Origin of the sequence: Streptomyces capillispiralis (genome assembly GCF_007829875.1) — a bacterium.
In the GTDB taxonomy this organism is placed as follows: domain Bacteria; phylum Actinomycetota; class Actinomycetes; order Streptomycetales; family Streptomycetaceae; genus Streptomyces; species Streptomyces capillispiralis.
The window spans coordinates 1,482,712-1,594,610 of sequence record NZ_VIWV01000001.1; the positions used below are offsets into that span (position 1 = coordinate 1,482,712).

The following is a 111,899-nucleotide window of genomic DNA, read 5'->3' on the forward strand; positions in this document are numbered from 1 at the left end:
CTGGCCGCGGCCCGCCAGTCGGCGCTCAACTTCACCTCGCTCGACTACCGGCACTACGCGCGCGACAGCGCCGATGTCCTCGAGGGCGCCACGGGCGACTTCCGCGAGGAGTTCGCCGCGCAGACCGAGCAGCTGACGAAGCTGGTCGCGCAGAACAAGTCCGTGTCCGAGGGGCAGGTGCTCGAAGCGGGCATCGTCCGGTCCGACGCGCGGTCGGCCCGGGTGCTGGTGGTCGCCGACAGCAAGGTGACCAACACCGCCGTGCCCGAGGGCGAGGCACGCACCTACCGGCTGCAGCTCGACCTGGTGCACCGGGACGGACGGTGGCTGACCTCCGGCGTCGAGTTCGTCGGCTGACCCGCGACACACCGAGGAGCAGGACCATGAGCAACCCGAGCACCCGGGTGCGCGGCGCCGGCACGCCCGCCCGCCGCACCCTGGCCGCCGCCGCCCGCGCCGCGGCCAAGCGCACGGAACGTACGGAAGGCGGGGAACGTACGGGAGGCGCGGAGCGCACCGGAGGCACGGAGCGCACCGGACGTACTGCGGTGCCCACCCGTCGCCCCGAGCGCACCGAGCCTGCGCGGCGGACGGGGACGGACGGTGACGGCTCGCCGGCCGACGGCCCGCCCGCCGACCCGCTGTCCGGCCGCACCGTGGTGATCGAGCCCCCCGACGGCTGGGACGACCCGCCCGAGCCGTCCCCGGCCCCCGACGAGGACGAGCCCCGGGCGGAGGACCCCGCCGAGCCGGCCGGCTCCCCCGCGCGGCGGCCGGGACAGGGCGTCCGGCCGCGGCGCGGGCTGTACGCCGCGCTCCTGGCGCTGCTCCTGGTGGCCGGCCTGGTCGCGGTGGCCGTGCTCGGCCTGCACTACCGCGACGCCCGGCGGACGGAGGCGGCGCGGGACGAGGCGCTGGCCGCCGCGCGCGAGGCGGCGCCGGTGGTGCTGTCGTACGACCACCGGCACCTGGACCGGGACTTCTCCCGGGCCCTGGCCCAGCTGACCGGGGACTTCCGCGAGGAGTACCGCAGGACCACGAAGACCGTGGTCGCCCCGACCGCGGCGAAGTACAGGGGCACGGTGAAGGCGACGGTCGTGGCGCCGCCCGGCGGTGCCCCCGCCGCGTCCGTGGTGTCCGCCGCGCCGGACCGGGTCGTGGTGCTGCTCTTCGTCAACCAGGTCACCGAGAGCACCCAGGTCACCGGGCCCCGGCTGGATCTGAACCGGGTCCGGATGACGCTCAGCCGCACGTCGCAGGGGTGGAAGGTGAGCGCCGTCGACGCGCTGTGAGCAGTCCTCCCCACCGGCACGCCCCCGCGCCCCCGCGCGGGGGCGCTTTTTCGTGGCCGCTCTTGACAGCCCCTTCTCCTCCCGGGCAATCTTCCAGTACGCAGAAACAAACTTCCGCAATACGGAATCACTGGGAGGGGCGCGACCCGATGGGATTCGCCGACCAGCGCTACAACGTCAATCTGTCGATCCTCTTCACGGAGCTGCCGCTCCTGGAGCGCCCGGCGGCCGCCGCCGCGGCCGGCTTCGGCGCGGTCGAGCTGTGGTGGCCCTGGGTCGAGTCCCCCACCCCCGGGCGGTCCGAGCTGGACGCCCTGCGCGGGGCGATCGAGGACGCGGGCGTACGGCTCACCGGGCTGAACTTCTACGCCGGACGGCTGCCCGGCCCCGACCGCGGCGCGCTGTCCGTGCCCGGCGAGGAGTCGGAGCGGTTCCGCGCCAACATCGACGTGGCCGCCGCTTTCGCCGAGTCCCTCGGCTGCGGGGCCCTCAACGCGCTGTACGGCAACCGGATCGACGGCGTGGACCCGGCCGAGCAGGACGCGCTCGCGCTGGAGAACCTGGCCCTCGCGGCCCGGGCCGCCGACCGGATCGGCGCCGTCCTGCTGGTCGAGGCGCTGAACCGGACCGAGTCCCCCCGGTACCCGCTGGTGTCGGCGCCGGCCGCCGTGGACGTCGTCGACCAGGTGAACGCCGCCACCGGGCTGGACAACGCCCGCTTCCTGATGGACCTCTACCACCTGGCCATGAACGGCGAGGACCTGCCGCGGGTCATCGAGCGGTTCGCCGCGAGGACCGGCCATGTGCAGATCGCCGACCGTCCCGGCCGCGGCGCCCCGGGCACCGGCTCCCTCCCGCTGGAGGACCTGCTCGACCGGCTCCGCGAGGCCGGATACGCCGGCTGGGTCGGCCTGGAGTACAAGCCCGGCGACCGCCCGAGCGCCGAGGCCTTCGACTGGCTGCCCCGCGAGGCCCGCTGACCACCACCCCCGCACCGAGAGGCACCCTCACCATGAGCAACAACCTCCCCAAGGTCTCCTGGATCGGCCTCGGCATCATGGGCTCCCCCATGTCCGAGAACCTGATCAAGGCGGGGTACGACGTCACCGGCTACACCCTGGAGCAGGAGAAGCTGGACCGGCTGACCGCCGCCGGCGGCACCGCCGCCCGCTCCCTCGCCGAGGCGGTGCGGGACGCGGACGTGATCATCACCATGGTCCCGGCGTCCCCGCAGGTCGAGGCCATCGCCTACGGCCCCGACGGCATCCTGGAGAACGCCCGGTCCGGGGCCCTGCTGATCGACATGTCCTCGATCACCCCGCAGACCTCGGTCGATCTGGCCGTCGCCGCACGGGACAAGGGCATCCGGGTGCTCGACGCCCCGGTGTCGGGTGGCGAGGCGGGCGCCGTCGAGGCGGTGCTGTCCATCATGGCCGGCGGTGATCAGGCCGACTTCGACGAGGCCAGGCCGCTCTTCGAGGCGCTGGGGAAGACGATCGTGCGGTGCGGCCCGCACGGCTCCGGCCAGACCGTGAAGGCCGCCAACCAGCTGATCGTCGCCGTGAACATCCAGGCGTGCGCCGAGGCCGTGGTCTTCCTGGAGAGGTCCGGCGTGGACCTGGCGGCGGCCCTGGACGTGCTGAACGGCGGCCTGGCCGGTTCGACCGTGCTGACCCGCAAGAAAGGCGCCTTCCTGAACCGGGACTTCACGCCGGGCTTCCGCGTCGACCTGCACCACAAGGACATGGGCATCGTCACGGACGCCGCCCGCACCGTCGGCGCGGCCCTGCCCGTCGGCGCGGTGGTCGCGCAACTGGTCGCGAGCCTGCGGGCCCAGGGCGACGGCGGCCTGGACCACTCCGCCCTGCTGCGCGGGGTCGAGCGTCTGTCCGGCGCCCGGGTCTGAGCCCCGCCCCACCCCGAGACCCCGGGCGGTGCCGGCGCCGACATCTGTCCTGTCGCGCCCAAGGCGGCGGCGCCGCCCGGGACCCATCCTGCCCACCCGTTCAACAGAGTGTTGACTCGCGTGCGGCCCCCGACGGGAGGTCGGGGGTCGTGCGCGCGGCCCGCGGCGGCCGCCTACGGCCGGGACGGCTGCCGTACGGGCACCGCGGGCGGGGCGAGGGCGCCGCGGCGGCGTGGCGAGCCAGTGCGGTGGTGAAGGCCGCGGGACTCCTCCTCGACCTGAGGGGAGGAGCCCGCGGACCGTCGCACCCGCCGCGGCCCCGAGCCCCGGCCTGCACGGCGCCCGGATGCGGACGGTCCCGCATCCGGGCGCTTTCCGGTGTCCGGGTGCTCCCGGTGCCGGGGCCATCCCCGCATCCGGGCGCTTTCCGGTGACCGCGTGCTTCCGGCTTCCGGGCGCTTCCCGTGTCCGGGCGTTCCCGGCGTCCGGAGTGCGGATCCGCTCCGTGCGCAGCAGCCTGGGGGCATGGCACATCCCACGGAGCATCCGCACATCGTGGTGCACTCCCCCGCCCTGGACGGCTCCCGGCGGGTCACCTCCGGCGACGAGACGCTGGGCATCGCCACGCACGTCGACGACGTGGGCGAGATCCTGCGGCTGGCCGACCTGTACGTCACCGACGTGGAGGGGACCGACCTCATCGAGTGGCAGGGCGGCGGCCCCGACGACTGGCCGGGACTGTCGGAGCACCACGAGACCTGACCGGCGCTACGGCATCGGCCGTAGTCCGGCTACGGCACCCTCAAATGAACCTCAGAAGGCGGCCCGGGAGGCTTCGGACACCCCCGCCGGCGGGCACACTCCTCGCACACGGGGCCCGCCGGCACGGGGGCGGCGGGCCCCGCCTCAGGGGGTGTCATGCCATGAGCGCCGGCGCGGGTGTCCGGGGGACGCCGCACGAGATCGCCCTGCTGGGCGGTGGTCCGCACGCCGCGGTGACGGTCGCCGTCGTCGCGCTGCACCTGCGGGGCGCGGTCGAGGCGGGCGCGCCCGGCACGATCCTGGCGGTCGACGGGGAGGCGGCCCGGGCCCTGCCCGCGCTCCCCCGGCCGGGGGTGCCGCTGGACGCGCCCGGGCGGGCGGAGGCCGTCGACGGCGAGCGCAGGGCGCGGTACCTGGAGAGCGCGGTGCACGCCTGCCTCGTCGAGCCGTCGGACCTGCGGGAGCTGGTCCGGCACCCGGACGTGCGCTGGGCGGTGGCCGAGGTGCGGGTCGGGCTCGCGGAGGCCGGGATGCTGCGGTACCCGCTGCTGCTGGGGCCGACCACCGCCGCCCGCCGCCGGCTCAAGCTCCTGCGCAAGGCGTTCCCGCTGCCCGCGAGCCGGCAGGGCATGCCGGACCGCGACAAGCTGCTGGCCGTCGCCCTGCACGGCGAAGCCGCCCTGCGCGTCCTCGTCCCGCGCTTCGCCCTGCGGGCGGGGCTGACCGACCGGGTGCCGCTCAGGGACAGGGGCCTGCTCCGCGGCCGGCGGGGCGACGGCACCTACGGCGGTTCCTACGGCGGCCACCTGTACTGCGGAAGCGGTGGGGGCGGAGGCGGCTGCGGCGGAGGGGGCGGCTCGGACTGAGCGCGGTGGGGGCGGCCCGTCCCCCCGGGCGGGCCGCCCCCACCGGTGCGCGGGTACGCGGGTGCGTCAGACCTTGAGCGTCCTGATCGACGTCGGGGCGTGCCCCGGCTCCGTGGCGAGCTCCTCGAACTCCACGACGTCGCCGATGTCGTTGGTCACCGACATGGAGATGTTGGTGACGCGCTCCAGGATCGCCTCGACGACCACCGGCACCCGGAACTCGGCCGCGAGCTTCTTGGCCCGCTCCAGGGCCGCGCCCAGTTCGTTCGGGTCGGTCACCCGGATCGCCTTGCAGCCGAGGCCCTCGGCGACCTTCACGTGGTCGACGCCGTACGGGCCGAGTTCGGGGGCGTTGACGTTCTCGAACTCCAGCTTCACCTGGAAGTCGATGTCGAACGCCCGCTGCGCCTGCCGGATCAGCCCCAGGTACGCGTTGTTGACCAGGACATGGACGTACGGGATCCGGTGCTGCGCCCCGACCGCCAGCTCCTCGATCATGAACTGGAAGTCGTAGTCGCCGGAGAGGGCGACGACCTGCGCCCCGGGGTCGGCCTTCGCCACCCCGAGCGCGGCGGGGACGGTCCAGCCGAGCGGTCCTGCCTGGCCGCAGTTGATCCAGTGGCGCGGCCGGTAGACGTGCAGCAGCTGCGCGCCGGCGATCTGCGAGAGGCCGATGGTGGAGACGTACCGGGTCTCGGGGCCGAAGGCCTTGTTCATCTCCTCGTAGACCCGCTGCGGTTTGATCGGGACGTCGTCGAAGTGCGTACGGCGCTGGAGGGTGGCCCGCTTCTCCTGTGCGGCGGCGGCCCAGGCGGAGCGGTCGGGCAGGGCCCCCGCGGCCTTCATCTCCTCGGCGACCTCGACGAACAGCTCCAGCGCGGCGTGCGCGTCGGAGGCGATGCCGTAGTCGGGGGCGAAGATCCTGCCGATCTGGGTGGGTTCGATGTCGACGTGGACGAACGTCCGCCCGGCCGTGTAGACGTCGAGCCTCCCGGTGTGGCGGTTGGCCCAGCGGTTGCCGATGCCGAGGACGAAGTCGGACTCCAGGAAGGTCGCGTTGCCGTAGCGGTGCGAGGTCTGGAGGCCGACCATGCCGGCGTTGAGTTCGTGGTCGTCGGGGATGACGCCCCAGCCCATCAGCGTCGGCACGACCGGGGTGCCGGTCACCTCGGCGAACCGGACGAGCAGTCCGGCCGCGTCGGCGTTGACGACTCCGCCGCCCGCGACGATCAGCGGGCGTGCGGCGGCGTTGAGCATGCCGATCGCCTTCTCGATCTGCGCGCGGGACGCGGCCGGCCGGTAGACCGGCAGCGGCTCGTAGGTGTCCGGGTCGAACTCGATCTCCGTCATCTGCACGTCGACCGGCAGGTCGACCAGGACGGGGCCGGGGCGCCCGGAGCGCATCAGGTGGAAGGCCTTCTGGAAGACGCCGGGGACCTGCGCGGCCTCCAGGACGGTCACCGCCATCTTGGTGACCGGTTTCGCGATGGAGGCGATGTCGACGGCCTGGAAGTCCTCCTTGTGGATCACCGCGGTCGGGGCCTGGCCGGTGACGCACAGGATCGGGATCGAGTCGCCGGTCGCGGAGTACAGCCCGGTGATCATGTCGGTGCCGGCCGGCCCCGAGGTGCCGACGCAGACCCCGATGTTGCCCGGGTGGGTGCGGGTGTAGCCCTCGGCCATGTGGGAGGCGCCCTCCACGTGGCGGGCGAGGGTGTGGGTGATACCGCCGGAGGCCTTGAGCGCCGCGTAGAAGGGGTTGATCGCCGCGCCGGGGACACCGAACGCGTCGGTGACGCCCTCCCGCTTCAGGATTTCGACTGCCGCGCGGGCAGCGGTCATTCGAGCCATCGAGTACTCCTGCTTCGGCTGCCGGATTCGCACTCCCGTCGCGCCCCGCGGTGAGCTTCTTCCGTATGATGGAAAACAACTTCTACGATCTGGAATGAATGTAGGTGCGGTCGTCGAAGCCCGTCAAGAGAGGGGCAAGTGCCGGACGCGCGGCGGGTCCGTGGCGGACGATGGGGGCACCCTTGAGAACCCGTCCCTCCGGGAGTGGGCCATGCCCGAGAGCGTGCCGGTGCGCTGTCCGGACTGTCGTCGCGCGCACCGCTACACGGCACCGTCGTACCCCTGCGCCTGCGGCGCGCCCGTCGCCCCCGTGCCGGACCCGGACGGCGTGCCCCGTCCCGCCGGCCCGCGCTCCTGGCAGGACGAGTGGATCTCCCTGCGGTGCGGGAGCTGCGGACTGGACGGCGAGTGGCCGCGGCCGGAACTGGGCTGCCCGTGCGGGACGGTGCTGAGGATCCCGGTAGCCGGCCCACGGGCGTCCGTCCCCGGCCCGGACGAGCGCCCCGCCCCGCACACCGTGCCGGTCCGCACCGCACGGGACGCGGTCACGGCCACCGTGCTGTATCTGCGCCGGCTCGGCCACCAGGACGTCCGCCGCGCCGGCCGGCTCCCCCCGTCCGGCATCGGTCTGGCCGGCCGCGGCGTGCTCGCCCATGTCGACCCGTCGGCGCGTCCTGCGACACCGCGCGACGTGGAGTGCCTGTGGCTGACGGCGCTGTCGGAGTCCGCGGCGGGCCTGTACTTCTCCGTCACCGGGTACGCCGAGGAGGCCGTGGGCCGTGCCGACGCCCTCGGCGTCCCGCTGTTCCTGCTCGACCCCGCCGGCACCCCGCGCCCGGTGAACGGGCCCGCCGAGGCGCTGGACGCCGACGGGGCCTGAGAACCCGGCGACGCGCCCGCCGCGGCGCCCGACACCCGGCGGACGCGCATCCGTCCCGCCGCCCCCGGTGAACTCCGGAGTGCTAGCCCGTCGCGTACCGCTCCCGCAGTTCCACCTTGCGCACCTTGCCCGACACCGTCATCGGGAAGGCGTCGAGGAGGTGCAGCCGGGTCGGGATCTTGTAGTGGGCCAGCCGGTCCGCGCAGAAGGCGCGCAGCTCCTCCAGGCTGAGCGGGTCGGCCGGATCACGCGGGACGACACAGGCCAGCACCTCCTCGCCGTAGCGCTCGTGCGGCACGCCGACGACCTGCACGTCGGCGATCTTCGGGTGGGCGTACAGGAACTCCTCGATCTCGCGCGGGTAGATGTTCTCCCCGCCCCTGATGATCATGTCCTTGATCCGGCCGACGATCTCCACGTATCCGTCGTCCCGCATCACCGCCAGGTCGCCGGTGTGCATCCAGCGGCCCGCGTCGACGGCCTCGGCGGTCTTCGCGGGCTCGTTCCAGTAGCCGAGCATCACGCTGTAGCCGCGGGTGCACAGCTCGCCGGCCGTGCCGCGCGGCTGGGTCACGCCGGTGGCCGGGTCGACGACCTTGACCTCGATGTGCGGCAGGACCCGGCCGACGGTGCCCGTGCGGTGCTCCAGGTCGTCGTCCATGCGGGTCTGCAGGGAGACCGGGGAGGTCTCGGTCATGCCGTAGCAGATGGAGACCTGCTCCATGTGCATCTCCGCGACCACCCGCTTCATCACCTCCACCGGGCACGGCGAGCCCGCCATGATGCCCGTGCGCAGCGAGGTGAGGTCGTACGCCCCGAAGCCGGGCAGGCCCAGCTCGGCGATGAACATGGTGGGCACCCCGTACAGCGAGGTGCAGCGCTCCCGCTGGACGGCGTCCAGGGTGGCCCCCGGCTCGAAGGAGGGGGCGGGGATGACGATGCAGGCGCCGTGCGAGGTGGCCGCCAGGTTGCCCATGACCATGCCGAAGCAGTGGTAGAAGGGCACCGGCAGGCAGATCCGGTCCTGCTCGGTGTAGCCGACGGTGCGGCCCACCCAGTAGCCGTTGTTGAGGATGTTGTGGTGGGAGAGCGTGGCCCCCTTGGGGAAGCCCGTGGTGCCCGAGGTGTACTGGATGTTGACCGGGTCGTCGCAGCTCAGGGTGGCCGCGATGGCGTCGAGTCGCTCCGGCGGCACGGTGGCCGCGCCCCCGGTCAGCGCGTCCCAGGAGGGGTCGCCGATGTAGACGGTCTCCCGCAGGCCGGGGCAGGCTCCGCGCACCCGGTCCACCAGCGCCCGGTAGTCGCTGCCCTTGTGGGCGAGCGAGGCGACCAGCAGGGAGACGCCGGACTGCTGGAGCACGTACTCCAGCTCGTGCGCCCGGTAGGCCGGGTTGATGTTCACCATGACGGCGCCGATGCGGGCGGTGGCGTACTGCACCAGCACCCACTCGGGGCAGTTGACGGCCCAGATGCCGACCCGGTCGCCGGTCGTGACGCCCTTCGCCAGCAGTCCGCGTGCCACCTCGTCGACGGCGGCGCCGAACTCGGCGTAGGTCCAGCGCCGCCCGGACGGCACGTCGACCAGGGCCTCGCGGGCGGGCCACGCGGCGACCGCGCGGTGCAGGTTGGCGCCGATGGTGTCCCCGAGCAGCGGGGTCGTACTGGTGCCGTGGCTGTACGAGAGTGCTGCGGTCACCGGAAGTCCTCCTCGCGGTACTCGTCGCCGGAACCGGCGGCCGTGGCCTCGCGCAGTTCGACGCGGCGGATCTTGCCGGAGACGGTCTTGGGGAGCTCGCCGAACTCCAGGCGGCGGATCCGCTTGTAGGGGGCGAGGGTGTCGCGGGAGTGCTCGAAGAGCACCTTCGCGGTGTCCGGTCCCGGCTCCCAGCCCCGCGCCAGCACGACGTACGCCTTGGGCACGGCCAGCCGCAGCTCGTCCGGCGCGGGCACCACGGCCGCCTCGGCCACCGCCTCGTGCTCCAGCAGGGCGCTCTCCAGCTCGAAGGGGGAGATCTTGTAGTCGGACGCCTTGAAGACGTCGTCGCTCCGCCCGACGTAGGTCAGGTACCCGTCCTCGTCCCAGGCTCCGATGTCGCCGGTGCGGTAGTGGCCGCCGGCCATCGCCTCCGCCGTGCGGTCGGGGTCGCCGTGGTAGCCGGTCATCAGGCCGACCGGGCGCTCGGACAGGTCGAGCGCGATCTCTCCCTCGGCGGCACCGGGCGCGCCGGAGACCGGGTCGAGCAGGACGACGCGGTAGCCGGGGCTGGGGCGGCCCATGGAGCCGGTCTTCAGGACCTGTCCGGGGCTGTTGGAGACCTGCACGGCGGTCTCGGTCTGGCCGAAGCCGTCCCGGATCGTCACGCCCCAGGCCCGCCGGACCTGCTCGATGACCTCGGGGTTGAGCGGCTCCCCGGCGGCGACGACCTCGCGGGGCGGGGTGCGCAGCCGGCCCAGGTCGGACTGGATGAGCATGCGCCACACGGTCGGCGGGGCGCAGAAGGTGGTGACGCCGGCCTTGTCCATCTCGGCCATCAGCCGGGGCGCGTCGAAGCGGGTGTAGTTGTGCAGGAAGACGGTCGCCTCGGCGTTCCACGGGGCGAACAGGTTGGACCAGGCGTGCTTGGCCCAGCCGGGCGAGGAGATGTTGAGGTGCACGTCGCCGGGGCGCAGGCCGATCCAGTACATGGTGGCCAGGTGCCCGACCGGGTACGAGGTGTGGGTGTGCTCGACCAGCTTGGGGCGGGCGGTGGTGCCCGAGGTGAAGTACAGCATCAGCGGGTCGTCGGCGTGGGTGGGGCCGTCGGGCGCGAAGTGCTCGGCGGCGCCGTACGCGTCCGCGTACGGCTGCCAGCTCCCGCCGGCCCCCTCCCCCACCGCGATACGGGTGTAGTCGCCGGGCACCTCGTCGAACTTCGCGGTGTCGGCGGCGCGCGCGATCACATGGCGGACGCGGCCCCGGCCGACGCGGTCGCGCAGGTCGGCGGGGCCGAGCAGCGGGGTGGCCGGGATGACCACGGCCCGCAGCTTCATCGCCGCCAGGGCGGTCTCCCACAGCTCGGCCTGGTTGCCGAGCATGACCAGCACCCGGTCCTCGGCGGCCACGCCCCGCCCGCGCAGCCAGTTGGCGACCCGGTCGGAGCGGCGGGCCAGCGCGGCGAAGGACAGCCGGGTCTCGTCGCCGTCCTCCTCGACGAGGTGCAGCGCGGTGCGGTCGTTGCCGTCCGCGATCACGTCGAACCAGTCGAGCGCCCAGTTGAACCTCTCGGGGCGGGGCCAGGCGAAGTCCCGGTAGGCGGTGGCGTAGTCCTCGCGGTGTTCCAGCAGGAAGTCCCGGGCCCTGCGGAACTCTTCTGTCGCCGTCGTCATCTGTCCTCCTCGGTGCCGGACCATTGCCGGGCGGCTCATCCTCATCGTGTAATCCGTGATGCGCGTCTCACTACCCCCGAACGGGGGTGTGCGCCCGCGCGGAGGTAGTGGTGAAGGGGGCGAACAGGTGACAGCCGATCCGATGGGGGCCGTCGACGCGGTGGACATCCGCGGGGCACTGGCCCGGCTGCGGCGCGCGACGGGGCTGCCGGTCGCCTTCGGCGGACTGGTGGACGCCGGGCGGCGGCAGGTGCGCATCAGCGAGCTGAGCGGCACCGCGACCCCGGCGCTGAGCGCGCTCGCGGTGACCCCGGGCAACGGTCTGGGCGGCAAGGCGCTGACGCTCGCCCGGCCGTGCGCGGTGACGGACTACTCCGTCTCCCGGCAGATCAGCCACGAGTACGACGTGCCGGTCGCCGCCGAGGGCCTGCGCTCCGTCGTGGCGGTGCCGGTGGTCGTACGGCGGCGGGTGCGGGCCGTGCTCTACGGCGCTCTGCGCGCCGCCCAGCCGCTCGGTGACCGCACCCTCGGCGAGGCGGTGCAGGCGGCGCGGGACGTGGAGCAGGCGCTGGTGGCGCGGGAGGAGGCGGCGGAACTGCTGGCGGCGGCCCGGCCGCGCCCGGAGCGGCCCGGCGCGGCGTCCGGGGCCGCCCGGGAGCAGGTGCGCGAGGCGCATGCGGCGCTGCGGGCGCTGGCCCCGCGTATCACGGACCCCGCGCTGCGGGCCGAGCTGCTCCAGGCGTGTGCCCTGCTCACCGGGGATGCCGCCGCGCCGTCCACGGCGGTGCGGCTCGCGCCCCGGGAGGTGGACGTGCTCGCCTGTGTGGCGGAGGGGGCGACGAACGCGGTGGCCGCCGAACGGCTGGGCGTGACGGCGGAGACCGTCAAGGCGTATCTGCGGTCGGCGATGCGGAAGCTGGGGGTGCGCACGCGGGGGCAGGCGGTGGTCGCGGCCCGCCGGGAGGGGTGGTTGCCGTAGGTTTGCGGTGTTTTCCGGGCGGGGCCATTACCTCCGGTATGGCTTTGTATTTACTCTTGCCCCGCTCGCTGTAATTTGCCTCACTACACCGTCCGCCCGGAATTAAGGAACCTGTTGCCTAATATTGGCCAGGACACGCCACACGGAGGGGAGCGGTGACCGTGCGACGGGACTTCAAGGAGCCTGCCAGGAGCCGCCCCGACCTGGTCATCGGCCGGGACGAGCTGTTCGCCGACGCCCGGGAGCAGCTCGCCCGCGGGGGCAGCGTGCTGCTCCACGGCCCTGCCGGAATAGGTAAATCGACCGTGCTGCGGGCACTTGCGGCGGAAAACGCCGGTGCGGCACGGACGGTGTTGCGCTGCTCGGCCACGGAGTCCGAATCCCATCTGCCGTTCCTGGCGCTGGCCGATCTGTTCGGCCTGGTCCTCGACAAGGTGTCCGCGCGGCTGCCCGCCGCCCAGCGCACGGCGCTGGAGTCGGCGCTCACCGGGCGCGGTGAGTCCACCCTCCAGCGGGACGGGCTGGCGCTGCGCCTCGCGGTGCTGTCGACGCTGCGCGCGCTGGCCGCCGAGGGGCCGGTCCTCGTGGTCGCCGACGACCTTCAGTGGCTGGACTCCGCCAGCGCCGAACTCCTCGGCTTCGCGGCCCGGCGGCTCGGCGACACCCCGGTGCAGATGGTGTGCGCGGTGCGCACGGAGGGCCAGGAGTACGACCGCCATCTGCGGGCCTGCCCGCCGGACACCGTCGCCGTGCGGCTGGGCCCGTTCTCCCGCACCCAGGTCTCCGCCCTGCTCGACCACCGGGGCTACACCGGCCTGTCCCGCTCCACGGCCCGGGACATCCACCGCACCAGCGGCGGCAACCCGCTCTTCGCGCTCGAACTGGGCCGTGCCCTCGCCGAGAGCCCCGCCCGGCCCCGCCCGGGCGAGCCGCTGCCGGTGCCGACCTCGCTGCGGGCCCTGGTGCTCAGCCGTCTGGAGATGCTGTCGGACGAGGCGCGCCGCACCCTGCTGGTGGCCAGCGCGGGTGCCCGCCCCACCCTGGCGCTGCTGCACGCGGCCGGCCGGGACGACGCCGAGGCGGAGACGGCCCAGGCCGCCGCCCTGGGCCTGCTGGCGACGGACCCGGAGGAGCCGGCGCTGCGCTTCGCGCATCCGCTGATCTCGGCGGCCCTGTACGCGGAGGCCCCGGCGCAGGAGCGGCGGGCGGTGCACACCGCCCTGTCCACGGCCGCTTCCGACCCCATCGAGCGGGCCCGGCACCTGGCCCTGGCGACCACCGGCACCGACCCGGAGGTGGCGGCCCGGCTCGCCGAGGCCGCCGCGCTGGCCCGGGACCGGGGGGCGCCGTCGGTCGCCGCCTCGCTCGGGCTGCTCGCCGCCCGGCACACCCCCGCCGACAGCGCGCCCGGCCCGGACGAGCGGCGGCTCCAGGCCGCCGAGGACGCGATCACCGCCGGGGAGGCCGACCTGGCGCGGGACATCGCCCGAGAGGTGCTGACCCGGGCGACGGTGCCGACGGAGCGGGTGCGGGCGTGGATGGTGGTCATCGAGGCGGCCGGGCAGGCGCTCGGCGAGGTCGACGCCGTCTTCCCGCAGGTGCTGGCCGACGCCGGTGACGACCCCCGGCTGCTGGCCCTGGTCCACTACCAGCTGGCCTGGCGGGAAGTGGTGGTCGACGGCGACTTCGGCAAGGCACGCCAGGAGGCCGCGCACGCGGCGGAGCTGGCCGCGCGGGGCGCGGACCGGCGCACCGAGCTGCTGGCCCTGGCCTTCCAGGCCTCCACCGAGACCCTGATGGGCCACCCGGACGCCCCCGCCACCATCGGACGCGCCCTCCAGGAACCCCAGGACCCGGACGTGGCGAGCCATCACAACGGCGCCGCGATGGCCAGGTTCCGCTGGCTGCTGATGAGCGACCGGCTGCCCGAGGCCCGTACGGCCGTGACCGCGCTGCTGCGGGAGGCCCGGCGGCGCGGCATGGTCGAGAGCGAGGTGCACTTCCTGCGCATGCTGGCCGACACCGAACTGCGCTCCGGGCACTGCGGCCGGGCCCTGGACCTGACCCGCGAGAGCCTGCGGCTGGCCCGGGACTCCGGGATCGGGGAGAGCGCCTCGGCCATGCTCGCCTCCTTCGCGGAGGCCTCGGGCGGGGACGTGGACCGGGCGCTGGCCCTGGCCCGGGAGGCCGCCGACCACGCGGAGGTGGACGGCGACCAGCTGTACCTGTCCCTGGCCCTGGCGGCCCTCGGCTACGCCCAGCTGGTCGCCGGGGACGCGGCCGCCGCGGTCCGGTCGCTGCGCCGGGTGCGGGAGCTGGAGCACTCCATGGGCATCAGCGACCCGGCGCGGGGCCGCTGGCACGGCGATCTCGCCGAGGCGCTGGTGCGGATCGGCGAGCCCGGCGAGGCGCAGGAACTCATCGACGTCACCCGCGGGCACGCGCTGCGCCTGGACCGCGCGAGCGTGCTGGCCACGCTGGACCGGGCGGAGGCGCTGGTGCGCGCCGCGCGCGGTGAACACCAGGCGGCGCAGGCCCAGTTGCGGTCGGCGCAGGACCGGCTCGGCGCACTGGGCCACGGCCTGGAGGAGGCGCGGGCCGCGTTCGCGCTGGCCCGGCTGCGCGCCCGGACGCCGGGTCCGGCGGCGTACGACGAGGCGGCCCGGCTGTTCCGGCGGTGCCGTGCGCTGCCCTGGCTGCGCCAGGTCGACGAGGCCGTGGCCGCCGGGCCCACGGTGGCGGAGGCCGTGCCCGCCGCCACCCCCGCCGCCCTGGACGGGCTGGCCTCGATGGAGCGCCAGGTCGCCGCGCTGGTGATGGAGGGCGCCACCAACCGGGAGATCGCCGGCCGTCTGTTCATCAGCGTGAAGACCGTCGAGGCGACCCTCACCCGGGTGTACCGCAAACTGGGGATCCGTTCCCGGGTCGACATCGTCCGACTGGCGGCGGGCCGCCGCTCCAACTGACCCCCGAGCGGGGCCGGTCCGGGTGGACCGAGGGTTTTCCCTGCCCAACTCACCTAGGGGGTTCCCTCATTGGGAGGCTCCGGTTCCCGGTCGTAGCTTTCTTCACGTGCCGCTCGCCGGGCACACGAGGACCACTCCCCGGCCCTCGTGCTCGACCCCCACCCCGTGCGAACCCCCACCGGCCGTCCCGTGAGGAGACCCATGTTCGGGCTCACCCGTGCCAAGAAGGCCGCCGCCGTCGGCGCGGCCGCCGCTGCCGCCGCCGCGACCGCGCTGCTCACCGCGCCCTCCGCCGCCGCCGCTCCGCAGCCGATCGTCGGCGGTACGACGACCACGACGTCGTCGTACCCGTTCATGATGCAGATCACCGACGCCTCGCAGAACCAGTTCTGCGGCGGCACCCTGGTCTCCCCCACCAAGGTCGTCACGGCCGCGCACTGCATGGTCGGCGAGACCACCGGCAGTGTGCGGGTCGTCGGCGGGCGCACCTACCGCAACGGCACCAACGGCACCGTCGCCGGCGTCAGCCGGATATGGATCCACCCGGACTACACCAGCGCCACCCGGGGCGACGACGTGGCGGTGCTGACGCTGTCGTCGTCGATGCCGTACACCCCGGCCGGGTACGTGTCGTCCACGGACACCTCGGTGTACGCGGCCGGCACCACCGCCCGCATCCTCGGCTGGGGCACCACCTCCTCGGGCGGCAGCTCCTCCAACCAGCTACGCACCGCGACCGTGCCGACGGTCTCCGACAGCAGCTGCCGCACCTCCTACGGCTCCCGGTTCGTGCAGAGCGACATGGTGTGCGCCGGCTACACCTCCGGCGGTGTGGACACCTGCCAGGGCGACAGCGGCGGCCCGCTGCTGATCGGCGGCCGCCTCGCCGGGATCACCTCCTGGGGCGACGGGTGCGCGGCGGCCGGCTACCCGGGCGTCTACACCCGGCTGACCACCTTCTCCGCGCAGGTCACGGCGCAGGTCAACGGCTAGGCGCGGGCACGGCTTCCTGAGTGACCCTCAGGTGATGTACCAGGGGGCGTTGCGGGCTTCCACGAGCAGCCCGCAGCGCCCCCTCTCCATGTGACCGTCCGGGTCACCCCCGCACCGTCCCGCGGCGGATGTCGTACGCCGTCCCCGGGTGCAGCACCCGCAGCATCCGCTCGCCCTCGGCGGTGATCTCCTCCCACTGCCCCTGGGAGGGCCGGCCGAACGGCTCGACGACGAGGGCGTGTTCCTCCAGCCGCCACAGCCCCGCCAGGAACCCGTCGGCGAGGAGGGCGCGGTGGGCGAGGTTGCCCTGCCAGGTGCGGCCCCGGTACTCGGGCGGTACGACGCGGGTGCGGTCGGCGTGGGAGAGCAGCAGGTTGTCGAACTCGGGCAGGAAGCGCGGCGGGGCCGGGGTGTCCGGGTCGGGGCGGGGCGCGTCCGGCAGGTCGAAGAGTTCGGCGCCGTGCGTGTCGCGGAAGGTGACCAGCTGGGGCCGCAGGCGCTCGAAGACCTCCCGCAGCCGGGTCAGCCCGGCCCAGGTCTGCATGTCCTTCACGGAGGCGGGACCGAAGGCGGCGAGGTAGCGCAGCACGGCCTCCTCCGGCGCGGGCGCCGGCTGCGCCGGCCGGCCCAGCCAGCGCTCCGCGGTGGTCAGCGTGACCTGGCCGCTCCGCCCCCACAGCCCGCGCGGGGTGATCTGCACGAGGGGCAGCTTGCAGCGGGCGGCGACGGAGAGGGCCTGCGGGTCGGCGTCGGGCCACTCCCGCAGCAGGGCCTCGCGCAGCTGCTTCATGGTGCGCGGCTCGGCCTCGACCAGTTCGCGGGCGAGGGCGGCGAGCCGGTCCAGGTCGACGCCGGTGAGTCCCTTGCGGAACGCGGTGAGTTCGCGGTCCCGGGCGGGCTGCACCAGGGGCCGCAGGGTGAGGCAGTCGTGGGCGGTGTGGGTGTGGACGGTCGAGCGCAGGGTGACGATGCGGACGACGTCGCGGTCGGCCATCGGCCGGGACAGCGCCTCGGGCGTGAAGCCGTCGAGGCGGGCGGCGAGCGCGTAGTAGGGCGGCTTGACGTTCTGCGCCTGGAGGCCGACCAGGTGCGCGACCGCGTCCTCGGCGGACATCGGCGAGCGGCGCAGCAGCAGCTGCCGTTCGAGGGTGGCGCGGTTCAGCGCCCTGGTGCCCAGCACGGCGGCGGGGGCCCGTGTGACGCTCCGCTTGGTCTTCGTCATACCGGCACGCTAGCCGCCGTCGCGGTCAATTCCTGTCCGCGATGCCGCCGCGAAGTCCACCGCACCGAGGGGTGGTCGTCGGCACATGGAATACCGCGCACACCCATGTGGCCACCTTCCCGAATACCTGCCCATATTCGGGACATCCCGCGCGGGCGAGTAACACTGCGACGGCCGATAAACGCTGACGTCTACGGGGCCCGTGAACGGCCCGCGATTCACGCACGCCAGATTGGATTCCCGTGAGCCATATCGACCCGACACCCGGGCAGTACGTCCACGACGACCGGCCCGCACCCGACCCCTACCGCCACGAGCGGCGCGAGTCCACCGCCCGGAGGACCGCACTGACCGTCCAGACCCTCGCCGACGTCGCGGCCGGCTTCCTGATCCTGTGGATCGCGCTCCATCTGCTCGGGGCCAATGAAGCGAATGTCTTCGTCGAATTCGTGCGGGATACCGCGGACATTCTGTCCTGGTGGTCACAGGACATTTTCACCATGGACACAGAAGGCCTTCGCGTTCTCCTCAACCATGGTCTGCCCGCACTCATTTACCTGGCCGTCGGTCACGGAATCGCCGCACGGCTGAACCGCGCATGACCGCGCCCGGAACGACTCCCCCACGAAGGACCAGCCCCGTGACCTCGCCCCTCTCCTCCGACGAGCACCTGCCGGTCTACGACAGCCTGGTGCGCGAACGCGGTGACGTCGTCGCCGAAGCGCGCGAGGTGTCCGAGCGGACCCTCGACGAGGCCCGGCAGGCCCTGGCCGGCACCGGCACCCGGCCCCGTCCGCGGCCGGCGCCCCGCTGAGCCCCGGACGGGCCGCGGCCGTGCCGATTGCCCTCCGTCGGCGGGGGCACTCGGTGCGACTGTGTACGGACGACGGAGCGCGGGACCGCGGCGGGTCCTGCTGACCGGGTGGTTCAGCTTCCGCGACGGGGAGGCGACCGCCGGGGACGTGCTGGCCCTGCTCCGGGTGGAGGAGGTCCTGCGGGCGGCCGGGATGGCCTACGACGTCGTCTGGAGCCCGGGCTTCCGGCCGCGGGCGCTGCACTTCGACGAGGTGCGGCCCGGCGACTACTCCCATCTGGTGTTCGTGTGCGGCCCGCTGCACGGGCCGCAGGTCGAGGAGTTGCACCGGCGTTTCGCGCACTGCGTACGGATCGCCGTGGGGACGTCGGTGATCGACCCCGGCGGTGCGGCCGTGACCGGCTTCCACCGCGTGCTGGCGCGGGACGCCCCCGGCGGCGAGCCGACCGAGGACCTGGCGGCCCGCGCCCCGGCGGTGCCCGCGCGGCCCGTGGTCGGGGTGATCCTCACCCACGGCCAGCAGGAGTACGGGCCGCTGCGGCGGCACGCGCAGGTGGCGGACCGTGTGACGCGCTGGCTGGCCGGCAAGGACTGTGCGCGGCTGGAGCTGGAGACCCGGCTGGACACCCGGGACTGGCACCTGAGCGCGACGCCGGCACAGGTGCAGTCGGTGCTGGCCCGGCTGGACCTCGTCGTCACCGACCGGCTGCACGGGCTGGTGCTCGCGCTGCGGGTCGGCACGCCGGTGCTGGCGGTGGACCCGGTGGCGGGCGGCGCCAAGGTGACCGCGCAGGCCCGCGCCTGCGGCTGGCCCGCGCTGCTGGCCGCCGAGCAGGTGGACGAGCGCCGGCTGGAGCGGTGGTGGGACTGGTGCCTGACCTCGGGCCGGGTGGCGGCACGGCAGGCCCGCGACGCGTTCCGGGAGGGCCGGGCGCCGGACGGCGCGGACCGGCTGGTGGAACTGCTCACGCCGCGCGCCGGTTAGCCGGGCGGGGGCGGGCAGAGGGTCGCCGGCCAAGGTGTCGCGCGGGAACGGGCAGGTGCCTGCGGCGGCACGGACCTGCGGGCCGCGACTCGCCCCTCCGGCAACCGGGTCGGCCGGGGGCGGTCGGGCCCGTGCGGCCGGTGCCCGCTCCCCACCGCCGGGCCCCGGCGCGCACGGGTGTCTCAACCGGTGTAGCGGCGGGCCGTGGAGGTGCGCTGGGCGGGTTCCAGGAGGCGGAGCCGGGACTCGACCTCGTCGGGCAGGACGCGGCGTTCCCGCAGCACCCAGGGCAGGGCGGCGGCCGCCTCGGCGAAGGCGCGCAGGGAGGCGGTGTCGCGCGGGACGGTGCGGGCCAGGTGCAGGGTGCGGCGCAGGGCGCGGCCGGCCGGGCGGCGCAGCCAGGTGAACCACAGGGTGTTGCGGATGCCGTGCATCCGGCGCAGCGTCGGGTCCCGCGCCTGCGACGCCTGGTGGTGGACCGTGAGGTGGTCGGCGTAGGTGAGCCACCAGCCGTCGGCCGCCAGGTCGGCGGCCAGCAGTTCCTCCTCGCCGCCGAGCCACAGGCGCGGGTGGAAGCCGCCCGCGGTGCGGAAGGCGTCGGTGCGCAGCACGGTCGCGGCGGCCAGGAACGAGCCGAGCGCCGGTCCGGGCAGCCAGTGCGGGCCGGGCACCGGCGAGTCGCGCAGTTCACGGACGATCGGGTCCTCGGTGCCGTCGGGTTCGACGATGATCCGCGCGGTGACCGAGCCGAGCGCCGGGTGCCGGTCGAGCAGGTCGGCGGCGCCTGCCAGGGATCCTGGCGACCACCAGGAGTCGTCGTCGCAGAAGGCGATGTAGGGGGTGCGGACCTCGCGCACGGCGAGGTTGCGGCCGACGGCGCCGAGGTTGCGGCCGGGGCACAGCAGCCGGACGCCGGGGTGGTGGCGGGCGACGGCCTCGGCGGTGCCGTCGGCGGAGCCGTTGTCGGTGACGATCACCGGCGGGCGTTCGGGGAGCGCGGCGAGGTGGCCGAGGGTGCGCAGCAGTTCGGGGCGCCGGTTGTGGGTGATGACGACGACGGTCGTGCGGGGGTCGGTCATACGGTCGCCCCTTCCAGCATGCGGGCGGCCCGCTCCACGTGCGGAGGCAGCGGACGGCGCTCGCGCAGGGCCGCCGGCAGACGGCTCAGGGTCTCCCGCAGGGCCCGCCGGGCCTGGTGGTCGCCGCGTGCCTCGGCGGCCAGGGCCCCGGTGCGGGCCAGGGCGTGCGGGACGGGGCGGCGCAGCCAGGCGGTCAGGAGTGCGTTGCGGCGCTGGAGCGCCGGGCGGTCCGGGCGCGGGGCGGGGTCCGGGTGGTGGTGGGCGACGACGTCGGGGCAGTGGGTGACGCCCCAGCCGCGCGCGGCGAGGTCGTAGGCGAGGAGGGTCTCCTCGCCGCCGAAGAACAGCAGCCGGTGGAAGCCGCCGGCGTCGAGGTGGGCGGTGCGGCGGACGACGGCGCCGCAGGCGAGGAAGCCGAGCACCTGGGTGCCGGGCAGGTCGGTGGCCGGGCCCAGCGGGGAGGCGGCGAGGACGTCGTTGAGCGGGTCGGGGTCGGCGGACGGACCGACGAGGGTGCGGGCGGCGATCAGGCCGAGCCGGGGATGGGCGTCGAACAGGTCGACCGCCCGGCCGAGTGCTCCGGGCGCCCACCAGGAGTCGTCGTCGCTGAACGCCACGTACGGGGTGTCGAGGACGCGGGCGCCGTGGTTGCGGGCCAGGGCGCCGTGGTTGACGGGCAGCGCCAGGACGCGCACCTCGGGGAAGTCCCGGGCGAGCAGGGCGCGCGTGTCGTCGGTGGAGGCGTTGTCGGCGACGAGGATCTCGGGGCGTTCGGGCAGGGCGGTCAGGTGCCGCAGGGTGACGGCGAGCCGGTCGCACCGGTTGCGGGTGGCGATGACGACGCCGATGGGGCGGTGGTCGGTCACGGGGTGTCCTTAAGAATGTTGGGCGGTCCGGGAGGACCGGGTGTGGCTGATGGGGTGTTTGCCGTTGATGGCTCCCGGAGAATGGCCGCCCGGTCCTCCGGGACGCTCCGACTGCTGATTGAGAACTGCGGGCATCGCTGGTTAAGGACCTGTCGGCGGAGTGTTCCCCGGGCCACAGAAGTGCTGGTCACGGTGGAACGGAGCGACGGGCTTGAGCAGGGCTCACGCGCGGATATGGGTCGGCATCGACGCAGGCAAGGGGCATCACTGGGCGGTGGCGGTGAACGCCGACGGTGAGACACTGTTCTCGACGAAGGTGCTCAACGATGAGGCCCAGATCCTGACGCTGATCGACACGGCCCGGGAGAAGGCCGACGAGGTGCGGTGGGCGGTGGACATCTCCGGCCGTGCCTCCGCCCTGCTGCTGGCCCTGCTGATCGCGCACGGTCAGCAGGTGGTCTACGTGCCCGGTCGCACTGTCAACCGGATGACCGGCGCCTACCGCGGTGAGGGCAAGACCGACGCCAAGGACGCCCTGGTCATCGCCGACCAGGCCCGCATGCGCCGGGACTTCGCCCCGATCGGGACTCCGCCAGAGCTGGTTTCCACACTGCAGCTGCTGACCGGCTACCGGCGGGACCTGATCGCCGACCGGGTCCGGCTCATCAACCGGCTGCGCGACCTGCTGGTCGGCATCTGCCCGGCCCTGGAGCGGGCATTCGACTACTCCGCCTCCAAGGGCCCGGTCGTCATGCTCACCGAGTACCAGACCCCGGCCGCCCTGCGGCGGATCGGCGTCAAGCGGCTGACCACCTGGCTGGAACGACGCAAGGTCCGCAGTGCCGACACCGTCGCGGCCAAGGCCGTCGAGGCCGCCCAGTCCCAGACCACCGCCCTGCCCGGCGAGGCCCGGGCCGCCAAGCTGGTGCGCGACCTGGCCCACCAGCTCCTGGCCCTGGACGAACGGATCAAGGACAACGACCAGGAGATCCGCGAGACCTTCCGCACCGACGACCGCGCCGAGATCATCGAGTCCCTGCCCGGCATGGGCCCGATCCTGGGTGCCGAGTTCGTCGCAATCGTCGGGGACCTCTCCGGCTACCGCGACGCCGGACGCCTGGCCTCGCACGCCGGCCTGGCGCCGGTGCCTCGCGACTCCGGCCGCCGCACCGGCAACTACCACCGGCCCAAACGCTACAACCGGCGCCTGCGCTGGCTGTTCTACATGTCCGCGCAGTCCGCGATGATGCGACCGGGACCTTCGAGGGACTACTACCTCAAGAAACGCGCCGAGGGCCTGATCCACACGCAGGCATTGCTCGCACTCGCCCGCCGACGGGTCAACGTGCTGTGGGCGATGCTGCGTGACAAGAGGCTGTTCACCTCCGTCCCGCCAGTCACGCAGGCGGCTTGACACGATCATTGAGATTCTCCTCCTCCCGGGCGGCGGGCGGGGTCGGGCAGGCCGCCGAGGGCGCGCAGGACCTCGGCGGGGGTGATCCGCAGCAGCGCCGGGTCGGGGCGGTCGCCGTGCGGATCGCCCTCCGGGCCGTGCCACAGGGCGGTGTGGCGGGGGTGTGGGGGCGGGCCCCACCGGCTGGGCGGCACCGGGCCGAAGAGGGTGACGGTCGGGGTGGCGTGGGCGACCGCCAGGTGGGCGATGCCGGTGTCGCCGCTGACGACGGCACGGGCGCCGGCGACGAGGGCGGAGAGCCGGTCGAAGGGGATGCCGTCGGCGAAGACGTCGGTGTCGGGCAGGCCGGTCTGTTCGGCGAGCCGCGCCACCAGGTCCCCCTCGTCCGCTCCCCCGGTGACCACGACGCGTGTGCCGCGCTCGCGCAGGACCGCGGCGACGGCCGCGTACCGGTCGACCGGCCAGCGGCGGGCGGGGGACCCGGCACCCGGGTGCAGGACGACGGCGCCGGGGGCCGGGGACGCGGCGCGCGGGCGGGGCAGCAGCAGGTCGGCGGGGTCGGCGTCGATGCCGTAGGAGCGCAGGAGCCGGCACCAGCGGTCCCGTTCGTGCTCCTCCGCGTCCCAGGGCGGGCCCTCGATCTCCGGGGTCCCGGGGTGCGCGAACGCCAGCAGCCGCTGGGGGCGCAGGTCCTGGAGCAGGCGGTGGCTGGGCGGCCCGTTGCCGTGCAGGTCCACGGCGACGTCCGGGGGCGGACCGGTCCAGTCGAGGGTGCGGGGTACGGCGCGGCCGGGGGCGGATGCGGGCAGCAACCGGTCCACGGCGCCGGTGGCCTCGGCGACCGGGGCGAGTCCGGCGGGCGCGGCCAGCACGAGGTCGTGGCCGGGGAACGCCCGCCGCAGGGCCCGCAGTGCGGGCACCCCGGCCAGCAGATCACCGAGCCCCAGCGCCCGCAGGACCAGCAGCCGGGGCCGCGCCGGTACGGGGACGGCGTGCGGCGGGGTCACCGGGCGCCCTCCGCGCCCCGTCCGCCCAGGGGGCCACCGGCCGGCAAGGGCGTGTCCCCGGCGACCGGGAGAGGCACCGTGCCGCTCGGCTCACCCCCCGTTCCCCCGCCGCCGTAGGCGGTGGCGGCCGCGGGTCCGGTCATCAGGCCACCTCCTTCGGGGTCGCGTGCGCGGTGAGGACCCGGCGGTGGACGGCCTCGACGCCGGCGGCGACGCGGCTCCAGGTGTAGTGGGCCAGGACGCGTTCGCGCCCCGCGGTGCCGTAGCGGCGGCGCGGGATCCTCATGTCGCCTCCACGAGTTTGCCGACGGCGGCGACGACGTCGTGCGCGGTCACCTCGTCCAGGCAGGGGTGGCCGGGTACGGGGCACTGCCGCGCCCTGGTGCCGGCGCACGGCGCGCCCTGGTCGCCGAGGAGCACGTACGGCACGCCGTACGGCCGCCAGCGCTCGGCGGGGACGACGGGTGCGAACAGGGACACCACCGGGGTGCCGACGGCGGCGGCCAGGTGCGCGGGGCCGGTGTTGCCGGTGACCACGCAGTCGGCGCCGGCGAGCACGCCGGAGAGTTCCGCGGCGCCGGTGCGGCCGCCGAGGTCGAGGGCCCGTTCGCCGGCGACGTACGCGGTCAGGTCCCGCTCCCCCGCGCCGCCGGTGACCACCACCCGGTGTCCGGCGGCGGCGAGTGCGCGCACCGCCTGCGCGCAGCGGCCGGGGCTCCAGGCGCGGGCGGGCACGCTGGCGCCCGGGTGGACGACGACGTACCGTCCGGGGCCGGTCAGCGCCCGTGCGGCGGGCGGGGGCAGGACGCGCAGCCGTCCGTCGTCGGGCCGGGGGAAACCGGCGGCCTCGGCGAGGTCGAGCGCGGCCTCGGCCTCGTGGGCGTGCGGGGCGCGGTGGTGGCGTACGTCGAGGAGGGAGCCGGGGTGGTCCTCGCTGTCGGCGGCGATGCGGGGGACCCCGGCCAGGCGCAGCAGCAGGGCGGTGGGCAGCGGCGACTGGTGGAAGGAGGTGAGGATCAGCGCGGTGCCGGCGTCGACGGCGGCGAGGGTGGCGAGGAGGCGGTCGATCTCCTCGCGGTCGACCTGGGGCGGCTGGAAGCCGGTCCAGGGGGAGTCCCAGACGATGACCTCGTCCACGCCGGGCAGCAGCCGGGCGGCGGGTGCCCCGTGCGGGCCGCACAGCAGGGTCACGGAGTCGGCGCGGGCGGCGACGGCCCGCACGGCGGGCCCGGCGAGCAGGACGTCGCCGAAGCTGTCGAGCCGCGTCACGAGGGCCTTCACACCCGCCTCCCGTGCGCGTCGTGTGCCGCGCGGGGCGCGGAGACGCCGGGCCCTCCGGCGCGGTCCGGCCCGTCACCGGGCCGCTCCCACGGCGGGTCGGGCAGGAGCAGCTGTACGGCGGCCGGGAGGTTCTCGGCCACGTGGGGCGCGGCGGCGGTCTCCTCGGGGCGGGTCTGCGGGGTGGGGACGAGGATGCCGTGGGCGCCGGCGCGGCGCGCGGCCTCCATGTCGGCGCCGATGTCGCCGATGACGACGCAGTCGGCGGGGTCCACACAGATCCGGCCGGCCGCCCACAGCACCATGCCGGGCCGGGGTTTGCGGCAGTGGCAGCCGTCGTCCGGGCCGTGCGGGCACAGCGCCCACACGTCGAAGGGGCCCAGCAGTTCCTCGACCCGCCGGTTGACGCGGCGGGCGTCGGCCTCGGTGAGCAGCCCGCGCGCGATGCCGGACTGGTTGGTGACGACGCCGGTGCGGATGCCGCGGGCGCGCAGCGTGTCGAGTGCCTCGCGGGCGCCCTCGACGGGCCGCACCAGGCCGGGGTCGGCGTTGTAGGGCACGTCGTGGACGAGGGTGCCGTCGCGGTCGAACAGCACCGCGCCGACCGGGCTCATCGGGCCGTCTCCCGCCAGGCGGGGGTGTTGCGGTGGCGCCAGGCCCCGGCCAGCCGGTGCCAGGTGGCGGCGGGTGGGATGGCCACGCTGGTGGCCAGCATGGTCGTCACCTCCTCGCGGGTGCGCGGGCCTGGGACGATGCGGGCGCGGGCGAACTCCGCGGTGCCGGCGGCCCAGCCGAGGGCGCAGGCGGTGGCGGCACGGCGGTGCCCGGCGGCGGCGAGGGCGCAGGCGGCGGCCCCGGCGGCGGTGATCGCGGCGTGCCGGCGGATCCGGCCGCGCGGGGCGACCGCCTTGTCCCACCAGTCGGGCCCGTGCAGGTGCCGCATCAGGGCGTCGTCGGCGTTGCCGCGCTGCTGGGCCACGGACGCCCAGCGGGAGGCGGGGCGCACGGGGTGCAGGGTGGTGCGGCGGCCCTGACGGATGCGCCAGCCGGCGTCGAGGAGGCGCAGCGCGAGGTCGGCGTCCTCGCGGAAGGCGCGGGGGAAGCGTTCGTCGAAGCCGCCGGCCTGCCGCAGGGCGTCGCTGCGGTAGGCCATGTCGGCGGTGATCCAGCGGGCCTGCACGAGTCCGGCGGTGCCGCGTTCCCAGTCGGTGGGGCGGCGCCCGCCGGGCAGCGGCACGGTGATGACGCCCTGGACGCCGGCGGTGTCGGGGGACGCCTCCTTGAGGTCCTGGACGAGTTGCGCGCACCAGTGGGGCCCCACCTGGACGTCGTCGTCGAGGAAGGCGACCCAGGGCGTGGTGACGGCGCGCAGCCCGGTGTTGCGGGCGGCGGCGGGTCCGCGGCCCCCGCTGGTGCGGACGGTGGTGCGGGCGCGCAGGTCGCCGAGGACGGTCAGCGCGTGCTCCAGCGCCTCCGAGCGGGGGTCGGGGTCGGGCCGGTCGTCGACGAGGACGATCGCGTCGGGGTGCGGCCCGGTCGCCGCGGCCAGTGCGGCGAGGCAGTCGGCGAGGGTGCCCCGCACCAGGGTGGGAATCACGACGGAGTACGACGTCATCGGGCCGCCCACCCCCCGGGCACCGCGTACGGCCCGGTCGCCGGCCGGTGGCGCCCGCCGTTACGGCGCCGGCTGGAGCGCTTGGTTCCGAGGTCGCGCATGTCGGATGTGCTCCGTCCCTGCGAAACGTGTGGTGCTGCGGGGAAGCGGGTGCCGCGTTCACAGCTGCCTCAAACACTTGGAGACAGCTCAGCACGGTTGGTGCGGGTGTGCGAGGTTCGCGGTGTTCCGTCCGGCAGCGCGAGGGCCGTGGGGCGGGCCGGGGCGGCCTCCGCACCGAGGGGGGCCGTTCGGGTGAGCGGCCCCCGCACGTGCCGCCGCCCGGCGGGGATTCCCTAGGATCGCCTCGTGGCCACCTTCCTTGTCCAGCGCACGGCACCCCTTCCCCCCGACGAGGCGTGGCGCCGCCTGACGGACTGGCCCCGGCACGGCGCGGTGGTCCCCCTCACCCGGATCAGGGTGACCACTCCCCCGCCGACGGGCGTCGGCACCCGGGTCGTCGCCCGCACCGGCGTCGGACCGCTCTCCTTCGAGGACCCGATGGAGGTGACGGTGTGGCGGCCCCCGGTGGACGACTCGCCGGGGCTGTGCCGTCTGGAGAAGCGCGGCCGTGTCGTCCTGGGCTGGGCGGAGATCGAGGTGGGACCCGGTCCGGGCGGCCGGGCGCGGGTGCGGTGGCGGGAGGACGTCCGGCTGCGTTTCCAGCCGGCGCCGCTGGACGGCGTGGTGGCGCGAGCGGGCGGCCAGGTCTTCGGACGGGCGGTGAACCGGCTGCTCCGCGAGCCTTGAAAGGTCCGCGGGCCGGCTCAGGCCACCGATCCGATCCGGCCGGCGGGAGGGGTCCCGTCGTCGTGGTGGATCGGCGTGTGGGCGCCCGTCAGGGACACCCCGCTGCCGCCGCGCCGGTCCGCGACGATCTCGGCGGCGATGGACAGGGCCGTCTCCTCCGGCGTACGGGCGCCGAGGTCGAGGCCGATCGGCGACCGCAGCCGCGCCAGCTCCCGCTCGGACAGACCGGCGTCACGCAACCGCTCCAGCCGCTCCAGATGCGTCCGGCGCGACCCCATCGCGCCCACGTACGCCACCGGCAGGCGCAACGCCCGCTCCAGCAGCGGCACGTCGAACTTCGCGTCGTGCGTCAGCACGCACACCACCGTACGGGCGTCCACCGCCGTGCGCTCCAGGTACCGGTGCGGCCACTCCACCACCACCTCGTCCGCCTCCGGGAAGCGGGCCTGGGTCGCGAACACCGCACGCGCGTCGCACACCGTCACCCGGTGTCCGAGGAACTTCCCCACCCGTACCAGCGCCGACGCGAAGTCGACCGCCCCGAACACGATCATCCGGGGCGGCGGCACCGACGACTCCACCAGCAACGTCAGCGGCCGCCCGCACCGCGAGCCCCGCTCACCGACCTCCAGCACCCCCGTGCGGCCCGCCTCCAGGTACGCGCCCGCCTCGGCCACCACCGTGCGGTCCAGCTCCGGGTGACCGCCCAGGCCCCCCTCGCGGCGGCCGTCCGGGCCCACCACCAGCGCACGGCCCACCATCTCCCCCGGCCCGTCCACGACCCGCACCACCGCCGCCGGCTCCCCCCGCACGGCGGCGGCCAGCGCCGGCGCGACCACCGGGCGGACGGCGTCCGCCGCCCGCACCGGCGTCACCAGGACGTCGATGACCCCGCCGCAGGTCAGCCCCACGGCGAAGGCGTCCTCGTCGCTGTACCCGAAACGCTCGACCACGCTCTCGCCGTCGGCCAGCGCCTGCCGGCACAGCTCGTACACCGCTCCCTCCACGCACCCCCCGGACACCGAGCCCACCGCCACGCCCCCGGCGTCCACCGCGAGCGCGGCACCCGGCAGCCGGGGCGCGCTGCCCCCGACCGCCACCACCGTGGCGACCGCGAAGTCACGCCCCTGTTCCACCCACCGGTGCAACTCCTCGGCGATGTCCAGCATGTCTCGGTCCTCCGGGTCCGTGGGGAAGGTGTGCTCGCGGCCTTGCTAGTGCACGCCCAGCCAGCTCTCGATCGGGGCGAGGGCGAAGTAGACCACGAAGATCAGCGTCAGGCCCCACATGAACGCGCCGATCTCGCGGGCCCTGCCCTGGGCGGTCCTGATGGCCGCGTAGGAGATGACCCCGGCGGCCACGCCCGCGGTGATGGAGTAGGTGAACGGCATGATCACCACGGTCAGGAAGACCGGGATCGCGGTGGCGCGGTCGGCCCAGTCGACATGGCGGGCGTTCATCATCATCATCGCGCCGATCACCACCAGCGCGGCGGCGGCGACCTCGCCCGGCACGATCGCCGTCAGCGGGGTGAAGAAGAGGCAGGCGGCGAAGAAGAGCCCGGTGACGACGGAGGACAGGCCCGTACGGGCGCCCTCGCCGACGCCGGTGGCGGATTCGACGAACACCGTCTGGCCGGACGCGCCGGAGACCCCGCCGATCGCGCCGCCGGCGCCGTCGATGAACAGCGCCCTGGACAGGCCCGGCATCCGGCCCCTGCCGTCGGCGAGCCCGGCCTCCGTGCCGACGCCGATGATGGTCGCCATCGCGTCGAAGAAGCCCGCGAGGACGAGGGTGAAGACGATCATGCCGACGGTCATCGCCCCGACCTCGCCCCAGCCGCCGAACTCGACCTGTCCGAAGACCGAGAAGTCGGGCATCGAGACCGCGCCGCCGCGCAGTTCGGGGGCGCCGCTCGCCCACTGCTTCGGGTCGATGACGCCGAAGGCGTTGAGGGCGACGGCGAGTACGGTGCCGCCGACGATGCCGATCAGGATGGCGCCGGGGACGCCCCGCGCCTGGAGCATGAAGATCGCCAGGAGGGTGAGGGCGAACAGCAGCACGGGCCAGCCGGCCAGTTCACCGGCCGGCCCGAGGGTGACCGGGGTCGCCTCGCCCCGGTGCACGAAGCCGGCCTTGTAGAAGCCGATCAGGGCCACGAACAGGCCGATGCCCATGGTGATGGCGTGCTTCAGCGCGAGCGGTATCGCGTTCATGATCATCTCGCGCAGCCCGGTGACGACCAGCAGCATGATGACCACGCCGTACATCACGCACATGCCCATCGCCTGCGGCCAGGTCATCGCGGGCGCCACCTGCGAGGCGAGCACCCCGGAGACGGACAGGCCGGCGGCGAGCGCGAGCGGCACCTTGCCGAGGAAGCCCATCAGCAGCGTGCTGAGGGCGGCGGCGAACGCCGTCGCGGTGATCAGGGCGGTCCGGCCGAGGGTGTTCCCGGCCGCGTCCTCGCCGGACAGGATCAGCGGGTTGAGCAGGAGGATGTACGCCATCGCCATGAAGGTGGTGACGCCGCCGCGCACTTCACGGGCGACCGTGGATCCTCGGTGCGTGATGTGGAAGTACCGGTCGAGCCAGGACCGCCCGGCCGGGACGCGGGTTCCCGCGCCCGCGTCGTCGGCGGTGGTCCTCGGCTCCACGGACTGCTGGGTCATGGTGCCTCTCCCAAGGTTCACAGGGCCCCCGCGCCTTCGGCGAAGGCACGGGATTTGGGAGGTGCCGGACCCGGGGGACGGCCCGGTACTGCACCTTCAGTGGGGTGCGGCGCCGGGCCGCCCGCGGGGTGCCGCGGGTCGCCCGGTGCCGGGGCCGCGGCGCGCGTCCGTGCCGCCCCGTGGGGGGGCCGGGCGCGCGCCACGGCAGCGGGGTCACGGCGTCCCGGTGAGGTGTTCCGGGCGTACCGGTGTCCTGTTCAGCTCCAGGCCCGTCGCGTTCCGGATGGCCGCGAGGACCGCCGGGGTGGACGACAGGGTGGGTGCCTCGCCGACGCCGCGCAGCCCGTACGGGGCGTGCTCGTCGGCGAGTTCGAGCACGTCGACGGGGATGGTCGGCGTGTCGAGGATCGTGGGGATGAGGTAGTCCGTGAAGGAGGGGTTCTTCACCTTCGCGGTCTTCGGGTCGACGACGATCTCCTCCATGACCGCCACGCCCAGGCCCTGGGTGGTGCCGCCCTGGATCTGGCCGATGACGGACAGCGGGTTGAGCGCCTTGCCGACGTCCTGCGCGCAGGCCAGTTCGACGACCTTCACCAGGCCGAGTTCGGTGTCGACCTCGACGACGGCGCGGTGCGCGGCGAAGGAGTACTGGACGTGGCCGTTGCCCTGCCCGGTGCGCAGGTCGAAGGGTTCGGTCGGCCGGTGCCGCCACTCCTCCTCGACCTCCACGGCCTCGTCGCCGAGGACGTCGGCCAGGTCGGCGAGGACCTCGCCGCCGTCGGTGACGACCTTGCCGCCCTCCAGCAGGAGTTCGGCGGTCGCCCACGCCGGGTGGTACGGCCCGAACCGGCGCCGGCCGAGCTCCAGCACCTTCTCGCGCACCAGCTCGCAGGCGTGGCGGACCGCGCCGCCGGTGACGTACGTCTGCCGCGACGCCGAGGTCGAACCGGCCGAGCCCACCCGGGTGTCGGCCGGGTGGATGGTGACCTGGCCGACGCCCAGCTCGGTGCGGGCGATCTGCGCGTGGACGGTGACACCGCCCTGGCCGACCTCGGCCATCGCGGTGTGCACGGTGGCGACCGGTTCCCCGCCGACCACCTCCATCCGCACGCGGGCGGTAGAGTAGTCGTCGAAGCCCTCGGAGAAGCCGACGTTCTTGATGCCTACCGCGTAGCCGACGCCGCGGACGACGCCCTCGCCGTGCGTGGTGTTGGACAGGCCGCCGGGCAGCTGGCGCACGTCGGCGCCCTCGCTGGACTCCCACTGGCGCTCCGGCGGCATCGGCATCGCCTTGACGCGGCGCAGGAGTTCGGCGACCGGTGCCGGGGAGTCGACGGGCTGCCCGGTGGGCATGAGCGTGCCCTGTTCCATCGCGTTGCGCTGCCGGAACTCAACCGGGTCCAGGCCGAGTTCCCTCGCCACCTTGTCCATCTGCGCCTCGTAGGCGAAGCACGCCTGGACCGCGCCGAAGCCGCGCATGGCGCCGCAGGGCGGGTTGTTGGTGTAGAGGGCGATGGCCTCGATCTCGACGTCGTCGACGACGTACGGTCCGATGCCGAGCGAGGCGGCGTTGCCGACCACGGCCGGGGAGGCGGAGGCGTACGCGCCGCCGTCGAGGACGATGCGGCACTTGACGTGGGTCAGCCTGCCGTCGCGGGTGGCGCCGTGCTCGTAGAACAGCTTGGCCGGGTGGCGGTGGACGTGGCCGAAGAACGACTCGAAGCGGTTGTAGACGATCTTGACGGGTTTGCCGGTGCGCAGCGCCAGCAGACAGGCGTGGATCTGCATGGACAGGTCCTCGCGCCCGCCGAACGCGCCGCCGACGCCGGCCAGCGTCATCCGCACCTTGTCCTCGGGCAGGCCGAGGACGGGGGCGATCTGGCGCAGGTCGGAGTGGAGCCACTGGGTGGCGATGTAGAGGTGGACGCCGCCGTCCTCCTCGGGGACGGCGAGCCCGGACTCGGGGCCGAGGAAGGCCTGGTCCTGCATGCCGAAGGTGTACTCGCCCTCGACGATCACGTCCGCGCGGCGCCGGGCGGCGGCCACGTCGCCGCGCACGATGGGCTGGCGGTGGACGACGTTGGGGTGCGGGACGTGGCCGATGTGGTGGTCGTCGCGGTGCTCGTGGACGAGGACCGCGTCCGGGGCGAGCGCGGAGGCCTCGTCGGTGACGACGGGGAGGTCGCGGTACTCGACCCTGATCTTCGCGGCGGCGCGGCGGGCGGTCTCCGGGTGGTCGGCGGCGACGATCGCGACGGGCTCGCCGTGGTGGCGGACCTTGCCGTGCGCGAGGACCGGGGTGTCCTGGATCTCCAGCCCGTAGTGCTTCACACCGGTCGGCAGGTCGTCGTACGTCATGACGGCGTAGACGCCCGGGGTGGCGAGGGCCTCACCGGTGTCGATCGACACGATCTCGGCGTGGGCGACGGTGGAGCGCAGGATGTGGCCCCACAACATGTCCTCGTGCCACATGTCGGAGGAGTACGCGAACTCGCCGGTGACCTTGAGGGTGCCGTCGGGGCGGAGGGTGGACTCGCCGATGCCGCCCCTGGTCCCCGAGCCCTGCGTGATCTTGGTGGGAATCCCGTTCGTCGGCATGCTCAGACCCCCTCGGACTGGCGGGCGGCGGCGAGGCGGACCGCGTCCATGATCTTCTCGTAGCCGGTGCAGCGGCACAGGTTGCCCGACAGGGCCTCGCGGATGTCCGCGTCGGTCGGGTCGGGGTTGCGCTCCAGCATCTCGTCGGCGGCGACCAGCAGACCGGGCGTGCAGAAGCCGCACTGGACGGCGCCGGCGTCGATGAACGCCTGCTGGATCGGGGCCAGCGCGGTGCCCTCGCCGGTCTGCGAGTCGGTACCGGCGGCCTGCCACGCCTGGGCGTCGTCCAGCGAGGTGCCGCAGGATGCCGTGCCACATGATCCCGTGCCGTGGGATCCCGTGCCGTGGGAGCGCTGCCGGGCGAAGTCCGCCAGGCCCTCCACGGTGACGACCTCGCGGCCCTCGGCCTGTCCGGCGGCGACGAGGCAGGAGCACACCGGGACGCCGTCCAGGCGGACCGTGCACGAACCGCACTCGCCCTGCTCGCAGGCGTTCTTGGAGCCCGGCAGGCCGAGCCGCTCGCGCAGCACGTACAGCAGGGACTCGCCCTCCCAGACGTCGTCGGCTTCCTGGGGGCGTCCGTTGACGGTGAAGTTGAGTCGCATTACGCGGCCCCCTCCGTGATGCGGTGGGCGCCGCGGTACGACTCCCAGGTCCAGGTCAGGGTGCGGCGGGCCATCACGCCGACCGCGTGGCGGCGGTAGGCCGCGGTGCCGCGGACGTCGTCGATCGGGTTGCAGGCGGCGGCGCACAGGGCCGCGAACTGCTTGGCCACCGACGGGGTGACGATCTTCCCGTTGTCCCAGAAGCCGCCCTCCTCCAGTGCCGCGTTCAGGAACTCCTCGGCGGCCCGGGCCCGGATCGGCGTCGGGGCGGCGGAGCCGATGCCCGTCCGCACCGTCCGCGTCCCGGGGTGCAGGGCGAGACCGAAGGCGCACACGGCGATGACCATGGCGTTGCGGGTGCCGACCTTGGAGTACTGCTGCGGGCCGTCCGCCTTCTTGATGTGGATGGCGCGAATCAGCTCGTCGGGCGCCAGCGCGTTGCGCTTCACGCCGGTGTAGAAGTCGTCGATGGGGATGCGGCGCGCTCCGCGCACCGACTCGACCTCCACCTCGGCGCCGGCGGCGAGCAGCGCCGGGTGGGCGTCGCCGGCCGGGGAGGCGGTGCCGAGGTTGCCGCCGACGCCGCCGCGGTTGCGGATCTGCGGGGAGGCGACCGTGTGGGAGGCGAGGGCGAGCCCCGGCAGTTCGGCCCGCAGATGCTCCATGATCTGCGCGTACGGAACGGAGGCCCCGAGCCGCACTCCGTCCTCGCCGACCTCCCACGCGGCGAGGTCGCCGATGCGGTTCAGGTCCATCAGGTAGGCGGGCCGACGGTGATCGAAATTGATCTCGACCATCACGTCGGTGCCACCCGCGATCGGGACAGCTGTGGGGTGCTCGGCCTTCGCGGCGAGCGCCTCCTCCCAGCTGGCGGGGCGAAGGAAGTCCATGACCGGCTCTCTTCTTCGTCTCGTGAGGCGTGCGGATCGAGCCAATCCGTGTGCGGCGGTCCCGGCTCGTCGGTGTGCTTTCCACTCGGAGTGGGGCCAGTACACCGCCGTGTGCTCCCTGAGGGTCAGTCACGGAAACCATGAAGGAGTTGGCTGGCCAGCGAGGGCATCTTGTAGATTCGTATGAACGGAGGTCATCGGTAACCTCCCCACCTTCCTCCGGAAACGGAGCAGACGGTCCAGGAAACGGCCGACACCGCTGATCAGCCACCCCGCGGGCCCTCGCCGGAAGATCCCTCCACGGTCCATCGTAGATATCGAGACAAGAAACGGCGGCGACGAGAATGCGGCTGCGCGCACTGCTGGACACCGACGCGCTGGGCCTGAAGCTGCTCGGCGGCGAGGACGAGCTGGACCGCACGGTGCGCGGGGTGATGACGACCGACCTGAGGGACCCCAGCCGCTACCTCTCGGGCGGGGAACTGGTGCTCACCGGTCTGGCCTGGCGCCGGGGCGCCGCCGACTCCGAGCCGTTCGTACGGATCCTGGCGCAGGCCGGGGTGGCCGCCGTCGCGGCCGGTACGGCGGAGCTGGGCGACGTCCCCGACGACCTGGCCGTGGCCTGCGCCCGGCACCGGCTGCCGCTGTTCGCCGTGCACGAGTCGGTGGCCTTCGCGACCATCACCGAGCACGTGGTGCGGCAGGTCTCCGGCGAGCGCGCCGGAGACCTCGCGGCCGTGGTGGACCGGCACCGGCGGATGATGACCTCCGGTCCCGCGGGCGGCGGCCCCGAGGTGGTGCTCGACCTGCTCGGTTCCGACCTGGACCTGCGGGCCTGGGTGCTGTCGCCCGCCGGGCGGCTGATCGCCGGATCGGAGGGCGCCGCGTCCGGCGGGTCCGCCGGACCGCGGCCGGCGCTGCCCGCCGACGTGTGCGCGCGGCTCGCCGCGGAGCACCTGGCCGCCGCCCGCACCGGCCGGCGCGGACCGCACCGGGTCGCGCTGGGCCCGACCACGTACAGCCTCTTCCCGGTGCGCAGCAGCGGGCGCTCCGCGCCGGCGGCCCGGGACGTGCGCGAGACGGTGCTGTCGGACTGGGTGCTGGCGGTGGAGGCGGATGCCGGTGACTGGGCCGAGGAGCGGCTGGACCTGCTGCACGGCGTCACCCAGCTGATCGCCGTGGAGCGGGACCGCCGGGACGCGGCGCGCACGGTGCGGCGCCGGCTGGCGCAGGAGGTGCTGGAGCTGGTGCAGAGCGGCGCCGCGCCCGCCGAGATCGCGGCGCGGCTGCGGGTCGCCGCGCCGGTGCTGCTGCCCGGGCTCGGGACCGCGCCGCACTGGCAGGTGGTGGTGGCCCGCGTCGACTGGGACGGCGGCGAGGTCGAGGGCGGGCCCGTGGCGCAGGCGCTGCTGGAGGAGATCCTGGTCGACCCCGACGCGACCGGACCCGAGCAGTCCGACCGCATCGCGGTCGCGCACACCGGGGACGAGGCGATCGCGCTGGTGCCGCTGCCCTCGGTGACCGGCGAGCACGACGGCACCGGCGCGGGAGTCGTCGCCGAGGCGCTGCTGGACTCCGTACGCGACCCGCTCACGGCCGGTCTGGACGACGACGGGCGGCTCACCCTCGGCGTCTCCGCCGCCGTGCACTCGGCGGAGGGCCTGCGCGGGGCGCTGGAGGAGGCACGGCACGCGCGGCGGGTGGCCGCGGCCCGCCAGGGCCGGGTCTGCGCGGCCGGCCACCAGGAACTCGCCTCGCACGTCCTGCTGCTCCCGTTCGTCCCCGACGACGTACGGCGCGCCTTCACCGCGCGGCTGCTCGACCCCCTGCGGGACTACGACCGCCGCCACCGGGCCGAGCTGATCCCCACCCTGGAGGCGTTCCTCGCCTGCGACGGCTCCTGGACCCGCTGCGCGTCCCGCCTCCACCTGCACGTCAACACGCTGCGCTACCGCGTCGGGCGGATCGAGCAGTTGACGAGCCGTGACCTGTCGCGGCTGGAGGACAAGCTGGACTTCTTCCTGGCCCTGCGCATGAGCTGACCCCGCGCGGGTCGGCCACCGCGTCCGGATCCGCACCCCATGACTTTGTGAAATCCTTCACCCACCCTCTTGGCCGGGCCCCGTGGTTCGTGCTGAGATGCGGCCACCACTCAACAGCTCGATGGCGTGCTCGGGGAGGGCAACGTGGCGCATACCGCCATGTCCGGTGACGGAACGACCGCCGATGACGATCCCCTCCAGACGGCGGTGTGGCGGCTGCGCTCCCGCGCCTGCTGGGCGGACGCCGCCGCGCTGCTCGAACCCGCCTCGCCGGACGCGGCCCTGCAGCGGGCGTCGCTGCTGGTGGAGCGGTGCCTCTACACCGAGGCGGGCTGGGAGGAGGCCGAGGACGCGCTGCGTACGGCGGAGGCGCTGGCGCACAGCGACGACGACCGGGGCGCCGCCGCTTGTGAACGCGGGTACCTGGCCTACGCCGCCACCCTGTTCGGCGTGCGCGACCGGGCCGACGAGGCGCGGGCCGCGCTCGGGCGGGCGGCGGCGCTGCTGCCGCCGGGGGCGGCGGGGCGGGCGCTGCTGGACTTCCGGCGCGGGCTGATCGCGGAGAACCTCACCCGGTCCCCGCAAGCGGCGCGGGCCGCCTACCGGCGCGCCCACGCGGGCGCCACCGCGCACGCCGACCCGCTGCTGCTCTCCGGGACCTGGCGCCATCTGGCCGGACTGGCGCTACGGGAGGGGGAGTTGGCGGAGGCGCGGCACGGCTTCGCCGAATCCCTGCGGATCCGCGAGGAGTTGGGCTATCTCGTCGGCACGGCGCCGGCCCTGGTCTCCCTCGCCGACACGGAGACCGAGCCCGAGGCGTCCCGGCTGCGCGACGAGGCGCGCCGCCTGTTCCGCCTCCTGGGCGGCGTCCCCACCTGGCTGTCCCGCCACCTCACCCCACCGGCCCCGGGCGCGGCCACGGCCTAGCGAGGGCGGCCGCACGCCCTCACCGGGCGGAACGGCCGCCCCACGCCGGTCACCCCACGCCGGTCACCCCACGCCGGCTGCCCGGCGTCGACACCCCCGCCGCGGCGGCCCCGCGCGCGGCGGGCTCGATCAGGCGCCCCGAACGGACAGCCGCGCCCCCTCCGTGCGGCCCCCGTCACGGTGCCCGGTTCAGGCCGACCTGTTCAGGCCGATCTGTTCAGGCCGCCCCCGTTCAGGCCGCCCCGGTGAAGTGCTCGCTCACCAGGGAGCGCACCACCTCGAGGTCGCCCGCGATCAGCGCGTCCAGCAGGGCGGTGTGCTCGTGGGCGTCGGCCACCAGTTCCGCCCGGCCGCGTGTCCCGGGGGTGCTGCCGACCAGGGGCCACTGGGCGCGGCGGTGCAGGTCCTCGGCGATGCGGACCAGCTGTTCGTTGCCGGCGAGGCCGAGCACCGCGCCGTGGAAGGCGCGGTCGGCCTCGGCGTAGGTGGCCCGGCAGCCGGAGGAGGCGGCGCGGACGGTGGCCTCGGCGAGGGGGCGCAGTTCGGCCCAGCGCGCGGCGGGCACCGTGCGCGCCAGCCGCAGCATCACCGGGACCTCGATCAGCGCCCGCACCTCGGCCAGCTCGGCCAGTTCCCGCGCGCCCCGCTCGACGACGCGGAACCCGCGGTTCGGCACGACCTCGACCGCGCCCTCCAGGGTGAGCTGCTGCATGGCCTCGCGCACGGGCGTCGCGGAGACGCCGAACCGCTCGGCGAGCACCGGCGCCGAGTACACCTCGCCGGGGCTCAGGTCGCCCGTCACCAGCGCGGTGCGCAGGGCGGCGAGGATCTGGCCGCGCACGGAGGACCGCTGGACGGCGGGCCGGGCGGGGCGGGGGGCGGGTTCGCCGTGCGTGTGCTCGCCGCGCGCGGTCCCGCCCTCGGCGTCGTGCGGCCCGCCGCGCCGCCGGTCGCACTCGGCGTTCAGAGGCCGGTCCGCGTCCCGGGGCCGGTCCGCGTCCTGGGCCGTCGGCTGGGCGGGCACCCGGAAGCGGCCCCGGGCGGCCTCGCCGGCCGGGCCGGTCGCGGCGTTCCCCGTCCAGGCGGAGCCCTGCGTGCCCTGCTTCACAAGGTCCTCCTGCGGACGTGTCGGTACTTGGGGTCATTACGGCGGGTTGTCACCTGTCCGTCAAGCACCCTAAGCGCATCGGACGCCAGTTCACATTTCCCCGATCTTGGGTAAGGTGAGCCTTACCTTTTATCGGTCGGCTCCTCACAACGTGAATGGGTGGTCCCATGCCTGTGCCCGGTTCGGTCGTCGCGGACGCGTACGCCCGTCTGGCGGAGGCCTTCCCCGCGATGGCCGTCACCGAGGTCGGCGCCGGCGAGGCGATGCCCCGGGGCGGCGGCTGGGTCGCCGCGTCGGAGCTCGCCGAGGGCGGGACCGGCCTGGAGGCGTTCCTCACCTGGGACGACACCCAGGTGCTGCGGGACTACGGGCAGCGGGGCCGCCCGGACGTGATCGCCAGCTTCGGTCTGCACCGCTACGCATGGCCCGCCTGCCTGCTGATCACCGTGCCGTGGTTCCTGCGCCGCCGGGTGCCGCACTACCCCGTGACGCACGTCTCGTTCGACCGCACCGCCCCCGGCCTGGCCGTGGGCCGCTTCGCCGTGCGGCCGGACGGCTTCTCCTGCCTGCCCGACGACCCCGCCGCCGCCCTGCCCGGCGCCCGCGTGGTGCCCGACGAGGAGGCGCTGCGGGCGGAGGTGCGCGCGGCGGTCGCCCAGCACCTCGAACCGGTCCTGGGCGGTTTCGGCCCGCGGATGCGGCGGCGCGGCCGGGCGCTGTGGGGCATGGCGACCGACGAGATCGTGGAGAGCCTGCGGTACGTCTCCCAGCTGCTCGGCGAGGAGGAGCGCGGGCTGCGGGAGCTGGAGCTGCTGCTGCCGGGCGCGACCAAGCCGTACGTGGGCGCGGCCGCCTTCCGCCGGCCGGCCGGACCCGACGGCGAGCCGGCCGCCGTCACCCGGGAGCGGGTCAGCTGCTGCATGTTCTACACCCTGCGTCCGGAGGACGTCTGCGCCACCTGCCCGCGCACCTGCGCCACCGGGCGGACGCCGGCCGCGACGGCCGGGACGGCCACCGTACGGACCGGCGAGCTGGTCGCGCAGGCGAGTTGACACCCCGTCGGACATCGGCACCTCCTTTCACACCGTAAGATCATCCGGTGAGCACGCCACAGAGGTAACGGGTGATTCACAATTCCCTCACCTCTCACGGGAACTTTCCGTGGAACCACCCGTACGGGTAGTCTTATTCGAACTCAACTCCCGCCCCTCATGCGGCAGTTCGAGCAGATCGTCGCCCCGGGACTCCCCCTCGCCCCTCCTTGGCGGCGTCTTGCCCCGAAACCCCCTGAGGGCCGCCGGGAGTGGGCCACTATGGCGGGCGTTACGCCCTATCCCAATGCAAGGGACCCCTTAGATGAGACTGACCGACATATCGCTGAACTGGCTGCTTCCGGGCGCCGTGCTGCTCCTGGGCATGCTGGCGGCGGTGGCGGTGCTGGCGCGCGGCAAGCGCTCCTCGGTCAAGGACACACGTGCCGAGGACTCGTGGGAGCGCAGCGAGGAGCGCCGCAGGCGCAAGGAGGCCCTCTACGGCACCGTCTCCTACGTCCTGCTGTTCTGTTGCGCGGCGGTGGCCGCCGCGCTCTCCTTCCACGGACTGGTCGGCTTCGGCGAGCAGAACCTCGGACTGTCCGGCGGCTGGCAGTACCTCGTCCCCTTCGGCCTGGACGGCGCCGCGATGTTCTGCTCGGTGCTCGCCGTGCGCGAGGCCAGCCACGGTGACGCGGCCCTCGGCTCGCGCATACTCGTGTGGACGTTCGCCTTCGCCGCCGCCTGGTTCAACTGGGTGCACGCGCCGCGGGGCATCGGCCACGACGGCGCGCCGCACTTCTTCGCGGGCATGTCGCTGTCGGCGGCGGTGCTGTTCGACCGCGCGCTGAAGCAGACCCGCCGGGCCGCCCTGCGGGAACAGGGCCTGGTTCCGCGTCCGTTGCCGCAGATCCGGATCGTCCGCTGGCTGCGCGCCCCCCGGGAGACGTACCGCGCCTGGTCGCTGATGCTGCTGGAGGGCGTGCGCAGCCTCGACGAGGCGGTCGAGGAAGTGCGCGAGGACAAGATCCGCAAGGACGAGGCCAAGCAGCGCCGGCGCGACCAGCAGCGCGTGGAGCGGGCCCGGGCGAAGGCGATCAGCCGGGGCCACCGGGGTTTCGTGGGCCGCGGCGGACGCGAGCTGGAGGCTCCGACCGTGGAGCGCGGCTCCGACATGGTGTCCGCGGAGCCTGCCATAGCGGCGGAGGCCCTGCCCGTCCGCGCGCGTCCCTCCCTGCAGCCGGTGCGCACCGGCGCTGACCCGATGACCGTCGACCTCACCGCCGAGGACGACACCCAGGCCCTGCCGCGCCTGGACTCCCTGGAGCGCAAGCTCAAGGACCTGGAGCAGCAGTTCGGCTGACGCCTCGCCGGGCACACGACGAGGTGCGTACCACGGGACGGGGTGCGGTCCGCCAGGGACCGCACCCCGTCCCGTTGGCGTACGTACGCCTCAGGCGGCGGCGTCCGCGTCGAGTTCGAACCAGACGGACTTGCCCACCCCGTGCTTCCTGATCCCCCACCCGTCGGCGAGGGACTCCACCAGCACCAGACCCCGCCCGTGCGTACCGTCGGCGCACGGTACGCGCGGCCGGGGCTCACCGGCCACGAAGTCCCGCACCTCCACCCGTAGTCCGCCCGGCCCGACGGTGGCCGTCAGGACCGCCTCGTGGTCGGTGTGGACGAGCGCGTTGGTGACGAGCTCGCTCGTCAGCAGCTCCGCCACCTCCGACCGCTCCGTACTGCCCCAGTCCCTGAGCAGTTCCCGCAGTGCCCTGCGGGACTCGGGCACCGCGCGCAGATCCGCCCGCCCCAGTGTGCGTTTCAGCTGTGCCGCCGACACCTGACTCTTCATGGCCCCCGCCCGCGTGCCGATGCCGATTCCCCCTGCTGGTCGAACAGGTACACGGGAATGCTTGCCCCGTCACCCACGCGGCAGTCATGTCCAACCGTCAACGACCGGTTCTTGGCCGAAGTGCAGGGGCCACACAAGCGTGCGGGGCCGTCCTCCCGACCCCCGTGGCGAGAGGACGACCCCGGCTTTCGCGGTGGTCGTGCGGTTCAGTGGAGCTTCGCGACGGCCTTCGTCGTCGTCTTCCTGAAGGCGGCGACCGGGGCGTCGTCGAAGTCGCCCATCTGCCCCCAGCCGACGACGGTCACCGTCCCGCCGTCGCGTCCCACCGACAGCAGGTGGACGTCCGTGGCACCCCAGGAGGTCGTGGTGTGCAGTCCGCGCACCCGCGCGCCCTCCTCGACCGGCAGCGCGCCGAAGTAGCGGCCCTCGGCCTCGGTCTCCGGGTCGGACTGCTCGATCCTCTCGGCGCAGGAGCGGATCTCCTCGTCCAGCAGGGCGGCCAGCGCCTTGCCCTGGGCGGGGGAACCGGTGACGACGGTGACCTGTACGGCGCCCGTGTCCAGGTCGGTGTGGAAGACGCGGTGCCGGTAGTCGTGGGCCGGTACGCCCTCGCCCAGGCAGAAGGCGAGTTCGGCCGGGAAGCCGTCGGTGACCGGGCCCGCCGTCCAGGAGGACGAGGGGTGCGGCGGCAGTTCCGCGGCCGTGAGGAACGCGGGTGGGGCGGTCCGCTGCGGCGCGGCACCGGCCGGCGCGGTGAGCGCCGTTCCGGCCGCGAGGGCGGCGACGGTGAGCGCGGCGAGTGCGGCGGCCCGGGTGCGCTTGGGCATGGATGTCCCCCGTGAGGTGTGCGTGATGGAATGGCGAAGCGGTGCGCCGCGCCGGCCGGACCCGTCCTCGCGGTGGCCGCCGGGGCGGTGCCAAGAGCATCGGCCGTCCCGGGAGACGACCGCAAGCACGATCGGCACATCCGCCGGCATGGAACCATCCCAGGCCGTCTGACGTGCAGGTATACGGGGTGCCTGGGATACCGTCCCGGGCCGGTTCGCAACGGGTGCGGGGTGACGGTGTCGGCACAGGACGACGTGGCCGGGTTCGCGGCGCTGCTGCGGGAGCTGAAGGAACGTACGGACCGCAGTTACGGCTCGCTGGCCCGTCGGCTGAACATGAACACCTCGACGCTGCACCGCTACTGCGCCGGCGAGGCGGTGCCGGTCGACTTCGCGCCGGTCGAGCGGTTCGCCGCCCTGTGCGGCGCGTCGAGCGCGGAACGCCTGGAACTCCACCGCCGCTGGCTCCGCGCGGTCCGGGCACGGCAACGCCCGCGGGCGGCGGACGCGTCGGCCACGACCCTGACGGAACCGGAACGGGAAACGGAAACGGAAACGAAACCGGAACCGGAACCGGCCACCGCACCGGGGGCCGGTTCGGACTCCGGCTCCGGTCCCGATGTTCACTCCGGCCCCACAACGCCCGACGACCCCGGCGAACCGGCCACCGCTCCCGACCACCCGGGCGACCCGACCGCCGACCCAACCACCGATCCGGCCACCGGGCCGGGCGAGGCCCAAGAGGGCGTGGTGAGCGGGCCCTTGACCGGGGGCGCGGGCGTTCGGCGGCCCTGGTACCGGCGGCGCAGGCGGGTCGGTGTCGCCCTGGCCGCCGTCTGTGCGCTGCTCGCCACCGTGGGGAGTCTGTCCGCGCTGCCGGACGGCCGGCGGTCGTCCGGCGAGGGGCGGCCCACCGCCGCGCCCGGGACGACCGGTGCGGCGGGCCCGCACGGCCGTACCTCCCCGCCCGCCCCGTCCGGTTCCGGTTCCGCCTCACCCTCCGCGAAGGCGACGGCGGAAGGGAAGGGGAAGGCGGAGGCGGAGGCGGACACGAAGGGAGACCGCGGCCCCGGCTCCTCCGGTCCGGCACACGGCCCGTCCGCCCCGGCCGCTCCGCGGCAGTCCGCGTCCGCCGGGCCCCCGCCGCTCACCTGGTCCGTCGACTCCCAGGTCTGGGCGCACGGGTGCGGCCACGACTACGTGATCGCCAAGCCGCCGGAGCAGGTCCCCCCGCCCCCGGCCCCGCAGGACGCCGGGACCTGGGCGGCGACGCAGTCGGCGGTGCACGGGGGCGAGACCATGGTGGAGCTGTCGGTGCAGGGGACCTCCGACACGGCCGTCGTCCTGACCGGGCTGCGCGTCCGCGTGGCGGGCCGCGCTGATCCCGCCCCGGGTCACGCGTACGCCATGGACCAGGGGTGCGGCGGCGCGCTCACCCCGCGGTACTTCGACGTCGACCTGGACAAGGACCGGCCGATCGCCCGCGCGGTGGCCGGGAACGACGCGGGCACGCCGATCCCGGCGGTGCGCATGCCCTACCGGGTCTCCGCGACCGACCCCGAGGTGCTGCTGGTCACCGCCCGGACGCGGGGCTGCGACTGCCGCTGGTACCTGGAGCTGGACTGGTCCTCCCAGGGCCGCACCGGCACGGTGCGGATCGACGACCGCGGCCGCCCGTTCCGCACCAGCGGCATCGAGGGCCTGCCCCGCCACGAGTACGACACCTCGGCGCGCGCCTGGCGCCCCCGGGCGGAGTGAACACCCCGGAGTGAACACCCCGGAGTGAACCTTCCTACGGACGGGGCACGTTGCGCAGGTTGGAGCGCGCCATCTGGAGCATCCGGCCGACGCCTCCGTCCAGCACCATCTTGGAGGCGGACAGCGCGAAGCCGGTCACCATCTCCGCGCTGATCTTCGGCGGGATGGACAGCGCGTTGGGGTCGGTGACGATGTCGACGAGGGCCGGCCCCTTGTGCTTGAACGCGGCCTTCAGCGCCCCGGCGAGTTCCTTGGGCTTCTCCACCCGCACCCCGTGGGCACCGCAGGCGCGGGCGACGGCGGCGAAGTCGGGGTTCTTCATGGCGGTGCCGTGCGAGGGCAGCCCGGCGACCAGCATCTCCAACTCGACCATGCTGAGGGAGGAGTTGTTGAACAGGACCACCTTCACCGGCAGGTCGTACTGGACCAGGGTGAGGAAGTCGCCCATCAGCATGGTGAATCCGCCGTCGCCGGACATCGACACCACCTGCCGGCCGCGGTCGGTGAACTGCGCCCCGATCGCCATGGGCAGCGCGTTGGCCATCGAGCCGTGGGAGAACGAACCGATCACCCGGCGGCGGCCGTTGGGCGAGATGTAGCGGGCCGCCCAGACGTTGCACATCCCGGTGTCGACGGTGAACACCGCGTCGTCGTCGGCGAGTTCGTCCAGTACGGCGGCCACGTACTCGGGGTGGATCGGCACGTGCTTGTCCACCTTGCGCGTGTACGCCTTCACCACCCCCTCCAGCGCGTCCGCGTGCTTCCTCAGCATCCGGTCGAGGAACTTCCGGCTGTCCTTGGTACGGACCCGGGGGGTGAGGCAGCGCAGGGTCTCCTTCACGTCGCCCCACACCGCGAGGTCCAGCTTGGAGCGGCGGCCCAGGTTCTCGGGCCGCACGTCGACCTGGACGATCTTCACGTCGTCGGGGAGGAAGGCGTTGTACGGGAAGTCGGTGCCGAGCAGGATCAGCAGGTCGCACTCGTGGGTGGCCTCGTAGGCGGCGCCGTAGCCGAGCAGTCCGCTCATGCCGACGTCGTACGGGTTGTCGTACTGGATCCACTCCTTGCCGCGCAGGGCGTGGCCGACCGGGGACTTGATCTTGCTCGCGAACTCCATGACCTCGGCGTGCGCGCCCTTGGTGCCGCTGCCGCAGAAGAGGGTGACCTTCTCGGCGCCGTCGATCAGGTCGACGAGGCGGTCGATCTCGGCGTCGCCGGGGCGGACGGTGGGCCGGGAGGTGACGAGGGCGGTCTCCGCGGGCTTCTCGGGGGCGGCGTGGTCGGCGATGTCGCCGGGGAGGGTGACGACGCTGACGCCGGAGCGGCCGACCGCGTGCTGGATGGCGGTCTGCAGCAGCCGGGGCATCTGCTGCGGACTGGAGATCATCTCGCTGTAGTGGCTGCACTCACGGAACAGCTGGTCGGGGTGGGTCTCCTGGAAGTAGCCGAGGCCGATCTCACCGGACGGGATGTGCGAGGCGAGGGCCAGCACCGGCGCCATGGAACGGTGGGCGTCGTACAGGCCGTTGATGAGGTGCAGGTTGCCGGGCCCGCAGGAGCCGGCGCAGGCGCCCAGCCGGCCGGTGATCTGCGCCTCGGCGCCGGCGGCGAAGGCGGCGGTCTCCTCGTGCCGGACGTGGATCCAGTCGATGGCGGGGTTGCGGCGCACGGCGTCGACGACGGGGTTGAGGCTGTCGCCGACGACGCCGTAGAGGCGCTTGACTCCCGCGCGGGTGAGGATGTCGACGAACTGTTCCGCGACGTTCTGTTTGGCCATGGCTTTCCGTCTGCCCCTTCGGTGTCGGTGAAGGCCGCTTCCGGGTCCATGAATTCACACCGGGCGGGCTCACGCCTCCCAGACGGCGACGGCCGTGCGGTCGTCCGCGTACCCCTTGACCCGCACCTGGGTGTCGGCGAGGAAGGCCGCGAGGCCGGGCGGTTCGGGGCGCGACCACCGGTCGGCGAGGTGGGCGCGCAGCTCCTCCTCGCCGCGCAGCGGGTCGGCGAGGCCGGTGCCGCACATCAGCAGGGTGTCACCCGGGCGGGCTACGGAGGTGCGGAAGCGGAAGGGTTCGCGGGGCGGTCCGGGCGCCGGCTCGTACGGGCTCGGGGGTGTGGGGATGCCCAGGTCCATGGTGAGCAGGTCGCCGCCCCGGGCCCCGGAGGGCGGCGAACCGAAACCGACCACGGGCTCACCCCTGACCTCGCCGGCCTCCGGTTCGATGTCCTGCCACGCGCCGTCCCGCAGCCGGAACAGTCCGCCGGGGCCCACGCCGAAGAAGACCCGGGTGCGGCATTCGGGGTCGGCGGGCAGCAGGAGGCAGCGCAGGGTGGCGGCGTAGGCGTCGGGTGCGAGGCCCTGCTCGGCGGCGCTGGCGCGGAGCCTGCCGAGGCTGCGGTCGGTGAGGCGGTGCAGCCCGGACTTGAGGTCGCCGCGCCGGGCGGCCCTTATGTCGTCGACGAGGCGGGCCTGGCTGCGGCCCACCGCCTCGCCGATCCAGCGGCAGGCCTCGGCGGCGGCGCGGTGCGCGCCGGGTGCGGTGCGGGCGCCGGTCGCCAGCGCGACCAGGACCAGGGCCCGCTCCCCCGTCCCGAACCGGGCGGTCAGCAGCGCGTCGCGGCGCGGCTCGCCCCGGTACCGCGCGGAGTCCCCGCGCACGGAGGCGGCCCGCAGGGTGCAGGCGCCGTACCGGGCCCCGTCCAGCACGGTGTCCGGGACCAGTGCGTCCAGCTCGTCGGGGTCGGCCGCGGGCAGGGCGGTGGGTTCGGCGTCGTAGGTGGGGGGCCGGGATCCGACGTGGGCGCGGGAGGGGAGCGGGGCCGACGGCGGGACCAGGCGCCGGGAGCGGGGGCCGGCGGGTTCCGCGCTCGCGCCGCCGGCGGGCGCCTGAGGGGCGCCGGGGGGCGGTGCGTCGGGCGGGGCGGGTGTCCAGGAGCCGAGGGCGGTGGGGAGGGAGGGGGCCGTCGGCGGCGGGGCGGGGTCCCGCGGGGTTTCCCGGCCGGCCGTACCGGGGGGCTGTGGCGGTGGTCCGGGCGGCCGGGGGGCCGGCGGCGGGAAGGTCACCGGGCCCGGTGGCGCGGCGGGCGGCGGTTCCCAGGGGGCGCGGGGCGGGGCGGCGCCGGGGCGGGGCGGTACGCCGGGCCGGGGGGCCGGGGTCGTCCGGGGGGCGGGGACCCTCGCGGCGGGGTCCGGGGGCCGGCCGGTGCCGAGCGCGCCGGACGCCGAGGCGAAGCGGTCGTCCAGGGAATCGGGCGCGGGCGCGGGGCCCGTGTCGCCGGTGGTGTCGTCGTACAGCTGCCTCCACCAGTCGTCCTCGGGACCGGTGGGCCTTCCCCCCTGCTGACTCATGCCCCCGATTGTCCACCGCGCGGGGCGCGGGAGAACGGGGCATCGGGAAAATCGCCGTCCCGCGCCACGCCCGGTACTGCCGGTCGGGTGAACCGCGGGACGGCTGTGCGAGGGGAGGAGCGGTGGCCGTCCGTCCTGCGCCGCTCCCCGGCCTCCTGCACTCTGGACAGATGGGAGCGTGGGACCTCCTGCTCGTCGGACTGGTGCTCCTGCTCGGCCTGTGCGGAGTGCTGCTGCCCGGAGTGCCGGGGTCGTGGCTGGTGTGGGCCGCGGTCCTGTGGTGGGCGCTGGAGGAGCCGCGGCCGGTGGCGTGGTGGGTGCTGGTGGGGGCGACCGTCGTGCTGTTCCTGTCCCAGGTGGTGCGGTGGGCGCTGCCGCCCCGGCGGCTGCGATCGGACGGCCGGCTGTGGGCGTACGCGGGCTGGGGCTCGTTCCTCGGCTTCGTCCTGCTGCCCGTGCTCGGCGCGGTCGCGGGCTTCCTCGCCGGTGTCTACCTCTGCGAGCGGCTGCGCCTGGGCCGCCGCCGGGAGGCGGCCGCCGCGACGCGCACCGCCATGCGCTCGGGGGGCTGGAGCCTGCTGACGGAACTGTTCACCTGCCAGCTGATCACGGCGGCGTGGCTGGGCGCGGTCTTCTGGGGCTGACCCACCCGGGCCACCCCGCCCGGCCACCCCGCCCGGCCGCCCGCCTCGGCCGCCCACCCCGGCCGCCCCTCGCCCCTCGCCCCTCGCGCCTCACGGCCGCAGCGCGCCCTCGTGGGTGAGGAGCCGTACCTTCCGCTCCAGTCCGCCGGCGTATCCGGTCAGCGACCCGTCGGAGCCGATCACCCGGTGGCAGGGGCGGACGACGAGCAGCGGGTTCGCGCCGATGGCGCCGCCGACGGCCCGGACGGCGGCCCGCGGCGCGCCGATGCGCGCCGCGATCTCGCCGTAGGACACGGTCGCCCCGTAGGGCACCTCGTCGAGCGCCGCCCACACCTTCTCCCGGAACGGCGTGCCGACGGCGCGCAGGGCCAGCCGGAACTCCTTCAGCTCGCCGGCGAAGTACGCGGCGAGCTGCCGCTCGGCCTCGCGGAACGGTCCCGGGTCCCGCCGCCAGTCGTCCCGCACGCTCTGCCCGCCCTTCTGCCCGGGCACGGAGAGCGAGGTCAGCTCGCCGGTCGGGGCGGCGGTGAGCAGCAGTGGCCCGACCGGACTGGTCACGCTCGTCCAGTAGGTGACGTCGGTCGTCGGCATGGTCATCGGTACTCCAACTCCCCTGCGGCACGCAGGTGGTTCAGGGCGTACGAGCGCCAGGGGCGCCAGCTGTCGGGAAGGGCGGGGCCGGGCGGGGCCACGTCGGGGTCGCCGAGGGCCCGGGTGCGGATCGCGGCGGCCGTCCGGGCGTCCAGGCCGGGGACGGCGGCGAGCGCGTCCCGGGCGGCGTCCCGGTCGGCGCCGGGTCCGAGGCGTACGGCGCCGTCGGCGAGGGCGGCGGTGAGCGCGCCCAGGGTGCCGTCGGGCTCGGCCCCGGCGAGGACGCCGGGTTCGGGGAACAGGTGGGTGAGGCTGCCGCAGGGGGCGTCGAGGCGCTTGCCGTAGCGCTGGACCAGCCGCGCGGCCTCGTCGCGGCCCACCAGGGCGCGCACCGCCAGTTCGTCCGGATCGGCGGCGCCGGGCGAGCGCAGTCCGGGCCGGGCGGCGACCAGCGGGGCGAGCCGGGCGTCGGCGCCGAGCCGTTCGTCGACGGCGTACGGGTCGGCGTCCAGGTCGAACAGCCGCCGCAGCCGCTGCACGGCGGTGGTCAGGTCGCGGAGGTCGGTGAGGTGGACCCGGGCGTCGAGCCAGCCGCCGGGGTGGGCGCCGGTCCCGGTACGGGGGGTGCCGGGGCGTTCGCCGACGGCGGCGATGGCGGTGCCGTGGGGCAGGCGCAGGGTGCGCCGGTAGGTGCGGGCGCCCGGGCGGCCGGTGATGTCCTCGACGCCCTCGACGGCCTCGTGTTCCAGCAGGTCGAAGACGGGTCCTGCCTGGTAGGGGCCGCGGTGGGCGAGCCGCAGGGGGATGCCGGCGGCCGGGGTGGGGGTACGGCGGGAGGCGCGGCCGGCGCGGGGTGCGGCGGCGCGCAGTTCGCTGGGGGTGGCGGCGTACACGGCGCGCACCGTGTCGTTGAACTGGCGCACGCTGGCAAAGCCGGACGCGAACGCGATCCGCGTCACCGGCAGCCCGGTGGTCTGCAGGAGCACGCGCGCGGCGTGCGCCCGCTGGGCCCGGGCGAGTGCGACGGGTCCGGCGCCGAGTTCTCCGGTGAGCTGGCGCTGCACCTGGCGGCCGCTGTAGCCGAGCCGGGCGGCGAGTCCGGCGACGCCCTCGCGGTCGACGACGCCGTCGGCGATCATGCGCATGGCCCGGCCCACGACGTCGGCCCGTACGTTCCACTCGGCGGAGCCGGGCACGGCGTCCGGGCGGCACCGCCGGCAGGCCCGGAAGCCGGAGCCCTGCGCGGCGGCGGCGGTCGCGAAGAACCGCACGTTGTGCCGCTTCGGGGTGACCGCGGGGCAGCTGGGACGGCAGTAGATCCCGGTGGTCTCCACGGCGAAGAAGAACGCCCCGTCGAACCGGGCGTCCCGGCTGCGCACCGCCTCGTACCTGCTGTCCTCGTCCGTCACACCGTCCAGTCTCCGCCACCCGGGGAGTCCCGGCTGGCGGAAATCGGACACGAAGCTGCGGACGGCATCCGACCGGGAGGTACGGACGGCACCCGACACGAACGTGCGGACGGCATCGGACCGGAGGCGCGGACGGCATCGGACCCGGAGGCGCGGACGGCATCGGACCCGGAGGTGCGGACGGTGGGGGCCGGTCCCGGAGGGCGGCCCCCGCCCCGCTACCGCTGCCGGCCCCGCTTGGCCTCCATCGCCGCCCTGCCGATGGCGCCCTTGCGCTTCCAGTCCTTGCGGATCTCCGCGCGGAGCCTGGCATCGGTCTTGGCGACGATGTACTGGTTCTCCCGGAGCAGCTTGCGGTAGCTGTCCAGACGGCGTTCCGGCAGGTCACCGGCCTCGATGGCGTCGAGGACGGCGCATCCCGGCTCGCTCTCGTGGGCGCAGTCGTGGAACCGGCAGCCCTCGGCGAGCTCCTCGATCTCGGCGAACACCTGGCCGACGCCGCTTCCGGCGTCCCACAGGCCGACGCCCCTGAGGCCCGGTGTGTCGATGAGGACGCCCCCGCCGGGCAGCGCCAGCAGGTTGCGGGTGGTCGTGGTGTGCCGGCCCTTGCCGTCGACGTCCCGGGCGGCCTGGACGTCCATGACGTCCTCGCCGAGGAGCGCGTTGGCCAGGGTGGACTTGCCCGCGCCGGACTGCCCGAGCAGCACCGAGGTGCCGCCGCCGACGATCGCGGCGAGGACGTCGAGGCCGTCCCCGTCCTGTGCGCTGACGGTGAGCACCGGCACGCCCGGCGCGCTGGACTCCACGTCCTGCACCAGGTGCGCCCGGGTCACCGTGTCCGGCACGAGGTCGGCCTTGGTGAGCACGACCACCGGCTGTGCCCCGGACTCCCAGGCGAGCGCGAGGAAGCGTTCGATCCGGGCGAGGTCGAGTTCGACGGCGAGCGAGACGGCGACCACGGCGTGGTCGACGTTGGCGGCGAGGATCTGCCCCTCGGACCGCTTGGAGGAGGTGGAGCGCACGAAGGCGGTCCGGCGCGGCAGGTACGCGCGGACGTAGCGCGGGTTGCCGCCCGGTTCGACGGCGACCCAGTCGCCCGTGCAGACGACCCGCAGCGGGTCGTGCGGGGTGACGAAGGCAGTGTCGGCCCGCAGCGTCCCGCCGGCGGTGACGACGTCGCACTGGCCGCGGTCGACCCGGACCACCCGTCCGGGCAGCAGCCCTTCGGCGGCGTACGGGGCGAACGCGTCGGCCCAGGCGTCGTCCCAGCCGAAGGAGGAGAGAGCGGAGGAAACGGAGGTGGAACTCAAGGGGGGTGACCCTTCAGGTGGGTGGCCCCGGCGGCCGCGCGCACGCAGACACGTGCGCGGACGGAAGAGCTGAGGTCAGCCGGTGGCCACGGAGGTGGACGTGATGGATTCCGGGATGCGGGCAGCGCCCTGCACAGTGACAGCCATCGGTCGACACCTCCTCGCTCCGCTCGTGCGTCGCCGCGGCGACGCTCCGGTGCGGCGGCGCGCGGCCACCGCGTGAACTGCCGTCACAGTAGCCCGCCGTCGGCCGGGCACGTCAACTCCTTTTTCCCGGCCGCCGGTACGGCCGCGCTCACAGCGCCGCGCAGGGCCGTCCGTCGAGCGTGATGGCGTACGGCGGGGAGTTGGTGCCGTGCCAGGAGGCGAGGAAGCCGAAGCCGAACCGGCCGCCGGCGGGGACGGTCCTGTGGTAGTCGGGGGCCGTGGCGGTGACCCGGGCGCCGTCCTGGCGCACCGAGGCGTCCCACATCCGGGTGACGCGCTGGCCGTCGCGGAAGGTGAAGCCGACGCGCCAGGAGTCCAGGGGGTCGCGGGTGACGACGGTGACGGTGGCCTGGAATCCGTCGGGCCACTGGTTGACCAGGTCGTAGGAGGCCCGGCAGGCGGCCGTCGCGCCGCGGCTGGTGGTCCCGGGCGCGGCGGAGGAGGCGCCCTGGGGGCCGGGCTCGGGCTCGGGACCGGGACCGTGGGCGGACTCGGGGGCCTCGGGTTCCGTGGTGGTCCCGGGCGGGCGCTCGGCGGCGGGGGTTTCCGGGGAGGCGGGCGGGGTGGGGCGTGCGGAGGGGGCGGGCGGCAGGGAGGGGGCGGGGTCGGCCACGGGCCGGCGGTCGGCGTCGGGGCGTGCGGCGCTCCGCTCCGGGGTGCCGCCGGACGGAACCAGGGTGACGGCGAGGGCGAGCAGGGAGACGAGGACGGCGGTGAGCAGCAGGGCGTGCCGGGCGACGCGCGTCCCGCCGTGGCCGTCGGCGGGGCCGTCGCCGTCGGGCCGGTCGGGGCGGCCGGCCCCGAGCCGTACCTCGGCGGCGCGGCGGCGGCGTTCGAGGTAGGCGAGGCCGCCCCAGCCGATCACCCCGCCGGCCAGGGCGCCGGACAGTTGCCCGCCGTGCGGGCGCAGACAGGCGGCGGCCTCGGCGCAGCGGTGGCAGGTGGCGAGGTGGCGGGAGAGGTCGCCGGGGGTGTCGGCGGCGGGCGAGCGGCTCACGGCGTCGAGCAGCCGGGCGTAGCCGCGGCACTCGGGGTCCATCGGCGAGTCGAGGTGGTTGCGGTGGCAGCGGTCCCGGAACAGACGGCTGACCTGGGCGAGTTCGTCGGCCGCGGTGGCGGGGTCGAGGCCGAGCCGGCGGGCGGCCAGGGGCAGCGGCAGGGCCTCCACCTGGGCGAGCCAGAGCAGTTCGGCGTCCGCCGGCTGCAGGTCGCGCAGTCCGCGCAGGGCGACGGGGCGTTCCAGTGGCCGCCCGGTGTAGCGGGCGGCCCGGTCGGAGTGGAGCCACAGCCGCAGGTCGGGGTCGAGCCCGTGGCCCTGTCCCGCGGCCTCCCAGGCCGCCGCCGTGCCGCGGACGGCGGTCAGCAGCAGGGGTATCCGGGGCAGCCGGGGGGTGCGGCGGCCGGCGCCGCGGAGAGGGCCCGCCTCGGCCGCGCGGAGGTCGCGTATGCCCCGGGCGAAGGCCTCGCGGGCCAGTTCCGCGGCGGCGGTGGATCCGGCCGTGCACAGATCGGCGTAGGAGAGCACCGCGTCCCAGCACTCGGAGAACAGTGCCGCTTCGGTGGCGTCCTGAGGGCTCGGCAGGTCGGGCATGGGTCTCCTGCATCCACGGGCGAGGTCAACTCGTTCTGCCGGCGGTGGAGTTGGGGGAAAACCTCGCGGCAGTGGCCGAGCTTTTCACGGACCCGACACAACTGACAAGCGCCACCATCACTTTCCGTGGCGGCACCGCCACCCTCCCGGGGACAGGACGCGGGGAGGGCCGGAACCCCTCGGTTCCGGCCCTCCCCGACTGCTGTGCGGTGTCTCAGACGGCGTCGACGGGCTCCTGCGCCGGGAGGCTGTCCATGAAGGAGCTGACGGAGAACACCGCGCGGCCGGGTCCGGGCGGGCCGTAGCCGGGGGGCGAGGACAGGCCGAAGTCCTCCATGGTCTGCCGGTAGGCCTGGAGCAGGCGGATGTGGTACTCCAGCGGAGCGCCCTGCGGGTTGGCCTTGCCGAGCGGGGTGGTCGGCTCCGGGCACCAGGTGGTGAAGCGGGGCGTGATGCCGTGCGACATGAAGAAGCGCAGGCCCTCGGTGGTGGAGGCGATCGCCTCGTCGACCGTCTTGAAGCCGAAGGGCTCGGCCATCTCCACCCCGGCGACGAAGTTGGGGATGACGTTGCGGGCGCCGAAGACGTCGGCGGAGTCGAGGATGCGCCGGTGCCACTCGTCGCGGCCGACGTAGCGCTCCTTGCCGGGGCAGTACATCTTGAACAGGTACTCGTCCCACACCTCGTAGTTGGGGTGGTAGATCTGCACGCCGTAGTCCTTGAAGCGCTGCACGTCGTCCTTGGGCAGCGCCTGGGCGACGACCTTGCCGATCCAGCGGCCGGGGAAGCGCTCCTCGATGGCCTTGGCGTAGTGGCCGTAGAAGTCGGCCTCGTCGCGTCCGGAGACCGTCCTGGTGATGGCGCCGCCGGTGAGGGTGTAGGCGGTGGAGGCCTTCGCGGTGTCGTACCGGTCGATGATCTCCAGGGCCTCCAGGACCTCCTCGACGTCCTTCACCCCGGTGTAGGGCCGGCCGGCCGCCTTGTGCTGGCGCCAGTTGTGATTGATGTCGCAGTACTGGCACTCCTCCTTGGCGCCGAAGTACTGGCAGACCCGGAAGACGGTCAGGTAGATCAGGTAGCCCCACTGGATCGTCGGGGCGACCTCCATGACGGACTTCCCGTTGGAGAGCGTGTGCCGGTAGTACTCGGGCATGGGCGGCACGCCGACGTCCGAGACGCGCTTCCCGTCGAGGTAGAGGCCGAGCACGCCGTCCCCGTCGGCGGCGACGCGGTACGGCGAGGACGGGTTCACGCGCACCGAGACGACGGTGCGGCGCAGGTCGTAGGGGCCGCCGGTGAGGATGATCTCCTCGGGCGGGCGGCGCAGCGCGGCCTCGCCCAGCTCCGGCAGGGTGCCGTGGTCGAAGGAGAAGATGAAGTACGACTTCGGTTTGACCTCGCCGCCCTCGTTGTCGCTGAGCGCGGACGGGTCGAAGGCCACACCGCCGCGCAGCAGGTCCTCCTTGAAGACGGCTTCGCGCGGCACGTGCGGGAACCGCTCCATCAGATCCTCGACCAGCGCGGTACGGCTGCCCATCGAAGTGTCTCCTCCCGGTTCGGACGTACGACTCCTCACGGTATGCCCCCGCTCGGGCGGGCGCGGTGCCGGGTCCCCCCACATGACGTGGGCCACACGCCAGGTAGGTTCCGGCGGGGGGCCTTTTTCGGCCCCGGGCGTCAGGAGGGACGAGCGATGGCCGAGACCGTGACCAACTGGGCGGGCAACATCACGTACGCCGCCAAGGAGCTGCGGCGTCCGGACAGCGTGAACGCGCTGCTGAACCTGGTCGCCGGGAGCCGGCGGGTGCGGGTCCTGGGCAGCGGGCACTCCTTCAACGAGATCGCCGAGCCCGGCGCGGACGGCGTCCTGATCTCCCTCGACGCGCTGCCCCCCGAGATCGACGTGGACACGGCGGCCCGGACGGTACGGGTCGGCGGCGGCGTGCGCTACGCCGAGCTGGCCCGGGAGGTGCACCGGCACGGGCTGGCGCTGGCGAACATGGCGTCGCTGCCGCACATCTCGGTGGCCGGATCGGTCGCCACCGGCACCCACGGCTCCGGGGTCGGCAACGGGCCGCTGGCCTCGTCCGTGCGCGCGGTGCAGATGGTGGTGGCGGACGGTTCCCGGGGGTGGTTCACCCGAGGGGTGACGAACCTCTTCGACGGTGCGGTCACCTCGCTGGGGGCGCACGGTGTCGTCACCGCGCTCACCCTGGACCTGGAGCCGGCGTTCGAGGTCGAGCAGCACGTGTTCACCGGGATGCCCCTGGAGGGGCTGGACCAGGCCACGTTCGAGACGGTCATGTCGGCGGCGTACAGCGTGAGCATGTTCACCGACTGGCGGGCGCCGGGCTTCCGGCAGGTGTGGTTGAAGCGGCGCACCGACCAGCCGCTGCCGGACTTCCCGTGGGCGGCTCCGGCGGCCGAGAAGATGCACCCGGTGCCGGGCATGCCGGCGGTGAACTGCACGGAGCAGTTCGGGGTGCCGGGCCCCTGGCACGAGCGGCTGCCGCACTTCCGTGCGGAGTTCACGCCGAGCAGCGGCGCGGAACTGCAGTCGGAGTACCTGATGCCGAGGGAGTCGGCCGTCGCCGTGCTGCACGCCCTGGACGGGATCCGGGAGACGGTCGCCCCCGTGCTGCAGACCTGCGAGGTGCGCACCGTCGCCGCCGACGACCAGTGGCTCAGCCCTTCCCACGGCCGCGACACGGTGGCCGTCCACTTCACCTGGGTCGAGGACACGCGGGCGGTGCTGCCGGTGGTGCGGCGGGTGGAGGAGGCGCTGGCGCCGTTCGGCGCGCGCCCGCACTGGGGGAAGGTGTTCACCACCCCGGCGGCGGAACTGCACGCCCTCTACCCGCGGCTGCACGACTTCCGGACCATGGCCCATGACCTGGACCCGGCGGGGAAGTTCCGCAACGCCTTCGTCCGCGACGTCCTGGGCGACTGACGCCCGCCGGCCCGGTCCGGACTTCGTCGACACCCTTTTCCCAACCCCTTGTCGAACTGTCCGCTCCCCTCATAGCCTTGCCGCGCGCCGGTGCCTGGCCGGCCCGGCGGGGGACGGGGGCGGCTGACGGTGAGGCGCACATCGCGGGACATCCGCACGGCCAACCGCTACCAGGTGCTGCGGCAGGTCATCGCCGCGTCGCCGACCTCCCGGCAGGAGCTGGCGGCCGCCACCGGTCTCAGCCTCGCCACCGTCGCCACCCTGGTCGGGGAGCTGCTCGACCTGGGCATGGTCACCGAGGTCGGTTTCGAGGACTCGGCCGGCGGCCGTCCCCGTGGCCTGCTGGCCGTCCACGCCTCGGGAGGCGCGCTGATCGGTGTCGACCTCGCCGAGACGTACGTCAGGGTCGAGCTGTTCGACCTGGCGCTGACCGTGCTGGCCCGCGCCGAGGAGGGCGTGCGCCCCGGCGAGAGCCGCCCGGAGCAGGTCGTGGACCTCGTCGCCACGGCGGTGCGGTCGGTGGTGGCGCGGGCGGGTGTCGAGGGCGCGCGGGTGCTCGGGGTCGGGGTGAGCATGCCGGGTCAGGTGGACCGGGACACCGGCGTCTGCGCGTACGCGCCGAACTGGGACTGGCACGACGTCCCCCTGCTCGGCCTGCTCGCCGACCGCGTCGACCACCCCCTCCACCTGGACAACCCGCTGCGGGCCTGCGCGGTGGCCGAGCTGTGGTCCGGCGCGGCGCGCGGGCACGAGGACGCGGTGGTGGTGAACCTGGGGACCGGGGTGGGCGCCGGGCTGGTGCTGGGCGGCGGGGTGCACCGGGGGGTGAGCGACAGCGCCGGCGAATGGGGTCACACCACGCTCGTCCTGGACGGCCGCCCCTGCCACTGCGGCGGCCACGGCTGTGTGGAGACGTACACCGGGGCGCCCGGGATCATGCTGAACCTGCGGGAGGTGAGCCCGGACAGCCCGCTCCTGCACCCCGGGGACCAGACGGCCACGATCGACGCGCTCGCCCGCGCGGTGCGGGCCGGGGATCCGGTGGCCGTGCGGGTGCTCGGGGACACCGCCCGCTATCTGGCCGCCGGGGTGGGCGGCCTGATCAACCTCTTCAATCCGGAGGTGGTCGTGCTCAGCAGCTGGGTCGCGGCCGCGTTCGGCGAGCCGCTGCTCGACGCGGTGCGCGCGGCGGTCCCCCGGCACGCGCTGCCCCGCCCGCTGGCCGCCACCCGGATCGTCCTCTCCCCCGTTCCGACCGATCCGGTGTGCCTGGGGGCGGCGACGTTCGCGCTGGAGGGTGCCCTGCGGTCGGCCGGCAAGGGCGCACGCCACCGCGCCCCCGCCGGTCCCCGCGCACGTCCCCGTCCCCTGCCCCAGGGGCCGGGCCAGGTCTAGCCGGCTAGGAGAGTCATGTCATTTCACACCCCGCCGAGCGGATCGACCGGCTACGTCGAGGACGTCTCGCCCGGCCGCGGGGTCCTGCCCCCGCGTGCCTGGTACGCCTCCTCCGACGCGGCGTCCCTGTCCCTGAACGGCGGCTGGCGGCTGCGGGTGTCCGCCACCGCGGACGCCGAGGACGACGCGTTCGCCGCGCCCGGGTACGACGCCGGGGACTGGGCGGAGGTGGCCGTGCCCGGCCACTGGGTGCTCCAGGGCCACGGCGCGCCGGTCTACACCAACCACCTCTACCCCTTCCCCGTCGACCCGCCGCGCGTCCCCACCGAGAACCCGACCGGTGACCATCTGCGCGTCTTCGACCTGCCGGACGACTGGCCCGCCGGAGGCGAGGCCGTGCTCCGCTTCGACGGGGTCGAGTCCTGCGCGCGGGTCTGGCTGAACGGCACGGACATCGGGGAGTTCAAGGGCTCGCGGCTGCCGCACGAGTTCGCGGCCGGGCACCTGCTGAAGCGGGCCGGGAACGTCCTCGCGGTCCGGGTCCACCAGTGGTCGGCGGGGTCGTACCTGGAGGACCAGGACCAGTGGTGGCTGCCCGGCATCTTCCGGGACGTGACCCTGCTGCACCGACCGGCCGGCGCCGCGGGCGACTTCTTCGTGCACGCCTCCTACGACCACGTCACCGGCACGGGCACCCTGCGCGTCGACTCCGGCGTCGAAGGGCGCGTGACCGTCGCGGAGCTGGGCGTCGACGTCCCCACCGGCGAACCCGTGACGCTTCCCGTCGAGGCGTGGACGGCGGAGACGCCCCGGCTGTACGACGGGGTGCTCAGCACGGCCGGCGAACGCGTCCCGCTGCGCGTCGGCTTCCGTACGGTCGCCGTCGAGGACGGCCTGATCAAGGTGAACGGAACGCCCCTGCTGTTCAAGGGCGTCAACCGGCACGAGTGGCATCCGCGCCGGGGCCGCGCCCTGGACCCGGACACCATGCGCGAGGACGTGCTGATGATGAAGCGGCACAACATCAACGCGGTCCGCACCTCGCACTATCCGCCGCACCCCGCCTTCCTGGACCTGTGCGACGAGTACGGGCTGTGGGTGATCGACGAGTGCGACCTGGAGACCCACGGCTTCGTCGAGCAGGGGTGGCGGGACAACCCCGTCGACGACGACCGCTGGACGCCGGCCCTGCTGGACCGGGCCGCGCGCATGGTCGAACGGGACAAGAACCACCCGTCGGTGGTGATGTGGTCCCTCGGCAACGAGGCCGGTACCGGGCGCGGGCTGACGGCGATGGCGGACTGGATCCACGGCCGGGACCCCTCGCGCCCGGTGCACTACGAGGGCGACCTCGACTGCCGGGACACCGACGTGTACTCGCGGATGTACCCGCCGCACGCCGAGGTCGAGCGCATCGCCCGGGGCCTGGACGGCGGCACCCGCCGCAGGCGGGAACTCCCGGTCATCCTCTGCGAGTACGCGCACGCGATGGGCAACGGGCCCGGCGGGCTCGGCGAGTACCAGGAGCTGTTCGAGGCCCACGACCGGCTCCAGGGCGGCTTCGTCTGGGAGTGGATCGACCACGGCGTGGACCATCCGGAGCTGGGCTTCGCCTACGGCGGCGACTTCGGTGAGGAGCTGCACGACGCCAACTTCGTCTGCGACGGGCTGCTGTTCCCGGACCGCACGCCCTCACCGGGACTGGTCGAGTACCAGAAGGTGATCGAGCCGGTCCGGATCGACGCGGGCGGCATCGACGGCACCGTACGGATCACCAACCGGTACGACTTCGCGGACCTGGCCCATCTGGCATTCGAGGCGGCGTACCAGGTCGACGGGGTGCCGGCCGGGGCGCACCGGCTGGCCGTGCCGCCGCTGGCCCCCGGGGAGTCGGCGGAGGTGAAGCTGCCCGGGGCGCCGGACGGCGGGGGCGCGGACGTGCAGTGGACGGTGCGCGCGCTGCTCGCCGGGGACACTCCGTGGGCCGGGAAGGGCCACGTGGTGGCCTGGGGGCAGCGGACGGTGGCCCGCGCGACCCCGCCGGCGCCCGCGACCGGGGCGCGGCCCGTCGTCGAGGGGGACGCGGTCAGGCTGGGTCCGGCGGTCTTCGACGCCCGTACCGGCGCGGTGCGCACCGTCGCCGGTGTGCGGGTGCGCGATCTGCGGCTGGACGTGTGGCGGGCGACCACCGACAACGACGACGGGGCGGCCTGGCAGACGGACACCCGGTACGGACCGCGCTGGCGGGAGCTGGGCCTGCACCGGATGCGGCACCGGCTGGACGCGGTCGAGACGGACGGCGAGGCGCTGACCGTACGGACCCGGGTGGCGCCGGCCGGGCGGGAGGCGGGGCTGCGGACGGCGTACCGCTGGACGTCCGACGGGACGGCGCTGCGGCTGACCGTCTCGGTGGTGCCGGAGGGCGAGTGGACGGTGCCGCTGCCCCGGCTCGGTGTCCGCTTCGGTCTGGACGCCGGGCCCGCCGGCACCGTCACCTGGTTCGGCGGCGGGGGCGAGGCGTATCCGGACACCCGGGCCGCTTCGGTGCTCGGCCGGTGGGACGCGAGCGTGACGGAGTTGCAGACGCCGTACGTCCGCCCGCAGGAGAACGGCGCGCGGGCGGACGTACGGTGGGTGGAGCTGGGCGGGCTGCGGGTCGACGGGGAGCCGGAGTTCTGGTTCTCCGCCCGTCCGTGGACGACCGAGCTGCTCGACGCCGCCCGGCACCGCACGGACCTCGTGCCCGGGGACACGGTGTGGGTGAACCTCGACCACCGGCAGCACGGCATCGGCTCCCAGTCCTGCGGCCCGGGCCCGCTCCCCCGGTACTACCTGTGGCCCGAGCCGGCCGAGTTCTCCTTCGTCTTCTCGGAGCCGCGCGGCTGACCGGTCAGTGGTCCGCGCAGCAGGGCGTGGGGTCCGGGGCCTCGAAGGGGACCAGGGTGCCGCCCAGGGCCGGTGTGGCGGCGAGGACGAGTTCGTCCCGCTGCCACTGCGGCCGCACGTGGTCCCGGGTCACCATACGGGTCCCGGGGCCGGGGGGTTCCGGGGTGCCCAGGACCGTCACGCGGTCGATCGCGGAGCCGGCGAGCAGGTCCGCGACGGTCATCGTGCCGGTGAGGGCCGAGGCGCCCGGGTAGAGCACCGCCCGTCCCCACGCGTCGGGCAGGCCCGGGGTGACGGCGCCGTATCCCGCCAGCCGCTCCCGGAGGGTGTCCGGGAGCGGCCGCGAGGGCAGGGACAGGGACACCTCGACGTGCGGCCGCTCGCCGCGCACCAGGTGGGTGCAGCCGAACAGGCCGTCGGGGAGCGCGAGTTCGGCGGCCATCCGGTGCAGCAGGTGGTCCGCCCCGGGCAGGTCCCGGATGCCCGCGTCCACCGTGAGGGCGTACGGCGTCACGACGGCAGGACCCACACCGGGTTGGTGTAGAACCACAGGTCGCGCCAGGGGTCGGCGTCGCCGACGACGTCGAGGGCGGGGCCCGCCGGGTCGACCCGGGCGCCCATGGCGCCGACGGCGGACCGGTTGCCGTCGGTGCCGCGCAGCCGGAGGTACACCGGGCGGTCGACGCGGCCGAGGTCGAAGGTGACGCGAACGGTGCCGGCCGTCCGGTCGATCTCGTACGACCGGGTGACCTTGGCCGTGGGCGCGGTGAACGTGTCCTTGTCGGCGACCGGGCCGGTGACATCGCCCTGGATGACGTCGACGCGGGCGAGCTTCGGGGTGAACCCGGCCCAGTTGGGGCCGCCGGCGAGGGCGATGTCGGCGGTGAGGGTGACCCTGGTGCCCTTCTTCACGTGCAGGGCGCCGCCGAGCGTGGCCCAGCGGCTGCCGCCGGAGACCCGGACGTCGAGGCCGCTGACGAGCTGGCCGTGGTCGACCCAGATGCGGCCGGCGCGGATGCCGTCCATGACGGCGGCGTAGGAGAAGCCGTCGGCGCCGACGTGGGTGCGGCTGTACTGGCCGGGCCAGTAGTCGCCCTGGGTGACGTCGATCTGCCCGGCGTAGACGGGGTCGGAGTAGCGGCCGTCGGTGGCGAAGTCGCCGTCGGTGCCGCGGGCGGCGGTGTCGGCGTAGACCTGGTGGGAGTCGGAGTTGGCGGTGATCCACCAGGGGCGGCCCTCGGCGAGGAGGCTGTCCCACAGGCCGCCGACGGTGGCGGTCATCCAGTCGAAGCCGCCCCAGGTGCGGTAGCTCTCCAGCGGGTAGCCGGGGAAGGAGTTGGCGCTGGGGTTGTTGTCGTAGATGCCGCGGGCGCGGCCCATGCCCAGCGGCTTGGGCAGGCCGGCGGCCTGGTGGCCGGGGGCGCCCTCGAAGCCGACGGCGATCTGCGGGTTGGTGCCGGTGGCGTCGCGCCAGGCGCGGATCTCGTGCGGGGAGTCGACGCCGCGCCGCGCCGGGTGGTTGGCGAGCATCAGGGCGTCGCCGACCTTGCGCCGTCTGACCTGCTCGGCGAGGAAGTTGAGGCCGGCGACGGCGAGCGCCTCGTTGGCGGGGGTGGAGTCGGAGGCGCCCTTGACGCTGCCGTCGTAGTCGTTCTCGAATTGCTTGAGGACGGCGACCTCGTTGCGGCCCGGGTGGACGAAGACGGTGCCGTGCTCGGCGGCCGGGATGTTCCACTCCAGGCCCTGGAAGACGAGGGTGTCCTCGTAGGCCGCCCGGGCCTCCTTGATGTCCGGGTTGACCTTCTCGACGCCGATCTTGGCGTGGGTGGCGCTGCCGTGGTCGGTGATGACCAGCCAGTCCATGCCGTGCTTGGCGCCCTGGCGGACCTGGTCGACGACGCGGTACTTGCCGTCGCTGCTGTACTGGGTGTGGATGTGGTGGTCGCCCGCGAGCCACAGGAAGCCCTTGCCGCCGCGGCCGTTGCCCGCGCCGCGCGCCGGGGTGGCGTGCGCGGGAGCGGCGCCGCCGGCGCCGGCGGGCAGCACGGTGCCGGCCGCCAGTCCGGCACCCAGCAGCCCGGCCCGGCGCAGCAGCGTGCGGCGGGACTTCTGCTCGGGGTTCAGCGCCTCGTCGGGCACGGAGGTGTCGAAGGCGGCGGGCAGGGGCGCCGTCGTCTCGTGCTGGTGGTCGTGTCCGTGGTGATGGTGGTGGTGCCCGTGTGCGTGCCCGTGACCCATGGAGTGCCTCCTGATTGCCGCGCTGTGCGTGCGGCTGCCTTCCGCGGCGCGACCACGCCGCGTGTGGAGGATCAAGGCAACGGATGAACGTTGAACAACTTGGGAGTGAGCGGTACATGCCCCGCACACGGCGGCTCGCCGACACCGCGTGCGTGAGCTAGATTTCGTCCCCTAGACTCCCTCGGTTCTCCCGGAGGCCCGCATACCCCGCGCCGGACTCACCGCCGACCGTCTCGTCGCGGCCGCCGCCGACCTCGCCGACGAGGCGGGCTACGAGAACGTCACCCTGTCCGCGCTGGCCCGGCGTTTCGGTGTGAAGGACGCCAGCCTGTACGCGCACGTGCGCGGGCTGCCCGATCTGCGCACCCGGCTGGCGCTGCTCGCGGGCGGCGAGATGACCGACCGGATCGCGGCGGCGGTCGCGGGGCTGACCGGCCGGGACGCGCTGGCCGCGTTCGCCGGCGCCTACCGGGAGTACGCCCTCGCCCACCCCGGCCGCTACGCCGCCACCCAGCTCCGCGTCGACCGGGCCCTGGTCACCGGCTCCCCCGCGCCGCGCCGCACCGCCGAGGTCACCTACGGCGTGCTCGGCGCCTACGGCCTGGAGGAACCCGACCTGACCGACGCCGTCCGCCTGCTGCGCAGCACCTTCCACGGCTACTGCGCGCTGGAGGCCGCCGGGGCCTTCGGCGCGCCCCGCGAGGTCGAGGCGTCCTGGGCCCGGACGATCGACGCCCTGCACGTCGCCCTGGTGCACTGGCCCCGGACGAAGGCGTGAGGGACGAAGCGGTGCCCGGGTCGGGTGTGAGACGGCGAAAACAGCGGTACGGACGTTGAGTCGGAGCCGTTTTCCTAGGATGGGATCTTCGCGGTACGCCCATGTCACCGCCCGGGGGGAGGAAGCGCCATGTCCCAACAGCACCTGCAGCGCGGCCCCTTGAGGCCCGTGCGCACGGATCCGCCGCCCCCGGAGCCGGACGGCGGCGGGGACTCCCGCCCCGGGCGGTTCGTGGGCTGGCTCGGCGGCCTCGGGTGCGCCGCCGCCGGCTACGGGGTGTTCCAGTTCCTGTTCCAGGTGCTGCCCGGTTCGCTGGGCGGGGAGGCGGCGAAGTACCTGATCGCCTCGGTGAGCGGGTTCGCCACGGCGCTCGCCGCGTGGCTGGCGGCCGCGCTGGTGCGGGCCCGCGCCGCCGAGGCCGCCCGCCCCGCCGCCGCGCCGCCGCCCGTGGCCGCCCCCGCGCCCGGACCGCTGCCGCAGGTGTTCGCCGCCGCGTACGACACCCTGGTCGGGCAGGTGGCGGTGGTCGACGACCCGGACCGCGGCCGGCTCACCGGCTGGTCGCACTCCCTGGGCGAGAGCACCCCGTCGCGGCCCACGTCCGTCGGCACGGCGTACGGGCTGCAGATCATGCTCGACCTGGGCATGACGGACGGCCGGCTGCGACCGGGCGACCTGGTCGACACGCTGTGGCGGCTGCGGCTGCCCGGCGGCGGCTGGTCGGCCCGGTCGCAGGGCGCCGAGGCCCGGCCCGAGGTGACGGCGCTGGTGCTGGGCGCGCTGGCCCGCGCCGGGGTGCCGGCGCAGCGGCTGGCCCGGGAGGTGGACCACTGCACGGCCGCGTTCACCCGTGAACGCGACCACGCGGGACGGGAGTCGACGCATGTGGTGACGACGGTGCTGCGCGGACTGCTGCGCGCCGCACCGCACGGCGCCGCCCTGCCCACGCTGCGCGAGGCCCTGGTCGACGGGGCGGTCAGTGATCCCGGCCGGGACCACCTGCGCTGCTGGGGCTACCGGCTCGACCCGCCGTACGGGCCGCCGTCCCCGCTGCACACGGCGCAGGCCGTGGTCGCCCTGGAGCGTGCCGCGCGGGTCCTGGGCGAGAGCGAGGCGGTGCGCGCCGCCCGCGAGGACGGCGTGCGCTGGCTGCTGTCCTGCCCCGACGCCCCGCACCACGCCTGCCTTGACCTGGAGAACCTGCGCGAGGAGGTGCGCCGGCCCCGCCCGGACGACCCGGCGCGCCACGAGGTGCTGAACGTACGGCACTTCACGGCGACCTGGATCGTGCGCGCCCTGCTGTCCCGGGGGGCGCTGGAGGTGGCCCGGCAGGACGGTCTGGAGGAGACCTGGCGGGACCTGCTGGACGGGGCGGTCGCCGCGGTGTGGGCGGGTCAGCGGGACGGCATCTGGTCCTGGGAGCGGGGCGACAGCACCGAGCTGCGGCACCCGATGTGGATGACGTACCAGGGGCTGGCGGCGCTGCGCGGGCACGCCGTGTGGACGTACCGGCCGGACGAGACGACGACCGCGTGAGAGCGCGGGACAGGAGGGACGGACCGTATGGGGGACCGGCAGGTGCGGGAGGTACGGCGGTTACTGGCCCGGACCCTGGACGGCGGGCTGCCCGAGCGTGACCACGTGGCCGCGGCCGGCGCCGTGGTCACCGAACTCGGCGCGCCGGAGCGGCTGCTGGAGCTGGTCGCCGAACTGGCCTGCGGCGAGGGCGATCCGGAGGGCCGCGCCCGGCTGTCGTACCGGCACGTGCTCGGCTTCGACAAGCTGCTGCTGGTCGACGCCGGCCCGCGGCACATGCTGCGCGTGCACCTGTGGCACGCGGGAGCGGGCGGCACCGGCGCGGAGGACATCCACAACCACCGCTCGGCGCTGGCCTCGTACGTGGTGCGGGGCCGGCTGAGCATGGACCTGTACGAGGCGCGCGACGACGGTGAAGGCTTCGAGGCGGCACGGTACGAGGAGTCCCTGGCGGACGGTTCGGCGGACTGGCTGCTGGCACCGGCGGGCCGGGCCGGGCTGCGGCTGACGCACACGGGCCGTTACGCGGCGGGCAGCACCTACGCCCTGCCCGCGCACACCCTGCACCGGGCCTGGTGCGACACCGACGAGCCGACCGTGACGCTGTTCCTGGAGACGGGTGTCGAACGGCGGCGGCACACCGATGTGTTCACGGCGGCGGGTCCGCACGCGGGGACGGCGGCCAAGCAGCCGCTGGACGTGCCGGGTTATCTGGCCGCGCTGGAGGGGCTGGCGGACCTGCTCAGGGGCGCATGAGGGCCTGCCGCACGATGTCCAGGTTGTAGGCGTCGATGTCGACACCGGTCAGCTCGGACGGATGCAGCCAGGCGTGGGTCTGGTCCGGACAGGGCAGGGTGACCCGCCGGGACAGCGGGCGGACCAGGAAGTTCTCCTGCCAGTTCTTGGTCTCCTGCCCCCGGTAGTCGCTGACGAAGGACGACTCGCCCACCTTGCGCACGATCTCGCCGAGCAGGCCGGTCTCCTCCTTCAGCTCGCGCAGCGCGCCGTCGCGGGCGTCCTCGCCGGGTTCGAGCTTGCCGCACGGGACGCCCCACACCCGGGGCAGGAATCTCTCCGTCTCACTGCGGCGCACCAGGAGCACCCGCCCCTCGTCGTCCATCACGACCGCGGCCGCCAGCCGCTTCTCGCCGGGGATGTCCATGTCCATGGTTCCTCGGTCCCTCGCCGGAGATGAGTCCACAGGGTCTGATACCCGCGAAAGTGCCCACCCTACCAGGGTCGCTCCCCCTCGGCCCGTCGGCCGAACCTCTGGATCTCCTCGTACGACGGTGCCGCGCCCTCCCCCGGCGGCCGGCCGGCCCGGATCTCCAGCGCCGCCTCCACGGCCGCGCCGAGCGCCCGCCGGTACAGCAGCGAGCCGAGGCTGACACGGCGGACACCGAGGTCGGCGAGGTGGGGGACGGACGGCCCGGTGGGCGTGTAGAGGATGTTGAGGGGCACGCCGTCCAAGCCACGCACCAGGGCGGCGATCGCGCGCGGGTCGCCGAGTCCGGGGACGAAGACGCCGTGGGCGCCGGCCCGCACGTAGGCGTCGAGACGGCGTGCGGTGTCCTCGCCGTCGCCGAGCCAGTAGGTGTCGGTGCGGGCGTTCACGAAGAGGCCGGGGGCGGCCGCCCGGACGGCGGCGATCTTCGCCGCGTGCCGGTCGGCCGGCCCGAGTCCGTCCTCCAGGTTGATGCCGGCGGCGCCCAGCGCGTACAGCTTCCGGGCCAGTTCGGCCACCTCGTCGGGGTCGTCGCTGAATCCGCCCTCGGCGTCCACGGACAGCAGGAGGGGCGCGGAGCCGAGGGTGAGCGCGAGCAGCAGCGTCTGCTCCCGGGTGGCGGCCGCCCCGTCGGGCAGTCCGGCCGCCGCCGCGACGGCCAGACTCGTGGTGCCGACGGCCCGGAACCCCTCGGCGGCCAGGGCCAGCGCGGAGGCGTGGTCCCAGGCGTTGGGCAGCAGCAGGGGTTCCGCGGCGTGGTGGAGGTCGGCGAAGGCGGTCATGACAGGTCCCCCACGGCGTCGGCGTAGTAGACGGACTCCTGTACGTGGTGGGCGAGTTCGCGGAAGCTCCAGCCCGTGCCCGGTGAGTGGTCGAGCTGTTCGTCGGTGAGCGCGTCGAGGCGGGCGGCCCAGATCCGGGCGAGCCGGGTGAGGCGGCTGCGGGCTTCGTCGAGGTCCTCGGGGGTGAAGGGGGCGAGGTCGGCCGGGGTGGTGACGAGGGAGGCGTGCCAGTGGTCGGGCTGCGGCTGTTCACCGGCGAGGCGGGCCTCCAGCTCCGCGAGGTGGTCGATCAGGTGGTCGGCGACGCGGCGGACCGCCTTGTGCGGGGTGTACACGCGGTCGTCGGCGTGCGTGGGTGCGCCGTCCCAGCGGGTCCAGGTGGCGGCCAGGGCGAGGACGTGGTCGACCATGCCGGTGACGGCCGCGGAGGGGGCGTCCGCCCGTGTGCCGGCGGCCGGGGTGGGTCGGGTCTGCGTGCTGTCGGTCATGCGGCAACGCTAGGAGCGGGACGCTTCGGCGGCGGCCGAAGCGTCCGCGCGCGGGTGAGCCTGGGGCGCCCCGGTTCCGGTCGGAGCGCCCCAGGGGTTCATCCCACCCTGACTTGACCCTCGGGCACCAGATGCAGGTCGACGAGTTCCTCGCGGACCAGGTTCGCGTACACGGTGGCACCGTGCACGGAGGTGTGCGTGTTGTCCCGTTTCTCGTTGTGGAGGTAGAGCGCCTTGGAACCCTCCACGCCCAGGGACTCCACGAGCGCCTTGGTCCGTGCGGTCAGGTCGATCAGCGGGACGTCCCGGTCGGCCGCCACGGAGCGGATGACGGCCGGGTGGTCGACGCCGAGCCCGTTGACGAGCAGTGCGGTGGGGTTGTTCAGGGTGCCGTCCGCGTTGAACCAGCGCCGTACGATCGGGGTCACCAGAACCGGTTGGCCGCCCCGTTCCCGTACGCCCGCCACCAGTGTCTCCAGGTTGGCCCGGTAGGTCGCCCCGTCGGTGGTCTTGTCGTTGTGGGCGAGCTGGATCAGGACGAGGTCGCCGCGCCGGACCAGTGGCCCGACGGTGTCCCACAGGAGCGGGTTCCCGAGATAGCTGACCGTACTCTCCCCGGAATCCGCGTAGTTGGCGACGGACACGCCCCTGCGCAGGTACGCGGGCAGGTGCTGGCCCCAGCCCGCGTAGGGGTCGCCGGGCTGGTCGCAGACCGTGGAGTCGCCGACCAGGAGGATCTGCCGGGCGTGGTGCGCCGGGGCGACCCGGATGCCGGCGAGGGCGGGCGCGCTGCCGCCGACGGTGAGGTCGAGTCCCGGTGTGCCGTCGGCTCCGAGCGGCTCGCCCTCCGGGGTGCGGACGTTCACGGTGAAGCTGCGGACGATCCGCTCCCCGGCCGGTACGGCGGTCTCCGGGAGCAGGGCGCGCCGGGTCTCGCCCGCGAGGGCGGTGCTGGACGCCCCGTCACCGCCGAGGGTGACCCGCACGTCGTAGGTACCGGGCGGCAGGTCGAAGTGGCAGGCGGTGGCGGTGCAGTTCTCGATGCCGGGGGCCGGCCGGTGCCCCTGGTGCTGCCGCGCCTGGGCCGGTACGGCGGTCAGGCCGATGCCCAGCGCCACGGCCGCGGTGACGGCGGCCCGGGCCGGTCTCATGTGCCGCGCGTCCACTGCTGGTTGGTCCCTCCGTTGCAGGTGTACGTGATGAGGGCCGCCGCGTTGGCGGTGGAGCCGCCGGACACGTCCAGGCACTCGCCGGTCGCCCGTGACCGGAGGGTCACGTAGGAGCCGCTGGTGCCGAGGGTCCACTGCTGGGCGGTGGCGGAGGGGGAGCAGTTCTCCTGGGTGACCGTGCTCGCGTTCTCCGTCAGGCACAGGGAGCTGTGCCATGCGACGAGTTGGTGGTGGCCGTCGCCGGTGGGCCTGAACCAGAACCGCTGGTTGCCGCCGCCGTTGCAGTCGTACTGCTTGGTCTGGGCGCCCTGCCACTGCGACTGGCCGGTCACGTCCGCGCACCGGCCGCTGTGCCGGGCGGTGAGCGTGTGGTACGTGGCGGACGTCCCGCTGACCGTCCCGGCGGCCGTGTCGATGGTGACCTCCGGGGACCAGGACAGGGACATCGAGGTGGCGGACGGGAAGGTCAGCGGCAGCCACACGTACCGGGAGTCGTTGACGGTCCCGCCGAAGGAGTTGCCCCAGCGGTCGCCGAGGTACAGGTACGAGGTGCCGGAGGAGCCCTGGACCGGCAGCACGAAGGCGGTCTGCGAGCCGAAGGCGGTCGCGTCGCCGACGTCGCGCATCGCCGACCAGGGTCCGGAGAGGCTGGTGGCGGTGGCGTACCGCTGCTGGTTGGGGTTCCAGCCGGTGGCGCCCGAGGTCAGCATGAAGTAGACGCCGCCCCGCTTGAACAGGGCCGGTGCCTCGCGGTGGCCGCCGGGCCAGGGGTTGGCGACCAGGCTCGCGATGCCGGTGTGGTCGGCGGTGAGCCGGTAAATGTGCAGGTCGTAGTTCTCGCGGGCGGCGGAGACCATGTAGCCGGTGCCGTCGGTGTCCGTGAAGACGGTGATGTCGCGGGACATGTGCTGCCCGAGCGGGCGGAAGCTGCCCCGCCAGGTGTAGTTCCCGTCCACGGTGTCGGAGACGGCGACGGCGGCGCGGGCCTCGCTGTAGTCGCTGCCGTTCTCCTTGTGCATCCACATCACGTACTGGCCGGTGGACGCGTTGTACATGACCTTGGGCCGCTCGATGTTGGCGGTGGCGAGTTCCGGGTGGCTGGCTTCGGTGAGGACCTGGCCCCGGAACTCCCAGTTCTTCAGGTCGGTGGAGCGGTAGGCGTCCACGGAGCGGAAGGTGTTGTCGGCGTTGCGGTGCTCGCCGAACCAGTAGTAATACGCTCCGGACTTGAGGACACCGCCGCCGTGGGCGTGCAGAGGGCTGCCCGAACGGTCGGTGAACTGCGTGCCGTTGGCGATCGTCTGCGGGGCGGCCTGGGCGGGCCCCGCGGTGGCCAGGGCGCCGGCGAGCGCGAGACAGAGGGCGAGCAGTACGGCGTAGGCACGTCTCATGTCACGCCCCCCGCCCCGCCGCGCCGTCGGCCACGGGGACGCCGAAGTCGGGGGTGCCGTCCGCCTTCCAGCCGAGCGGCTGGACCCGGGTGTGGCGGTTGGGGTCGTGCAGCGGGTCGCCGCTGATCTCCTTGTACTGGCGGGCGTGGTAGACGAGGACGTCGGTGCGGCCGTCCTCGGCGACGGTGAAGCAGTTGTGCCCGGGACCGTACTGCTTGCTCGTGTCGTTGCTGGTGAAGACGGGGACGGGCGACTTGGCCCAGCTCGCCGGGTCCAGCAGGTCGCTGTCCTCGTCGGCGGTCAGCAGGCCCATGCAGTAGTGGTGGTCGGTGGCGCTGGCCGAGTAGGTCATGAACAGCCGGCCGTTGCGGTGCAGGACGTACGGCCCCTCGTTGACCGCGAAGCCGATGCGCTCCCAGTCGTACTCGGGTGTGGAGAGCCGCACTTGGGGCCCGGTGAGGGTCCAGGGACCGGCCATCTCGGAGAGCCAGATGGCGGTGTTGTTGGCCATGCCGGGTTCGTGCTGGGCCCAGGCGAGGTAGCGGGTGCCGCGGTGGGCGAAGGTGGTGGCGTCCAGGGAGAAGGTCTCCCAGGCCGTCTTGATCTGCCCCTTCTCGACCCACGTGCCGCGGAAGGGGTTGGCGTTCGCGTTCTCCAGCACCCAGATGCGGATCGCCCACACGTCCTCGGCGGGCGCGGCGGCGAAGTAGATGTACCACTTGCCGTCGACGCGATGCATCTCCGGCGCCCAGATGTGGGCGCCCATGGCGCCGGTGGGGTGGGCCCGCCAGATGACGGACTCGGCGGCGGTGCCCAGGCCGCCCAGGGTGCGGGAGCGGCGCAGGACGATCCGGTCGTACTCGGGGGCGGTGGCGGTGAAGTAGTAGAAGCCGTCGGTGTGCCGGGTGATGTGCGGGTCGGCACGGTTGCGGACGAGCGGGTTCACGTAGGGGGCCGCCTTCGGGCCTGCGGCGGGGGCGGCGTGGGCGAGGGCCGGGGTGGCGGCGGCCAGGGCGCCGGCGGCGAGGGCGCCCTTGAGCAGGAGTCTGCGGGCGGGGGGAGGGGGAAGGCCGGGCAGGTCGGCGGCGCGGCTCATGCGGTCTGCCTCTCTGGTGGGGGTCGTCGGCGTTCGGCATGCACGGTGCGACGGATTCGACATCCCGAACAACATCTGACATGCCGAACGCCGAAAAGGTAAGGGTGCGTCAGGGGCAGGTCAACGGGTCCGACGGGACGAAGACGTCCGCCGGCCTCCCGGACCGTCCGGCATCCCTACGCCGCGACCGGCGCGAAGGCGTCCATCCGGTCCCCCTCCGGCTGGACGACGCCGTACGTGCTCTCCGGGACCTCGTTCCAGGCGCCGGGCAGGTTCCCCAGGGGCTCGGAGACGATGAGGCGGGCCTCGTCGGACATCTCCCGCAGGAACTCCAGGTCCGGGTGGAGGGAGCGCAGGGTCTCCACCCGGGTGCTGTAGAACAGCGAGCGGGAGGCCCTCTGGCTGGAGTAGCGGAACGCCCACAGCCGCGTCCCGTCGGTGACCGCGACCGTCATCTGCAACGGGAACTCGATGCCGTGCTCGTGGCCGACCCGCTCGACCAGTCCCGCCATCCGCGCCACCGCGCCGGGCGGGTCCTCCTCCAGACCGAAGGTGAGCGCCAGGTAGAACATCAGCTCGGAATCGGTGGAGCCCTCGATGGACAGGAACAGGTCCGGGGCGACGGCCAGGGCCAGCTCCCGCCGGACGCGCTGGAACTCGTCGATCGCGCCGTTGTGCATCCACATCCAGCGGCCGTGGCGGAACGGGTGGCAGTTGGTCTGCTGCACCGACGTCCCGGTCGAGGCACGGATGTGGGCGAAGAACAGGGACGAGCGGACGTGTCCGGCGATCTCCTGGAGGTTGCGGTTGCTCCACGCCGGGCCGATGTCCCGGACGACCGCCGGGGTGATGGTGTGCGTGCCGTACCAGCCGAGGCCGAATCCGTCGCCGTTGGTCGTCTCGACGCCCAGTTTGGCGTGCAGGCTCTGGTCGATCAGTGAGTGCGCCGGTTTGTAGAGGATGCCGTCGAGCAGGATGGGGGCGCCCGAGTACGCGAGCCAACGGCACATGGTCCACCGCCTTCCCGGCGCGGTTCGTCTCCTCGTCCCTCCAGGATTCCAGTCCTCCCGCACGGGCGCGCGCTGCGGGATCCACCGGGGGCGCGTCTCGGCTACCGTCGGTGACATGAGCACCTCGTCGTCCTTCACCGAGGCCGTCGCCGCCGGCACCGTCGTCCTCGACGGCGGCATGTCCAACCAGCTCGCGGCGGCCGGACACGACCTGAGCGACGAGCTGTGGTCGGCCCGGCTGCTCGCCGAGGACCCGGAGGCGGTCACGGCGGCCCACCTCGCCTACTTCGAGGCGGGCGCGGACGTGGCGATCACGGCCAGTTACCAGGCGACGTTCGAGGGCTTCGCGCGGCGCGGGACCGGCCGGGAGGAGGCGGCCGGGCTGCTCGCCCTGAGCGTGGAGTGCGCCCGCGAGGCGGCCCGGCGGGCCCCGTCGTCCCCCCGCCCCCGGTGGGTGGCGGCCTCCGTCGGCCCGTACGGGGCGATGCTCGCGGACGGCTCCGAGTACCGGGGCCGGTACGGGCTCACCGTGGCCGAACTGGAGCGCTTCCACCGCCCGCGCCTGGACGTCCTGGCGGGGGCCGCCCCGGACGTGCTGGCCCTGGAGACGATCCCCGACACGGACGAGGCGCAGGCCCTGCTCCGCGCCCTGCGCGGCCTGGGCGTCCCGGCCTGGCTGTCGTACTCGGCGGCCGGCGGCCGCACCCGCGCGGGCCAGCCCCTGGAGGACGCCTTCGCGCTCGCCGCACGGGCGGACGAGGTCGTCGCCGTCGGCGTGAACTGCTGCACCCCCGAGGACGCCGACCACGCGGTGGCCCTCGCGGCCCAGGTCACCGGCAAGCCGGTCGTGGTCTACCCCAACAGCGGCGAGACCTGGGACGCCCGGGCACGGGACTGGACCGGCCGCGCCACCTTCACCCCCGAGCGGGTGACGGGATGGCGGACGTCGGGGGCGCGGCTGATCGGAGGCTGCTGCCGGGTGGGGCCACGGACGATCGCGTCGGTGGCGCGGGCGCTGCGGGCGTCGTAGCGAACTCGCACCAGACGACCTTGCCCGGGGCGCGCTCCGCCACGCCCCACGTGTCGGACAGCCCGGCCACGAGCAGCAGCCCGCGCCCGCTCTCCCCGCAGTCGTCCTCCTGCTGCGGCAGGGGCACCGCGGGCACACCACGTCCGCTGTCGTGCACCTCCACGCGCACGCGGTCGGCGTACGGCAACAGCCTCAGCAGAAAGCCCCGGCCGGGCGGTACGCCGTGCAGCAGGGCGTTGGTCGCCAGTTCGCTGACGCACAGCAGCACATCGTCCGCGCGCCCGTGTACGCCCCACTCCTCCAGCACCCGGCGCGCGAACGCCCGCGCGCCGGGCACGGACCGGCGCTCACGGCGGAAGAAGCGCTCACGTGGGGCGGGGACGTGAGGCGAGGGTGAAGTTTCCTGAATCACGGGACGAGAGTCACGCTCCGTGCCCACGATGGAACAGTCCGCGCGGCCGTACGGCTGGACCGTACGGCTGCGCGATGGTGAACGTACAGACGCGGGTGGGGAGTTCGGCCTCATGGGCAACACCACGACACGGAGGAACGCCTCGGCGATGAAGATGGTGGGCGCGCTGCTCGCCCTCTACCGCCAGGCGGCCGGGCACACACAGAGGTCGCTGGGCGAGCGGTTCGTCATCGGCGAGCAGCAGATCGCGTCGATCGAACAGGGCAGACGGCCCCTGAAGCCGGACCTCGCCGAGCAACTGGACGACCTCCTCGACACGAAGGGCGCGCTGTCGGTCGCGCTGAGCAGGATGCCGGAGGTGGATCTGGTTCCGCTGTGGGCTGAGGAGTATCTGGATCGGGAGCGGGAGGCCCTCGTGATCTCCTCGTACGAAAATCAGGTGCTACCGGGTCTGCTACAGACGGAGGCGTACGCGCGGGCGGTATTCCGCAGCCGCATCCCAGTTATCGACGAGAACGAGATCGAGGCTCACGTGGCAGCGCGCACAGCGCGGCAAACGATCTTCCGTGGCAAGGAACCACCGATCACCTGCTTCGTCATCTGGGAGGCCGTGCTCCGCGACCGCCTGGGCGGGAATGAGGTGTACGTCGAACAGTTGCAGAGCCTGCGGCAGCTCTCTGAACTACCCGGTCTCACTGTGCAAGTTCTGCCACTAGGACGCACTGCTCACGCAGCACTCGACGGACCCTTCGTCCTCCTGGAGACGCCAGAGCATCAGCGGCTTGCTTATACGGAAACCCAGCGCGGTAGCCAATTGATCGCTGATCCCGGCGAGGTGGCGATCCTCACGCAAAGGTGTGCGATGCTGCGGTCACAGGCCCTCAATCCCGAAGATACGAGGGACCTGCTGGACCGTCTTCTAGGAGACCAATGAGCAGCACCGCACTTCCGTGGTTCAAGTCGAGCTACAGCGGCAGCGATGGTGGCAACTGCGTCGAAGTCGCCTACACCTGGCGCAAGTCGAGCTACAGCGGCAGTGAAGGCGGCGAATGCCTCGAAGTCGCCACCCACCCCACCGCCATCCACATCCGCGACTCCAAGACACCGGACGCTCCCCACCTCACCATCACCCCGGAGGCCTGGGCCTCGTTCCTCGCACTCGGCGCGCGCTCGCGCTGACGAAGGGCGCCATGACGGCGTCAAGAGGTGGGGCGGGCGCGCAGGTGGGCGCGTTCGCCCTGCTTGCCGAAGATGACCAGCAGCTCCACCGGCTGATCGTTGTCGGGGCCCAGCCAGTGCGGGACGTGGGTGTCGAATTCCGCGACTTCCCCCGGCGCCATGACCAGGACGCGGTCGCCGAGGTGGAGGCGGAACCTGCCGTTGAGGACGTAGATCCATTCGTAGCCCTCGTGCGTCCGGAGTTCGGGCTCGCCGGCGGTGGGGCTGATGACGAGTTTGTGCGCGTGCAGGCCGCCCGGCCTGCGCGTCAGCGGCACGTACGTCATGCCGTCGCGCGTCACGGGGCGCAGGTGAAGGCGGGGATCGCCCGTCTCCGGAGCGCCGACGAGCTCGTCGAGCGGGACGTTGTAGGCCCGGGCCAGGGGCAGCAGGAGTTCCAGGGTGGGTTTGCGGCCTCCGCCTTCCAGGCGGGAGAGCGTGCTTTCCGAGATCCCGGTGAGTTCGGCCAGCGCGGCCAGCGTGATGGCGTGCCGGCGGCGCAGGTCCCGTAGACGGGGTCCGACGCCGGCCAGCACGTTCTTGAATTCTTCCACGCGCCGCATCTTGCTGAAACGGCATGAAGGATTGCAACTTTCCGGGGCCCGGGCGCACTCTCCCGACGACGTGAGCCACGCACCGCGTTGCTCACCAAGGCCGTCCCGCCCCTCATCGCTCAGGAGAGCTGCCGATGTATACCCCCGCTCGCACCGCAGGGAAGGTCCCGGACGCGGAGGCGCCGGATCCGCACCGGTGGATGGCGCTGATCCTCGCGTCGGTCGCCACCCTCATGGTCGTGCTGGATGTGTCCATCGTGAACATCGCGCTGCCGCAGGCGCAGAGCGACCTCGCGATGGGCGACGCGAACCGCCAGTGGATGATCACCGCCTACGCACTCGCCTTCGGAGGACTGCTGCTTCTCGGCGGGCGCATCGCCGACTTCGCCGGACGCAAGCGCACCCTCGTGATCGGCCTGCTGGGCTTCGCGGCAGCCTCCATGCTCGGCGGTCTGGCGCCCGGCCCCGGCACCCTGTTCACCGCACGCGCCCTACAGGGTGCTTTCGCCGCCCTCCTGGCGCCGGCGGCGCTCTCCCTCATCACCGTTGCCTTCACCGACCCCAAGGAACGCGCCAAGGCATTCGGGATCTTCGGCGCGTTCCAGGGCGGTGGAGGAGCCGTCGGGCTCCTCCTGGGCGGCGTCCTCACCGAGTACGCGGGCTGGCGCTGGTGCATGTACATCAACGTCCCCATCGCCCTGACCGTCGCTCTCGCCGCCCGGCCCTTCGTGCGGGAGAGCCGCGCCGCTGGCACCCGGCGCTACGACCTTCCCGGAACCCTGCTGGTGACCGGTGGGCTGGTCGCCCTCGTCCTCGGCTTCACCCAGGCCGCCGAGGGCGGAGGCTGGACGGCTCCCGCCACCGTGATCCCCCTGGCGGCCGCCGTCCTGCTGCTGACCGCGTTCGTGTGCGTGGAACGCCGCACCGCCCACCCCCTGCTGCCACTGCGGGTAGTCATGGAACGCAACCGGGCCGGAGTGTTCCTGGCCAACCTCCTCATCGGCGCCGGCATGTTCGGCATGAACCTCTTCATGACGTACTTCCTCCAGGTCAACCTCCACTACACCCCGCTGCGGGCCGGCATCGCCTTCCTCCCCTTCAGCGCCGGGATCATCGCCACCACCACACTCGGTGCGCCCCTCGTCGCCCGCTTCGGCCCCAAACCCTTGATGGTCGCCGGCACCGCCGTGGCCACCGCGGGGCTGCTGTGGCTCACTCGTCTGGACAGTGCCTCCGGCTACACCGGGGAGGTCCTGCCGACCCAGCTCCTCGTGAGTGCGGGCGTGGGCCTGTTCTTCCTGGCAGGCCCCAACGTCGCGCTGGCCGGCGTCGATCCGCGCGACGCCGGAGTGGCCGGCGCCGCACTCACCACCAGCCAGCAGATCGGCGCGGCCCTCGGCCCGGCACTCCTCAACACCCTCTACCTCGCCGCCGTCACCGACTACCTCGACCCCCGCACACCGGCCGGCGGCGAAGCATCCCGCGCCCTCCAGTTCCAGGGCTTCCTGCACGGCTACCGCATCGCGTTCATCGTCGCCGGTGCCCTCCTGGCCGCAGCCGTCCTCGCCCTGGCCGTCCTGGTGAAGACACCCAGGACCGCCGCGGACACACAGCCCACCGCACCCGTCCCCACCCACTGACCGCACACGTCGCGCACATCCCCCATAAGCCTCATCCGGCCCTCCCGGGCCACCCAACAACTCACGGAGACCCCCATGGCAGATCTCTTCGAGCCGGTGACCGTCGGCAAGTGGACACTGGACAACCGCATCGTCATGGCGCCCATGACCCGCAACCGCGCCACCCCCGACGGCGTACCGACCGACCTCATGGCCACCTACTACGGCCAGCGAGCCACCGCCGGGCTGATCATCACCGAAGGCGTGCAGCCCAGCACCGTGGGCCAGGGGTACATGAACTCACCCGGCCTGCACACCCCCGCCCAGACCGCCGGCTGGCGCACTGTCGCCGACGCCGTCCACCGGCACGGCGGGCACATCGTCGCGCAGATCATGCACGCCGGACGCATCTCGCACCCCGACAACAAGCACCACGCCGAAACCGTCGCCCCCAGCGCCATCGCCGCGCCCGGCACCATGTTCACCGCCAACGGCCCCCGGCCCCACCCCGTCCCCCGCGCACTGGGCACTGACGAAATCCCCACCGTCATCGAGGAATACGCCCACGCCGCACGGGCCGCCGTCGACGCCGGACTCGACGGCATCGAACTCCACGCCGCCAACGGCTACCTGCTCCACCAGTTCCTCGCCCCCCACACCAACCGGCGCACCGACTCCTACGGCGGCAGCCCCGAGGCACGCGCCCGCTTCGTCATCGAGGTCGCCCGGGCCGTCTCCGACGCGATCGGCGGCGAACGCGTCGGCATCCGCGTCTCCCCCGCCATCAACCTGCACGGCGCCATCGAGGACGACGCGGACGACACCGCCGCCACCTACCGCACGCTCGTGGACGCCCTCTCCGCCATGGGCCTGGCCTACCTGCACACCATCGGGGACCCCGCCACGCCCCTCATCAAGGACCTCTCCCACCGCTTCGCCGGCCCCCGCATCGTCAGCAACGGCTGGGACCCGGTCACCGACGCCACCATCGCCCAGACCCTCCTCGACAACGACCAGGCCGACCTCGTCGCCGTCGGCCGCGCCTTCATCGCCAACCCCGACCTCGTGCGGCGCTGGCGGACCCAGGCACCCCTGAACCAGCCCGACGTGAACACGTTCTACGGCGGCGACCACCGCGGCTACACCGACTACCCGTCCATGTGACGAGGGGGCCCGGACCGCCTCGCGCCTGACCGCCCACGGGACCGGCTCGGCCGCGAGGCGGCAGGACCTCGATGACCGTGGCCGTGCCGACGACAGGTCGGCCCCCGTCCCGAAAAGAACTGGCCGGTCCCGGCTCGCCCGGACAGTATGGGGCGCATGACCGACCAGCCCGAACGATGGACCCAGGCGACCGTCCACCCGGACATGTGGGCCGACCCGGCGGACGACCCCCGCAACAACGACGGGCCCGGTCCGGACGGTGAACTCGCCGCGCTGGAGGGTGTGCTGCGGGACTACCGCCTGACGCTGCGGATGAAGTGCGAGGGGCTGGACCCGGAGCAGTTGGCCCGCCGGTCGGTGCCGCCGTCGACGATGTCGCTGCTCGGGCTGCTGCGCCACATCGCCGAGGACGAACGGGACTGGCGCAACTGGATCAGCGACGGGGAGCCGCTGCCGAAGCTGTACGGCAGGCGGGACGGGGACTTCGACGGCGCGGTCGCCGATCAGGCGGTGGTCGACGCGGCGTACGCGGACATGGAGCGCGAACAGGCGGCCACGGACGCGGCGTTGGCCGCCCACGAGGATCTGGGCGAGCGCCTGGGCAGGGAAGGGATCGCCGTCCGGGAGCTGCTGGTGCACCGGATCGAGGAGTACGCCCGCCACTGCGGCCACGCCGACCTGTTGCGCGAGTGCGTCGACGGCCGCGTGGGCCAGTGAGGCAGGAGCGGACCCGTCATGCGGGCGGCTGAGATCGCGCGGGCCGTGGCGGCGGCCACGTCGACCGCCTCGTCCCTCGGCCTGACGGCCGACGACGCGACCGTCCTGAACAACTCCAACAAGCTCACCCTGCGGCTGCTGCCCTGCGACGTCCTGGCCCGGGTCGCGCCGGTGGCGCAGCAGGTCGCCCGGTTCGAGGTCGACCTCGCCCAGCGGCTCGTCGCGGCCGGGTGTCCGGTGGCCGCCCTCGATCCCCGGGTGGAGCCGCGCGTCCATGAGCGCGACGGCTTCGTGATCACCCTGTGGACCTACTACCCGCCCGTGCCCCCGCACGAGGTCCCGCCCGCCGACTTCGCCGCCGCCCTCGCACGGCTGCACGCCGGAATGCGCACGCTCGACGTCCCGGCGCCGCACTTCACCGAGCGGGTGGCCCACGCGCGGGAACTCCTGGCCGACCACGACCGCACCCCGGACCTCGCCGACGCGGACCGTGCGCTCCTCGACGAGACCCTGCGGACCGCGGGACGGGTGATCGCCGAACGCGGCGGCGCCGAGCAGCTGCTGCACGGCGAGCCGCACCCGGGCAACCTGCTCACCACGGAGGACGGGCCGCTCTTCATCGACCTGGAGACGTGCTGCCGCGGACCCGTCGCGTTCGACCTCGCCCACGCGCCCGAGGAGGTCGGCGAGCACTACCCGGGTGTGGATAGGGAGGTGCTGCGCGCGTGCCGGCAGCTCGTACTGGCGATCATCACGACCTGGCGCTGGGACCGCGACGACCAGCTCCCGGACGGCCGCCGGCTGGCCGCGGAATGGCTGACCCGCCTCCGAGCGGCACGCGCCCACGCCGGCCCCGGCACCCCGACGGAGAACTGACCCGGGACGGCTGAACGGTCCGCCCAGCGGGACAGACCCGTGGCACGGGCTTCCCTGCCGTGGGCCGCCCGGATCGTCAGGCCCATGCGTTGAAGAGCACCCCGCCCCACGTGGTGATGTCGTACGCGCGCACCTGGCGCCGCTCGTGCTGTGACAGAGCGGAAGTGTCCACGTCGGAGAGGGGTGTGGTGAGTTGTTCGTGGCTCAGGACCACGAAACCCGCTTCGGTGAAGGTGAAGGCCCACGCTGGAGGGGGGAGGAACTCCTCCCTGTACCAGTTCCGGCGTTCCCGGGCGAAGGCGATCCAGGGGTGGTGGGCGTGACACAGGACGACGCTCTCGCCGGTGCGCTCGACGACCGACGCGGTGTGGAAGGTCAGGGGGTACTCCCGGCCCTCGAACTCGCCCACCCGGCCTTCAGCGACGCGCGCGGCGGCATACAGAGCGGTGCGGAACGCCCGCACATCCGTATCCGGAAGCGGGCCGTCCTTCGGCATGAAGAATCCTGTCGCGCCCCGTGGCAGCGTGAAGCGCGTGTTCCCCCCGTTGACCATGTCGTTCATCTTGCCCGGTCCGGAACCCGCGTGCTGTCGTGGGTCGACGACCTGGTGCGCGTTTGCCTCGCGCCCGAACCGTCCCGCGATCTACCCTCGCGGCCATGACCTCACACGGTGCTCCCGAAGGCTCCCGGATCGCTCCCGACGGTGCCGGGCCGGTGATCCGGGAGGAGACCGCTGACGATCACCGGGACGTGCGCGAGGTCCACACGCGCGCCTTCGGTGACGGCGATCGGGTTCCCGGACTCGTGGAGGCACTTCGCGGCGCGGAGGCCGCTCTGGCACCGATGTCCTTCGTCGCTGTCGTCGAGGGCCGGGTCGTCGGGCACGTCCTGCTGAGCGCGACGCGGTGGGACGCCCCGCGCCGGATCGTGGACGTCCTGTCGCTGTCACCGCTGGGCGTGCTCCCGGAGTTCCGGCGTCAGGGCATCGGTACACGGCTCGTCGCCCACGCCCTCGCGGCGGCCGACAGCCAGGGTGTGCCGCTGGTGTTCCTGGAGGGTTCGCCCCACTACTACGGCTCGCGCGGCTTCGAGGGTGCCGCCGCGGTGGGCTTCCGCTCGCCGTCACTGCGTATCCCCGAAGCCGCGTTCCAGGTGGCCCGGTTGTCCGCGCACGAGCCGTGGATGACGGGCACCTTCGTCTACTCGGACCCCTTCTGGACCTTCGACTGCGTCGGCCTGCGCGACCCCGGGGCCTGAGGGGCTCTGCCCCACTCGACCCGACCTGTGCCGCGCCGGCGCATCACGCACCCCCGCCCACCCGGAGCCGACCGCCCGTCCGGGACGGCTCAGCCCCGGCGCAGTGCCCCGGTGCGCCGCAAGCGGCGTATGACGGAGCGGAGTTCGGGGGACGGGGCGGGGCCGGTCGCCTCGGTGGGGGTGGGCGGGGTGGCCCACAGGGCGAGTTCGCGGTCGCGGGGGCCGTGGACGAGGTGGGGGGCGCCGTCGCCGAAGACCTGCACCGGGTGGTGGGCGCCCCACCGTGCCCAGCCCGGTGCTCCGTCGGTGACGAACCGCACCCACGCCCCGTGCATCGCGTCCGCCAGTTCCTGCGGCGCGCCCTCGCCGGCGAGCTTGCGGGCGTCGGGCTCCTCCCCGCTGTCGAAGACGAAGCCCAGTTCCAGGGCGTGGCAGGCGCCCATGCCGGGCCGGCCCGAGGGCCAGGCGAACTCGTAGACGTACGAGGGCTCGGCGCGGCCGTCGGACAGGCGGTGCAGGGGGAGGCGGAGCAGGTGGTCGGTGACCATCTGGCCGACGAGTTCGGCGGTGCCCTCGTCCGGTCGCAGGGCGCGGTAGCCGCGCGGGACCTCGCTGCCGCAGCGGCAGCGGGCCATCGCGCCGGCGAGGGCGACCGCGCCGAGGCGGTCGACGCGCTCCAGCAGGCCGCCGGGGACCAGCCAGAGGCGGTACTCGTCGCGGGTCCAGCCGGTGAGCAGGTCCACGCCGGGGGCCGCGCCGTCCGTGAGCGCCTCCAGGGGGTCGCGGGGCACGAGGTCGCCGTCGACGACGATGCCGAAGGCGGGGCCGCCGAGCACCGGGCTGCTGAGGCGGCCCACCTCGGCCTGGGCGCGCAGGAGTTGCCCGCGGTCGGCGGCGGCGAAGGCCGCGGCGGTCGCGGGGATCTTGAGGCGGTTCGCCATGCGGCGTACCATCCGGCGCACCTTGTCCCGGTCGGTCGTCTCCGGCGGCCCGCTCTGCAGGACGGCCCGCCGGACCAGGCCCCGGGCCTGCGGGGCGGCGATGAGGGCGCCCGTGCTGATGGCTCCGGCGGACTGGCCGCCGAGGGTGACGCGGCCGGGGTCGCCGCCGAAGGCCGCGATCGACTCGTGGACCCAGCGCAGGGCGGCGAGCTGGTCGCGCAGGCCGGGGTTGGCGGGGGCGTCCGGGAAGAGGCCGTAGCCCTCGACGCCCAGACGGTAGTTGACGGACACGAACACCACGCCGTCGCGGGCGAAGGTGCGGCCGTCGTAGACGGGGACCGCGGAGGACCCCCTGGTCAGGGCGCCGCCGTGGAGCCACACGAAGACCGGGAGCCGGGCTGCGGGGGACGGGTCGGGGGTCCACACGTTCAGGTTGAGGCAGTCGTCGCCGGGCACCACCGGGTCGGACAGGTACAGGGCGAAGGACTCGGAGTACGGCGGTTTCGGGGCGGTCGGGCCGAAGGCACCGGCGTCGCGGACGCCGTCCCACGGCTCCGGGGGGACGGGCGGCCGGAAGCGGCGGGGGCCGAACGGGGGCGCCGCGTACGGGATGCCACGGAACGCGGCGACGCCCCGGTCCCACCTGCCGCGCACCACCCCGTACGGAGTCCTGGTCACGGGATTCTCCCGGCGTGCCGTCATCCGCCCACCAGCCCTTCGCCGCGTCCTGCTCCCGCACCGGCAGAACTCACCGGTAACAGCAGAGCACCGGAACGCTCTTCGGTATTCCTCGGCCTGTGTGCGAGTTCTTCCCGCTCCGGGGCGGCGGATCTACAGTAGGAAGCGCTTTCTATTCGGTGGAGAGGTGGATTCCCGATGGCCCGTACGGGGAGTGCGAGCGTGGCGGCCGGACCGACGCTGGCGGTCGTGGCCCGCGAGGCGGGGGTGTCGGTGCCGACCGCGTCCAAGGTCGTCAACGGCCGTGAGGACGTGGCCCCGGAGACCCGCCGCCGCGTCACGGAGGCCCTGGACCGGCTCGGGTACGTCCGCAGACCCCGGTTCGACGCAGGACGGCCGCCGCGCCTGGTGGACCTGGTGGTGCACTCGCTGGAGGACTCCGCCTCGGGCGCGGTGCTGCACGGCGCGGAGGAGGCGGCGCACGACGCGGGCCTGGAGATCGTGGTCTCGGCGGCCCTGACCCGCAGCCGTTCCGAGCGGCCGGAGCGGGGCTGGCTGGACCGGCTGCTGCTGCGCGGGTCGGCCGGGATCCTCTTCCACCTGGCCGAGCCCAGCGGCCCGCAGTACGCCTGGCTCGCCCAGCACCGCGTGCCCTTCGCGCTGGTCGACCCGGACCACGAGCCGCCGCCCGGTGTCGTCTCGGTGGGCGGGGCCAACTGGCAGGGCGGGATGACGGCCACCGAGCACCTGCTCGCGCTGGGCCACGAGCGCATCGCCGTCATCGCCGGGAACCGGCACACGCCGTCCGGTGCCGCCCGCACCGCCGGCTACCGCTCGGCGCTCGCCGCGGCGGGCGTGCGGCACCGCCCCGAGTACGTCCGGCACGCCGACCCCGGCGAGGGGGCCGCCCGCCGCCGCATGCGGGAGCTGCTCGACCTGCCGGAGCCGCCGACGGCCGTCTTCGTCTGCTCGGACCGGATGGTGTCCGGGGTCTACCAGGCGCTGGCCGAGCGCGGACTGCGGGTGCCGGACGACCTGAGCGTGGTCGGCTTCGACGACCTCCCCGAGGCCCGCTGGCTCACCCCCGCCCTGACGACGGTCCGCCAGCCCCTGTCCGAGATGGCGGCGACGGCCCTGCACCTCCTGCTGCGCATGATGGACGGCCACCGCCCGGAGAGCACCCGCACGGAGCTGTCCACACGGCTGGTGGAGCGCGCGAGCACGGCGGTGCCGCCCGGCGCGTGAGGACCGACACGGGAGCGTGACGGACCGTCAGACGCGGCTTATAGCACACGGCGGCGTAATCTGAGGGCCTGTCAGGTCATACTCGACCTTTTTTCCGGGACCTCCCGTTGTGCCACCGTCCGTACCCCTACGCTGCCCGCGTGACCAGCGACACCTCTACCACGCCACCCGATGAGGCACCGGACGGCACCGGACGGCTCCGCAGCGCGGCTCAGTGGGCCGCCCGCGCCACCGCGGGCACCCAGGGACTCGTCTCGCTGCTGCTGACCGACCTCGTGGCCGTTCTCGGGGCGGCCGCCGTGTGGCTGGCCCTCGGCGGGGATCCCGCGGTGGTCGGAGTGACGGGCGGGGCCCTGCTGGCCTTCGGCGCCGCCATGCTGCCGATCATCGAACGCCAGAGCCCGAAGGACGCGCCCCAGCTGTGGCCGCCCGTCGTCCTCGTGGTGATCCCGTTGGCGGTACTGGCCGTGGGGCTGCCGGCCCTGGCCGTCTGGGCGTTCCTGGAGAGCCGTCCGGTGGACGTGACCCACCGCGTCCGGCTCGAGCAGGCCCCGCCCCTGGTGGACGGCGAGACCGTCGTCGCCACCCTGCACACCGACGACCCCCGCTCCCGGCTCGCCATCACCTTCGACCTGGCCCAGTCCGATTCCGCCGCCCCGGTGTGCGCGCCGGGCAGCGAGCTGGTCGTGGGCCTCAAGGCCGGTGCCGGGACGAGGCACGTGCAGAGCGGTGTCCCCGGCACGGAGTTCGTCTTCGGCCTGGGACGCGGGATGACCGACATCGAACTCGCCGTGCAACTCCGGGCGGAGCAGGGCTGCGAACTGAACCTGTCCGTCGCCTCGGCGCACCTGGATGACTAGGAAGACCCACGTGACACCCATGACGAAGGCCTCGCGCCGCCCGCTCCCCCGCCGCTCCCCGGTCCGCCGGTCCGCGCGGGCGGCGGCGGCCGCCCTGCTGGTGCTCGCCGCGGCGGCCTGCCAGTGGTCGGACGACCGGGCGGACGACAAACCCCTCACCGGCACGGTCCACATCGGCGTCAAGACCGACCAGCCGGGCTTCAACCGGCACAGCGAGCACAACGACCGCGGCTTCGAGGTCGACCTGGCCTCCTACCTCGGCGAACAGATCGGCTTCACACCGGAGTTCGACGACGTGGTGTCCGACAAGCGGGAGCAGAAGCTCGTCAACAAGTCGCTGGACATGATCGTCGCCACGTACTCCATTACCCCGGAGCGGGACGAGCAGGTCGACTTCGTCGGCCCCTACTTCGTCACCCAGCAGCGCTTCCTGGTCCGCTCGGACTACCACGGCATCAAGAACGAGAAGGACGTCGCGGACAAGGTGGTCTGCACCGTGCAGGGGTCGACGTCCGCCGCGGCGCAACTGCCCCGCAGCACGACGCTGCACCTGCAGAGCGACTACTCGACCTGCGTGCGCAAGCTGCGGCAGAAGAGCGTCGACGCGGTCTTCACCGACGAGGCGCTGCTCTACGGGTACGTGGAGCAGTTCCGGAGCAGCAAGGTGCCGCTGAGGGTCGTGCGCGACGTCTCGTTCGGGAGCATCAACCGGTACGGCATCGGGCTGCCGGAGGGCCGTACGCAGATGTGCCACAGACTCCGGGAAGCGCTGCGCACGTACCTCAGCTCGGAGTGGGCCGGCAACGTCAAGGCGCAGCTGCCGGCGCTGGTCGCCGCCTATCCCGGCGACTGGGAGAACCGGTTCCGTCCCGACCCGGAGGACGTGGACACGTACTCCTCCTGCAAGCCGTGATCAGCGGGCCGCCGCCCAGGTGATGCCGCCGTGCAGATGGGCGCGGAAGTCCGGGTCGTCGTAGGCCCCGGCGGTGTGGCCGAGGGCCGTGTAGAAGACGCGGCCCTGACCCTGCTCGTGGCACCAGGCCAGGGGGTGGTCGTCGCCCATGCCGCCGCCGTCGTACGACGACTCGTCGGCGGAGAGGAGGACCCGCACCCGCCCGCGGGGGCTGGTGCGGAAGTCGTACCACTCGTCCGTGAAGTGCCAGACGGGCGGCAGGTGCCGGGTCGCCGGGTGGTCGTGGTCCTCGACCACGGCGCGGCCCGGCTGGAGGGCCGGGTGCCGGTCGAAGCGGGCGCCGAGCAGGTCGCCGTAGTACGGCCAGTCGTACTCGGTGCAGGCGGCCGCGTGCACGCCGGCGAAGCCCCCGCCCGCCTCGACGTACGCCGCGAGCCGGTCCCGTCCGGCGGGGGTGAGCACCTCGCCGCTGGTGGAGAGGAAGACGACGGCGGCGTACCGGTCGAGCCGCTCCTCGAAGGCGGCGGGGTCCTCGGTGGCGACGACGTCGAAGCCGCCGAGGGCGCGCAGGGCGGCGATCCCGGCGGGGATGGAGTCGTGCCGGTAGTCCGTGGTGCGGGTGTGAACGAGCAGTGCGGGAACGGCGGCCATGCGGGAGACCATAGCCGCGGGAAACCCGCTGTCGGCGGCCGGGCCGGTCCTCCAGAATGTGCGGATGATCGGCAACCGGATCACCTATCGCACGGCGGACGGCGTACGCGTCCCCGGCACCTGGCGGCACGCCTTCCTCCGCAACTTCGACTACCACCTCATCGACCTGTTCATCTACGCGGACGGGCTCGTCGACTGCTGGGGGCTGGTCACCCTGGAGGAGTTCGAGAAGCAGGTGCGCAGCGGCCGGGTGGCGACCGAACTCCCGGAGGGCGCGGAGGCGTCCGCCCACCAGCTCGCCCGGTGGACGTTCGGCCCGTCGCGGACCTGGCTCACTCCCGAGATCCTGGTCGCCGAGATCCGCGACACGATCGACAGGCTCAACCGGCGCCCGGACTCCACGGAACGCTGCCTGGCCGCGGTGGACGCGTTCCTGGCCGACCCCACCGAGGAGAGGCGCGACGCGGCCCGTGAGGCGTACCTCGCCGTCCCCGTGACGCAGCGGCACTACGCGCTGGGCGACATGGACCACAAGGACCGGCCGCTGCAAATCCTGCTGGCCGGCCCCGGCGGTGTCACCGAGGGCCGCCCGGACGAGGAGGTGAGCCAGGAGTCGTACGACTGGGCGCTGTCCTACTTCGAGGAGCGGGCCGGGTGGATCGCCGAGGCGGCGGCGCGCGTCCCGGCCGACGGTCCGGCGACCGGCTTCGCCCCGGCGGTGCACCTGTACGAGAGCTACCCGCTCAAGCCGTCCGACGACCCGGGCACGAAGGCGCTGCGCAACGAGTTCCCGGCCGCCGTCGAGGTCGACGGCGTCACCTACCCGACCGTCACGCACGCCTACTGGGCCCTCTCCGTCGCCGACCCGGCCGTGCGGGCGGCGTTCGCGGCGGCGGAGAGCACCTTCGCCGCCCGGGACCTGGCCGCGGCGGCCGATCGCGCCGAGGGCTGGGAGGCGTCCCGGACGGCCGTCATGGCCCGGCTGCTGCGGGCCAAGTTCACCCGGCACCCGGAGCTCGCCCGCGCCCTCCTGGCCACCGGGGACGCGACGCTCGTCTACAACGACTCCGACTCCGCGTTCTGGGGCGACGGCCACGGCAAGGGGCGCAACTGGACCGGCCGTCTCCTGGAACTCGTCCGGTCCGAACTCCACGCCGGACAGCCGGACTGACCGCCCCCGGCGGGGTGTCCGATTCCTTCAAGACCGGTGGGGGCGCCCGGTCCTACGGTGGCCTCATGAGTGCACGCTTCGATGCCATCGGGCTGGTCGTCTCCGACATGGCCGCCTCCGTCGCCTTCTACCGCCGGCTCGGGTTCGCCCTTCCTGAGGGAGCCGAGACCCAGGGACACGTGGAGGCCGCTCTGCCGGGAGGGCTGCGGCTGCTGCTGGACACGGAGGAGGTGGTGCGGTCCTTCCACCCGGACTGGGAGCCGCCGAAGGGCGGGGGCAGGACCTCCCTGGCGCTGCGCTGCGACGGTCCCGCGGACGTCGACACGCTGTTCGCGGGGATGGTCGACGCCGGGAGCCGGTCCGAGCTCGCGCCGTGGGACGCGGTGTGGGGGCAGCGGTACGCCGTCCTCCTCGATCCGGACGGCAACGGGGTGGACCTGTTCGCGCCGCTACCCCCGGCCGGCGAGTAGGTCACCCAGCGCCAGCCCCGTCAACTGCCGTACGTCGCGGGAGAGATGGGGCTGGTCGGCGTAGCCCGCGCGGGCCGCCGTCTCCGCGAAGGGGACGCCCGCGCGGGCCAGGGCGAGGGCGCGGCGCAGCCGCAGGACGCGGGCCAGGGTCTTGGGGCCGTAGCCGAACGCGGCGAGTGAGCGGCGGTGCAACTGTCGGGCGCCCAGGCCCAGTTCGTCGGCGGTCGCGGCGACCGGGCGGCCCGCGTCGAGGGCGGCCACGAGGCGGCCGAGCAGCGGGTCGGGCGGGGCGGTGTCCGCGGCCCGGCTCAGGGCCAGGTCCTCCAGACCGAGCACGGGGTCGGCCGCCGCGCCGACCCGCGCGGTCATCCGCCGTACGGCCGTCGCCGGCCACAGGTCGGCCAGGTCGACGCGGCGGTCGCGCAGTTCGTGCGCGGGGACGCCCAGCAGGGCGGGGGCGGTACCGGGGCGGAAGCGGATGCCGGCCCAGGTGCTCGGCGGGCCGTCGGTGAGGTGCGCGCGCGTGTCGGGGCCGGCGACCAGCAGGCGGCCCTCGTGCCACAGCAGGTCCATGCAGCCGTCGGGCAGCACCCGCCCCCGGCCGTCCCCGGACGGGGTGTTGGTCCACAGGACCGCGCCCGGCAGCCGTGACGCCCGCTCGCTGTACACGCCGTCCAGGCTACGCCGCCCCGGTCCGCCACTCCTGCGGGCTGACCCCGTACGCCCGTTTGAAGGCGGTGGACAGGGCGAAGGCGCTGCCGTAGCCGACCCGGCGGGCGATCGCGCCGAGGGTGTCGTCGCTGTCGCGCAGGCGGTCGGCGGCGAGGGCGAGCCGCCAGCCGGTGAGGTACGTCATCGGGGGTTCGCCGACCCGCTCCGTGAAGCGGCGGGCCAGGGCGGCGCGGGAGACCCCGGCCTTCGCGGCGAGCGCGGCGACCGTCCACGGGTGGGCGGGGTCGTCCTGGAGCAGCCGCAGCACGGGGCCGACGACCGGGTCCGCCCGCGCCCGGTACCAAGCGGGCGGCGCCGCCTCCGGCCGGGCGAACCAGGCCCGCAGCGCGGCGATGACCAGCAGGTCCAGCAGCCGGTCCAGGACGACCTCCTGGCCCGGTGCGTCGCGCACGACCTCCTGGGCGAGGACCGGGGTGAGCGGGCAGTCCCACATGTCGGTGGTGAGGGACAGCAGCGGCGGCAGCGCGTCCAGCAGCCGGCCGCCGATCTCGCCCCGCATGCGGTACGTGCCGATCAGCATCACCGTCTCCCCGTCCGGCCGGTCGCCCCAGGTGCGCACACCGAGGTCCATGACGCCGTTGAGGGGGCGCCCGTCGGGGTGGTGGCACGCGCCGCCGGGCAGGATCAGCGCCTGCGGTGCCGTGCCCGGGTCGTCGGCGCAGGTGTACGGGCCGGGGCCGCGCGCGACGGCGAGGTCGCCGGGGCGCAGCAGCAGCCGCTCCCCCTCGTCGGGCACGATCCACGCCTCGCCGCGGACCAGGAGCATCAACGTCAGCGGGGCGCGGTCCTCGACGCGGACCGCCCACGGGGGGTCGAAACCGGCCCTGATCATGAACGCGCCCCGCGCGCGGGGGCCCTCGAGCAGGCCGGTGAGTGCGTCCATGGGGCCAGCGTAGACGCGGGCTTATGGGGACGAGCCGTTCGGCGATGGTTCCGGGCGGCGTACGGCGGTTGACTCGACGGCATGACACAGAACGCGAAGAGCGCGCGGCGGACGGACGACACGGACGGCGCGCCGCGTACGACGGGCATGACCCTGGTCGTCACCGGAGCCTCGGGGCGTACCGGGAGCCGGGTGGCGCGGGCCGCCGAGGCGGCGGGGCTGACGGTGCGGCCGGCGTCGCGGGCGACGGGGTTCGACTGGGAGGACCCGTCGACCTGGGCGGACACCCTGCGCGGGGCCGACGCGGCGTATCTCGTCCACCCCTCGGACGTCGGCGCACCCGGCAGCGCCGAGGCGGTCGGCGGGCTCGCCCGCGCGGCCCTCGGGCTGGGCGTGCGGCGGCTGGTGCTGTTGTCCACGCGGGGCGAGGACCAGGCGCTGCCCACCGAGGAGGCGCTGCGCGCGTCGGGCGCGGACTGGACGGTCGTACGGGCCGCCTGGTTCGCCCAGAACCTCAGCGAGGGACCGCTGGCGGAGGAGGTGCGGCGCGGGGAGCTGGTGTTCCCGGCGGGTGAGGTGCGCGAGCCGTTCGTGGACGTGCGGGACATCGCGGAGGTGGTGGTGGCCGCGCTGACCGGCGGGGAGCGGTACGTGGGGCGGACGGTCGCCGTGACCGGGCCCCGGCTGCTGACCTGGCGGGAGGCGGTGGCGGAGATCGCCGCGGCGGCGGGGCGCCCGCTGGCGTACCGGGCGGTTCCGGCGCGCGACTACGGCGAGGCGCTGACAGGCTTCGGGGTGCCCCGGGAGGAGGCCAGCTTCCTCGTCGAGCTGTTCGAGACCCTGCTCGACGGCCGCAACGCGCACCTGGAGGACGGGGTGCGGCAGGTGCTGGGGCGGGAGCCGCGGGACTTCGCCGACGTCGTGCGGGAGGCGGCGGCGGCCGGGACCTGGGCGGCGTGAGCCCCGGCGCCGCCCGGGTCCGTCACTTCTCCTCGTGGTGCGGTCCGTCCCCGTGCCGCGGGTGGGTGGTGCGCACATGGGTGCGCAGCCGGGCCGTGACGTCCTCCGGCGGCAGGAAGCGCGACCAGCGTTCGGGGAACTCGGAGGGCATGTCGGGGTCGGCCCCGCCGGCCGCGGCGGTGCGGGCGACGTACTCGGCGACCTGCGCCTGCCGCAGCCGCTCGTTGGCCTCGCGGGCCGCGGCCGTGGCGGCGGCCGGCCAGACCCGGTCGATGGCCGCGTTGACGGCGGCGCCGACCAGCACGGCGAACGCGGACACACCGATCCACAGCAGGACGGCGACGGGGGCGGCCAGGGAGCCGTAGATGGTCGGTCCCTCGACGGTGTTGGTGAGGTAGATCCGCAGCAGGAAGCTGCCGAGCACCCACATGCCGAGCGCGACCAGCGCGCCGGGCACGTCCTCGATCCACGGCGAGCGCACGGGCACGGACACGTGGTACAGGGTGGTCAGGAAGGCGATGGACAGCAGGATCACGACCGGCCAGTACAGGATCTGCACGACCGTCGTCGACCAGGGGACGACCCGGACGACCGCGTCCGGTCCCGCGACCATCAGCGGCAGCGCGATCGAGCCGATCACCAGCGCCACGATGAACAGCAGGAAGGCCATCAGCCGGGTCTTGACGATCCCCCGGACGCCGTCGAGGCCGTACATGACGGTGATGGTGTCGATGAAGACGTTCACCGCGCGGGAGCCCGACCAGACGGCGAGCAGGAATCCCAGGGAGATGACGTCGGGCCGGCCGCCCTTCATCACGTCGTCCAGGATCGGCTCCGCGATCTGCTTCACGCCCCGGTCGGAGAGCACCGTGCGGGAGGCCTCCAGGAGGTTGGTCTGCAAACTCTGGATGGTCTCGGCGCCGGTCCAGGCGTCGACGTAGCCGAGCAGGCCGATCATGCTCAGCAGCAGCGGGGGCACCGACAGCAGCGTGAAGAACGCCGCCTCGGCCGCCAGGCCCAGGATGCGGTACTCCATGCAGGAGTTGACGGTGTCCTTCAGCAGCAGCCAGGCCGTCCTGCGCTTGGAGACGTTCCGGTACAGGGCCCGGGCCCGGTGGAGGCGGCCGGAGGGCGCGTCGGGGGATTCACTTGCTGGCTGCACGACCTAAAGGTATCCGTCGTGCCTGGTCGCACTCACCCACAGGCCGGTTCCCCGGGTGAGCGGGGCCCGCCGCGGGGTACGTTCGGGACATGGCAAGCACCACGCACACCGTGACCAACCAGGCTCCGCCGCTGGTGCAGTACGACGTGTTCGGCGCCGACCGGGCCCTGGTCGAGGCGGTCGAGCGGCACCTGGATCCGGAGGTGCTGGAGGAGGGGCGCTCCGAACTGGCCGCGCTCGGGCGGACGGCCGGCTCCGCGCAGGTGCAGGAGTGGGGGGTGCAGGCCAACGAGCATCCGCCGCGGCTGCGCACCCACGACCGCTACGGCCACCGGGTCGACGAGGTCGAGTTCCACCCCGCCTGGCACCGGCTGCTCGGCAAGGGCGTCTCGGCGGGGCTGACGGCGGCCTGGAACCGGCCGGGCGGGCATGTGCGGCGGGCGGCGGCGTTCCAGGTGTGGACGCAGGTCGAGGCCGGCAACGGCTGCCCGCTGTCGATGACCCACGCCGCCGTCCCCGCGCTGCGCGCCGACCCGGCGCTGGCGGCCGTGTGGGAGCCCCGGCTGACCTCGGTGATCTACGACCCCGCCCTGCGGCCCGCCGGACGGAAGCCCGGCGCGCTGTTCGGGATGGGCATGACGGAGAAGCAGGGCGGCAGCGACGTACGGGCGAACACGACGGCCGCCAGACCGCTCGCCGAGGACGGCGCGTACGAGCTGACCGGGCACAAGTGGTTCTGCTCGGCCCCCATGTCGGACGCCTTCCTGGTGCTGGCGCAGGCGCCCGGCGGCGTCACGTGCTTTCTCGTGCCGCGGGTCCTGGAGGACGGCACGCGCAACGTGTTCCTCATCCAGCGGCTCAAGGACAAGCTGGGCAACCGGTCCAACGCCTCCGCCGAGGTCGAGTTCGACGGGACGTGGGCGCGCCGGGTCGGCGACGAGGGCGCCGGGGTGCGCACCATCATCGGGATGGTGGCGGCGACCCGGCTCGACTGCGTGCTGGGCTCGGCGGGGCTGATGCGGCAGGCGGTGGCGCAGGCGGTGCACCACTGCTCCCACCGGGAGGCGTTCGGCGGGAAGCTCGTCGACAAGCCGCTGATGCGCAACGTGCTCGCCGATCTCGCGCTGGAGTCGGAGGCGGCCACCACGCTGGCGCTGCGGCTGGCGGCGGCGTACGACGACGGCGGGGAGCAGGAGCGGGCGCTGCTGCGGATCGCGGTGCCGGCGGCCAAGTACTGGGTGACCAAGCGGTGCGCGCCGGTCGCGGTGGAGGCGGCGGAGTGCCTGGGCGGGAACGGGTACGTGGAGGAGTCGGGGATGCCCCGGCTGGTGCGGGAGTCGCCGCTGAACTCGATCTGGGAGGGCGCGGGCAACGTCCAGGCGCTGGATGTGCTGCGGGCGCTGCGCCGGGAGCCGCAGGCGCTGGACGCGTATCTGCGGGAGGTGGGGCAGGCGCGCGGGGCGGATCACCGGCTGGACGGGGCGATCAAGAACCTGCTGACCGAACTGGCGGACCTGGAGGGCGTCGAGGGGCGGGCGCGGCGGCTGGTGGAGCGGCTGGCGCTGGTGCTCCAGGGGTCGCTGCTGGTGCGGTACGCGCCGCCGGAGGTGGCGGACGCGTTCTGCGCGGCGCGGCTGGGCGGGGACGGGGGCGCGGTCTTCGGGACGCTGCCGCACACGCTGGACCTGGCATCGGTGGTGGAGCGGGCCCGGCCGGTGTCCTGAGCGGCACGGCGGGCGCGACGCGGGGGTGGTGCTGCGCCGACACGGCACCACCCCCGCCGCACTGGCCCCTTACGAGCCGTGGACGCCGCTCGGGACGGCGTCGCTCAAGTTTCAAACATGCCCGGGCCGTCCCACCAGGGTTGCAATGGGTTGCAACTTGGCGGCGCGGTGGCCGTACCGGCCGTCCGTGACGGGGCGCGGACGGCAGTATGGGGACTACAGCCTTTTTCCGGGAGGACCGGTGGCACTCTCGCCGATGGACGTGACGCAGCTCGCCGGCGTCGACACGACGCGTGCGGCCCGGGTGCTCGACGAGGTCCGCTCCGCGGCGCTGTCCGGGCAGCGCGCGCCCGTGGCTCCGCGCCCGGTGATCGGGCAGTCCTGGGAGCGGATGCTGCGCAGCGGCGTCGATCCCGACCGCGACGTCCGCAGCGGGCTGCTCTCCCGTGAGGAGGTGCAGCGGCGCCGGGAGTCCTCGACGCTGCGGCATGTGCTGCCGGTGCTGCGGGAGGGGCTGCTGTCGGTCGCGGACGTCGCCCACCACATCATGGTGGTGGCCGACGAGGAGGGCCGGGTGCTGTGGCGGGAGGGCAGCACGCCGGTGCTGCGCAAGGCCGACGGTCTGGGGTTCGAGGTCGGCGCGGACTGGCGCGAGGACGTCGTCGGCACCAACGGGGTGGGCACGGTGGCGGTGACGGGGCGTCCGGTGCAGGTCTTCGCCGCCGAGCACTTCGTGCGCTCGCACGCCACCTGGACGTGTGCCGGGGCGCCGATCAGGGACCCCCGGGACGGGCGGCTGATCGGCGTGGTGGACGTGAGCGGGCCGCTGGAGACGATGCACCCGGCCACGCTGGCGTGGGTCGACTCGGTGGCCAAGCTCGCCGAGGCGCGGCTGCGGGAGCGGCACGTGCGGTCGCTGGAGCGGCTGCGCGCGGTGGCCGCGCCGGTGCTGGCCCGGATCGACGGGCGGGCGCTGGTGGTGGACCGGCACGGGTGGACGGCGGCGGTGACGGGCATGCCGTACACCGGGCGGCTGGCGCTGCCCGCGTCGGTGTCGGCGGGGATGCGGTGGCTGCCGGCGCTGGGGCGGTGCTCGCTGGAGCCGCTGGCCGGGGGCTGGCTGGTGCGGGCGGCGGACGAGCCGGTGGCGCGCGGGGCGACCCGGGTGGTGCTGGACCTGCGGGTGCCGCGCCGCCGGTCGCTGGCGGTGTCCGGCGGGGCGGGCTCGTGGACGCGGGAACTGAGCCCGCGGCACGCCGAGTTGCTGTACCTGCTGGCGGTCCACCGCGCCGGCCGCAGCGCGGCCGCGCTCGCCCGGGACGTCTTCGGCGACCCGGCCCGTACGGTGACGGTGCGCGCGGAGATGTCGCGGGTGCGGCGCTACTTGGGCACCCTCCTGGACCACCGCCCCTACCGCTTCACGGAGACCGCCGAGGTGGAGATCCTCCTCCCGGACGACCCCCGTCACCTCTTCCCGCACCCGGTGCCCCCGGCGCCGGACCACCGGCCCGGACCGGGGCCCGCGGGGCGGTCCGCGGACGGGTGAGGGGGCGCCCCGTCAAGGCCGCCGGGGGTCGTACAGGCGTGCCCGGGGCCCCGCTCAAGAGGCGGTCCTTCCGCATAGTTGCAGGGTCTTCACCTCCCGCGGCGGTCCGCTGTCGTAGCATCCCGGTACGGGCCACCCCTTCTGCTCCACGGTCAACCCACGGATCACCGGACGCAGTTGGCCCGCCCCGGGAGGACGGTTATGAAGCATCGCGGCAGACACCGCCGGCGCAGGCGGGGCAGGGCGTTGCGGGCGGCGCTGGCCGGGACCGCCCTCGCCCTGACCGCGGCCGCCACCATGATCAGTGCCTCGCAGGCCACGGACGCCGACGACCCCGGGGCGCTGAAGCCGCTGACCGCCTCCTCCGAGACCACGCCGCTGCGGCTGGCCGAGCACGGCGTCCCGCGCGACGCGCTCGACCGGCTCTCCGAGGGGATGGGCCGGCCCGTGGGCGTCTCCGACGTGCTCGCCGACCCGGACGGCGCGCTGCGCGACGCGCGGGACTGCACGGCGGACGACCGCCGTGCGCTGCCGGTCGAGCCGGCCGCGACGCGGGCGTACTGCTGGCCGGCCGCCGACACCGAGGGCTGGCAGCCCGGCGCGGTGACCACCTCGGGGGACGCGGACGACGACGGCCACTGGGGCGAGCACCGGGTGATCCTCTCCGGCTGGAGCACGGCGGGCACGACGGCCGGGGGCACCCTCGCCCGCGTCGCCTTCGTCGACGCCGGTGACCCGGACCGCCCCCGCTACACCTGGGCCCTGTTGACCGTTCCGGTGGCCGAGGGCCGCGACTACCGCGGGCTCGGCTCCACCGTGTCCGGCATGGTCTGGTACCAGGACAAGCTGCTGGTCACCGCCGGCCGGGGCGAGACCGGGGCGCTGTACGTGTACGACGTGGACCGGCTCCAGCGGACCACCGTGAACGGCACGTCCGTCGGCCGGGTGCCCGGCGGCTGGTCGGCCGCGGGAGCGCGGTACGTCCTGCCGGCCGTCGCCTCCTACCGGGCGAACGGGGCCGGCGCTCCCCTGCCGGGCGGTATCTCCCTGGACCGCAGCACGGCGCCGGACAGCCTGGTCGCCCACGAGGAGACACCCGCCGACGAGGACGGACCCACCCGGCTGTGGCGGTACGCGTTCGCCACCGACCCGGAGCGCGCGGGCCTGCTGGAGACCGACCCGGTCGCCCACGCGCACGCGATCGCGGCGTACGAGACCGAACTGACCGGGGTGCGCGGTGTGCTGTCGTACCGGTCGGGCTGGTACCTGGGCCGGACGGCCGGGGCGCGGGACGAGCGGGGCACGCTGTGGCGGCAGGACGCGGACGGGGCCCGTCCCACCCGCTGTGGGGCGGACGAGACGCACCGCTGCTGGAGCGGACCGACGGCCTCCCTCTCCTACTGGCAGGAGACCGGTGACCTCTGGTCGCAGTCCGGCCGCGTGCTGTTCGCCCTGCCCCTGGCCTCGGTCGACCGGTCGCTCGACTAGGACCCGCTCGCTCCAGGGCTTCGATCCCGCTGGTGCCGATCAGGCGTTCGACAGATGCTCGTGCCGGATGCTTCCCTTTCGGGCATGACGACCATCCCCGTGACCACCTGGTCCCTGGAGCAGACCGCGCCCACCGACCTCCTCGCGGCCGCCGTGCCCGAGGGGGACGTGCGGATCGTCCGCTCCGCGGTGCCCTCGCCCGAGTTCAGCCGCTTCCTGTACGCCTCGGTCGGCGGTGACATCCGCTGGACCGACCGGCTGGACTGGACGTACGCGCGGTGGCTGGCGCACCTGGACCGGCCGGGCGTGGAGACCTGGGTCGCGTACGACCGCGGGACACCCGCCGGGTACGTGGAGCTGGAGGCGCAGGACGGCGGCGCCGTGGAGATCGTCTACTTCGGGCTGCTGCCCGCCTTCCGGGGGCGGCGGATCGGCGGTCACCTGCTGTCGTACGGCGCGGCGCGCGCCTGGGACCTGGCGGAGCGGTGGCCGGGACGGAAGCCGACCACGCGGGTGTGGCTGCACACCTGCAGCAAGGACGGCGACCACGCCCTGGACAACTACCGGCGCCGGGGCTTCACCGTGTTCGACACCAAGGTCGAGGAGGAGCCCGAGGTGGCGACGCCGGGCCCGTGGCCGGGCGCCTACCCCGCCTGACCAGCGCGGACAAGACCGCCCGCGACGCTTGTGACCAAGGACACCCTTGTCTCTGCATTCGAGACAAGGGTGTCCGAATTTTGGACGAAGCTGGACTGTGTCCAGATCGCCATGACACGCTTCCGTCATGCCTGGAACTGGAATCGCCTTGGTGAGTCGGCGGCACGTCGACCTCGGCCGCATGTCCAGCGCCATCTGTCCGGCGCGCTGAGAGCACCCAGCAGCGCCCGACATCTCCTCTTCACCCCCTTCTCCGCGCAATGACGCGCGAGTCTGCACGTGCGCCCGTATGCGCAGGTCAGAGCATCCCGCCCGCCGCAACGCATCGACGGCACCACCTGCCGACCCCATCCGTCGCTGTCCCGAAGGACGTAATCGCCATGGCCGCCACCCCGCAGAAGCCTGACGCCGCGACTCCCCGCCGCAAGGTGAGCCGTCACCGCGGCGAGGGCCAGTGGGCCGCGGGTCACTTCACCCCGCTCAACGGCAACGAACAGTTCAAGAAGGACGACGACGGTCTCAATGTGCGGACACGCATTGAGACGATCTACTCCAAGCGCGGGTTCGACTCGATCGACCCCAACGACCTGCGCGGGCGGATGCGCTGGTGGGGCCTCTACACCCAGCGCAAGCCCGGGATCGACGGCGGCAAGACCGCGATCCTGGAGCCGGAGGAGCTGGACGACGAGTACTTCATGCTGCGGGTGCGCATCGACGGCGGTGCGCTGACCACCGCTCAGCTGCGCGTCGTCGGTGAGATCTCGCAGGAGTTCGCGCGCGGCACCGCCGACATCACCGACCGGCAGAACGTGCAGTACCACTGGATCCGCATCGAGGACGTGCCCGCGATCTGGGACCGCCTGGAGGCCGTCGGCCTGTCCACGGTCACCGCCTGCGGCGACACCCCCCGCGTGATGATCGGCTCCCCCGTCGCCGGCATCGCCGAGGACGAGATCATCGACGGCACCCCGGCGCTGGAGGAGATCAAGCGGCGCGTCCTGGGCAACAAGGCGTACTCGAACCTCCCCCGCAAGTTCAAGACGGCCATCTCCGGCTCGCCCGTCCTCGACGTGGTGCACGAGATCAACGACGTCGCGTTCGTCGGCGTCCGCCACCCCGAGTACGGGCCGGGCTTCGACCTGTGGGTCGGCGGCGGTCTGTCCACCAACCCCAAGCTGGGTGTGCGGCTGGGCACCTGGGTGCCCGAGGAGGACGTCCCCGACGTCTACGAGGGCGTCCTGTCGATCTTCCGCGACTACGGCTACCGCCGGCTGCGCAACCGGGCCCGTCTGAAGTTCCTGGTCGCCGACTGGGGCGCGGAGAAGTTCCGCCAGGTGCTGGAGGACGAGTACCTGGGGCGCAGGCTGACCGACGGGCCCGCGCCCGAGCAGCCGGTGCAGCGGTGGCGCGACCACATCGGCGTGCACCGCCAGAAGGACGGCCGCTTCTACGTCGGTTTCGCCCCGCGCGTCGGACGGGTCGACGGCACCACCCTCACCAAGATCGCGGATGTCGCGGAGGCACACGGCTCGGGCCGGGTCCGCACCACCGTGGAACAGAAGATGATCATCCTCGACGTGGCGGAGGACCGGGTCGACTCGCTCGTGGAGTCCCTGGAGGCGCTGGACCTCAGCGCCAGGCCCTCCCCCTTCCGGCGCGGCACCATGGCCTGCACCGGCATCGAGTTCTGCAAGCTCGCCATCGTCGAGACCAAGGCGCGCGGCGCCTCGCTGATCGACGAACTCGAGCGCCGCATCCCGGACTTCGACGAGCCGCTCACCATCAACCTCAACGGCTGCCCCAACGCCTGCGCCCGCATCCAGGTGGCGGACATCGGTCTCAAGGGCCAGCTGATGCTCAACGACCGGGGCGAGCAGGTCGAGGGCTACCAGGTGCACCTCGGCGGCGCGCTCGGCCTCCAGGCGGGCTTCGGCCGCAAGGTGCGCGGTCTGAAGGTCACCGCCGACGAACTGCCCGACTACATCGAGCGGGTCCTCAAGCGCTTCGAGGCCGAGCGCGAGGACGGCGAGCGGTTCGCGGCCTGGGTCGGCCGCGCGTCGGAGGAGGCCCTGTCGTGAGCGAGCGCGCGGCACCTTTCCACTGCCCCTACTGCGGCGACGAGGACCTGCGCCCCGGGGAACAGGGCCACGGCGCCTGGGAATGCGGCGCGTGCAACCGGGCCTTTCAGCTGAAGTTCCTCGGGCTGCTCGCCCGGGGACCGGAGCGATCCGACACGGGAGGGGACCGGACATGACGGCTGTTCAGGAAGACCTCGGCACCGGCGACTTGAAGGCGCTGGCCGAGCGGGCGGGCCGCGACCTGGAGGACGCCTCCGCGCTGGAGATCCTCCGGTGGGCCGCCGAGACCTTCGGCGACCGCTTCTGCGTGACCTCCTCGATGGAGGACGCGGTGGTCGCCCACCTCGCCTCGCGCGCACTGCCCGGCGTCGACGTGGTGTTCCTCGACACCGGCTACCACTTCCCGGAGACCATCGGCACCCGGGACGCGGTGGAGGCCGTGATGGACGTGAACGTCATCACGCTGACCCCGCGGCAGACGGTCGCCGAGCAGGACGCGGAGTACGGCCCGAAACTGCACGACCGCGACCCCGACCTGTGCTGCGCCCTGCGCAAGGTGCGGCCGCTGGAGGAAGGTCTGAAGGGCTATCTGGCCTGGGCGACCGGCCTGCGCCGCGACGAGTCCCCGACCCGGGCGAACACCCCGGTCGTCGGCTGGGACGAGAAGCGGCGCAAGGTGAAGATCTCCCCCATCGCGAAGTGGTCACAGGAAGACGTGCAAGCGTACGTCGACGAGCACGGCGTCCTCACGAACCCGCTGCTGACGGACGGCTATGCCTCCGTGGGCTGCGCGCCCTGCACCCGCCGGGTGCTGGAGGGCGAGGACGCCCGCGCCGGCCGCTGGGCGGGCCGTTCCAAGACCGAGTGCGGACTGCACGGCTGACCATGACCGCGCCTTCAACGAACCAGGAGACCGACGTGACGACCGGAGCCACCGTCTGGCTCACGGGTCTGCCGAGCGCCGGCAAGACCACCATCGCCCACGAACTCGCGGGCCGCCTGCGTGAGCGGGGCCGCCGGGTCGAGGTGCTCGACGGCGACGAGATCCGCGAGTTCCTCTCCGCGGGCCTCGGCTTCACCCGCGAGGACCGGCACACCAACGTGCAGCGCATCGGCTTCGTCGCCGAACTGCTCGCCCGCAACGGCGTGACCGCGCTCGTCCCGGTCATCGCCCCGTACGCGGACAGCCGGGACGCGGTCCGCAAGCGGCACGAGGCGAACGGCACGCCGTACGTCGAGGTGCACGTGGCGACCCCGGTCGATGTGTGCTCCGTACGCGACGTGAAGGGCCTGTACGCCAAGCAGGCGGCGGGCGAACTCACCGGGCTCACCGGTGTGGACGACCCGTACGAGGAGCCCGAGACGCCCGATCTGCGGATCGAGTCGCAGCACCAGACCGTGCAGGAGTCCGCGGCGTCGGTGTACGCCCTGCTCAGCGAAAGGGGACTGGCATGACGACGACCGTCGCGACCGTCGAGGAGGGCACGGACAGCCCGTACGCCCTCTCCCACCTGGACGCCCTCGAGTCCGAGGCGGTGCACATCATCCGCGAGGTGGCGGGCGAGTTCGAGAAGCCGGTGATCCTGTTCTCCGGCGGCAAGGACTCCATCCTCATGCTGCACCTGGCGCTGAAGGCGTTCACCCCCGCGCCGGTCCCGTTCTCACTGCTGCACGTCGACACCGGGCACAACTTCCCCGAGGTCCTCGCCTACCGCGACCGCACGGTCGCCGAGCACGGACTGCGGCTGCACGTCGCCTCCGTGCAGGACTACATCGACCGCGGGGTGCTCAAGGAGCGTCCGGACGGCACCCGCAACCCGCTGCAGACCGTGCCGCTCACCGAGAAGATCCAGAGCGAGAGGTTCGACGCCGTCTTCGGCGGCGGACGCCGCGACGAGGAGAAGGCCCGGGCCAAGGAGCGGGTGTTCTCGCTGCGCGACGAGTTCTCCCAGTGGGACCCGCGCCGCCAGCGCCCCGAGCTGTGGAACCTCTACAACGGCCGGCACGCCCCCGGCGAGCACGTCCGCGTGTTCCCGCTGTCCAACTGGACCGAGCTGGACGTGTGGCAGTACATCGCCCGCGAGAACATCGAACTGCCGGAGATCTACTACGCGCACGAGCGCGAGGTGTTCCAGCGGAACAACATGTGGCTGACCGCCGGTGAGTGGGGCGGCCCGAAGGACGGCGAGACGGTCGAGAAGCGGCTGGTGCGCTACCGGACCGTGGGCGACATGTCCTGCACCGGCGCGGTGGACTCCGACGCCGACACCATCGAGAAGGTGATCACCGAGATCGCCGCCTCCCGGCTCACCGAGCGCGGCGCCACGCGCGCCGACGACAAGCTCTCCGAGGCCGCGATGGAAGACCGCAAGCGCGAGGGGTACTTCTAGACATGAGCACCGTCACGGCCGAGGAGCTCTCGGCCACCACCCTGCTGCGGTTCGCCACCGCCGGTTCCGTCGACGACGGCAAGTCCACCCTGGTCGGGCGGCTGCTGCACGACTCCAAGTCGGTCCTCGCCGACCAACTGGAGGCCGTGGAGCGGGCGTCGGCCGGCCGCGGCCAGGACACCCCCGACCTGGCACTGCTCACCGACGGCCTGCGCGCCGAGCGGGAGCAGGGCATCACCATCGACGTGGCCTACCGCTACTTCGCCACGCCGCGGCGCCGGTTCATCCTCGCCGACACCCCGGGCCATGTGCAGTACACCCGCAACATGGTCACCGGAGCCTCGACGGCCGAGCTGACCGTCATCCTGGTCGACGCCCGCAACGGCGTCGTGGAGCAGACCCGTCGGCACGCCGCCATCGCCGCCCTGCTGCGCGTCCCGCACGTCGTCCTCGCCGTCAACAAGATGGACCTGGTCGACTACCGGGAGCCGGTGTTCGCCGCGATCGCCGAGGAGTTCACGGCGTACGCGACCGAACTGGGCGTCCCCGAGGTGACCGCCATCCCGATCTCGGCACTGGCCGGCGACAACGTGGTGGAGCCGTCCGCGCACATGGACTGGTACGGCGGGCCGACCGTGCTGGAGCACCTGGAGACCGTCCCGGTCGCCCACGACCTGGCGCACTGCCACGCCCGGCTGCCCGTGCAGTACGTGATCCGCCCGCAGAGCGCCGAGCACCCCGACTACCGGGGCTATGCCGGGCAGATCGCCGCGGGCACGTTCCGGGTGGGCGACGCGGTGACCGTGCTGCCGTCCGGCCGGACCACGACGATCACCGGGATCGACCTGCTGGGCAAGCCCGTCGACATCGCCTGGACGCCGCAGTCGGTGACGCTGCTGCTGGCCGACGACATCGACATCTCCCGCGGTGACCTGCTCGTCCCCAGCAAGGACGCGCCGGCCACCTCGCAGGACGTCGAGGCCACCGTGTGCCACGTCGCCGACCAGCCGCTGACCGTCGGCCACCGGGTGCTGCTCAAGCACGGCACCCGCACCGTCAAGGCGATCGTGAAGGACATCCCGTCCCGGCTGACGCTGGACGACCTGTCGCTGCACCCGCACCCCGGGCAGCTCACCGCCAACGACATCGGCCGGGTGAAGATCCGCACCGCCGAGCCGCTGCCCGCCGACTCCTACGCGGACTCGCGGCGCACCGGTTCGTTCATCCTCATCGACCCCAGCGACGGCACCACGCTCACCGCGGGCATGGTCGGCGAGTCCTTCGCCGCGCCGGAGCCCGTCAAGGACGCGGCCGACGACGACGGGTGGGACTTCTGAGCATGAACTCCCCCGATTCCCACTCCCTGTTCGCCAAGGAGGGCGGCCGCTTCGGCTGGGGGTCCCCCCGGACGAAGTCCGGGGGAGGCGCCCTGGGGAGCGGGCTGGGCGGGGTGGGGCGATGTGTGCGCTGACGTCCGCGCACCCCTCGCGCGCCCGCACTCCCCGCCGCCGTAGGCGAAAACCCGCCGACCACCCGGCCGCGGTCTGACCGACCGTGACCGCCGGGCCTCCGAGAGGAACACCTCCCGTGCCTGCCACACCAGCCCTGCGCCGCGCCTTCGCGGTCCTGACCGCGCTGCCGCTGCTCGCCCTGGCCGCCTGCGGTTACGGCTCCCAGGCGAAGGACGACGACACCGTCAAGGTCGCCGCCGGGGCGGAGAAGGTCGACGGTCTCGACTCGGTCAGGATCGGCTACTTCGGCAACCTCACCCACGGCACCGCGCTGGTCGGCAACCAGAAGGGCTTCTTCCAGAAGGAGCTCGGCGGTACGGAGGCGAAGTACGCGGTGTTCAACGCGGGGCCGTCGCAGATCGAGGCGCTCAACTCGGGCTCCCTCGACATCGGCTTCATCGGCCCGTCGCCCGCGGTCAACGGCTACACCAGGGCCGGCGGCGAGAACCTGCGGATCGTCGGCGGCGCGGCCTCCGGCGGGGTGAAGCTCGTGGTGGACCCGGACGAGGTGAAGTCGGTCGCGGACGTCGAGGGCAAGCGCATCGCCACGCCGCAGCTCGGCAACACACAGGACGTCGCCTTCCTCCACTGGGCGGCCGAGCAGGGCTGGAAGGTCGACCCGCAGAGCGGCAAGGGCGACGTGACGGTCGTCCGCAGCGACAACAAGGTCACCCCGGACGCCTTCCGGTCCGGTTCGGTCGACGGTGCCTGGGTGCCGGAGCCGACCGCGTCGAAGCTGGTCGCCGAGGGCGGCAAGGTGCTGCTGGACGAGGCGTCCCTGTGGCCGGACGGGAAGTTCGTGATCACGAACATCGTCGTGCGGCAGGAGTTCCTCGAGGAGCACCCGGAGGCGGTCGAGGCGGTGCTGAAGGCGTCCGTCGAGGCCAACCGGTGGATCAACGCCCATCCGGACGAGGCGAAGGCGGCCGCCAACGAGCGGCTGGCGACCGACACCGGCAAGGCGCTGCCCGCCGAGGTGCTGGACCCGGCGTGGGAGTCGATCCGGTTCACCGACGACCCGCTGGCGGCGACCCTCGCCGTGCAGGCGGACCACGCCGTCGAGGCGGGCCTGCTGGAACGGCCCGACCTGGACGGCATCTACGACCTGACGCCGCTCAACAAGGTCCTGAAGGCCGCGGGCGAGCCCGCTGTCGACGACGCCGGTCTCGGCGCCGAGTAAGCCCGCATCCCTACGAGTTCCCAGGAGGTGACGACCATGGCCACGACCCTCGCCAAGGCCGCCGACGGCACCGAGGCGGTCACGCACGCCGCCCGGATCGAGCACGTCTCGAAGTCGTTCGCCGGCCCCGCCGGTCGGCAGCTCGTGCTGGACGACATCACCCTCGATGTCGCGCCCGGTGAGTTCGTCACCCTGCTGGGTGCCTCGGGCTGCGGCAAGTCCACCCTGCTCAACCTGGTCGCGGGGCTCGACCGCCCCACGGCCGGCACCATCACCACCGACGGCCGGCCGGCCCTGATGTTCCAGGAGCACGCCCTCTTCCCGTGGCTGACCGCGGGCAAGAACATCGAGCTCGCCCTGAAGCTGCGCGGTGTCGCCAAGGGCGAGCGCCGCGGCCGCGCCGAGGAGCTGCTGGAACTGGTCCGGCTCAAGGGCGCGTACGGCAAGCGGGTGCACGAGCTGTCCGGCGGTATGCGGCAGCGGGTCGCGATGGCCCGGGCGCTCGCCCAGGAGAGCAACCTGCTGCTGATGGACGAGCCGTTCGCGGCGCTGGACGCCATCACCCGGGACGTGCTGCACGACGAGCTGACCAGGATCTGGCGGGAGACGGGGCTGTCCGTCCTGTTCGTCACGCACAACGTGCGCGAGGCCGTCCGGCTCGCGCAGCGGGTGGTGCTGCTGTCCTCCCGTCCGGGCCGGGTCGCCCGCGAGTGGACGGTCGGCATCCCGCATCCGCGCCGTATCGAGGACACCGCCGTGGCGGAACTGTCCGTCGAGATCACCGAAGAACTCCGTGGGGAGATCCGCCGTCATGGCCAGCACTGAGACGACCGCCAAGGACTCGGGCGACCTCGCCGGTCTGGAGGCGGGACTCGACGCACTGGAGACGGTGCAGACCGGACGCAAGCCGCTGCGGCAGACCTTCGTGGAGAAGATCCTGCCGCCCGTCGTCGCCGTCGCGCTGGTGCTGGCGGGGTGGCAGGCACTGGTCTCCTTCGAGATCGTCGACGACCCGACGAAGCTGCCCGCGCCGGGCGCGGTGTGGGACGTCGTCCGCCAGGCGTGGCTCGAGGGCGAACTGCTCGGCTACATCTGGACCAGCGTCTCGCGCGGCCTGCTCGGCTTCTTCTTCGCGCTGCTGATCGGCACCCCGCTGGGGCTGCTGGTGGCGCGGGTGAGGTTCGTCCGCGCGGCGATCGGCCCCATCCTGTCCGGTCTTCAGTCGCTGCCGTCGGTGGCGTGGGTGCCGCCGGCGGTGATCTGGCTGGGCCTGAACAACCAGATGATGTACGCGGTGATCCTGCTCGGCGCGGTCCCCTCCATCGCGAACGGCCTGGTCTCCGGGGTCGACCAGGTGCCCCCGCTGTTCCTGCGGGCCGGCCGCACGCTGGGCGCGACGGGGCTGAAGGGGACCTGGCACATCGTGCTGCCGGCCGCGCTGCCCGGCTATGTGGCGGGGCTGAAGCAGGGCTGGGCGTTCTCCTGGCGGTCCCTGATGGCCGCCGAGATCATCGCGTCCTTCCCCGACCTCGGCGTGGGCCTCGGCCAGCTGCTGGAGAACGGCCGCAACGCCAGCGACATGGCCATGGTCTTCGAGGCCATCCTGCTGATCCTGACCGTCGGCATCGCGATCGACCTGCTGGTCTTCAGCCCGCTGGAGCGGTGGGTGCTGCGCAGCCGCGGTCTGCTGGTGAAGGGCTGAGGCACATCATGCACCGTCCGGTTCTGCTCGTCATCGCCCACGGCAGCCGCGATCCGCGGCACGCCGCGACCGTGCACGCCCTGGTGCGGCGGGTGCGGTCGCTGCGGTCGGGACTGCGCGTGGAGACCGGCTTCCTGGACTTCAACCTCCCCTCGGTGGAGCGGGTGCTGGAGTCCCTGGCGGCGGAGGGCGTGCGCGACGTGGTCGCCCTGCCCCTGCTGCTGACCCGCGCCTTCCACGCCAAGGCGGACATCCCGGCGGTGCTGGCGCAGGCCCCGTCGCGGCTGCGGATCCGGCAGGCCGAGGTGCTCGGCCCCTCGCCGCTGCTGCTGGCGGCGCTGGAGCGCCGGCTGTACGAGGCGGGCCTGACGCCCGCCGACAAGTCCTCGACCGGGGTCGTGCTGGCCTCGGCGGGGTCCACCGACCCGGAGGCGATCGCAGTGATCGCAGACATCGCGCGGGAGTGGCGGCACACCGGCTGGTGCGCCGTGCGGCCTGCGTTCGCCTCCGCATCCCTTCCCCGCACCGAGCAGGCGGTACGGGAACTGCGCGCCCTCGGCTGCGCGCGCGTCGCCGTCGCGCCCTATGTCCTGGCGCCCGGTTTCCTGCCGGACCGCATCGCCCGGGGCGCGGCGGAGGCGGACGTCCTGGCGGACGTCCTGGGTCCGGCGCCGGAGGTGGCGCGGGTCCTGCTGGAGCGGTACGACCGGGCGCGGACGCCGGTGCTCGCGGCGGTCGGGGCCTGACCGGCCGTCGGTCAGTCGCCGGTGAGTTCGGCGAGTTTCACCACCGTGTTCCAGTTGCGGGTGGTGGCGATCAGGCCCTTCGTGACGCGGGGCGCGGCCAGGAGCGCGGCGAGTTTCGAGCGGCCGAGGCCGCTCGGGGCGTACAGGTAGAGGGCGCGGTCGCCGAGGCGGAACTCCTCGGGGAGGCAGGCCTCCCGGTCGATCCCGGCGAAGCGCTCGGGGGTGACGGGCGCGGAGAAGTAGGTGACGTGGAGCTGCTTGGCCTCCAGGGTGGCGGCCGGGAACGGGCAGGCGTCGACGACGGCCTTCAGATAGGCGTGGTCGCGCACGATCACGTCCACGCCGAAGCCGAAGTTCCGTTCGATCGCCGCCGCCAACTCGGCGGCCAGTGACGCCTCGTCGCCGTGGCCCGCGGTGAATACCGCCTGGCCGCTCTGGAGATGGGTGCGCACCTGCTCGTGGCCCAGTCCCTCCAGGACGGCGCGCAGTTCGGCCATCGGGACTTTCCTGCTGCCGCCCACGTTGATCCCGCGCAGCAGGGCCGCGTATCTCGTCGCCATGGCGACAGCCTAGGTGGCCGTCGTGCCCCGTGGGGGTGGGCACGACGGCCGGGCCGCCTGTGGCGGACGGGCGAAACTCTGGCGGAACGGTGGGGCGTGGATCAACCGGTACACGCGTCTGTGACTTATTCAACAAGGCTGCGGAATGCGCGGGACCGGCTCCCCGGGGCCCCTGAGCACGCCGGTGGATGTAGGGGGCCACCGTCCTCCCCAGTGGGGAGGGGACGGGCGCCGATCGGATGACTCCGGGGTCCGGAGCTTCACCGGGCAGCACGACGATACGGGCTTATCCGGCCCATACCGTCGAAAGCGAAAGGTGGCGGCAGGAGGTCGCTGCCGCACACGCAGGAAGCGAGCCCGTCATGGGGAACGCAGACGCGCGGGTACGGGGCCTCGCCGCCCGGGCAGGCGGCTGGAGCGCCCGGCACCGCTGGGCGGCCGTCGGCATCTGGGTGCTGTTCGTGGTGCTGGCGATGGGACTCGGTTCGGCCGCGGGCCGGGTCGACGTCGGCGACCGCGATCAGCTCAAGGGAGAGACCAGTACCGCCGCCCGCATCATCGAGGAAGCCGGCATCGAGGAGCCGGCCGGCGAGACCGTGCTCGTCCAGGCGAGGGACGGGGGTCTCACGGCCACCGACCGGGAGTTCCGGTCGGCGGTCGCCGCGGTCGTCACGGCCGTGGAGCGGACCGGCGAGGTCACGGACGTCACCTCGCCGTACGAGAGCGGCACCGTGTCGAAGGACGGGCGCAGCGCGCTGGTCCAGTTCGACGTGCGCGGCGACTCGGACACCGCGGGTGACCGGGTCGAGCCGGTGCTGAAGGCCGTGGAGGAGGTCCAGGAGGAACACGAGTCGCTGCGGATCGAGGAGATCGGCGGCGCCAGCATGATGAAGACGTTCGACGACGCGTTCGGCGACGACTTCAAGAAGGCCGAGTACTCGGCGGTGCCGGTGGCCCTCGGCATCCTGCTGATCGCGTTCGGCGCGCTGGTGGCGGCGCTGCTGCCGGTGGCGCTGGCGATCACCGCGATCATGGCGACGATGGGCCTGATGGGCCTGGTCAGCCATCTGCAGCCGATGAGCGAGACCGCGAACTCGGTGATGCTGCTGGTCGGCCTGGCCGTCGGGGTCGACTACTGCCTGTTCTACCTGCGCCGCGAGCGCGAGGAGCGGGCGGCCGGGCGGGACGCGCAGACCGCGCTGCGGGTCGCCGCGGCGACCAGTGGCCGCGCGATCGTCGTCTCCGGTGTCACGGTGTGCGTGGCGATGGCGGGCATGCTGTTCACCGGGCTCGCCGAGTTCGAGGCGATGGGCCTGGCCTCGCTGATGGTCGTGGCGGTCGCCATGGTCGGTTCCGTCACCGTCCTGCCCGCGCTCCTGTCGCTGCTGGGCGAGCGGGTCGAGAAGGGGCGGCTGCCGTTCCTGCGCCGGCGGCGCACCCGTGGCGGCAGCGACAGCCGGTTCTGGTCGGCCGTACTGAAGGGTGTGCTCGCCAAGCCGGTGCTGTCCGTGGTGGTGGCGACGGGTGCGCTGCTGGCCGTCGCGGCTCCCGCGGTCGGGATGAAGACGCAGAACCTCACCCTGGACCAGGAGTTCGGCGACTCGCTGCCGATCGTGCAGACGTACAACCGGGTCAACGAGGCGTTCCCGGGCGGCTCCGAGCCGGCCGAGGTCGTCGTCAAGGCGGACGACATCAACGCGCCCGAGGTGAAGGCGGCGCTCGCCGACTTCCGTGAGCGGGCGATCAGTTCGGGTGCCTCGCGCGGACCGGTCGAGATCAGGCTGCACGACCAGCAGAACGTGGCCTTCGTCTACGTGCCGCTGGTGGGCGGCTCCGACCAGGACGCGGCGGCCGCCAGCCTGGAGAAGCTGCGCGACGAGGTGCGGCCCGCCACGCTCGGCGAGGTGGACGGCGTCGAGGCGCCGGTCACCGGGCAGGTCGCCGGTTCGAAGGACTTCAACGACCAGGTGGTCGGTTCCGTCGTCCCGGTCTTCGCCTTCGTGGTGGTCTTCGCCTTCCTGGTGATGCTGCTGTCGTTCCGCTCGCTGACGGTCGCGGTCACCTCGATCGTGCTGAACCTGCTGTCGGTGGGTGCCGCGTACGGCATCCTCGTGGCGGTCTTCCAGCACGGCTGGGGCGCGTCCCTGGTGGGCGCGGAGGGCGTCGGCGCGATCATCACCTGGCTGCCGCTGTTCCTGTTCGTGATCCTGTTCGGGCTGTCGACGGACTACCACGTGTTCGTGGTCTCCCGGATCCGCGAGGCCCGGCTGCGGGGCCGGACGACGCGGGACGCGGTCCGGCACGGGGTGGTCACCACGGCCGGTGTGGTCACCAGCGCCGCCGTCATCATGGTCGCCGTGTTCGCGATCTTCGGGACGCTGTCCATGCAGTCCATGAAGCAGATGGGCGTCGGCCTCGCGGCGGCGGTGCTCATCGACGCGACGGTCATCCGCGGTGTGCTGCTGCCGGCGGTGATGACGCTGCTCGGCGAGCGCAACTGGTACCTGCCGAAGTGGCTGCACCGGATGCCCGACCTGACGCACGACGAGTCCCCGGAGGCGGTGGCGCCGTCGAAGGCCCGGGAGGACGAGGGCGAGCGGGTGCCGGTGTGATCCGGCGGGCGTGACGAGGGCCAGGCGGTTCTCCGCCTGGCCCTTCTTCGTGGGTGGGGGTGGGTCGCGCCGCCCGGTGCTTCCGGGATGCCGCCGCGCCCGCGGTCACGTCAGCGTGCCGGCAGCTCCGCCTCGATCAGGTCGGCCGCCCTGCGCGTGCCGCCCTCCCGGGCCATCCCGGCCTGGATGTCCTTCAGCCGCCGGGCGACCTCCGGGTCGTCGACGAGGGCGAGGGCCGCCGCCCGCAGCACCTCGGCGTCCGCCTCGTCCGCCGGGACGTGCCGGGCCACCCCGAGCCCCTGGAGCATGTCGGCGTTGCCGAACTGGTCCACGGCCTGCGGTACGGCGATCATCGGCGTGGCCGTGGCCAGCCCCTCCTGGCTGCCGCCGGCCCCGGCGTGGGTGACGAACAGGTCGGCCTGCCGGAGGATCGCGAGCTGCGGCACCCAGGACCGCACCTCGACGTTCTCCGGCACTTCGCCCAGGTCGGCGGGGCCGACGTGCCGGCCGACCTGGAGCACCAGGTGCCAGCCGGGCAGGTCGCCGAAGGCCTTGACGCACTCCCGGTAGAAGGCGGGCTGCTTGGTGAACGCCGAGCCGAGCGACACCAGCACGACCTTCTCCGCGCCGGCGGGACGCTGCCAGTCGCCCTCGGCGGCACGGTCGCCCTGGCAGGCCCCGACGAAGGAGTACGTCCGCTCGTCGACGCGGTCGGCGTGCGGTTGCAGCGCCTTGGGGATCAGGACGATCGAGCGGTCGGGACGGCCCGCGAAGTCGTCCGGGTGCAGGGTGATGCCGTTCTCCTCCAGCCAGGCGTGGAAGCGGGCGTAGTAGGCCTTCCCCCGTTCGGTCTTCTTCGGCTCGGCCCACAGGGGCTCGGCGACCTCCCGCTCGTAGCCGTCCCAGGCGACCAGGTTCGGGGAGAGGGAGATCGCGGGCACGCCCCAGCGGTGGGCGAGCACGCGGGCCGGGTAGGAGGTGATGTCGTGCAGGACGAGGTCCGGTTCGTCCCCGTCGTAGGCCTCGATCAGCTGCGGGAGTGCCTGGATCGCGTCGGCCAGGAACGGCTCGACGTTGTCCAGCAAGGTGCTGCCCCAGGCCTCGGGATCGGCCTCGGGGCCCGGCAGCGTACTGGTCCACGGCCTGGGTTCGGCCCCGGTTTCGGCGACCTTCTCGGCGAAGACCGGCGGGATGGCGTACGTCACCCGGTGCCCCCGCGCCACGAGCTCGCGGATCACCTCCAGGCTGGGGTTCACGTGGCCGTGGGCGGCGATGGAGAACATGGCGATGTGAGCGGGACTGGTCATGCCCCGACCGTAAGCGAGACGATACGTCTCGTGCAACTTGTTTCCGATCACCGGCCCAGCACCTCGTGCAGCAGCAGCCACTGCTCCGGTGTCGCCGCGCCGACCAGGACCCCCGGGTCCAGCCGCGCGGCCCGGAACGCGGCGTCCACCCGCCGCCGCGGAAACGCCCGGCGCAGGGAGGCGTGCAGTGAGCCGCCGACCCCGGAGAAGCCCAGCTCGACGAGCCGGCACCAGCCGTCGTACGCGGCGCCGTCGAGCAGCGGGGCGGGGCGGCGCTCGATCCGCACGACACCGGCGTCGACCCGCGGCACGGGACGGAAGGAGCGCCGGCCGACCCGTGCGAGCAGCCGCCACTGGTAGCGGGGCCAGGTCAGCACCGTGAGCCGGGTCCAGCCGCCGTAGTCGCCGGTGCGTTTGCGGGCGTACTCGAGCTGGGTGAGGAGGGTGGCGTCGGTGAGTCGGGGTGCCCGCAGGCACCAGTCGACGACGGCCGCGGTCCGGGAGAACGGCACGTTCCCTGCGAGGGAGAACGGCGTGCGGGGCGGGCGCGCGGCGAGGAAGTCGGCGCCGACGACGCGGACGTGGGGGGTGCCGGAGAAGCGGCCGCGCAGCTCGCGCACGAGCCGCGGGTCGATCTCGTAGGCGTGCAGCCGCCGGCAGAGCGGCGCCAGGGTGTCGGTCAACGCGCCCTTGCCCGCGCCGACTTCGAGCAACAGCGGGACGGGTCCGCCGTGCGGGACGGCGAGGCGGGCGAAACGTTCGGCGGTCGCGCGGTCGGCGAGGAAGTTCTGCGAGAGCGCGCGCGAGGTGGCGGAGGGGCGGGCCATGGCCTGCGGTCCTTGTCTTCCGTGAAGGGGAAAAAGGGCAGACGAGTGCCCTGACCGGAAGACGGAGGAAGGAAGGGGGAGGCGTGCGAACGGCGGTCGCGCCGGATCAGCGGGCGGTGCTCCCCGGGCCGGTCAGGGCTCCGGGGCCACGACGCATCCGGATGGAGTGCGTGCAGCCCCGGCCGGGACCGGAGTTGATGATCGCATTGAACGCTGCCACGCACCGCACGCTAGAGGGCGTGCGTGAGCGGGTGCAACGGGTTTTCCGGCGCGGTCAGCGCTGGTAGCGGGCCAGGACCAGGTTGCCGTCCTCCTCCAGCCGCTCCCGCAGCTCGTCGAGTCCGATCGCGCCGCTGTAGTACTCCTGCAGCGCCGGGGTCGCCACCTTGTCCTTCCACTCGGGGTAGCCCCGCACGGTCTGGGCGGGGGCGGGGCGCAGGTGGTCCGCGAGGGCCGTGCCGACGGCCCAGCCGTGGTCGGCGGTGTGCAGGGCGGGGTGGGCGAGGGCCTGCCGGCCGGTGGGCAGCATCCAGTCCCCGAGGGCGAGCCGGACCGTGTTCTCCGGCCGGAGGAGGAAGTCCAGGAAGGCCACGGCCTCCTCCTTGTGCGGGCAGTCCTCGGCGACGGACAGCGTCTGCGGGCTGACGCCCTGGGTGAGTCCGCCGGCCCCGGCCGGGGCGGGCAGCACCTGCCAGTCGAAGCCCTCCGGCGCCTGCTGGACGATCTGCTGGCGGTAGGAGAAGCCGAGCGGCACCATCGCGTACTTCCCG

At 73.9% G+C, this 111,899-nt stretch carries 104 protein-coding genes and 1 pseudogene (2 of these 105 only partly in view); 57 read left to right on the forward strand and 48 right to left on the reverse strand.

The features are described 5' to 3' along the window. From FHX78_RS05925 to FHX78_RS05950, 6 genes are all read left to right on the forward strand, one after another. A protein-coding gene (locus FHX78_RS05925; RefSeq protein ID WP_145866415.1) for a hypothetical protein crosses the window boundary here: on the forward strand, positions 1–357 show its 3' portion. It extends 168 nt beyond the left edge of the window; the window shows 357 of its 525 coding nt (coding positions 169–525); its start codon lies beyond the left edge, outside the window; its stop codon occupies positions 355–357. A 26-nt stretch (positions 358–383) separates the two neighbouring features. Continuing rightward, the gene (locus FHX78_RS05930; RefSeq protein WP_145866416.1) at positions 384–1,292 is read left to right on the forward strand and encodes a hypothetical protein; all 909 of its coding nucleotides are present in this window, start codon (positions 384–386) and stop codon (positions 1,290–1,292) included. Between the two features lie 149 nt (positions 1,293–1,441). Continuing rightward, the gene (locus tag FHX78_RS05935; RefSeq protein WP_145866417.1) at positions 1,442–2,272 is read left to right on the forward strand and encodes a TIM barrel protein; all 831 of its coding nucleotides are present in this window, start codon (positions 1,442–1,444) and stop codon (positions 2,270–2,272) included. A 32-nt stretch (positions 2,273–2,304) separates the two neighbouring features. Continuing rightward, positions 2,305–3,198, forward strand: coding sequence for a 2-hydroxy-3-oxopropionate reductase (locus FHX78_RS05940; RefSeq protein WP_145866418.1), 894 nt, complete (start codon positions 2,305–2,307; stop codon positions 3,196–3,198). 525 nt (positions 3,199–3,723) lie between these two features. Beyond that, entirely contained in the window at positions 3,724–3,960 is a 237-nt protein-coding gene (locus FHX78_RS05945) for a hypothetical protein (protein WP_145866419.1), read from the forward strand. A 161-nt stretch (positions 3,961–4,121) separates the two neighbouring features. Beyond that, entirely contained in the window at positions 4,122–4,826 is a 705-nt protein-coding gene (locus tag FHX78_RS05950) for a TIGR04222 domain-containing membrane protein (protein WP_145866420.1), read from the forward strand. A gap of 66 nt (positions 4,827–4,892) precedes the next feature. Here FHX78_RS05950 and gcl read toward each other — a convergent pair whose 3' ends face one another. Beyond that, entirely contained in the window at positions 4,893–6,677 is a 1,785-nt protein-coding gene (gene gcl / locus FHX78_RS05955) for a glyoxylate carboligase (RefSeq protein WP_145866421.1), read from the reverse strand. Between the two features lie 211 nt (positions 6,678–6,888). On the opposite strand from gcl, the gene FHX78_RS05960 reads away from it, so the two are divergent. Next, positions 6,889–7,557, forward strand: a complete 669-nt coding sequence (locus FHX78_RS05960; RefSeq protein WP_145866422.1) for a hypothetical protein — start codon at positions 6,889–6,891, stop codon at positions 7,555–7,557. Positions 7,558–7,639: 82 nt separating this feature from the next. Here FHX78_RS05960 and FHX78_RS05965 read toward each other — a convergent pair whose 3' ends face one another. Then, on the reverse strand, positions 7,640–9,253 hold the full coding sequence (locus tag FHX78_RS05965) for an AMP-binding protein (RefSeq protein WP_145866423.1): 1,614 nt from the start codon (positions 9,251–9,253) through the stop codon (positions 7,640–7,642). Next, entirely contained in the window at positions 9,250–10,923 is a 1,674-nt protein-coding gene (locus FHX78_RS05970) for an AMP-binding protein (protein WP_145866424.1), read from the reverse strand. Before FHX78_RS05970 ends, FHX78_RS05965 begins: the two co-directional genes overlap by 4 nt. Before the next feature lie 142 nt (positions 10,924–11,065). Here FHX78_RS05970 and FHX78_RS05975 point away from each other — a divergent pair, with 142 nt between their 5' ends. The 3 genes from FHX78_RS05975 (at position 11,066) to FHX78_RS05985 (ending at position 15,861) form a co-directional block, all read left to right on the forward strand. Beyond that, positions 11,066–11,902, forward strand: coding sequence for a helix-turn-helix transcriptional regulator (locus FHX78_RS05975; RefSeq protein WP_145871694.1), 837 nt, complete (start codon positions 11,066–11,068; stop codon positions 11,900–11,902). Between the two features lie 155 nt (positions 11,903–12,057). Beyond that, positions 12,058–14,868 (forward strand): ATP-binding protein, encoded by a 2,811-nt coding sequence (locus tag FHX78_RS05980; protein WP_145866425.1) that lies wholly within the window; start codon positions 12,058–12,060, stop codon positions 14,866–14,868. Positions 14,869–15,069: 201 nt separating this feature from the next. After that, positions 15,070–15,861, forward strand: coding sequence for a S1 family peptidase (locus FHX78_RS05985; RefSeq protein ID WP_145866426.1), 792 nt, complete (start codon positions 15,070–15,072; stop codon positions 15,859–15,861). A 103-nt stretch (positions 15,862–15,964) separates the two neighbouring features. On the opposite strand, the gene FHX78_RS05990 is transcribed toward FHX78_RS05985, so the two are convergent. Further along, positions 15,965–17,083: a winged helix DNA-binding domain-containing protein gene (locus FHX78_RS05990; protein WP_145866427.1), complete on the reverse strand. Its 1,119-nt coding sequence runs from the start codon at positions 17,081–17,083 to the stop codon at positions 15,965–15,967. 242 nt (positions 17,084–17,325) lie between these two features. Between FHX78_RS05990 and FHX78_RS05995 the strand changes: the two genes are divergently transcribed. The 3 genes from FHX78_RS05995 to FHX78_RS06000 all read left to right on the forward strand — a co-directional run bounded on the left by FHX78_RS05995 (position 17,326) and on the right by FHX78_RS06000 (position 18,882). Beyond that, positions 17,326–17,685, forward strand: a complete 360-nt coding sequence (locus tag FHX78_RS05995; RefSeq protein WP_229924001.1) for a hypothetical protein — start codon at positions 17,326–17,328, stop codon at positions 17,683–17,685. A 38-nt stretch (positions 17,686–17,723) separates the two neighbouring features. Further along, positions 17,724–17,897 carry a hypothetical protein gene (locus tag FHX78_RS36690; RefSeq protein ID WP_167531697.1) on the forward strand — a complete coding sequence of 58 codons (174 nt, stop codon included), beginning with the start codon at positions 17,724–17,726 and terminating at the stop codon, positions 17,895–17,897. A gap of 61 nt (positions 17,898–17,958) precedes the next feature. Continuing rightward, the gene (locus tag FHX78_RS06000) at positions 17,959–18,882 is read left to right on the forward strand and encodes a polysaccharide pyruvyl transferase family protein (RefSeq protein ID WP_145866428.1); all 924 of its coding nucleotides are present in this window, start codon (positions 17,959–17,961) and stop codon (positions 18,880–18,882) included. 182 nt (positions 18,883–19,064) lie between these two features. Here FHX78_RS06000 and FHX78_RS06005 read toward each other — a convergent pair whose 3' ends face one another. Both FHX78_RS06005 and FHX78_RS06010 read right to left on the reverse strand, forming a co-directional pair. Beyond that, positions 19,065–19,961 (reverse strand): glycosyltransferase family 2 protein, encoded by an 897-nt coding sequence (locus FHX78_RS06005; RefSeq protein ID WP_145866429.1) that lies wholly within the window; start codon positions 19,959–19,961, stop codon positions 19,065–19,067. After that, entirely contained in the window at positions 19,958–20,827 is an 870-nt protein-coding gene (locus FHX78_RS06010) for a glycosyltransferase family 2 protein (RefSeq protein WP_145866430.1), read from the reverse strand. The genes FHX78_RS06005 and FHX78_RS06010 overlap by 4 nt, the downstream gene beginning before the upstream one ends. Positions 20,828–21,038: 211 nt before the next feature. Between FHX78_RS06010 and FHX78_RS06015 the strand changes: the two genes are divergently transcribed. Continuing rightward, a complete protein-coding gene (locus tag FHX78_RS06015; RefSeq protein ID WP_145866178.1) occupies positions 21,039–22,241 on the forward strand; it encodes an IS110 family RNA-guided transposase in 1,203 nt (400 codons plus the stop codon). 5 nt (positions 22,242–22,246) lie between these two features. Here FHX78_RS06015 and FHX78_RS06020 read toward each other — a convergent pair whose 3' ends face one another. The 6 genes from FHX78_RS06020 to FHX78_RS06040 are packed head-to-tail and all read right to left on the reverse strand — an operon-like array spanning position 22,247 to position 26,141. Next, on the reverse strand, positions 22,247–23,248 hold the full coding sequence (locus tag FHX78_RS06020; RefSeq protein WP_145866431.1) for a glycosyltransferase family 9 protein: 1,002 nt from the start codon (positions 23,246–23,248) through the stop codon (positions 22,247–22,249). Further along, entirely contained in the window at positions 23,245–23,391 is a 147-nt protein-coding gene (locus FHX78_RS36695; RefSeq protein WP_167531698.1) for a hypothetical protein, read from the reverse strand. Before FHX78_RS36695 ends, FHX78_RS06020 begins: the two co-directional genes overlap by 4 nt. Continuing rightward, positions 23,391–23,534, reverse strand: coding sequence for a glycosyltransferase family 1 protein (locus FHX78_RS06025; protein WP_145866432.1), 144 nt, complete (start codon positions 23,532–23,534; stop codon positions 23,391–23,393). The genes FHX78_RS36695 and FHX78_RS06025 overlap by 1 nt, the downstream gene beginning before the upstream one ends. After that, on the reverse strand, positions 23,531–24,529 hold the full coding sequence (locus tag FHX78_RS06030) for a glycosyltransferase family 9 protein (RefSeq protein ID WP_145866433.1): 999 nt from the start codon (positions 24,527–24,529) through the stop codon (positions 23,531–23,533). Before FHX78_RS06030 ends, FHX78_RS06025 begins: the two co-directional genes overlap by 4 nt. Beyond that, positions 24,526–25,140, reverse strand: a complete 615-nt coding sequence (locus FHX78_RS06035; protein WP_145866434.1) for a D-glycero-alpha-D-manno-heptose-1,7-bisphosphate 7-phosphatase — start codon at positions 25,138–25,140, stop codon at positions 24,526–24,528. Before FHX78_RS06035 ends, FHX78_RS06030 begins: the two co-directional genes overlap by 4 nt. Then, positions 25,137–26,141, reverse strand: coding sequence for a glycosyltransferase family 2 protein (locus FHX78_RS06040; protein WP_145866435.1), 1,005 nt, complete (start codon positions 26,139–26,141; stop codon positions 25,137–25,139). The genes FHX78_RS06035 and FHX78_RS06040 overlap by 4 nt, the downstream gene beginning before the upstream one ends. A 348-nt stretch (positions 26,142–26,489) precedes the next feature. Between FHX78_RS06040 and FHX78_RS06045 the strand changes: the two genes are divergently transcribed. Continuing rightward, on the forward strand, positions 26,490–26,930 hold the full coding sequence (locus FHX78_RS06045) for an SRPBCC family protein (protein ID WP_145866436.1): 441 nt from the start codon (positions 26,490–26,492) through the stop codon (positions 26,928–26,930). Positions 26,931–26,947: 17 nt separating this feature from the next. Here the strand turns inward: FHX78_RS06045 and FHX78_RS06050 are convergent, their stop codons facing one another. The 5 genes from FHX78_RS06050 to FHX78_RS06070 all read right to left on the reverse strand — a co-directional run bounded on the left by FHX78_RS06050 (position 26,948) and on the right by FHX78_RS06070 (position 33,695). Beyond that, entirely contained in the window at positions 26,948–28,099 is a 1,152-nt protein-coding gene (locus tag FHX78_RS06050) for an XdhC family protein (RefSeq protein WP_145866437.1), read from the reverse strand. A gap of 45 nt (positions 28,100–28,144) precedes the next feature. Then, the gene (locus tag FHX78_RS06055) at positions 28,145–29,602 is read right to left on the reverse strand and encodes an NCS2 family permease (protein WP_145866438.1); all 1,458 of its coding nucleotides are present in this window, start codon (positions 29,600–29,602) and stop codon (positions 28,145–28,147) included. Positions 29,603–29,815: 213 nt separating this feature from the next. Further along, positions 29,816–32,200, reverse strand: coding sequence for a xanthine dehydrogenase family protein molybdopterin-binding subunit (locus FHX78_RS06060; protein ID WP_145866439.1), 2,385 nt, complete (start codon positions 32,198–32,200; stop codon positions 29,816–29,818). Between the two features lie 2 nt (positions 32,201–32,202). Then, complete coding sequence (locus FHX78_RS06065) at positions 32,203–32,805, reverse strand: (2Fe-2S)-binding protein (RefSeq protein ID WP_145866440.1); 603 nt, start codon at positions 32,803–32,805, stop codon at positions 32,203–32,205. Beyond that, the gene (locus FHX78_RS06070) at positions 32,805–33,695 is read right to left on the reverse strand and encodes an FAD binding domain-containing protein (RefSeq protein WP_145866441.1); all 891 of its coding nucleotides are present in this window, start codon (positions 33,693–33,695) and stop codon (positions 32,805–32,807) included. The genes FHX78_RS06065 and FHX78_RS06070 overlap by 1 nt, the downstream gene beginning before the upstream one ends. Positions 33,696–34,039: 344 nt before the next feature. On the opposite strand from FHX78_RS06070, the gene FHX78_RS06075 reads away from it, so the two are divergent. Next, positions 34,040–35,737 carry a PucR family transcriptional regulator gene (locus FHX78_RS06075; RefSeq protein ID WP_145866442.1) on the forward strand — a complete coding sequence of 566 codons (1,698 nt, stop codon included), beginning with the start codon at positions 34,040–34,042 and terminating at the stop codon, positions 35,735–35,737. Positions 35,738–35,896: 159 nt separating this feature from the next. Beyond that, positions 35,897–36,664, forward strand: a complete 768-nt coding sequence (locus FHX78_RS06080) for a hypothetical protein (protein WP_145871695.1) — start codon at positions 35,897–35,899, stop codon at positions 36,662–36,664. 232 nt (positions 36,665–36,896) lie between these two features. Here FHX78_RS06080 and FHX78_RS06085 read toward each other — a convergent pair whose 3' ends face one another. Next, positions 36,897–37,772: a GntR family transcriptional regulator gene (locus tag FHX78_RS06085; RefSeq protein ID WP_167531699.1), complete on the reverse strand. Its 876-nt coding sequence runs from the start codon at positions 37,770–37,772 to the stop codon at positions 36,897–36,899. 167 nt (positions 37,773–37,939) lie between these two features. On the opposite strand from FHX78_RS06085, the gene FHX78_RS06090 reads away from it, so the two are divergent. Further along, positions 37,940–38,824 carry a (2Fe-2S)-binding protein gene (locus FHX78_RS06090; RefSeq protein WP_145866443.1) on the forward strand — a complete coding sequence of 295 codons (885 nt, stop codon included), beginning with the start codon at positions 37,940–37,942 and terminating at the stop codon, positions 38,822–38,824. Between the two features lie 304 nt (positions 38,825–39,128). After that, the gene (locus FHX78_RS06095) at positions 39,129–40,166 is read left to right on the forward strand and encodes a DUF2637 domain-containing protein (RefSeq protein ID WP_145866444.1); all 1,038 of its coding nucleotides are present in this window, start codon (positions 39,129–39,131) and stop codon (positions 40,164–40,166) included. A 90-nt stretch (positions 40,167–40,256) separates the two neighbouring features. On the opposite strand, the gene FHX78_RS06100 is transcribed toward FHX78_RS06095, so the two are convergent. Further along, on the reverse strand, positions 40,257–40,658 hold the full coding sequence (locus FHX78_RS06100; protein WP_145866445.1) for an ATP-binding protein: 402 nt from the start codon (positions 40,656–40,658) through the stop codon (positions 40,257–40,259). 206 nt (positions 40,659–40,864) lie between these two features. Continuing rightward, positions 40,865–41,485: a hypothetical protein gene (locus FHX78_RS06105; protein ID WP_145866446.1), complete on the reverse strand. Its 621-nt coding sequence runs from the start codon at positions 41,483–41,485 to the stop codon at positions 40,865–40,867. Positions 41,486–41,722: 237 nt separating this feature from the next. Here FHX78_RS06105 and FHX78_RS06110 point away from each other — a divergent pair, with 237 nt between their 5' ends. Further along, positions 41,723–43,243 carry a transcriptional regulator gene (locus FHX78_RS06110; RefSeq protein WP_145866447.1) on the forward strand — a complete coding sequence of 507 codons (1,521 nt, stop codon included), beginning with the start codon at positions 41,723–41,725 and terminating at the stop codon, positions 43,241–43,243. Between the two features lie 34 nt (positions 43,244–43,277). Here the strand turns inward: FHX78_RS06110 and FHX78_RS06115 are convergent, their stop codons facing one another. Next, positions 43,278–45,020: a pyruvate dehydrogenase gene (locus tag FHX78_RS06115; protein WP_145866448.1), complete on the reverse strand. Its 1,743-nt coding sequence runs from the start codon at positions 45,018–45,020 to the stop codon at positions 43,278–43,280. Between the two features lie 69 nt (positions 45,021–45,089). Further along, on the reverse strand, positions 45,090–46,592 hold the full coding sequence (locus FHX78_RS06120; RefSeq protein WP_145866449.1) for a protein phosphatase 2C domain-containing protein: 1,503 nt from the start codon (positions 46,590–46,592) through the stop codon (positions 45,090–45,092). A 170-nt stretch (positions 46,593–46,762) separates the two neighbouring features. Here FHX78_RS06120 and FHX78_RS06125 point away from each other — a divergent pair, with 170 nt between their 5' ends. Continuing rightward, a complete protein-coding gene (locus FHX78_RS06125; RefSeq protein ID WP_145866450.1) occupies positions 46,763–47,236 on the forward strand; it encodes a DUF456 domain-containing protein in 474 nt (157 codons plus the stop codon). A gap of 90 nt (positions 47,237–47,326) precedes the next feature. On the opposite strand, the gene FHX78_RS06130 is transcribed toward FHX78_RS06125, so the two are convergent. The 5 genes from FHX78_RS06130 to FHX78_RS06150 form a co-directional block, all read right to left on the reverse strand. Continuing rightward, positions 47,327–47,833: a methylated-DNA--[protein]-cysteine S-methyltransferase gene (locus FHX78_RS06130; RefSeq protein WP_280117360.1), complete on the reverse strand. Its 507-nt coding sequence runs from the start codon at positions 47,831–47,833 to the stop codon at positions 47,327–47,329. After that, positions 47,830–49,236, reverse strand: coding sequence for an AlkA N-terminal domain-containing protein (locus FHX78_RS06135; protein ID WP_167531700.1), 1,407 nt, complete (start codon positions 49,234–49,236; stop codon positions 47,830–47,832). The genes FHX78_RS06130 and FHX78_RS06135 overlap by 4 nt, the downstream gene beginning before the upstream one ends. Positions 49,237–49,454: 218 nt before the next feature. After that, positions 49,455–50,546 (reverse strand): ribosome small subunit-dependent GTPase A, encoded by a 1,092-nt coding sequence (gene rsgA / locus FHX78_RS06140; protein WP_145866451.1) that lies wholly within the window; start codon positions 50,544–50,546, stop codon positions 49,455–49,457. A 295-nt stretch (positions 50,547–50,841) separates the two neighbouring features. Beyond that, positions 50,842–52,344, reverse strand: coding sequence for a cellulose-binding domain-containing protein (locus tag FHX78_RS06145; RefSeq protein ID WP_145866452.1), 1,503 nt, complete (start codon positions 52,342–52,344; stop codon positions 50,842–50,844). A gap of 214 nt (positions 52,345–52,558) precedes the next feature. Continuing rightward, positions 52,559–53,881, reverse strand: coding sequence for a radical SAM protein (locus tag FHX78_RS06150; protein ID WP_145866453.1), 1,323 nt, complete (start codon positions 53,879–53,881; stop codon positions 52,559–52,561). 156 nt (positions 53,882–54,037) lie between these two features. Between FHX78_RS06150 and FHX78_RS06155 the strand changes: the two genes are divergently transcribed. The 3 genes from FHX78_RS06155 (at position 54,038) to FHX78_RS06165 (ending at position 59,575) form a co-directional block, all read left to right on the forward strand. Further along, positions 54,038–55,294: a D-arabinono-1,4-lactone oxidase gene (locus tag FHX78_RS06155; RefSeq protein WP_145866454.1), complete on the forward strand. Its 1,257-nt coding sequence runs from the start codon at positions 54,038–54,040 to the stop codon at positions 55,292–55,294. 129 nt (positions 55,295–55,423) lie between these two features. Continuing rightward, entirely contained in the window at positions 55,424–56,689 is a 1,266-nt protein-coding gene (locus tag FHX78_RS06160) for an ROK family transcriptional regulator (protein WP_145866455.1), read from the forward strand. Between the two features lie 15 nt (positions 56,690–56,704). Continuing rightward, positions 56,705–59,575: a glycoside hydrolase family 2 TIM barrel-domain containing protein gene (locus FHX78_RS06165; RefSeq protein WP_145866456.1), complete on the forward strand. Its 2,871-nt coding sequence runs from the start codon at positions 56,705–56,707 to the stop codon at positions 59,573–59,575. 4 nt (positions 59,576–59,579) lie between these two features. Here FHX78_RS06165 and FHX78_RS06170 read toward each other — a convergent pair whose 3' ends face one another. Continuing rightward, entirely contained in the window at positions 59,580–60,104 is a 525-nt protein-coding gene (locus FHX78_RS06170; RefSeq protein ID WP_373313030.1) for a hypothetical protein, read from the reverse strand. Next, on the reverse strand, positions 60,086–61,813 hold the full coding sequence (locus tag FHX78_RS06175) for a PHP domain-containing protein (protein WP_145866457.1): 1,728 nt from the start codon (positions 61,811–61,813) through the stop codon (positions 60,086–60,088). The genes FHX78_RS06170 and FHX78_RS06175 overlap by 19 nt, the downstream gene beginning before the upstream one ends. Before the next feature lie 202 nt (positions 61,814–62,015). Here FHX78_RS06175 and FHX78_RS06180 point away from each other — a divergent pair, with 202 nt between their 5' ends. The 3 genes from FHX78_RS06180 (at position 62,016) to FHX78_RS06190 (ending at position 64,883) form a co-directional block, all read left to right on the forward strand. Continuing rightward, positions 62,016–62,591: a TetR/AcrR family transcriptional regulator gene (locus tag FHX78_RS06180; RefSeq protein ID WP_145866458.1), complete on the forward strand. Its 576-nt coding sequence runs from the start codon at positions 62,016–62,018 to the stop codon at positions 62,589–62,591. Between the two features lie 129 nt (positions 62,592–62,720). Next, positions 62,721–64,127: a prenyltransferase/squalene oxidase repeat-containing protein gene (locus FHX78_RS06185; RefSeq protein ID WP_145866459.1), complete on the forward strand. Its 1,407-nt coding sequence runs from the start codon at positions 62,721–62,723 to the stop codon at positions 64,125–64,127. 27 nt (positions 64,128–64,154) lie between these two features. Further along, positions 64,155–64,883, forward strand: a complete 729-nt coding sequence (locus FHX78_RS06190; RefSeq protein ID WP_145866460.1) for a hypothetical protein — start codon at positions 64,155–64,157, stop codon at positions 64,881–64,883. On the opposite strand, the gene FHX78_RS06195 is transcribed toward FHX78_RS06190, so the two are convergent. The 7 genes from FHX78_RS06195 to FHX78_RS06225 form a co-directional block, all read right to left on the reverse strand. Beyond that, a complete protein-coding gene (locus FHX78_RS06195; RefSeq protein ID WP_145866461.1) occupies positions 64,870–65,295 on the reverse strand; it encodes an NUDIX hydrolase in 426 nt (141 codons plus the stop codon). The genes FHX78_RS06190 and FHX78_RS06195 overlap by 14 nt on opposite strands. A gap of 62 nt (positions 65,296–65,357) precedes the next feature. Beyond that, positions 65,358–66,134, reverse strand: coding sequence for an isocitrate lyase/PEP mutase family protein (locus FHX78_RS06200; protein ID WP_145866462.1), 777 nt, complete (start codon positions 66,132–66,134; stop codon positions 65,358–65,360). Continuing rightward, on the reverse strand, positions 66,131–66,622 hold the full coding sequence (locus FHX78_RS06205; RefSeq protein WP_145866463.1) for a DinB family protein: 492 nt from the start codon (positions 66,620–66,622) through the stop codon (positions 66,131–66,133). Before FHX78_RS06205 ends, FHX78_RS06200 begins: the two co-directional genes overlap by 4 nt. A gap of 98 nt (positions 66,623–66,720) precedes the next feature. Next, entirely contained in the window at positions 66,721–67,773 is a 1,053-nt protein-coding gene (locus FHX78_RS06210; protein ID WP_145866464.1) for a rhamnogalacturonan acetylesterase, read from the reverse strand. After that, positions 67,770–69,182 carry an RICIN domain-containing protein gene (locus tag FHX78_RS06215; RefSeq protein ID WP_145866465.1) on the reverse strand — a complete coding sequence of 471 codons (1,413 nt, stop codon included), beginning with the start codon at positions 69,180–69,182 and terminating at the stop codon, positions 67,770–67,772. Before FHX78_RS06215 ends, FHX78_RS06210 begins: the two co-directional genes overlap by 4 nt. Before the next feature lies 1 nt (position 69,183). Further along, positions 69,184–70,278, reverse strand: coding sequence for a glycoside hydrolase family 43 protein (locus FHX78_RS06220; protein ID WP_145866466.1), 1,095 nt, complete (start codon positions 70,276–70,278; stop codon positions 69,184–69,186). 176 nt (positions 70,279–70,454) lie between these two features. After that, complete coding sequence (locus FHX78_RS06225) at positions 70,455–71,288, reverse strand: class II glutamine amidotransferase (protein WP_145866467.1); 834 nt, start codon at positions 71,286–71,288, stop codon at positions 70,455–70,457. 115 nt (positions 71,289–71,403) lie between these two features. Here FHX78_RS06225 and mmuM point away from each other — a divergent pair, with 115 nt between their 5' ends. Further along, positions 71,404–72,318, forward strand: a complete 915-nt coding sequence (gene mmuM, locus FHX78_RS06230; RefSeq protein ID WP_145866468.1) for a homocysteine S-methyltransferase — start codon at positions 71,404–71,406, stop codon at positions 72,316–72,318. Here mmuM and FHX78_RS37335 read toward each other — a convergent pair. Further along, positions 72,317–72,727: pseudogene (locus tag FHX78_RS37335) on the reverse strand (ATP-binding protein); the annotation flags it as partial. The gene mmuM and the pseudogene FHX78_RS37335 sit on opposite strands and share 2 nt — an antisense overlap. 31 nt (positions 72,728–72,758) lie before the next feature. On the opposite strand from FHX78_RS37335, the gene FHX78_RS06240 reads away from it, so the two are divergent. Together FHX78_RS06240 and FHX78_RS06245 are read left to right on the forward strand one after the other, a co-directional pair. Further along, positions 72,759–73,664 carry a helix-turn-helix domain-containing protein gene (locus FHX78_RS06240; protein ID WP_189908587.1) on the forward strand — a complete coding sequence of 302 codons (906 nt, stop codon included), beginning with the start codon at positions 72,759–72,761 and terminating at the stop codon, positions 73,662–73,664. Beyond that, a complete protein-coding gene (locus FHX78_RS06245) occupies positions 73,661–73,909 on the forward strand; it encodes a DUF397 domain-containing protein (RefSeq protein WP_145866470.1) in 249 nt (82 codons plus the stop codon). Before FHX78_RS06240 ends, FHX78_RS06245 begins: the two co-directional genes overlap by 4 nt. 20 nt (positions 73,910–73,929) lie before the next feature. Here FHX78_RS06245 and FHX78_RS06250 read toward each other — a convergent pair whose 3' ends face one another. Next, positions 73,930–74,502 carry a helix-turn-helix domain-containing protein gene (locus tag FHX78_RS06250; protein ID WP_373313031.1) on the reverse strand — a complete coding sequence of 191 codons (573 nt, stop codon included), beginning with the start codon at positions 74,500–74,502 and terminating at the stop codon, positions 73,930–73,932. Positions 74,503–74,636: 134 nt separating this feature from the next. Between FHX78_RS06250 and FHX78_RS06255 the strand changes: the two genes are divergently transcribed. From FHX78_RS06255 to FHX78_RS06270, 4 genes are all read left to right on the forward strand, one after another. After that, entirely contained in the window at positions 74,637–76,142 is a 1,506-nt protein-coding gene (locus FHX78_RS06255; protein WP_145866472.1) for an MFS transporter, read from the forward strand. Between the two features lie 75 nt (positions 76,143–76,217). After that, the gene (locus tag FHX78_RS06260) at positions 76,218–77,285 is read left to right on the forward strand and encodes an alkene reductase (RefSeq protein WP_145866473.1); all 1,068 of its coding nucleotides are present in this window, start codon (positions 76,218–76,220) and stop codon (positions 77,283–77,285) included. A 147-nt stretch (positions 77,286–77,432) separates the two neighbouring features. Beyond that, positions 77,433–78,002, forward strand: coding sequence for a mycothiol transferase (locus FHX78_RS06265; RefSeq protein WP_373313032.1), 570 nt, complete (start codon positions 77,433–77,435; stop codon positions 78,000–78,002). Positions 78,003–78,020: 18 nt separating this feature from the next. Next, positions 78,021–78,878 (forward strand): phosphotransferase enzyme family protein, encoded by an 858-nt coding sequence (locus tag FHX78_RS06270; protein ID WP_145866475.1) that lies wholly within the window; start codon positions 78,021–78,023, stop codon positions 78,876–78,878. A gap of 76 nt (positions 78,879–78,954) precedes the next feature. On the opposite strand, the gene FHX78_RS06275 is transcribed toward FHX78_RS06270, so the two are convergent. After that, on the reverse strand, positions 78,955–79,440 hold the full coding sequence (locus FHX78_RS06275) for a hypothetical protein (protein ID WP_308439673.1): 486 nt from the start codon (positions 79,438–79,440) through the stop codon (positions 78,955–78,957). Between the two features lie 95 nt (positions 79,441–79,535). On the opposite strand from FHX78_RS06275, the gene FHX78_RS06280 reads away from it, so the two are divergent. Further along, on the forward strand, positions 79,536–80,135 hold the full coding sequence (locus FHX78_RS06280) for a GNAT family N-acetyltransferase (RefSeq protein WP_373313033.1): 600 nt from the start codon (positions 79,536–79,538) through the stop codon (positions 80,133–80,135). An 89-nt stretch (positions 80,136–80,224) separates the two neighbouring features. On the opposite strand, the gene FHX78_RS06285 is transcribed toward FHX78_RS06280, so the two are convergent. Beyond that, entirely contained in the window at positions 80,225–81,778 is a 1,554-nt protein-coding gene (locus FHX78_RS06285) for a carboxylesterase/lipase family protein (RefSeq protein ID WP_189908588.1), read from the reverse strand. A gap of 174 nt (positions 81,779–81,952) precedes the next feature. Between FHX78_RS06285 and FHX78_RS06290 the strand changes: the two genes are divergently transcribed. From FHX78_RS06290 to FHX78_RS06300, 3 genes are all read left to right on the forward strand, one after another. Further along, entirely contained in the window at positions 81,953–82,999 is a 1,047-nt protein-coding gene (locus FHX78_RS06290; RefSeq protein ID WP_145866477.1) for a LacI family DNA-binding transcriptional regulator, read from the forward strand. 140 nt (positions 83,000–83,139) lie between these two features. Further along, the gene (locus FHX78_RS36705; protein ID WP_167531701.1) at positions 83,140–83,859 is read left to right on the forward strand and encodes a hypothetical protein; all 720 of its coding nucleotides are present in this window, start codon (positions 83,140–83,142) and stop codon (positions 83,857–83,859) included. 19 nt (positions 83,860–83,878) lie between these two features. Further along, positions 83,879–84,772 (forward strand): transporter substrate-binding domain-containing protein, encoded by an 894-nt coding sequence (locus FHX78_RS06300; RefSeq protein ID WP_229923968.1) that lies wholly within the window; start codon positions 83,879–83,881, stop codon positions 84,770–84,772. Here FHX78_RS06300 and FHX78_RS06305 read toward each other — a convergent pair whose 3' ends face one another. Beyond that, positions 84,773–85,423, reverse strand: coding sequence for a ThuA domain-containing protein (locus FHX78_RS06305; RefSeq protein WP_145866479.1), 651 nt, complete (start codon positions 85,421–85,423; stop codon positions 84,773–84,775). A gap of 64 nt (positions 85,424–85,487) precedes the next feature. On the opposite strand from FHX78_RS06305, the gene FHX78_RS06310 reads away from it, so the two are divergent. Next, positions 85,488–86,594: an NADAR family protein gene (locus FHX78_RS06310; protein WP_145871711.1), complete on the forward strand. Its 1,107-nt coding sequence runs from the start codon at positions 85,488–85,490 to the stop codon at positions 86,592–86,594. A gap of 65 nt (positions 86,595–86,659) precedes the next feature. Further along, positions 86,660–87,064, forward strand: coding sequence for a VOC family protein (locus tag FHX78_RS06315; protein WP_145866480.1), 405 nt, complete (start codon positions 86,660–86,662; stop codon positions 87,062–87,064). Here FHX78_RS06315 and FHX78_RS06320 read toward each other — a convergent pair. Both FHX78_RS06320 and FHX78_RS06325 read right to left on the reverse strand, forming a co-directional pair. Next, positions 87,044–87,733: a helix-turn-helix domain-containing protein gene (locus tag FHX78_RS06320; protein WP_145866481.1), complete on the reverse strand. Its 690-nt coding sequence runs from the start codon at positions 87,731–87,733 to the stop codon at positions 87,044–87,046. The genes FHX78_RS06315 and FHX78_RS06320 overlap by 21 nt on opposite strands. 10 nt (positions 87,734–87,743) lie before the next feature. Next, positions 87,744–88,679 carry an AraC family transcriptional regulator gene (locus tag FHX78_RS06325; RefSeq protein ID WP_145866482.1) on the reverse strand — a complete coding sequence of 312 codons (936 nt, stop codon included), beginning with the start codon at positions 88,677–88,679 and terminating at the stop codon, positions 87,744–87,746. Positions 88,680–88,760: 81 nt separating this feature from the next. Here FHX78_RS06325 and FHX78_RS06330 point away from each other — a divergent pair, with 81 nt between their 5' ends. Beyond that, the gene (locus FHX78_RS06330) at positions 88,761–89,639 is read left to right on the forward strand and encodes an SDR family oxidoreductase (protein ID WP_145866483.1); all 879 of its coding nucleotides are present in this window, start codon (positions 88,761–88,763) and stop codon (positions 89,637–89,639) included. Positions 89,640–89,661: 22 nt separating this feature from the next. Here FHX78_RS06330 and FHX78_RS06335 read toward each other — a convergent pair whose 3' ends face one another. Next, the gene (locus tag FHX78_RS06335) at positions 89,662–90,801 is read right to left on the reverse strand and encodes a YihY/virulence factor BrkB family protein (protein WP_145866484.1); all 1,140 of its coding nucleotides are present in this window, start codon (positions 90,799–90,801) and stop codon (positions 89,662–89,664) included. Positions 90,802–90,890: 89 nt separating this feature from the next. Between FHX78_RS06335 and FHX78_RS06340 the strand changes: the two genes are divergently transcribed. The 15 genes from FHX78_RS06340 (at position 90,891) to FHX78_RS06410 (ending at position 105,823) form a co-directional block, all read left to right on the forward strand. Next, a complete protein-coding gene (locus tag FHX78_RS06340) occupies positions 90,891–92,525 on the forward strand; it encodes an acyl-CoA dehydrogenase family protein (RefSeq protein WP_145866485.1) in 1,635 nt (544 codons plus the stop codon). Positions 92,526–92,781: 256 nt separating this feature from the next. Further along, positions 92,782–94,071, forward strand: coding sequence for a GAF domain-containing protein (locus tag FHX78_RS06345; protein ID WP_229923970.1), 1,290 nt, complete (start codon positions 92,782–92,784; stop codon positions 94,069–94,071). Positions 94,072–94,272: 201 nt separating this feature from the next. Further along, on the forward strand, positions 94,273–95,559 hold the full coding sequence (locus FHX78_RS06350; protein WP_145866486.1) for a hypothetical protein: 1,287 nt from the start codon (positions 94,273–94,275) through the stop codon (positions 95,557–95,559). A gap of 84 nt (positions 95,560–95,643) precedes the next feature. Beyond that, positions 95,644–96,216, forward strand: a complete 573-nt coding sequence (locus FHX78_RS06355) for a GNAT family N-acetyltransferase (RefSeq protein ID WP_145866487.1) — start codon at positions 95,644–95,646, stop codon at positions 96,214–96,216. A gap of 127 nt (positions 96,217–96,343) precedes the next feature. Next, on the forward strand, positions 96,344–96,427 hold the full coding sequence (locus FHX78_RS38045; protein ID WP_310887545.1) for a putative leader peptide: 84 nt from the start codon (positions 96,344–96,346) through the stop codon (positions 96,425–96,427). Between the two features lie 169 nt (positions 96,428–96,596). Beyond that, a complete protein-coding gene (locus FHX78_RS06360; RefSeq protein WP_145866488.1) occupies positions 96,597–98,294 on the forward strand; it encodes a nitrite/sulfite reductase in 1,698 nt (565 codons plus the stop codon). Continuing rightward, complete coding sequence (locus FHX78_RS06365) at positions 98,291–98,470, forward strand: hypothetical protein (protein ID WP_145866489.1); 180 nt, start codon at positions 98,291–98,293, stop codon at positions 98,468–98,470. Before FHX78_RS06360 ends, FHX78_RS06365 begins: the two co-directional genes overlap by 4 nt. Then, the gene (locus FHX78_RS06370; protein WP_145866490.1) at positions 98,467–99,177 is read left to right on the forward strand and encodes a phosphoadenylyl-sulfate reductase; all 711 of its coding nucleotides are present in this window, start codon (positions 98,467–98,469) and stop codon (positions 99,175–99,177) included. Before FHX78_RS06365 ends, FHX78_RS06370 begins: the two co-directional genes overlap by 4 nt. Positions 99,178–99,212: 35 nt before the next feature. Continuing rightward, on the forward strand, positions 99,213–99,749 hold the full coding sequence (gene cysC, locus FHX78_RS06375) for an adenylyl-sulfate kinase (RefSeq protein ID WP_145866491.1): 537 nt from the start codon (positions 99,213–99,215) through the stop codon (positions 99,747–99,749). Next, entirely contained in the window at positions 99,746–100,684 is a 939-nt protein-coding gene (gene cysD, locus FHX78_RS06380; RefSeq protein WP_145866492.1) for a sulfate adenylyltransferase subunit CysD, read from the forward strand. The genes cysC and cysD overlap by 4 nt, the downstream gene beginning before the upstream one ends. A 2-nt stretch (positions 100,685–100,686) precedes the next feature. Next, the gene (locus FHX78_RS06385) at positions 100,687–102,021 is read left to right on the forward strand and encodes a sulfate adenylyltransferase subunit 1 (protein ID WP_145866493.1); all 1,335 of its coding nucleotides are present in this window, start codon (positions 100,687–100,689) and stop codon (positions 102,019–102,021) included. Between the two features lie 250 nt (positions 102,022–102,271). Further along, entirely contained in the window at positions 102,272–103,375 is a 1,104-nt protein-coding gene (locus tag FHX78_RS06395; protein WP_145866495.1) for an aliphatic sulfonate ABC transporter substrate-binding protein, read from the forward strand. A 36-nt stretch (positions 103,376–103,411) separates the two neighbouring features. After that, positions 103,412–104,200: an ABC transporter ATP-binding protein gene (locus tag FHX78_RS06400; RefSeq protein ID WP_145866496.1), complete on the forward strand. Its 789-nt coding sequence runs from the start codon at positions 103,412–103,414 to the stop codon at positions 104,198–104,200. Further along, entirely contained in the window at positions 104,187–105,077 is an 891-nt protein-coding gene (locus FHX78_RS06405) for an ABC transporter permease (RefSeq protein ID WP_145866497.1), read from the forward strand. Before FHX78_RS06400 ends, FHX78_RS06405 begins: the two co-directional genes overlap by 14 nt. A gap of 8 nt (positions 105,078–105,085) precedes the next feature. After that, positions 105,086–105,823, forward strand: coding sequence for a sirohydrochlorin chelatase (locus FHX78_RS06410; protein WP_145866498.1), 738 nt, complete (start codon positions 105,086–105,088; stop codon positions 105,821–105,823). Between the two features lie 11 nt (positions 105,824–105,834). On the opposite strand, the gene FHX78_RS06415 is transcribed toward FHX78_RS06410, so the two are convergent. Next, entirely contained in the window at positions 105,835–106,383 is a 549-nt protein-coding gene (locus tag FHX78_RS06415; protein ID WP_145866499.1) for a DUF1697 domain-containing protein, read from the reverse strand. Between the two features lie 362 nt (positions 106,384–106,745). On the opposite strand from FHX78_RS06415, the gene FHX78_RS06420 reads away from it, so the two are divergent. Further along, the gene (locus FHX78_RS06420) at positions 106,746–108,995 is read left to right on the forward strand and encodes an MMPL family transporter (RefSeq protein ID WP_145866500.1); all 2,250 of its coding nucleotides are present in this window, start codon (positions 106,746–106,748) and stop codon (positions 108,993–108,995) included. Between the two features lie 110 nt (positions 108,996–109,105). Here the strand turns inward: FHX78_RS06420 and mgt are convergent, their stop codons facing one another. From mgt to FHX78_RS06435, 3 genes are all read right to left on the reverse strand, one after another. Continuing rightward, positions 109,106–110,302 carry a macrolide-inactivating glycosyltransferase gene (mgt, locus tag FHX78_RS06425; RefSeq protein ID WP_373313035.1) on the reverse strand — a complete coding sequence of 399 codons (1,197 nt, stop codon included), beginning with the start codon at positions 110,300–110,302 and terminating at the stop codon, positions 109,106–109,108. 47 nt (positions 110,303–110,349) lie between these two features. After that, positions 110,350–111,129: an ErmE/ErmH/ErmO/ErmR family 23S rRNA (adenine(2058)-N(6))-methyltransferase gene (gene erm / locus FHX78_RS06430; RefSeq protein WP_145866502.1), complete on the reverse strand. Its 780-nt coding sequence runs from the start codon at positions 111,127–111,129 to the stop codon at positions 110,350–110,352. 274 nt (positions 111,130–111,403) lie between these two features. Further along, positions 111,404–111,899: the final stretch of an ABC transporter substrate-binding protein gene (locus FHX78_RS06435; RefSeq protein WP_145866503.1), read on the reverse strand. 785 nt of this gene lie beyond the right edge of the window; the window shows 496 of its 1,281 coding nt (coding positions 786–1,281); its start codon lies off the right edge, out of view; its stop codon occupies positions 111,404–111,406.

Excerpts from the sequence above, each read along its gene's own strand:
- FHX78_RS05930 (WP_145866416.1), top strand. The coding sequence starts at position 384 with ATGAGCAACCCGAGCACCCGGGTGCGCGGCGCCGGCACGCCCGCCCGC.
- FHX78_RS05935 (WP_145866417.1), top strand. The coding sequence starts at position 1,442 with ATGGGATTCGCCGACCAGCGCTACAACGTCAATCTGTCGATCCTCTTC.
- FHX78_RS05940 (WP_145866418.1), top strand. The coding sequence starts at position 2,305 with ATGAGCAACAACCTCCCCAAGGTCTCCTGGATCGGCCTCGGCATCATG.
- FHX78_RS05945 (WP_145866419.1), top strand. The coding sequence starts at position 3,724 with ATGGCACATCCCACGGAGCATCCGCACATCGTGGTGCACTCCCCCGCC.
- FHX78_RS05950 (WP_145866420.1), top strand. The coding sequence starts at position 4,122 with ATGAGCGCCGGCGCGGGTGTCCGGGGGACGCCGCACGAGATCGCCCTG.
- gcl (WP_145866421.1), bottom strand. The coding sequence starts at position 6,677 with ATGGCTCGAATGACCGCTGCCCGCGCGGCAGTCGAAATCCTGAAGCGG.
- FHX78_RS05960 (WP_145866422.1), top strand. The coding sequence starts at position 6,889 with ATGCCCGAGAGCGTGCCGGTGCGCTGTCCGGACTGTCGTCGCGCGCAC.
- FHX78_RS05970 (WP_145866424.1), bottom strand. The coding sequence starts at position 10,923 with ATGACGACGGCGACAGAAGAGTTCCGCAGGGCCCGGGACTTCCTGCTG.
- FHX78_RS05975 (WP_145871694.1), top strand. The coding sequence starts at position 11,066 with ATGGGGGCCGTCGACGCGGTGGACATCCGCGGGGCACTGGCCCGGCTG.
- FHX78_RS05985 (WP_145866426.1), top strand. The coding sequence starts at position 15,070 with ATGTTCGGGCTCACCCGTGCCAAGAAGGCCGCCGCCGTCGGCGCGGCC.
- FHX78_RS05990 (WP_145866427.1), bottom strand. The coding sequence starts at position 17,083 with ATGACGAAGACCAAGCGGAGCGTCACACGGGCCCCCGCCGCCGTGCTG.
- FHX78_RS06005 (WP_145866429.1), bottom strand. The coding sequence starts at position 19,961 with ATGACCGACCCCCGCACGACCGTCGTCGTCATCACCCACAACCGGCGC.
- FHX78_RS36695 (WP_167531698.1), bottom strand. The coding sequence starts at position 23,391 with ATGACCGGACCCGCGGCCGCCACCGCCTACGGCGGCGGGGGAACGGGG.
- FHX78_RS06025 (WP_145866432.1), bottom strand. The coding sequence starts at position 23,534 with ATGAGGATCCCGCGCCGCCGCTACGGCACCGCGGGGCGCGAACGCGTC.
- FHX78_RS06035 (WP_145866434.1), bottom strand. The coding sequence starts at position 25,140 with ATGAGCCCGGTCGGCGCGGTGCTGTTCGACCGCGACGGCACCCTCGTC.
- FHX78_RS06040 (WP_145866435.1), bottom strand. The coding sequence starts at position 26,141 with ATGACGTCGTACTCCGTCGTGATTCCCACCCTGGTGCGGGGCACCCTC.
- FHX78_RS06050 (WP_145866437.1), bottom strand. The coding sequence starts at position 28,099 with ATGCTGGACATCGCCGAGGAGTTGCACCGGTGGGTGGAACAGGGGCGT.
- FHX78_RS06055 (WP_145866438.1), bottom strand. The coding sequence starts at position 29,602 with ATGACCCAGCAGTCCGTGGAGCCGAGGACCACCGCCGACGACGCGGGC.
- FHX78_RS06060 (WP_145866439.1), bottom strand. The coding sequence starts at position 32,200 with ATGCCGACGAACGGGATTCCCACCAAGATCACGCAGGGCTCGGGGACC.
- FHX78_RS06065 (WP_145866440.1), bottom strand. The coding sequence starts at position 32,805 with ATGCGACTCAACTTCACCGTCAACGGACGCCCCCAGGAAGCCGACGAC.
- FHX78_RS06070 (WP_145866441.1), bottom strand. The coding sequence starts at position 33,695 with ATGGACTTCCTTCGCCCCGCCAGCTGGGAGGAGGCGCTCGCCGCGAAG.
- FHX78_RS06075 (WP_145866442.1), top strand. The coding sequence starts at position 34,040 with ATGCGGCTGCGCGCACTGCTGGACACCGACGCGCTGGGCCTGAAGCTG.
- FHX78_RS06080 (WP_145871695.1), top strand. The coding sequence starts at position 35,897 with ATGTCCGGTGACGGAACGACCGCCGATGACGATCCCCTCCAGACGGCG.
- FHX78_RS06090 (WP_145866443.1), top strand. The coding sequence starts at position 37,940 with ATGCCTGTGCCCGGTTCGGTCGTCGCGGACGCGTACGCCCGTCTGGCG.
- FHX78_RS06095 (WP_145866444.1), top strand. The coding sequence starts at position 39,129 with ATGAGACTGACCGACATATCGCTGAACTGGCTGCTTCCGGGCGCCGTG.
- FHX78_RS06100 (WP_145866445.1), bottom strand. The coding sequence starts at position 40,658 with ATGAAGAGTCAGGTGTCGGCGGCACAGCTGAAACGCACACTGGGGCGG.
- FHX78_RS06105 (WP_145866446.1), bottom strand. The coding sequence starts at position 41,485 with ATGCCCAAGCGCACCCGGGCCGCCGCACTCGCCGCGCTCACCGTCGCC.
- FHX78_RS06115 (WP_145866448.1), bottom strand. The coding sequence starts at position 45,020 with ATGGCCAAACAGAACGTCGCGGAACAGTTCGTCGACATCCTCACCCGC.
- FHX78_RS06120 (WP_145866449.1), bottom strand. The coding sequence starts at position 46,592 with ATGAGTCAGCAGGGGGGAAGGCCCACCGGTCCCGAGGACGACTGGTGG.
- FHX78_RS06125 (WP_145866450.1), top strand. The coding sequence starts at position 46,763 with ATGGGAGCGTGGGACCTCCTGCTCGTCGGACTGGTGCTCCTGCTCGGC.
- FHX78_RS06130 (WP_280117360.1), bottom strand. The coding sequence starts at position 47,833 with ATGACCATGCCGACGACCGACGTCACCTACTGGACGAGCGTGACCAGT.
- FHX78_RS06145 (WP_145866452.1), bottom strand. The coding sequence starts at position 52,344 with ATGCCCGACCTGCCGAGCCCTCAGGACGCCACCGAAGCGGCACTGTTC.
- FHX78_RS06150 (WP_145866453.1), bottom strand. The coding sequence starts at position 53,881 with ATGGGCAGCCGTACCGCGCTGGTCGAGGATCTGATGGAGCGGTTCCCG.
- FHX78_RS06155 (WP_145866454.1), top strand. The coding sequence starts at position 54,038 with ATGGCCGAGACCGTGACCAACTGGGCGGGCAACATCACGTACGCCGCC.
- FHX78_RS06165 (WP_145866456.1), top strand. The coding sequence starts at position 56,705 with ATGTCATTTCACACCCCGCCGAGCGGATCGACCGGCTACGTCGAGGAC.
- FHX78_RS06175 (WP_145866457.1), bottom strand. The coding sequence starts at position 61,813 with ATGGGTCACGGGCACGCACACGGGCACCACCACCATCACCACGGACAC.
- FHX78_RS06185 (WP_145866459.1), top strand. The coding sequence starts at position 62,721 with ATGTCCCAACAGCACCTGCAGCGCGGCCCCTTGAGGCCCGTGCGCACG.
- FHX78_RS06190 (WP_145866460.1), top strand. The coding sequence starts at position 64,155 with ATGGGGGACCGGCAGGTGCGGGAGGTACGGCGGTTACTGGCCCGGACC.
- FHX78_RS06195 (WP_145866461.1), bottom strand. The coding sequence starts at position 65,295 with ATGGACATGGACATCCCCGGCGAGAAGCGGCTGGCGGCCGCGGTCGTG.
- FHX78_RS06200 (WP_145866462.1), bottom strand. The coding sequence starts at position 66,134 with ATGACCGCCTTCGCCGACCTCCACCACGCCGCGGAACCCCTGCTGCTG.
- FHX78_RS06205 (WP_145866463.1), bottom strand. The coding sequence starts at position 66,622 with ATGACCGACAGCACGCAGACCCGACCCACCCCGGCCGCCGGCACACGG.
- FHX78_RS06210 (WP_145866464.1), bottom strand. The coding sequence starts at position 67,773 with ATGAGACCGGCCCGGGCCGCCGTCACCGCGGCCGTGGCGCTGGGCATC.
- FHX78_RS06215 (WP_145866465.1), bottom strand. The coding sequence starts at position 69,182 with ATGAGACGTGCCTACGCCGTACTGCTCGCCCTCTGTCTCGCGCTCGCC.
- FHX78_RS06220 (WP_145866466.1), bottom strand. The coding sequence starts at position 70,278 with ATGAGCCGCGCCGCCGACCTGCCCGGCCTTCCCCCTCCCCCCGCCCGC.
- FHX78_RS06225 (WP_145866467.1), bottom strand. The coding sequence starts at position 71,288 with ATGTGCCGTTGGCTCGCGTACTCGGGCGCCCCCATCCTGCTCGACGGC.
- mmuM (WP_145866468.1), top strand. The coding sequence starts at position 71,404 with ATGAGCACCTCGTCGTCCTTCACCGAGGCCGTCGCCGCCGGCACCGTC.
- FHX78_RS06240 (WP_189908587.1), top strand. The coding sequence starts at position 72,759 with ATGGAACAGTCCGCGCGGCCGTACGGCTGGACCGTACGGCTGCGCGAT.
- FHX78_RS06245 (WP_145866470.1), top strand. The coding sequence starts at position 73,661 with ATGAGCAGCACCGCACTTCCGTGGTTCAAGTCGAGCTACAGCGGCAGC.
- FHX78_RS06255 (WP_145866472.1), top strand. The coding sequence starts at position 74,637 with ATGTATACCCCCGCTCGCACCGCAGGGAAGGTCCCGGACGCGGAGGCG.
- FHX78_RS06260 (WP_145866473.1), top strand. The coding sequence starts at position 76,218 with ATGGCAGATCTCTTCGAGCCGGTGACCGTCGGCAAGTGGACACTGGAC.
- FHX78_RS06265 (WP_373313032.1), top strand. The coding sequence starts at position 77,433 with ATGGGGCGCATGACCGACCAGCCCGAACGATGGACCCAGGCGACCGTC.
- FHX78_RS06270 (WP_145866475.1), top strand. The coding sequence starts at position 78,021 with ATGCGGGCGGCTGAGATCGCGCGGGCCGTGGCGGCGGCCACGTCGACC.
- FHX78_RS06275 (WP_308439673.1), bottom strand. The coding sequence starts at position 79,440 with ATGAACGACATGGTCAACGGGGGGAACACGCGCTTCACGCTGCCACGG.
- FHX78_RS06280 (WP_373313033.1), top strand. The coding sequence starts at position 79,536 with ATGACCTCACACGGTGCTCCCGAAGGCTCCCGGATCGCTCCCGACGGT.
- FHX78_RS06285 (WP_189908588.1), bottom strand. The coding sequence starts at position 81,778 with ATGACGGCACGCCGGGAGAATCCCGTGACCAGGACTCCGTACGGGGTG.
- FHX78_RS06290 (WP_145866477.1), top strand. The coding sequence starts at position 81,953 with ATGGCCCGTACGGGGAGTGCGAGCGTGGCGGCCGGACCGACGCTGGCG.
- FHX78_RS06300 (WP_229923968.1), top strand. The coding sequence starts at position 83,879 with ATGACGAAGGCCTCGCGCCGCCCGCTCCCCCGCCGCTCCCCGGTCCGC.
- FHX78_RS06305 (WP_145866479.1), bottom strand. The coding sequence starts at position 85,423 with ATGGCCGCCGTTCCCGCACTGCTCGTTCACACCCGCACCACGGACTAC.
- FHX78_RS06310 (WP_145871711.1), top strand. The coding sequence starts at position 85,488 with ATGATCGGCAACCGGATCACCTATCGCACGGCGGACGGCGTACGCGTC.
- FHX78_RS06315 (WP_145866480.1), top strand. The coding sequence starts at position 86,660 with ATGAGTGCACGCTTCGATGCCATCGGGCTGGTCGTCTCCGACATGGCC.
- FHX78_RS06325 (WP_145866482.1), bottom strand. The coding sequence starts at position 88,679 with ATGGACGCACTCACCGGCCTGCTCGAGGGCCCCCGCGCGCGGGGCGCG.
- FHX78_RS06330 (WP_145866483.1), top strand. The coding sequence starts at position 88,761 with ATGACACAGAACGCGAAGAGCGCGCGGCGGACGGACGACACGGACGGC.
- FHX78_RS06340 (WP_145866485.1), top strand. The coding sequence starts at position 90,891 with ATGGCAAGCACCACGCACACCGTGACCAACCAGGCTCCGCCGCTGGTG.
- FHX78_RS06345 (WP_229923970.1), top strand. The coding sequence starts at position 92,782 with ATGGACGTGACGCAGCTCGCCGGCGTCGACACGACGCGTGCGGCCCGG.
- FHX78_RS06350 (WP_145866486.1), top strand. The coding sequence starts at position 94,273 with ATGAAGCATCGCGGCAGACACCGCCGGCGCAGGCGGGGCAGGGCGTTG.
- FHX78_RS06355 (WP_145866487.1), top strand. The coding sequence starts at position 95,644 with ATGACGACCATCCCCGTGACCACCTGGTCCCTGGAGCAGACCGCGCCC.
- FHX78_RS38045 (WP_310887545.1), top strand. The coding sequence starts at position 96,344 with ATGCCTGGAACTGGAATCGCCTTGGTGAGTCGGCGGCACGTCGACCTC.
- FHX78_RS06360 (WP_145866488.1), top strand. The coding sequence starts at position 96,597 with ATGGCCGCCACCCCGCAGAAGCCTGACGCCGCGACTCCCCGCCGCAAG.
- FHX78_RS06370 (WP_145866490.1), top strand. The coding sequence starts at position 98,467 with ATGACGGCTGTTCAGGAAGACCTCGGCACCGGCGACTTGAAGGCGCTG.
- cysD (WP_145866492.1), top strand. The coding sequence starts at position 99,746 with ATGACGACGACCGTCGCGACCGTCGAGGAGGGCACGGACAGCCCGTAC.
- FHX78_RS06385 (WP_145866493.1), top strand. The coding sequence starts at position 100,687 with ATGAGCACCGTCACGGCCGAGGAGCTCTCGGCCACCACCCTGCTGCGG.
- FHX78_RS06400 (WP_145866496.1), top strand. The coding sequence starts at position 103,412 with ATGGCCACGACCCTCGCCAAGGCCGCCGACGGCACCGAGGCGGTCACG.
- FHX78_RS06405 (WP_145866497.1), top strand. The coding sequence starts at position 104,187 with ATGGCCAGCACTGAGACGACCGCCAAGGACTCGGGCGACCTCGCCGGT.
- FHX78_RS06410 (WP_145866498.1), top strand. The coding sequence starts at position 105,086 with ATGCACCGTCCGGTTCTGCTCGTCATCGCCCACGGCAGCCGCGATCCG.
- FHX78_RS06415 (WP_145866499.1), bottom strand. The coding sequence starts at position 106,383 with ATGGCGACGAGATACGCGGCCCTGCTGCGCGGGATCAACGTGGGCGGC.
- FHX78_RS06420 (WP_145866500.1), top strand. The coding sequence starts at position 106,746 with ATGGGGAACGCAGACGCGCGGGTACGGGGCCTCGCCGCCCGGGCAGGC.
- mgt (WP_373313035.1), bottom strand. The coding sequence starts at position 110,302 with ATGACCAGTCCCGCTCACATCGCCATGTTCTCCATCGCCGCCCACGGC.
- erm (WP_145866502.1), bottom strand. The coding sequence starts at position 111,129 with ATGGCCCGCCCCTCCGCCACCTCGCGCGCGCTCTCGCAGAACTTCCTC.